Origin of the sequence: uncultured Abiotrophia sp. (genome assembly GCF_963520105.1) — a bacterium.
GTDB lineage: Bacteria > Bacillota > Bacilli > Lactobacillales > Aerococcaceae > Abiotrophia.
Genome location: NZ_CAUQPN010000001.1, coordinates 288,358 through 403,700 on the forward strand (window position 1 = coordinate 288,358; position 115,343 = coordinate 403,700).

A 115,343-nucleotide genomic window follows, 5' to 3' on the forward strand; every position below is an offset into this window, starting at 1 on the left:
GAACACCTACGTAAGCAAGGTAAGGATGATTTGCTGGAATTGGTTAAGCCAACCAATGTCAACCTTTTCTTCGTTCGTCAGTCCTATCCTAAGGGCTTGGGGCATGCCATTCTGCAAGCCAAAGCCTTTGTGGGCAATGAGCCCTTTGTGGTCATGCTAGGGGATGACATTATGCAGGGTCAGGAGCCTCTGACTAAGCAATTGATAGATGTCTATGAGAAGACACATGCCTCTAACATTGCAGTCATGGAAGTACCTCATGAAGAGACGTCTAAGTATGGGATTATCGCACCTGAGCGTGAGCTAGAAGATGGCATCTACAATGTTGAATATTTTGTAGAAAAGCCTAAACCAGAAGATGCCCCAAGTGACCTAGCCATTATTGGGCGCTACTTGTTGACGCCTGAGGTTTTTGACATCTTAGAAAATCAAGCGCCGGGTGCAGGTGGTGAAATCCAGTTGACCGATGCCATTGATACCCTCAACAAGACCCAAAGAGTCTTTGCTAAACGCTTTGATGGCAAACGTTATGATATCGGTAATAAGTTAGGTTTCTTGGAAATGAGTATTGAGTATGGGCTCAAGCATCCAGAAATCAAAGAAGGTCTCCGTGACTATCTCTTAAACATTGCTGAAAATTTAGAATAATTAGATTAAGAGGTTGAAAGCTTGCTTTCAGCCTCTTTTCTTATGTCGGCTTTGGAGTAAGGAGGAAGCTAAGGGTGAGGTGTAAATAAATATCGTAATAATTGTCGCAACATTTTGAAGTCGCTCATAAACCCTTTCGTAGCTTGAAAGATAAGGGCGTTACTATCTGGTAACTAAATCTAAAAAAACTATAAAATTCTGATTTAGGACTCTCTCTTGGCCTTAAAATGTGCTATAATGAGACTGTTCAATAAAAATATGTAATAGGGGTGTTCCTATGGCAATTCTCGTAACAGGTGGAGCAGGGTATATCGGTAGTCATACCGTCGTGGAATTATTAGCTGCTGGCCATGAAGTTGTAATTGTTGATAATTTTTCTAATTCAAAACCAGAAGTATTAAATCGTATTCGCCAAATCTCAGGTAAGGACTTTGCCTTTTATGAGGTGGATGTTTTAGACAAGGACGCTATGCGCCAAGTCTTCAAGGAGAATAAAATCCAAGCTGTTATTCATTTCTCAGGTTATAAAGCTGTTGGGGAATCAGTAGCAGAACCAATCAAGTACTACCACAATAACGTAGGTGGTGCCATCGCTCTAGTGGAAGTTATGAATGAATTTGGAGTAAAACATATTGTCTTCTCTAGTTCGGCAACCGTCTATGGGCTCAATAATCCGTCGCCTTTAACCGAAGATATGCCGACGCATACTGCTAACAGCCCTTATGGCTCAACCATGGTGATGAAAGAGCAGATTTTCCGCGACCTAGCAGCGTCAGATCCAGACTGGTCCATTACCATCCTGCGCTACTTTAACCCAATTGGGGCCCATGCCTCTGGCCGTATTGGTGAAGACCCACAAGGGATTCCTAATAACTTAATGCCTTATATTACCCAAGTGGCGGTTGGCAAATTACCTGCCCTCAGTGTCTTTGGGGATGACTACCCAACGCCTGATGGGACTGGGGTTCGGGACTACATCCACGTAGTGGACTTATCACTCGGTCACCTCAAGGCCTTAGACCGCAACTTGACAGTAAAAGGGGTCGAAACCTATAACCTAGGGACCGGCGAAGGCTATAGTGTCTTGGACTTAATCAAGGCCTTCGAAGAAGCCAATGGCATTAAGGTCAATTATAAGATTGTCGATCGCCGTCCTGGTGATGTGGCAACCTGCTATTCTGATGCTAGCCGGGCTAACCAACTCTTGGGCTGGTATGCTCAACGGAACTTGGTCGATATGTGCCGGGATTCTTGGAAATGGCAGAAAGAAAACCCACAAGGTTATGATGTTACCTCTCAAGCATAAGATGGAGGACTGTTTTGAAAGAAAGACGTACAAAACGGTCAATGCCTTCTTCCTATTATGAGTACGATAATCGTAACTATCGGCGTAGTCGCCTGTTAGTGCTGATTATCTTCTTCTTGATGATTATTGGAGTAGTTTGTTTCTTCTATGTAAGTTTTGTCATACGGAACATCAGCTCAGCCTATGAACCTTTAGTTGAAGTGGTAAGTAGCTCAGCTAATGCTGAATCGAGCTTGCCAGAGCGTATTCGAGAGCGTAAACCCCTGACCCTCTTGTGGCTAGGTGTGGATGATAATGAATCGGGACGCTTGGTCTCAGAGGAGACACGTTTGATTAGCCTCAGTCTGCTGGAAGTAGGGCAAGGAGAGAGCACCCGACTACAGATTCCGAGTGAATCCACGCTTAAGGAAGGGGCTAGTCTACCAGCTGGTAAATTAGGTCAAGTTTTCATGATGAAACCATTACAATCAATTGAAAAAGCAACACATGAGTTGCTTAATGTGCCGATTGATTATACAATAGAAGTTAGGTTTTCTAAGCTTCGTCCCCTAATTGATCGATTGGGTGGCGTCACCTTAGTGCCTAAGCAAGATTTTGTCTTGGAAAATCGTCTCCTGGCCAAGGGCCAAGAGGTGAAATTGACAGGGCGTGAAGTCTATGTTTATTTGGCTCGTCAGACGGATGAGACCTCTCTCAGTCAAGGCCAAAGACAAATGGATGTCATAGAAGGACTTATCAATCACCTAGCTAATTGGCAGAAAGTGCCAAGTTTAGACAAGGAAGTTGCGCTTCTGCAAGAAGCCATCCGGACAGATATGACTTTTGATGAATTTTTGGACTTGTTCCGGGCGGGTTACTTCAGTCAAATGACGGAAGCCCCTATGTCAATTGTCAACCTAGACGCTGATAGCCAGCATGTCTTGCTCCAACAGTTACAAGAGAAGTTGGAAAATAATTAAGGAATGTGATGGAATGACTAATAAAGTAAAACAATCGCGTAGCGAGCTGCACGGTTCTAAGAAGAAAAAATGGGGACTAGGTCGCTGGTTTCTCGTCTTCTTCTTCTTGGTACTCTTAGCAGGTGCTGCCTATGCGGCCAAAATGTTATGGGATATTAACCACCTTGCTAATCAAGTCAGTCAGAATTCGACTGAGATTGGGAAGAGTGGTACCGTAGAGGTTAAGAAGATACGGCCAAAAGAGGCTTCTATTGAAACCGGCGATCCGATTAATATTCTCTTACTAGGGACAGACGATGATGGTCGTGGACGTGACACTAGCAAGGGCTATGTAGGGCGTTCTGACTCCATGATTATCTTATCCCTCAATCCAAAGACTCACACCACAAAGATGCTCAGCATCCCGCGGGATGTCTATACCGATATTCAGGGTCATGGCCAAGATAAGATTAACCATGCCTTTGCCTTTGGTGGCGTCGACTTAACCATTGATACCGTGCAAAACTTCCTCAATGTGCCAATTGACTACTATGCCGTGGTCAATATGCAAGGTCTGGAACAGTTGATTGATGCGGTAGGTGGGATTGATGTCACTAGCCCAATTACCTTTACCTATCAAGAATCAAGCTTCGTAGCAGGCGAAACCAAGCATGTCGATGGTTGGAATGCTATGAACTTTGCTCGGATGCGCTATGACGACCCTGAAGGGGAGACAGGGCGCCAAAACCGGCAAAAACTGGTAATCAAGGCCTTGGTTGATAAGCTCTCCAATGTTGGGGCGATTGCCAACTACCCGCAATTGCTGGAAGTTGTGGCTAAGAATGTCCAGACTAACTTAGACCTCAAGCAGGCCCTTAATATCTATCAGAAATACTCGCCAGCTCTCCAAAATATCACCGCCATTCGCTTTGAAAATTTGGAAGATTTGATGTTGAATGAGATTTACTACTACTATGCACCTCTATCTTCCCGCCTTAAGGTAGCCAATGAGTTGCGTTTGAATTCAGGCTTAACACCAATTAGCGCCAGTCAACTTCATGATCCTCTTGGAGATACAGGAGGAACGACTACTGCGACGGTGTCCAAGACCTCTAAGTTGATTATCAATCAATATCCGACTGGTTTTACAGCAGAAGAACTGCAACAAGTATCCCAAACACAGGATAATGCGCAAAACTTTCGGCAGAATGAGTATTATAATCCAGTAGCACCAGCAACTGAGTATTATTATGAAGAGCCGGTTACACCACAACCAGTTCAGCCAGAACCTGTCCAACCGACAGTTCCGCCAGAAAATAGTGAGCAACCTAGTACGCCAGTTCAGCCAACACAACCAGTTCAACCGGTCACGCCTCCTGCTCAAGGTTCAGGTAACGGCCAAGGAACAGGTCAATAAAGTATTTTTATGCCTCGTCTATGACGAGGCTTTTTCTTATCCTTGTATACAAAAAAGACGACTCAGGAGTGAGACGTCTAAGAGAGTGTAGCTGCTTCGTCAGCCCCAAAACCATGGCAGTGGTTTGAGGTGGGGCAAGGGTTATTTTACACGGAGAATTTGCTGGCTATCCAAGAGGAAATCCAGGCCGGAGTCGCAGGCCATAAAACGGAAGTGGCCATTGCTTAAGAGGCCAGTGACATAGACACGGCGTTCGCCCAGTTGGATTTTGCCGGCCTTATCATAATATTCGTAGGTGAGCGTCAAGGCTTCTTGACTGACATAATGTTGGTGTAGACGCTCCAGAACATGGTCCATAGGCATAATAAAAGCTTGAACATTCGCCTCTGAAGTCGGAGCTTGGAAGAAGGGTTGTAACAATTGGCGCGTTGCCTTGGAAACATTGCTGAAGAGGGCGGGCATTGCTTTAGTATTTAATGAGAGTTCCATGGGGATCATCCTTTCTATGCGAAATAATGTTCTTGCGAACACCTGTTCTATATCTCTAGTATACGAACATACGTTCATAATGTCAAGCACTTTTTTTCAAGGTATGGAAGGAGGAATGATTTTGCTATAAAAAACGGGATTGTTTTGGTATAATAGTAGGCGTATCCGAGTTATAGGAGGTGCAATTAAGTGTGAATACAACCATGAAAGAAATGCAGGCTATCGAGCGTGAAGCTGAAGCCTTAAGACGTGACTATCAAGAACAAGTAACTGCCTTAGGTCAAGTAGGTGAGGAAGAGTTGGCAGAGGTAATCGCCCAATTCGACCAAGTGACCCAAGCCCTAGTGGCAGAAGAAGAAGCCCAGTTAGAAGCACGCTATCAAGTCGCTCAAGAAGAATTAGCTTCAATCCAAGAGGCAAGTCAAGCCTTGGTTGAGCAAGTCTTAGCTGGCCAGCGTGAACACTGGCTCCAACATATTTTGACAAAGGTGGTAGACAATTATGGCCGTTAGTCCAATGCAGAAGATTACCTTGGTGACAAGCAAGGCCCTTCTGCCGGAATTACTGACTGTCCTTCAAGAAGATGGCCAGGTCCATCTCAATAACCTCAAGGTATTGGACGATTGGCAAGACCTTGAAGCCAATGAGCGAGGGACGTCTAAGCGGGAAGATGAGGCAGAAGCCGTCAATCTACTTCCCCAGCTTCAGAAACGTCAGGAAAAGGTGCAAAAGGCGCTGACCCTCTATCAACAGCATTTGCCTAAGAAGGGTCTCGTAGCCTCTTTAACCGAGGGACTGCCAGAATTGACCTTCCAAGAATTGGAAGCCCAAGGACGTCAGTTCAATGAACAATTAGCTGTTAACCGAGCAAGTCAGCTCAATAAGCGACTCAAGGATTTAGAAAAAGAAGCTCAGACCTTGCAAGCGGACTTGGCCCTCTTGACCCAATGGCAAAAGCTAGATGTCTTACCTCAAGGAGGCCAAAACCATCAAGTGGTCAATGTGGCAATAGGGACTGTGCCGGCAGATAGTATTGACCGTTACTACAAGGCTTTGGCAGCTTTGCCTGACTTAGTGGTAAAACGAGTCTTCAGCAATCCTCAAGAAGTAGGGGTTGTGGTCTTTAGTCAGAAATTATCCAGTCAAGCAGACTTCTTGGATAGCTTGGCACCTGCTTCCTTCCAGGCATTAGAGTATCCTTTTGATCGCCTGCCTCAGGAGCAACTGCCATTGACCTCTGAACGGCTCAAGACAGTGCAAGAAACCATCCAAGCCATTCGCCAAGAGTTGACCCAGTCTCAAGAGACGGTTGACCAACTCAAAGTTCAATTAGATTACTTAGCCAACCACAGTTTGCGCGAGGCAGCGAGCCAAAACGCTGGCTTAACTGAACATTTAGCGGCGGTTGAAGGTTGGACGGAAACACGCGCGACAGCTCATTTACAAGAGATTCTTAAGCAAGCTTTCAAAGGCTTAGTCGTTATGAAAGTTGCTGATGCTAAGGATGAAGAGCTAGACCAAGTACCAATTAAATTACGCAACCATCCTCTCGTGGCACCTTTTGAATCGGTGACCCGGATGTATGCCTTGCCTAAGTATAATGAAGTCGACCCAACGCCTTTCTTGGCTCCATTCTATTGGACCTTCTTCGGGATGATGGTAGCCGACTTGGGCTATGGCTTGCTGGTTATGTTAGCAACCGCAATCGGTCTCTGGTTGATTAAGGGGCGTGAAAGCCTAAGAACGACCTGTAAGTTCTACTTCTCTCTAGGGCTATCTACTGCTATCTGGGGAGCTATTTATGGGTCAGCCTTTGGCTTTAACCTACCATTTAAATTGATTGATACCAATACAGATGTCACGACCATCTTGCTGCTTTCTGTTGGGTTAGGGTTCCTGCAAATCATGACTGGACTCTTCCTCAATACCTACCAGAAAGCTAAGCGGCGTGACTTCCATGAAGCCTATGCCAATGGCTTGGCTTGGATTTTCATCTTGCTAGGCTTAGTCGCTATGATTCTGGGACCAATGATTCCAGGCGCGGCTTGGTTAGGCACAGTGGGCCAAATCCTAGCTGCCGTCAATGCTATTGGGATTGTCCTCAGCTCCGTCATCAAGGCTAAGAGCCTAGGAGGACTGGGTTCAGGTCTCTATAATCTCTATGGGATTTCTGGTTACATTGGGGACTTTGTCTCTTATACACGTCTCATGGCCTTGGGTTTGTCAGGCGGGAGTATTGGGGCGGCCTTTAACACCATTGTGGCCTTTTTACCAGTATGGGCACGCTTTAGCATTGGGCTCTTGCTCTTTGTGCTCTTGCACGGCCTTAACATCTTCCTGTCCATGCTGTCAGGATATGTCCACGGCGCTCGTTTGATGTTCGTCGAATTCTTCGGTAAGTTCTACGAAGGCGGCGGTCAGCCATTCCAGCCCCTGGCACCAGTCAATCAAAACGTTCAAACAAAAGTAAAATCGGAGGAATAATTACATGGAACATTTAGCTGCTTACTTTACAGAATACGGGGGCGCCTTCTTTGCTGGCTTAGCCATCGCTATCGCTGTTATCTTTAGTGGGATGGGGTCTTCACGTGGGGTCGGGACTGCCGGTCAAGCCGCAGCCGCTTTATTGAAAGAAGAACCAGATAAATTCGCCCAAGCCTTAATCTTACAACTCTTGCCTGGTACCCAAGGCCTTTATGGTTTCGTTATCGGCTTCTTCATCCTCTTGCGTATGTCTGCTGGGGTTAGCCTAGCAACTGGTTTGGCCTATGTTTTCGTAGCCTTGCCAGTAGGGGTAGTGGGTTACTTCTCTGCTAAGTACCAAGGGAATGTGGCGACTGCTGGTCTTCAAATCTTAGCGAAACGTCCTGAACATGTCATGAAAGGGGTCATTTTAGCGGCCATGGTAGAAACCTACGCGATTTTGGCCTTCGTTGTATCCTTCATGCTCTTAACCAACGTTCAATAGACGCTGGGGAGGAGGTCCTAATATGAGTGAAATGGAATCCTTGCGTCAAGCTATCTTGGCGCAGGTGACAGAAGAAGGAGAGGCCTTGCTCAGACGGGCGCGTCATGAACACCATGACTTGCTAGAAAAGGCTGAAGCACAAGCAATGGCGGAACGTGATCGTCATCGCCAACAGGCCTTGAATCAGGTGCGTAGTCGCTACCAACAACAATTACAACAAGTAGACTATCAGAAACGTCAAGCTAAATTGACTGCCAAACAAAAAGTCTTAACAGAACTTTTCACTGAGGCTTTGGCTCGGATGGAAGCCTGGGATAGCCAGCAAATCTGGCAGTTCATGGAACCTGTCCTAAACCAATTTACTGGCCAAGCCTTTGAATTAGCGCTAGGTGAAGACACACAAGCTAAGTTCAGCCAAGACCAACTGGATCAACTGCAAGCGCGTTATCCAGATATGGCTCTGCGGGTGCCTTTGCGCCATGAAACAGGCTTTGTCATCACCCTAGGCCGGATTGAATACAACTATCTCTTCCGCGAATTGTTAACCGCTATCTATGAAGAGGAAGGCTATCAAATTGCCAATCAAATTTTTGCTGACTAAAAAGGAGGCTAGGACATGACGGTTCATGACTATTCTCAACTGAATACAGCCATTAGTGTCAAGGAACAAAGCTTCCTCAGTCGGGCTAACCTAGTCCAACTGCTGAATGCTGTCGATGATGAACAGCTAGCTCTTTATCTGGAAGGCACACCTTATAGTGTTCCTTTGGCCGAGATTCGGCAACACGATGTCTTAGACCAGACTATTATGAAGGCGCTGGCGGCGGACTATGATTTTGCTTACCAACAATGTCCAGACCCAAATCTGGTCAATGTTTTTGGGCTCAAGTATGTCTACCACAACCTTAAACTCTTTCTGAAAATGCGGGCTATTGGACGTGACTTGTCACATCTTTTGATTCCTATTGGCCCCTATCCCTTGGAGGCGCTCAAGCACTTGAGCCTGACCCTAGAGTCTGACCTATGCGATCCCTTGATTGTGGAAGAAGTCGCTCAGACTTGGTCAGAGTATAAGGACTATGAGAACACGGTCGCCATTGATATGGGGATGGATTCAGCCTATTTCCGTCATTTGCGGGTCATTGCTGATCAAAGCGACTTGCCGCTCCTGCAAGAATTAGTGGATGCCAAGATTGACTTTTTCAATGCCATTACGGCCTTGCGTGCCCTGGCTCAAGACAAGCCAAACAGTTTTGCCTATCAATTAATGTCTCGTAAGGGGACTAAGCGACCTAAGGAAATCTTGCATTTGGCTAAAGACGGCCAGTTAGCAAGTTGGTTTAATGCCTTTAATGCCTTGCCTTATACCAAGGTTTTTGATTCCTATGTCCAAGCGATGCAATCAGGCAAGATTCAAGCCAGTCAGATGGAACAACTTCAAGATCTCTACTTGACGCACTTAGTCAATAGTGCCTCCCTAGATGCCTTGTCTGGTGGACAGATTTTGCGTTATCTGAATGGGCGTGAGATGGAAGCAGTGAATCTGCGTTTGATTCTCCTTGGTCGAGCCAATGGTATCGCCAAAGAAGCCATCGAAGAAAGGATGCGACTGGGTTATCATGACAACTAAATCTTACAAAATTGCCGTAGTCGGCAACCATGATGCCATTCTGCCTTTTCAAATGATTGGGTTTGACATTTATCCTGTCCGCCAAGTAGAGGGACTGGGTCGCCTCTTGGCGCAGTTAGCTAAGGATAACTACGGCATTATTTACCTGACAGAAGATTATGCTCAAGAAATTCCAGAAGTTCTGGCACATTACCAAGGACTCGTAACACCGGCTGTTATCTTGATTCCAACCCATAAGGGGAGCCTAGGAATCGGTAAACAACAGATTCAAGACAATGTTGAAAAAGCAGTCGGCCAAAATATCTTGTAAAGGAGGGGTTTGCTTGAAAGAAGGAAAAATTATTAAAGTATCAGGCCCTTTAGTGGTCGCTGATGGAATGGAAGAAGCCAATATTCAAGACATTTGCCGCGTTGGGCATCTGGGCTTAATTGGTGAAATTATCGAGATGCGGGGCGACCAAGCCTCCATCCAAGTCTATGAAGAAACGTCGGGCTTAGGCCCAGGTGAGCCAGTGGCTTCAACTGGTTTACCCCTGTCTGTTGAGCTAGGTCCTGGTATGATGTCTCAGATGTTTGACGGGATTCAACGGCCCCTAGAACGTTTCCGTAGCCAAACAGAAAGTGACTATCTCATTCGTGGGGTAGCCCTCCCTGTCCTAGACCGTGAACGAAGCTGGCATTTTATCCCTCAAGTTCAAGTGGGGGAAGCTGTTAAGGCCGGTCAAATTCTAGGTTATGTTCAAGAAACAGATTTAATCCAGCACCGTATCATGGTGCCGAATGGCATTTCAGGGCGCTTGACGGCCATTGAAGAAGGCGACTATCGGGTGACGGACACCGTCTACCAAATTGAAGGTAAAGACGGCCAAGTCTTCCAAGGTACCTTGATGCAAAAGTGGCCAGTTCGTAAGGGACGTCCTTTTGCCCGTAAGTTGATTCCGGTCGAACCGATGATTACGGGTCAGCGGGTAATCGATACCTTCTTCCCTGTAACCAAAGGGGGAGCAGCGGCTGTTCCAGGACCATTCGGGGCCGGTAAAACAGTGGTGCAACACCAAATCGCTAAGTTTGCTAACGTGGACATCGTCGTTTATGTTGGTTGTGGTGAACGCGGGAATGAGATGACGGACGTCTTGAACGAATTCCCAGAATTGATTGACCCAGCCAGTGGTAAGTCCATCATGGAACGGACTATTCTGATTGCCAATACCTCCAACATGCCGGTGGCGGCGCGTGAGGCCTCTATTTATACGGGGATTACCATTGCCGAATACTTCCGTGACATGGGTTATTCGGTTGCCATTATGGCGGACTCAACCTCTCGTTGGGCTGAAGCCCTGCGGGAAATGTCCGGTCGTCTGGAGGAAATGCCAGGGGATGAAGGTTACCCAGCTTACCTAGGGAGCCGAATTGCGGAATACTATGAACGAGCAGGTCGTGTAGAGGTCTTAGGGTCTGGATTAGAAGGGACCATCACCGCTATTGGGGCCGTTTCGCCTCCAGGTGGGGATATTTCCGAGCCAGTTACCCAAAACACCTTACGTATTGTTAAAGTTTTCTGGGGCTTAGATGCTGGTTTGGCGCAACGTCGTCACTTCCCATCGATTAACTGGTTGAACTCTTACTCACTCTATAGTGATGAAGTGGGTCAATATATTGACCAAACGCAGCAAGTCGATTGGGCTGCTAAGGTCACCAAGGCTATGAACCTGCTCCAAGAAGAGAGTGAATTGGAAGAAATCGTGCGTTTAGTTGGGGTAGATTCCCTATCGCCAAAAGACCGCATGACCCTCAATACGGCGCGGATGATTCGGGAAGATTTCTTGCAACAGAATGCCTTTGATGAAGTCGATACTTATACATCTTTTGCTAAGCAATATGCTATGTTGACCAACATTCTGCGCTTCCACGAAGTGGCGCAAGAAGCCTTGGTTTTAGGTGCTTATTTCCATGAAATCATGTCTGGAACCGTGGACTTGCGGGACCGTATTGCCCGGAGCAAGTTCATTCCTGAAGCGGAGCTAGATCGTATTAAGGCTCTAGCCCAAGAAATTGACTCAAGTATCCATCAAATCTTAGCCCAAGGAGGTGAACTCGATGGCAGTCATTAAAGAATACCGCACGGTCAGTGAAGTAGTAGGCCCCTTAATGTTGGTTGAAGACGTCCAAGGAGTTCGCTTTAACGAACTGGTGGAAATCCGCCTACATAATGGTGAGTTCCGCCAAGGGCAAGTCTTGGAAGTCCAAGAAGACAAAGCCTTGGTCCAACTCTTTGAAGGTTCGGCTGGTATTAACCTAGCTAGCGCCAAGGTACGGTTTACTGGTAAACCCCTGCATTTGGGGGTTTCGGAAGACATGGTCGGCCGTGTCTTCAACGGCATGGGGGAAGCCATCGACGGTGGCCCAGACCTCATTCCTGAACAATACCTTGACATTGATGGTCAGGCTATTAACCCGGTTGCGCGGGATTATCCGGATGAATTCATTCAGACTGGGATTTCGGCCATTGACCACCTCAATACCTTGGTTCGGGGGCAGAAATTACCTGTCTTCTCAGGTTCAGGTCTGCCTCATAAGGAATTAGCCGCACAGATTGCCCGCCAAGCAACTGTACTTAACTCAGATGAAAACTTCGCCGTAGTCTTTGCTGCTATGGGGATTACCTTTGAAGAAGCAGAATTCTTTATGAATGACCTGCGTGAAACAGGTGCTATGGACCGTTCCGTCCTCTTCATTAACTTGGCCAATGACCCAGCTATCGAACGGATTGCAACTCCTCGGATTGCCCTGACGACAGCAGAATACTTGGCTTATGAGAAGGATATGCACGTTCTGGTTATTATGACCGACATGACCAACTACTGCGAAGCCTTGCGTGAAGTCTCGGCAGCACGTCGGGAAGTGCCAGGTCGTCGTGGTTATCCAGGTTATCTCTATACCAACCTGTCTACCCTCTACGAGCGTGCTGGGCGGATTATTGGTAAGAAGGGTTCTGTTACCCAAATTCCAATTTTGACCATGCCAGAAGATGACATTACCCATCCAATTCCTGACTTGACTGGTTATATCACCGAAGGTCAAATTATTCTGTCACGGGATCTCTATAATAGTGGTTACCGGCCACCAATTAATGTCCTACCATCCCTGTCCCGTCTTAAAGATAAGGGGTCAGGTGAAGGTAAGACCCGTTACGACCATGCGCCAACCATGAACCAGCTCTTTGCAGCTTATGCGACTGGTAAGCAGGCTAAGGAATTAGCTGTCGTTTTAGGGGAGTCGGCTCTGTCCGATGTGGACCGTAAATACATTGAGTTCACTAATCGTTTTGAAGAAGAGTATATCAACCAAGGTTTCTATACCAACCGTTCAATCCAAGAAACCTTAGACTTGGGTTGGGAATTGCTTTCTATCTTGCCACGGACAGAACTCAAGCGGATTAAGGATGATATGTTGGATACCTTCCTTAAACCAGCAGAATAGGGGGATGGAAGATGGCGCGCTTAGATGTCAAACCGACCCGGATGGAACTTAATAACCTCAAGGATCGTCTGAAAATCGCCAGTCGTGGCCACAAGCTCCTCAAGGATAAGCGGGATGAATTGATGAGACAGTTCATTGAATTAATCCGGCAGAACAACCAACTTCGTCAGAAGGTGGAAGGGAACTTAGTTGAAGGCATGCAAGACTTCGTATTGGCTAAGTCGGTAGAGAGTGATGCTATGGTGCAGGAACTATTTGCCGTACCATCCAAGGAAGTGGCCCTAGAAATTCGTCAGGACTCCATCATGAGTGTGGCGGTGCCTAAGCTCTTCGCAGATGTCAAGGAAGCAGCCAATGCTAGCGAAGTACCTTACTCCTATGTCGGGTCCAACAGCGAAATGGACCAGGCTATTGGCTCGATTACGGCCTCCCTAGACGATCTCTTGAAGTTAGCGGAAATCGAGAAGACTTGCCAACTCATGGCAGATGAGATTGAAAAAACGCGTCGCCGTGTTAATGGTTTAGAGTATCAGATTATTCCGCAGTTAGAAGAGACCATTTACTATATCGAAATGAAGCTTGAAGAAGCCGAACGGGCCAACCTGATTCGGATGATGAAAGTGAAGAATATGTAAGCCTAAGAGGCTGGGAACCATCCCAGCCTCTTTTGTCGTGTGTAGACTTAGACACATATTTTTAAAGATTTCCTTATCGCCAGAGGTCATCCATTTAGTTTGATGGGTATTTGTGATAGAATAGAAGTAAGCGTATTAGAAAGTCTAGTTAAGGAATGAATGTCATGAAAGATTTACCAATTGGCTTTATCGATTCAGGTTATGGGGGCCTGACAGTCGTCAAGCAGAGCCTCAAGCAACTGCCTAATGAATCCATTATTTACTTGGGGGACAATGCCCGTTGCCCATATGGACCACGGTCCATGGAAGAGGTTAAGGATTTTATTTGGCAGTTAACCCGTTTCCTGCTTAAAAAAGGCATTAAGATGCTAGTCATTGCCTGCAATACCGGGACAGCTGCAGCCTTGGAAGAGATTCGCCAGACCTTGGACATTCCAGTGGTCGGGGTCATTCATCCTGGTAGCCGGGCTGCCATTGAGCGGACAGAGAATAACCATATCGGCGTTATCGGGACCCAGGGGACCATTGCAAGTAACCTTTATGAACGGGTCATGAAGGATAAGGCAGACTATCTGCAGGTTACGAGTGTGGCCTGCCCAAGCTTTGTCCAATTAGTAGAAAATCACCAGCTTAATAGCCCTCTGGCCTGGCAACAGGTTAGAGAAAGCTTAAGTGCCTTTGACCAGACAGGGATTGACACTCTGGTCATGGGCTGCACCCATTATCCCCACCTCAAGCCGCTTATTCAGGCGGTCATGGGTCAAGGAGTGACCTTGATTGATTCAGGGGTAGAGACCTTGAATGAGGTCAGCATGCTCTTAGACTATTTTGGTTTGAGTCGCAGTGCCAAAGACGCGCAGATTCAGCCACCAAGCCAGCATTTCTATACGACAGGGGATGCAAAGCAATTTGCTCAGTTCGTGACTGCTTGGCTGGAACAAGCAGAGCCAAGCATCGGTCAGTGCCAAATTGAAGGAGATGAGATTCTTGAAGTTAGTCATCGCAACGCAGAATAAAGGCAAAGTAGCCGAATTTGAACGTCTTTTGGGGCCTAAGGGCATTGAAGTTGTCTCGCTCTTAGACTATCCTGATTTACCAGATGTTGAAGAGACGGGGGATAGTTTCGAAGCCAATGCCCGACTCAAGGCAGAAAGCATTGCTAAGCTTTTGAATTTACCAGTCTTAGCAGACGATTCGGGTCTAGTGGTACCTTATCTAAATGGTGCACCTGGCATCTATTCGGCTCGCTATGCCGGCCAACCTAAGTCTGACAAGGCCAATATTGACAAACTCTTGCGGGAAATGAGCCAAGCCAGTGGGGATCAACGCCAGGCCTACTTCGTCACTTGCTTAGTGCTAGCCTCGCCTGAACATGACAGTCATGTCGTAGAAGGACGGGCCTATGGGACTATTGCGCTGGAGCCAAGTGGAGAATCGGGTTTTGGCTACGATCCAGTATTCTATGTGGACCAAGAAGGGGCTACCTTTGCCCAAATCCCACTAAGTCGTAAGAACCAAATCAGCCATCGGGCCAATGCCATTAAGGCCCTCCTGGCTAGCCTACCTGAATGGCTTGAGGTGACAGCATGAAAATCTTATTAATGAGTGACAATCATGGCCGTTGGCCTAAAGTCCATGAATTAGTTGAGTATTACCGGCCACAAGTTGATCTTATTCTGCATTGTGGTGACTCAGAGTTTGCCCCTGATGATCCCGTCTGGGAAAAAGTAGATGCGGTGGTAACCGGTAATAATGACTATGACCCAGAATATCCGGATGAATTGATTATCAATACTCGCCAAGGGCGCATTTTCCTGACTCATGGCCATTTTCATAATGTCTACTTTAATAGCAAACGGATGGTCAAGGCAGCTCATGACAATCACTGCCAGTTTGCCTTCCACGGCCATACCCATGTGGCCTATGCCAAGATTGAGGATGGCGTCTTGCTCTGCAATCCGGGTAGCCTTAACTACTCACGGGGCTCCTTGCCTTATCGGACCTATGCCATCCTAACTTTTGAAGCTCAAACTATTAAAGTTGAGTTCTACGATGATGACAAACATCGCTTGGATCAGTTGACCCAAGTTTTTGATCGAAAATTACTTGAGGAGGCTGGATATGATACATCCCAAAATTGAAGCCTTAGTGGCTAGCAAGATGCTGGACTTCATGATTCCAGCGGATAATGTTGCCAATGTGATTGACCAACATACCCTAAGTACCGGGCTTTTAATCTTAACCCAGTCCAACTATACCATGATTCCGGTTTTGTCAGCCGAGTCTAAGTTGATGGGGGTCATCTCCATGTCCATGATCATCAAAGCCGTCATGACGGTAGATGCCATTGAAATGGAGCGCCTGGACGAGCTGAAGGTTCGTGATGTTATGCTGAGTCAACCGGTGCGTGTCCAAGCTAATTGTCATTTAGCGGATGTGCTCAACTACTTAATTGATCAGAACTTTGTTTGTGTGGTGGATGGGGATAACCGTTTCTTAGGCATTATTACTCGTAAGAACGTTATGCAGCGTCTAACCCACCTTCTGCATTTGACTTCCAATCCTGGAGAGGTGGCTCGCCTTATTAAACTTTTCGAGACTGCTGAGGCAGTGGTCTAGCAAAGGGGGCAGACAGAGACAGTGGATGTCTTTAACCAAATTAGTCATTTAGCCTGGCCGGAAATTCTCAACCGGCTCTGGCAATTCTTCCTAGTAACGGTCATCTTTTGGCTGGGGAGAGGCTTGGTCAATCGCTTTTTCGAATCTAGATTGCGCCACAAGGTCTTCCAGGTAGCACCTAAGACTTCACCTCAAAGACTCCAGACCATTTGGACCATTACTAAGAATGCTATTAACTATGCCTTTTATTTCTTCTATGTCTATGCTGTTCTAGGTATCCTAGGTTTTCCAGTTTCAACCTTAGTAGCCGGGGCCGGGATTGCCGGGGTAGCCGTCGGGTTAGGGATCAAGGACTTCATTACCGATGTGGTCAATGGCTTCTTCATTATTTTGGAGGGACAATACGAAGTAGGCGAAGAAGTCAAAATCGGGGACATTCGAGGCAAGGTCCAGACGGTGGGAATTCGGACGACCATTATCCAGGGAACCAGTGGCAATCGCTACTATATTCCAAATGGAGATATTAGTATTGTCAATAACCTTAGTCGGGAGAACCGCCAAATCGTCATTGATTTACCCATTACGGACCAGACCCAGCTGGAAGACTTGGCCCATCAGGTTCAAGTCATAACGGAGGGGCTGAGCCAGGACTATGCAGAGGATTTAACAGCTGAACCGGTTATTAGCGGTGTGGTCAAGGATACGACCACAGGGAAATTTTATTATCAGATTTCCTTCTATGTGACCAACGGTGCTCAGGGGCGGTTGACAGGGGCATTTTATTTCCGCTATTTGACTCAGCTTCAACAGGCTGGGATTCATCTCTTGGATTAAGTGCTTACCTTGTTCTCCTCTTAGAATCGTGGTATGATAAGAATAGTAAAGTTTAACGTGAAAGGATTTGAGGCAGAATGGAATGGACAAGCATTGCGGCCTTGATTGCGGCGCTAGCCTTTGCGCTATTAGTCCTCTTTCTGTGTTGGACCTTAATTGGTTTCAACAAAATCATGAAAGAAGTTAAGCAAACGGTGGTCGAGGTCAATGATTCCATCAAAATCATTACCAAAGATGTGGACCAACTCTCAATTGAAGTGGAAGGACTTCTTAATAAGTCCAATAGCTTGGTTGACGATCTGAATGGCAAGTTAGCACAAACTGACCCGCTCTTCAAGGCCGTAGGCGATTTGGGGACTTCAGTCAGTGGCGTACAGGCTTCTACTCGTAAGGTGACCCAATCCTTCAAGGCAGGCCACTTCTTAAAACGTGTGACACCTTTTGGCAACCGTAAGCAAGAAGCAGAAACTAAGGCGCCAGCAGCAGCGGGTGTCAAACCGACGACGCCTACAGCTGACAAGCCTAAGCCTAAGGCGACCGGATCACAGTTGGATTACTTAATCCAGAAGAAACCGTCACAAACGGCGGGCGAAATTACACTAAAGAAATGAGGTATGAAGCATGTCAAGAAAATCAGGATTTTTTGCAGGTTTAGTATGGGGGAGCCTTGTAGGGGCTGCCGTAGCCCTCTTGTATGCCCCAAAGGCAGGGAAAGAATTGCGGGAGGACTTGACTGAGCGTGCTCATGAATACAAGGACTTAGCAGGTGAACGTTTTGTTGAATATCGCGACCTCGCCTTAGAACGGGCAGGGGAGTACCGCGATTTAGCAGTCGAAAAAGGGGTTAACTTCTATGATGCGGCTAACAGCAAGACGGAAGAAATCCGGGTGAGCTTAGCTAAATCAGCCCAAGAACTCAAGGACCAATTAGTTCACGCTACCTTCCCTTCAAAACAAGAGGAAGTAGCGGAAGATGCTGAGACGGTTATTACGGAGTTCAAGGAAGCCTTAGAACAACAAGCTAACCAAGCAGAAGAAGCCTAAGAATTGATAACTGGAAACGGCGATATCGTTTCCAGTTTTTTGATGGGTAAAAATCCTGATAAGAAAGCGTTTTGAAATACAAAATGGCAATTGAAAGCCCCCCTGACATATGGTACACTTAGCAAAGGAATAATCCATCAGCACCAGACGGTGTGATTTTTCATTATAAAAAGGAGTTATGTAATATGTCATTAGGCGTACGTTTATTTGCAGAATTTTTAGCCACTGCCATGTTAATCGTCTTAGGTAACGGGGCTGTTGCCAACGTTGACTTAAAAGGCACCAAAGCGGGTAGCGGTGAAGGGGCTCACGGTTGGAACCTGATTGCGATCGGTTATGGTTTTGCGGTTATGATGCCAGCTATGATCTTCGGTCACGTCAGCGGTAACCACATCAACCCAGCTTTCACCCTCGGTTTGGCTATCAATGGTAACTTCCCATGGGCAGAAGTTGTGCCTTACATTGTGGCTCAATTCTTAGGGGCAATGTTCGGTCAACTCTTAGTAGTGGCAATGTACAAGCCTTACTATGATCAAACAACCAACCAAGCACACATCTTGGGGACTTTCTCAACGGCTAACGCTGCTAACAGCCATTTGAACGGTTTTGTGGGCGAATTTATTGGTTCTTTCATCCTCTTCTTCGCAGCAGTAGGGATTACCAAAGGGCAAATGTTCGCTAACAACCCAGGTTTGGCTCACTTAGCGCTTGGTTTCTTGGTATGGGCTTTGGTTATCGCAGTCGGTGGGCCAACCGGTCCAGCCCTCAACCCAGCGCGTGACTTAGGTCCACGTTTGGTTCACCAATTCTTACCACTTAAGAACAAAGGGGACTCTAACTGGTCTTACGCTTGGGTACCAGTACTTGCCCCAATTTGTGCAGGGATTTTAGCAGTCTTTGTATTCAACACTTTCTTCTTAGTAAAATAAAGACCATTCTAGAGGCTGGGATTATCCCAGCCTCTTTGCTTATCTAGAAATTGGTCGCCCTTAGTGGGTTGCTTACTTAAGCACTCTTTGCCTAGCTGGGAGTGACTCCCGTTAGGCTTCGTGGTATAATAAGAGCGGAGGTGTCTTATGAGTGAATTAAGCCGTTGGATTGAAGCCTGTGAGGAATGTCAATCCCTAGACCAAGTCAATAGTGTCTTAGAAGGGGCACTCCTAGAGGCACCAGATGATACCCAAACCTATCAAAGTTTGCTAGATTTATCGGATTACTTTGCTAAGCGGGGCTATCGGGACTGGCAAGTCTGGCTCTTAGACCAGCTCTATCAGCTGACTCATAAGAAAAAGGTTGCTTATTACCTGGCCAAGGCTTGCTTTCAGCTAGCAGACTACCCCAGTGCCTATGAATGGTTGAGCCGGGCTAAGACAGACCAAGCCGTCTTTCTCGTCCAATGGTTAGAGGCTCAGATTCTCTTTGAGCTGGGGCAAGTAAAGGCCTGCCAGAAGGTCTTACAGGACTTAATTCAGATCTATCCGACTCGCTTTGAGCCTTATCAACTGCTTGCGCAAGCCAAGATTGAAGAAGGGGACTATAGCAAGGCCAAGTACTACTATCAAGTTCTGCTAGACTACTTCTCAGATAAGGTGGACCGAGCCTTGATTCGGCAACGGCTTCTGGCTTTAGCCTTAGAAGATGAGATGATTCAGCTGGAATGGATTCAATCCCTAGCAAGTTGGGAAGACCTGCCGCTGGTTAGTGCGGAAGATTATTATCTCTTGGCCTTGGCCTACCAAAAGGCGGGGCATCTGGCTCTCGCTTATGAGGCTGCTCAACAAGCCCTTACCCTGGACTCAGATTCTGTGGACATCCACTACCTAGTGGCAGAGTTGGCTTTAGGCCTGGGACACCAAGCTGGCTTGAAGGAGAACCTTGACTGGCTCTTTCAAGTGACTCTGGCAGATGATGGCCGCATGGCGGATTATCTGGCCTTATGCCAGGCCATTGACTATCTGACGCCGGCCATTAAGGATAAGTTGCTGGATGCCTATCTGCTCCAGGAAGATGAAGATTTGACCTATGCCATTGCAACCTATCTGATTGCTTGGCTAGCTCAGCACGAGGGCGCCCAGGCAGCCTTAGAGGTCTTAGATACTCTGGCGCCAGACTTTCCAGATCCCGAATATTTGTCTTGTCTCTATGCACCGCTCTATGCTGAACTAGACCAGCGGGATCAGGCTCAAGTTGCCTATCAAGAGGCCTTGGACCTGATGGCAGGGGATCAGGATTTTTGGTTACAAGCCCGTCAGTATTTTGAGGCTTGGGGCTTAGACCAAGAACTTGCCACTTTAGACCGAATTTTGGCGGAAACAGACCAGTCTCAGAATATAGAAGAGTAAAGATAAGTCTAAGAAAGGAGGACACACTGTGATTAATAAGCATCAACGTAAACGTCAGTTTATCGCTTGGCTCTTGCAGCATTATCGGCATGCCAATCCAACGGTTAATTACTTGCTAGAGTTTTTAATGGTTCAGCCTGATTATATTCAATATGTTGAGTTTTCAGATCAAGTCGAATATGCCAGTCACGGTGTCTATATCTCCTATGTGGAACAGACGGCGGTGCCTTTCCGCTACTATAAGGAAGGCAAGTCCTACAGCTCCTGTGAGCAGGCTTTCCACGATTTGAGACTTAATACTCAGGGCGGGCAACCCGTTACTTTTTACATCGAACTTAATATTCCTGACTATATAGCGACCCTCTACCGCTATGATCTCTTTACTCAGCCGGATTATTTACCTGAAGACAGTGCCTTTTTGGATCAATTGGAAATGGGACTGACTCAGGTTACCCGCCAAGTCAGACGCAAGCAATTGAAGGAGCAGGTCGACCTAGCTTTAGATCAGGGAGCTTTTGATATCGTCAATCAACTATTAAATCAGCTGGAGGAACTAGAAGGGCATGACCAAGACTATTAATCTCAATAATCCCCTGTTTCAGACGGCCATGCCCCTCCTAGAAGCCATTGAGTCTCATGGTTATGAGGCTTATTTTGTTGGTGGCTGCGTGCGTGATGCCCTCTTAGGCAAGGAAATTCATGATATTGACATTGCAACCAGTGCGACACCGGATGAAATCCAGGGGATTTTTCCGGTCACTTTTGATGTGGGCAAGAAGCACGGGACCATTGTAGTGGTCTACAAGAAAGAAAACTATGAAATTACCACCTTCCGAACGGAGGGGACCTATAGTGATCGGCGCCGGCCTGACCAGGTGAACTTTGTTCGCAATTTACGCGAGGATACGCTGAGACGGGACTTCACCATTAATGCCTTGGCCTTGGACCGTTTGGGCAGGGTCTATGACTACCATGGTGGGGAGCAGGATCTACAAGCCGGCATTATACGTGCTGTTGGGACTGCCCTGGAACGTTTCGATGAAGATGCTCTGCGTATGATGCGGGCCCTGCGCTTTGCTAGCCAATTAGGCTTTGAGATTGAGTCCCAGACCTTTGAGGCTATTGGACAACTAGCCCCTAACTTATCCTATGTGTCCATTGAACGCATTCGGATTGAGCTCAGTAAGCTCATGCAAGGTGACTATCTAGGGACAAGCTATAAACCCTTGACTGAATCTGGTCTTTGCGCTTATTTATTGGGCATGGAGCAAGTAGATTCCTTAGCCGTCTGGCGGCAGGTCTATAAGACCCTGGCTGCTCAAATTGCTGCTGGCGTAGCGCGCGATGAACGCTTGGTTTGGTGGGCATTAGTTAAGGCCTTGGGCCTGGACTCTGCTCAGGCGCGAGTCTTTTTACGTGACTGGAAGCACAGCAATCCTTTCATTAAGGATGTCAGCGACTTATTGGACTTAGATCAAGCCTTTGCAGCAGGCCCACTGGATGCCTGGCAACTTTATCAGATGCCAGCCCATGTTTTGTCTATTTATGAGACCTATGCCTATCATCAAGCCTGGTTGAGCCAACCTCATCAACTGACCCAAGCTAAGGCCCAATTGCCGCTTGCCAGTCGGTCGGACTTGGCCATTAATGGGCAAAAGGTCATGGAGGCGCTAGGCTTAAGTCGAGGTAATGCCGGACTTGGTCGCCTACTTTTGGAGCTGGAGCGCCAGGTCGTCATGGGGGATTTGGCTAATGACCCAGCCGGCCTCTTGGCCCAAGCTCAAGCGTTAGGAGCTGATTATCTTGAAAGCTAAAGGACTAAGAATTGCGGTTGTCGATTTAGAGACAACGGGCTCTCACCTAGATCAAGGTGATCAAATTATCCAAATAGGGGCTGTCCTGATTGAAGATGGACAAGTCCTAGCCCAACACAGTATGTTACTCAATCCTGAACGAGACATTCCCACTCATATTACGGCCATCACAGGCATTCAACCAGACCAGGTTCAGGATGCGCCGACCTTTAGCCAGGTGGCAGGCCTCTGGTATGAGCGACTCAAAGATTGTTTCTTTGTGGCCCACAACCTGGGCTTTGACTTGACCTTTTTGCAGGCCAAGTTTGCTGAACAAGGCTTGGACTTTCAGCCACCTGCCTTGGACACTGTCCAGTTAGCTAAAATCTTCCTGCCACAGGCACCAGGTTTTAACTTGCAAGACTTGAGCCAGTTCTTTGGCTTGAACTTCCAAGACGCCCATGATGCCCTGGGGGATGCCCGGATGACGGCCCATTTGTTGGATGTTTTGGCTCATCAGGCAGCGGATTTAGACTATGGGACTAAACTGGCCTTGCAAGCAATTTTTAAGGCTTTGCCCTATCAAGCTAACCAATTTCTCAACCAAGCTAGCAGCTTTTATTGCCAGGTAAGTTGGCCAGAGGGGCAGGGCGTCAGTCAAGCTCAAGCTAGTCATGCCAGCCTCATTAGCGCCAAGCAAAGAACCGCAGTGGCCTATTGGCAAGAAGCCGGTCAGGATAAATCACCCTTAGTGCTAGAAGCTCACGCCCGTCAGGACCATCAAGGCTTGGCACTGGCGCTACTCCATGCTTGGCGCCAAGAAGGGGACAAGGCCCTGCTCGTTTTAGAAAATGAGGGTCAAATCAGCTATTGGCAAGCCCTGTGGCAAGAAGTCAGCAGTCAGGAGGCGGGCATTTACCGACCATCCTATCAGTTTGTCGATATGGCCTCAGTCTACCAATTCTGCCATGAATTTGATTTAAGCCGGGCCAACCAACAGGAGCTTACCGTTCTAGCGGCTGCCTTGGTTTGGTTGACGAGCAGCCAGTACGGCTGTTTGGATGAATTGAACTCTGAACTGGATATTAGTCAGATCATGCGGCGCTATGATTTTGTGGCTAAGACGGGTAAGAAGGTGGGCTATCACCGTTACCTGGAGGGGCTTAAAGCCAAAGACTTAGTTTTAATGAGCCAAAAAGATTGGCTGTCCTTAAAGCAAGTCGCTGACAGCCCACTGGCCTTTCTGGGTCAGGCTCGGGTTCTAGTCCTAGACCTAGAGGCCAGCTACCAAGGCCTGGTGGACCAAGAAGGCACTACTCTGGATGCCAGCCAGCTCTTTGTAGAGCTGAAGGCCTTACTAGATCAAGGCCAGGAGGAAGCTCAGTTAGAGTTTTGCCTAGCCACTAGCTATGACCTGCTGGAAAGTATGCGGGCAGAGTTTGAAGCCAGTGATTTAGGTAATGCTAGTAATGACTGGTGGACAGCCTGCCTAGTCAAGGGCAGCCCCCGTTATTTGACCGTCATGGCTCAATTGGCGACTTTAGGCCAGCAGCTAGAGGACTGGTTGAAAACCGCCAAACTAGCAGCCAAACAAAAACGGACCTACCGCCATCTGGCAACGACCTGTCGACTACTAGCCAAGCAGTCAGAGGGGAGCTATATCCGACTTCAAGGCCAGGTCAGCAATGGCCAAATCTACCAATTGGCCCTTAGCCGGGTGCCTTTAATCATGACAAACAAGCACCTGCCTCAGCTAAGCCAGTACCAGCAGATCGCCTTCTTGTCGGACGGCCAGTATGACCAGCCTTTAGGCTATGGCCTGGCACGTTTCTGGCAAGTGGGGGCCACTTATTTAAGCCTACCTGAGCAAAGTCAAGTCAGCAATCTGACCCTCCAGGTGCCATTGGCTTATGCCCAGTCAGGTCAGGGCTATGAAGAGGCCGAGCAATTGCTGGCCTTTATCAAGGATTATCTGGCCGAGAAGGGGGCTAGCCACGTCCTAATTCTTGCCAATAACAAAGCCCAAGCCCAGACATACTATCGTCTCCTATGGGAAAGTTCCCTCCTGGAAGAGGGCTACCTGATTTATAGTCAGGGACAAAATGGTAGCCTTAAGAAAATTAAGCGTCGCGCCGAAGGTGATGACAAGGCCATTGTCATTGTGCCCAGACGCCTCTTCCTAGAGGAGTCCTTCACTCTGTCAGTCGATCAGCTCTTAGTAGTCTTAGACCGTCTGCCATTTGACTCCTTGACCAATGAGCGGACCCTAGGCCAAGGCCAGGTGCTTGGCTTATCAGATAACCAGGCTTTTGATCAATTAACCCTACCGCAGATGATTTTCCGTCTTAAGAAATTGTTGGCTCAAGTCGCTAGCTCTAGTTGCAAGTCGGACTACTATCTCCTAGATGAACGCGTTTGGACTCGTTATTATAGCCCTAAGGTTGAGGAATACTTGTCGCCCGCCATTGACCTGGTTCCCATCTTGCCCAGTCACTAATCCAGCCTAGTCAGCTAGCCAAAAATTCATGCAATTTTGGAGAAATTATGGTATGATAGTACAGATAAGTGGCGACAGGAGGAGTCAAGTATGTTAAACCGTAAAGTGGTCTCAGGACTGACGCTCTTTTTCCTCATCATCTTTCTCATCTTTGCTTGGGTCTTCTATTCAAGCCAAGCCAAATCGCACCAAGCTCAACAAGAGGCCGTGCGACTGATTGAGACGGACTACACTGTCAAAGACGTCAAAAAGTTCTACTGGACGACCATTTCTGAGGCTTACTTTGCCTTGGATTTTGTGGATGACAGTGGCCAAGAACGTTATGCGATTGTGAAACGTGAGGGTGGGACCGTTAATTACTACACGCCAAATCAGATTATCTCAGAAGAAGATGCCAAGGCTATTGCCTTAGCAGACAATGAGAATTATAAGATTATGCAGGCGCGTTTGGGCATGATCAAAGACACGCCCGTCTGGGAAATCACCATCAAGAATGATAATAATACCTTGACCTATTACTACCTCAATGCGCAGGATGGGTCCTGGTTACAAAAAATCGAAAATATTTAAGACAAGACTATGGAGGCAGGCAGAATGCAGACAATTACCATGCGTCAAGCAGCAGATTATATTGATCAAACGGTCATCATCAAGGCATGGGTGACTAACAAACGGAGCAGTGGGAAGATTGCCTTCTTACAATTGCGTGATGGCTCCGCTTATTTCCAAGCCATTGTGGTCAAGGCCGATGTCAGCGAAGAAACCTTCGCTTTGGCTAAGGGGCTTAACCAAGAAACCAGTGTGAAGGTAGTCGGTAAGATTCAAGCAGACACTCGTTCAGCTTTAGGTTATGAGCTCTTGGTTCAAGACATTGAAGTGATTGGTGAAAGTCATGACTACCCAATTACACCAAAAGAACACGGGACTGACTTCTTGATGGACCACCGCCACCTCTGGCTTCGTTCATCTAAACAACATGCCATTATGCAAATCCGTAACGAAATTATCCGGGCAACCTACGAGTTCATGAACCAAGAAGGCTTGATTAAGGTAGACCCACCAATTTTGACGGGTTCTGCGCCAGAAGGGACTACTGAGCTCTTCCACACCAAGTACTTTGATGAAGATGCCTTCCTTTCACAGTCTGGTCAGCTCTATTTAGAAGCAGCGGCTATGGCTTTCGGTAAGGTCTTCTCCTTCGGGCCAACCTTCCGGGCTGAAAAATCTAAGACCCGTCGTCACTTAATTGAATTTTGGATGATGGAAGTTGAATTAGCCTTCGTTGAACACGAAGAAAACCTGCAATTCCAGGAACGTTATGTGGCTCACCTGGTTCGCAATGTGATTGATCACTGTGGTCTGGCACTTAAGACCTTGAACCGTGATGTGGCAGTCTTGGAACAATACACCAAATTGCCTTATCCACGTATTAGCTATACAGATGCCATCAAGCTCTTGAACGACAATGGCTTTGATGATATCCAATGGGGCGATGACTTTGGTTCACCACATGAAACCTTCATTGCCAGCCAATATGACCGTCCAATCTTCATCGTCAACTATCCTAAGGCCATTAAGCCATTCTACATGCGCATTAACGAAGAAGACCCACGCACTGTTCTATGTGCGGATATGATTGCACCAGAAGGTTATGGTGAAGTCATTGGGGGCTCTGAACGGATTGTGGACTTTGAGACCTTAGATGAAAATATTAAAGCTTACAACTTAGATCCATCTGCTTATGCTTGGTACCTTGATCTCCGTAAGTATGGCGCTGTGCCACACTCTGGTTTTGGTCTTGGCTTGGAGCGGGCAGTGGCTTGGTTATCAGGGATTGAACATATCCGTGAAACCTCACCATTCCCACGCTTGCTCAACCGTATTTACCCATAATAAAAATTCCCATTATATCATATATGATATAATGGGAATTTTTTTCTGCTTAGAAAAACCACCTAGCGCTACTTACTTGGCTAGGTGGTTGGAGGAAGATGAAAGCTTGAGAAGCTTAAGGGTTGAAGGAAACATGGACGTGGTCGTAGTGGTTGGCTGTATCTCCACCACGGTCTGGCATTAGGTTCCAGGTATTAGCTGGCCCATAGTAACTATCGTAGTTAGCGTAGAAACGTTGTTTCCAGATAACATAGTTGATGTCATTGCTTTCCATGTCGGACGTAGCGTAGTTGGCAATTTGGTCGCCCAGCTCGGTATTGTCGTTGACCACGAAGTCAACGGCCAAGCCCTTACCATGGTCATCGTTAGAGCCTGGACGGTAGAGGCTGAAGTTAGTGACGCCAAACTTGTCTGCTACTTCTTCCTTGTATTCAGCTACTTTTGGCTGCAAGCCTTGGTTGGCTGGGTTGGCAGCCGCCCGGGCAGCATAGTCAGTTGAAGCTGGCTGCTCTTGAGTCGTTTGGTCTTGAGATGCTTGCTCCTGACTAGTTTGTTCTTGAGCCGTTGGGTTTGCCTCAGCTTGCTGACTAGGACTTTGTGGGCTTTCTTGGCCATCTGTTGGAGCATTGCTTTGATTTACTTCTGTAGGATTGGCAGGCGCAGCGTCAGTTGCATCTTTTTCTGGCTGGTTAGCCTGAGTAGGCGCTTCAGCACGAGCTTCTTCTTGAACGGTCGGTAAGCCTGATTCCTTGACATCGTCGCCGATGACAGGGGCTTGATCAGTATTGGCCTGATTTTGAGGCTGAGCTGGACTTTCTGGCTTAGCAGGTGTTTGAGCTGTCACTGGTTTGTCGAGATTGGTTGGCTTGACTTGGTTATTTGGCGTTTGAGGGCTAGTAGCTGTCGGTTGAGCTGGCGTAACAGCCTCTGGCTGGCCAGGAACTTGGGTGACCGGAGACAAGTCTTGGCTGGCAGCTTCCTGATCTTGGACAGGGCTTTCCTCAACAAGAGCTTGTACTTGCGGGTTAGTTGGGGCAGTCGCCTGGTTTTGATTAAAGTCAACTTGGCTAGTTTGGCCATCAATGGTGATTGTATTTTGAGTCAAGTCAGCCCGAACACTAGGACTTTCTTGATTTTGGTCTGGGGTTTGAATTTCCAGACTAGTCACTTTGTGGTTACTATCTAAGGTAGCCGTTAAAACAGTACCTGGGAAAATTAAATCGGCGTCTGCAATTTCATTAATCGAAACCAAAACTTGAAGGTCGACTTCAAGGGCTTCTGCGATGGCTGAGAGGGTGTCGCCATATTGAACTGTATAGCTGAGCTTGTCAGCTTGTTTGGAAATATCTTCTTTAATTTGGCTGACCGTCCGAGGCGTCCATTGGGAGGCTTCTTGGGCTTGAGCTGGAGTCAAGGGGAGTGCGAGTAAAGCCGCTGCTGACGTTAAGAGCAGTGTTCTTTTAAGTGTTAATTTCATAATCACGCTTCCTTTGCTTGTTGATGAGACCATCATAGCATAGAAGTTAGGCTAAAAGGCCCATTTTATGGAGACTTAACCCAATCATAGGACAGCTGTAATCTCTTTTTTCACATGGGACTGTGCTAGGACTGAGCTGTAATATATGAAATAGCAAAGTAGCCATGCAAGCTAAGATAAGACCTTAAATTTTAGTCTATTTTCCTGGCTTAGGGCTTGATTTTTCCTAGCTTTTATCGTATATTTAGAGACGTGGTCGTTTGTTGCTTTATCGATGTTCGGCTACTTATAACACCCCGGCTCAGTTTAACGAATCACCAACGTTTTACTTAGCTTGTGGGATACTATATCGGAAAGAGGTGAAACTGAGATGGCATTATCAAAAGAGCGTAAAAATGAAATCATTAAAGCTTATGCTACTCACGAAGGGGACACTGGTTCTCCAGAAGTACAAGTTGCGGTTTTAACTGAAGATATCAATATCTTAACTGACCACATCCGTACTCATAAGAAAGACTATCATTCCTACCGCGGTTTGATGAAGAAAGTTGGGCGTCGTCGCCACTTGCTTTCTTACCTGCGTGAGAAAGATATTCAACGTTACCGTGAATTAATCCAACGTTTAGGTTTACGTCGTTAATTTTGGTAGCAGGGCGGCTACGGCCGCCTTCTTTTTTTAGAGCTTTACCATGGAATATGTGCTAACCAAATAAGAGCCGGGCAGGGCAGCTTGGCCAGTTCTTATTTGATTAGTCATGTTCCATATCAAGGGAGCAATCCCAATTTATAAGGAGGACATTCCATGTCAAACAAACATGTATTTTCTACAACTTTAGCGGGCCGTCCGCTATCTGTGGAAATTGGCGAATTAGCCAAACAAGCCAACGGCGCCGTATTAGTTCGCTACGGTGACACTGTGGTTTTATCTGCAGCCGTTGCATCTAAGAAAGCCGGGACCGGTGACTTCTTCCCGTTAACTGTCCACTACATCGAGAAGATGTATGCGGTCGGTAAAGTCCCAGGGGGCTTCATCAAGCGTGAAGGCCGTCCATCTGAAGCGGCAACCTTAACCAGCCGTTTGATCGACCGTCCATTACGTCCAATGTTCCCAGAAGGCGTTCGTAATGAAATCCAAATTACCAACACCGTTTTATCAGTTGACCAAGACTGCACCCCAGAAATGGCCGCTATGTTAGGGGCTTCCCTGGCCTTAGCTGTGTCAGACATTCCATTTGACGGGCCTGTTGCCGGTGTTAACGTAGGGCGCGTCAATGGGGAGATTGTCATCAACCCAACGGTTGCCCAAGCAGAGTTATCCGACATCGAATTAACGGTTGCCGGTACGGCGACTGCCATCAACATGGTGGAATCTTCTGCTAAAGAAGTATCAGAAGCCGATATGTTAGAAGCCTTACTCAAAGGTCATGCTGCTATCAAGGAATTGGTAGCCTTCCAAAATGAAATTGTTGCTCAAATCGGTAAAGAGAAATTCGAGTTTACCTTGGCAGAAGTGGCGCCAGAAGTGGCGGCTCAAGTAGGGGAACGCTACAAGTCTCGCATGATTCAAGCCATCCAAACCCAAGAAAAGAAAGCACGTGAAGCAGCTGTTGACGCCGTTATGGAAGAAGCAACTGAATTCTTTGCAGCAGTTTACGCTGACCGTGATGACTATGATCAGCTCATGAAGGACGTATCCACTGCCTTACACGACTTAGAGAAGGACGAAGTTCGTCGTCTCATCACTAAGGAACGTGTTCGTCCAGACGGTCGTCGCATCGATGAGATCCGTCCATTGAGCTCTTCTGTGGCCCTCTTGCCACGCGTTCATGGTTCAGGTCTCTTCACTCGAGGACAAACCCAAGTCTTGACTGCTGCTACCTTGGCACCGCTCGGTGAGCACCAAGTAATCGATGGTTTAGGCATTGAAGAAGGCAAACGTTTCATCCACCACTACAACTTCCCTAACTTCTCTGTCGGCGAAACAGGTCGTGTGGGTAGCCCAGGTCGTCGTGAAATTGGTCACGGTGCCTTAGGTGAACGCGCCCTCAAACAAGTTATTCCTGCGCCAGAAGATTTCCCATACACCATTCGGTTGGTATCTGAAGTCTTGGAATCTAACGGTTCTTCTTCGCAAGCAAGTATCTGTGCCGGCACTTTGGCCCTCATGGATGCCGGTGTGCCAATTAAGGCGCCAGTAGCAGGGATTGCCATGGGCTTGGTCATGGAAGGGGAAGACTACACCGTCTTAACCGATATTCAAGGTCTGGAAGACCACCTAGGCGATATGGACTTCAAGGTTGCCGGGACAGCTGCCGGGATTACAGCCTTGCAAATGGATATCAAGATTCAAGGGATTACCGAAGCCATCTTAACAGAAGCTTTGACGCAAGCTAAGAAGGCCCGTTTAGAAATCTTGGATGAATTGGTCTCTACCTTACCAGAAGCTCGTAAGGAATTGAGCCCATACGCACCTAAGATTGACATCATCCAAATCAACCCAGATAAGATTAAGGTGGTCATCGGTCGTGGTGGGGAAACCATTAACGGCATTATTGACGCAACTGGCGTTAAGATTGATATCGACCAAACGGGTAATGTCTCTATCGCGTCTAGCGACCAAGACATGATTAACAAGGCTCGTCAAATGATTGAAGACTTAGTTCGTGAAGTTGAAGTAGGCCAAGTCTACACTGGTAAAGTTAAGCGCATTGAGAAATTCGGTGCCTTCGTAGAAGTCTTGCCAGGTAAAGACGGTTTGGTTCATATTTCTGAATTGGAACACCGCCGTGTGGCACAAGTCGAAGACGTGCTCAAGATTGGCGATGTCGTAGAGGTCAAAGTCATCGAAATCGACAACCAAGGTCGAATCAACTTGTCTCGTAAGGTCCTCTTACCTAAAGACTAATTCACTATCATCACTCAGGCTAGGAAGATTCTCCTAGCCTTTTTTGTATGCTTACCTCTTTGCCGCAAGCAAACACGAACGTTAAGTTGACAAGTGGTAACAAAGTTCGAATATCCCTTTTATTTGCTAGCCAGGAATCCTATAATAAGGGTAGATAGGACTTAAGAAGCTTTGCTTAGAGAAAGGGTGTTAGTGTGGTAAAAGTAGCAGTCATTATGGGGTCCAAGTCAGATTACGCCACCATGGTCGAAACCTGTCAATTATTGGATCAATTCGGGATTCCTTATGATAAGAAGGTCGTAAGTGCCCATCGGACACCAGATTTGCTGGTTAGCTTTGCTAAAGGGGCAAGACAAGCCGGCTATTCATTGATTATCGCTGCGGCAGGAGGAGCTGCCCATTTACCGGGGATGGTTGCGTCTATGACAACCTTGCCGGTTATTGGTGTGCCCATTAAGTCTTCGACTCTAAGCGGCCTCGATTCCCTCTATTCCATCGTCCAAATGCCCTATGGCGTGCCTGTCAACACCATGGCCATTGGAGTGGCCGGGGCAAAAAATGCGGCCGTCAGTGCCTTGGCTATGTTGGGCATGACGGATCCAAGCTATGCCCAAGTTTATCAAGATTTTAAGTTAGAACAAGAACGCCTAGTATTGGAAGAGATGACACTATGAAGATAATTTTACCCGGCCAAACCATTGGCATTATTGGCGGCGGTCAGCTAGGTCGCATGCTGGCTATGAGCGCTAAGGAAATGGGCTATAAGATCGCCATCCTGGACCCAAGCAAAGAGGCTTGTGCCCGTCACTTTGCTGACACCTTCATCCATGCGGATTTTGATAACCGTAATGGATTAGAGCGCCTCTGCCATATCTCGGATGTCGTGACTTTTGAGTTTGAGAATATTGACAGTGACCTCCTGGCTGAACTAGAAAAAGACTACCATATTGTACAGAGCGCAAGCCTACTCAAGACCGCGCAACATCGCTTGCTAGAGAAGGAGTTTGCCCGTTCCTTGGGTATCGAAACAGTTGATTACCAGTATGTGGATGGAGACACGACTGGCGTCCAAGTAGACGGCACCTATCTCATGAAGACAGTGCGATTTGGTTATGATGGCAAGGGCCAAAGTCGGATTACAGAGGCTAGTCAGGTTCAACCCTACACCTTGCTAGAACGTCTGGTGCCACTGGATAAGGAAATCTCTGTGGTGGCCTACAAGGATCGGACGGGCATTGGTATCGTGGCAGTCGTTGAAAATGAGCATCGCCATAACATTCTCTACCGGTCCATTGTCCCGACGACAGCAAGTCCAGAACAGGAAGCACAAGCCATTGATTACACCCGTCGTATTCTAGAAGCGGCTGATTATTATGGCGTCTTAACAGTTGAATTCTTCATTTCCCAAGGTCGCGTCATCTTTAATGAAATGGCGCCACGGGTCCATAATTCGGGCCACATCACCATGCAGTCTGCCAATAAGTCCCAGTTTAGAGCCCATATTGAAGCTATTTGTGGACTAGAAGTTGGGCCCATTCACAACCAAGCGACTACCCTCTATAACATCCTAGGTCAAGACTTGAGCTACTTCCTCAAGCTAATTCAAGAGCGACCAGCCCACCTACATCTCTATGAGAAGGAGCCACGTCAGGACCGTAAGATTGGCCATATTAATTTCCCAGGACATATTAGATTGGAGGAACCCTTCATTGGATAAGCGAATTTTTGTTGAAAAGCGTGAGCAGTATAGACAGGAAGCTAGCCAACTCATGGATAAGTTGAATAGTGAGTACGGCTTGGGCTTAGAGGACTTACATGTCTATGTTATCTATGATATTTACGGCATCGACTCCGCCACTTATGAGCAAGCTAAGTCTTCCGTATTCTCCGAAGTCATGATTGACCAAGTCTATGAAGATTTGGACTTAGTGTCTGGCCACTATCTAGCTTATGAAGTCCTGCCAGCCCAATATGATCAACGGGCAGACTCTGCCATGCAAGCAATTGCCCTCCTTAATCAGGAAGCCAATGTCTTGGTTCGTAGTGGTAAACTGGTTACCTTTGACAAGGCCTTAAGCCCTCAAGCCTTAGCCCAAGTAGAGAAATATTTGGTTAACCCAATTGAAGCCCGCGTCAAGGATTTATCAGTATTGGAATTCTCGCTGGACTCTGAACCAAAGCCACTTAAAGATTTAAGCGGCTTTGGAAACTTTGGCGACCAAGAATTACTGGCACTTAAGGCTGACTTGTCTTTGGCCATGAACCTGGAGGATTTACGTTTCATTCAGGACTATTTTGTCAGCGAAAAACGGGATCCAACTGAGACGGAAATTTATGTCTTGGACTGTTATTGGAGCGACCACTGCCGTCATACCACCTTTGAGACAGTCTTAGATCAAGTCATCATTGATTCCGATAAGTTCCAAGTCCAAATGCAGAAAGCCTTTGATTACTATGTAAAAATTCGCGGCGAGCTAGGGATCACCAAGCCTATGACCCTAATGGATATGGCTAGCATCATGGGCAAGTACCATGTTCGGGTTCTTAAAGACCAAGCCATTGAAGTCAGTGAAGAAATCAATGCCTGTTCCTTCTTCGTAACCGTCAATAATAAAGGGCAGGAAGAAGAATGGCTAGTTCAATTTAAGAATGAAACCCACAATCATCCGTCTGAAATTGAGCCTTTCGGGGGCGCTTCAACTTGTATAGGGGGCGCTATCCGCGATCCGCTATCCGGTCGTTCCTATGTCTATCAAGCCATGCGGGTTTCCGGTAGTGGCAATATTTTGCAAAAAAGGGAAGAGACCCTAGAAGGTAAGCTGCCTCAGGTGACCATTTCGACCGGGACTGCCCACGGTAATTCCTCTTATGGTAACCAAATCGGCCTGGCTACTACCTTTGTCCGCGAGCTCTATGATGATTCCTATGTAGCCAAACATATGGAAGTAGGAGCTGTGGTCGGGGCGGTTAAGGTGGGTAACTACCAACGCCAAAGCCTAGTTCCTGGCGATATTGTGGTCATGATTGGAGGCCGTACAGGACGTGACGGCATCCAAGGGGCTAGTGGCTCTTCCGTTGAACATACCAGTGATTCCCTAGAGACCGCAGCCAGCCAAGTACAAAAAGGGAACGCTCCTGAAGAACGTAAGTTACAACGCCTCTTCCGTCGCCCAGAGTTAACCCGATTAATTAAGAAATGTAACGACTTTGGTGCTGGTGGGGTCTGTGTAGCCATTGGTGAATTAGCCGAAGGCATTGAAATTCATTTGGATAAGGTTCTGACTAAGTATCAAGGCTTGAATCCAACTGAACTAGCCATTAGCGAGTCCCAAGAACGTATGGCAGTAGCCATTGATCCAGTAGACTATCAAGCCTTTGTTGACATGTGCCGGGCCGAAAATATTGAGTATGCCCATGTTGCTAACATTACAGACCGTCGCCGCCTGGAAATGTTCTATGGTCAAGAGAAGGTCGTAGACATGGGAGCTGACTTCCTAGCAACGGCTGGGGTTCGCCAACATGCCAAGGCACGCCTAGTCGATAATGCGGGCGCCAATCCTTTCCTAGCTAAAAAAGTAAGCAAGGAAGCGGTCTTAGCTGAATTAGCTAGTTTGAATGTGACTTGCCAAAAGGGGCTAGCCCAACAATTTGATGCTTCAATTGGTAATAGCACCGTTTTGATGCCATTTGCGGGTAAGCACCAGCTAACGCCTGTTCAAGCCAGTGTCCAAGCATTGCCAACTCTACATTCAACTAGTGACACAGCCACCATCCTGACCTATGGTTTCATTCCTAAAATCTCTCATTACTCCCCATTCTTATCGGCTATCTATGCTGTACTAGAATCAGTTGCCAAGGTCTATGCCGTTGGCGGGACCAAGGAATCTCTCTACTTCTCCTTCCAGGAATACTTTGAAAAATTAGGCCAAGATCCGGCTAAGTGGGGCAAGGTGACGCAAGCCTTGCTAGGTTCTCTAGTAGCCCAAGAAGCGATCGGACGCCCAAGTATTGGGGGTAAGGACTCCATGTCGGGGACCTTCCATGACTTGAATGTTGTGGAAACCTTGATTTCCTTTGCCTGTGCGCCGGTCAAAATTGCCGACGTTATCACGCCAGAACTCAAGGCAGTGGGTAACAAACTTTATCATGTGCAAGTCCTTCGCGATGACCAGGGTTATCCAGACCTGGCAGCCACGATGGCAAACTATGAGAAAGTTCACGCCCTCATTCAAGAGGGAAGTGTCGTCTCTGCTTATGTCCAAGAAGAGGGCAGTCTGACAGCTTCGCTGGTAAAGATGGCCTTAGGAGCTGGTTTGGGCTTTGAGATTGAGTCTGCCAATGCACTCAACTTTGATGTGGCTTCCTTAGTCATTGAAAGTACGCGGGAGCTAGCAGACTTCACCTACCTAGGCCAAGTTCAAGCAGAGGGCCACTACCAAGTGAATGGGTTGACCTTCAGCCAGGATCAACTTTACCAAGCCTACACTCAAACCTTAGAAGCGATCTATCCTCTCTACCAAAACCAAGAGGCGGGCGCGACTGAAAACTTGGCGCAAGAGGCAGACCATGTCTATGCCTACCCAGAATATGTGGACCAGGTTCAAGTGGTCATTCCCGTCTTCCCAGGTACCAACTGTGAATACGATAGTGAGCGGGCCTTTATAGAAGTGGGGGCCAAAGCCCAGTCAGTGGTCATTCGTAACCAAAGACCTGGCGACATTGAAGCCTCTGTCAAAGACTTTGACGCAGCTGTCAAAGCTAGCCACATTATTTTCTTCCCAGGTGGTTTCTCAAGTGGGGATGAGCCGGATGGTTCAGCTAAATTTATCGTTAACTTCCTCAAACATCCAGAAGTAACAGCTGCCATCCATGCCCATCTGGCTGACAAGAAGTTAATCCTCGGTATCTGTAATGGATTCCAAGCCCTTATTAAGTCAGGCCTCTTGCCATATGGTCAAATCAAAGACCTAACACCTAGCGATTTGACCCTCTATCGCAACGATTCCTACCGTCATGTTTCAACTACAGCCGTGACCCGTGTGGCCTCTACTCGTTCGCCTTGGACCCAAGGCTTCCAAGTAGGCCAATTGCACGAAGTGGCCTTTAGTCATGGGGAAGGGAAACTGGTTGGCGAGTCCTTAGAAGCTTTCAAAGATTTGGCAGCCTTCCAATATTGTGACTATGACGGTCAAGCAACGCTAAATGGACGCTTTAACCCTAATGGTTCTCAGCTAGCTATCGAAGGCCTAGTCAGCCCTGATGGTCTGATTCTGGGTAAGATGGGGCACAGCGAACGTTATCATCAAGGACTTTATAAGACCAATACAATTCCAGGTCAGCAATCCATCTTTGCAAATGGGGTTGGCTACTTTAAGGGAGGAAAATAAACCATGAAACTCTTATATGAAGGTAAAGCTAAACAACTCTTTGATACCGGTAATCCTGAGGAAGTCTATGTTCACTATAAGAATAGTGCCACTGCCTTTAACGGGGTTAAGAAGGAAGAATTTGATGACAAGGGCAAACTCAACAATGCCATTACCAGCTTGATTTTTACCTATCTAGCAGAGCAAGGCATCCCAACTCATTTTATTAAGCAGGTCAATGAAACCGATCAAGTCTGCCGCCATGTAACCATTATTCCCTTAGAAGTGATTACCCGTAATATCGTGGCGGGCTCCATGGCCAAGAAATATGGGCTAGAAGAAGGTCGCCAATTAGCTAAGCCAGTCTTTGAATTGAGTTATAAGAATGATGCGCTAGGCGACCCCCTTATCAATGATGACCATGCAGTGGCTTTGGAACTAGTGACGGAAGCGGAACTAGCGCAAATCAAGGACTTAACCGCTCGTATTAACCGGGCCCTACAAGACTTGTTCCTAGCGGCCAACTTGATTTTGGTGGACTTCAAGATTGAGTTTGGTAAGACTAGCGACGGGCAGATTATACTAGCTGATGAAATTTCACCAGATACTTGTCGACTCTGGGACAAGGATACCCGAGATAAGTTAGATAAGGACCGCTTTAGACGCGATCTAGGGGATGTCATGGCAGCCTACAAGGAAGTATTAGGGAGATTAGAAAATGCGCGGAATTAATGAAGAATGTGGGGTGTTCGGGATTTGGAACCATCCTGAAGCTAGCCATGTGACCTATTTTGGTCTCCATAGTCTCCAACATCGTGGCCAGGAAGGGGCTGGGATTGTAGCCGGATCTAGCCAGGGCTTGGATAACCATCGCGGTCACGGTTTGGTGAGTGAGGTCTTTCGTGACGATAGTATTTTGGATCGTCTGTCAGGTGATCGGGCCATTGGCCATGTTCGTTATTCTACCTCTGGTACCAATCATATTGAAAATGTGCAACCCTTTCTCTTTCATTTCTATGATATGGATTTGGGAATTTGCCATAATGGGAATTTGGTCAATGCTCGTGCATTACGCAAGCGCCTTGAAGAGCGGGGGGCCATCTTCCATTCTTCCTCTGATACGGAAGTCTTGGTTCACCTCATTCGCCACAGCCAAGCGGAGACCTTCGAAGGTAAACTTCAAGAGGGGCTCAATCAACTGCGTGGCGGTTTTACCTATCTGATTGTCACCAAGGATGCCCTCTATGGAGCGGTAGACCAGCATGCCTTGCGCCCTCTAGTAATCGGAAAGATGAAAAATGGGGCCTATGTTGCCGCCAGTGAGACCTGCGCCATTGATGTGGTCGGAGCAGAATTCGTCTGCAATATTATGGCTGGTCAATATGTTGTCATCAACGATCAGGGCATTCGAATTGAAGCCTATGCGGCCCCTCAAGCGCCTGCGGTCACTGCCATGGAATATGTCTATTTTGCTCGCCCAGACTCAGTCATTGCCGGTCAGAATGTCCATGCCACCCGCAAACGTGCTGGCCGTCGCCTAGCTCAAGAAGCCCCTGCTCAGGCCGACATGGTAATTGGGGTACCTAATTCATCACTCTCAGCCGCTACCGGCTATGCTGAAGTATCCGGATTGCCCTATGAAATGGGCTTGATTAAGAACCAATACGTTGCCCGGACCTTTATTCAACCTACTCAAGAATTGCGGGAGCAAGGGGTTCGCATGAAACTTTCTGCCGTCAAATCCATTGTGGGTGGCAAGCGAGTCGTCATGGTAGATGACTCCATCGTGCGGGGGACCACCTCGCGTCGGATTGTCCAATTACTTAAGGAGGCCGGCGCCAAGGAAGTTCATGTGCGGATTGCGGCGCCACCTATTCTCTTCCCATCCTTCTACGGCATCGACATGTCGACTTCTGGGGAATTGATTTGTGCCAACCATAGTTTGGAGGAAGTTTGCCAACTTATTAATGCAGATAGCTTGGCCTTTCTCAGTGAAGAAGGGCTCAAAGACGCGATTGGCCTAGAGGCTGAAGGTCCTAACAAGGGCCTCTGCATGGACTGCTTCTCTGCCGACTATGTAGCCGGTCTACATGATTATGAGCAGCAATTTTATGACTCACTGACCCCTATCCAACAAGCCTATTTAGCCAAAAAGGAGGCCCAACATGAGTAAACACTATGCAGCCAGTGGCGTGAGCCTTGAAGCCGGTTATGAATCTGTCGAACGTATTAAGAAACATGTAGCCAGAACCGAGAATCTTGGCATGCTAGCCTCCATCGGAAGTTTTGGTGGCTGCTTTGATTTGAGCGCCTATCATTTCAAAAATCCCGTCTTAGTAAGTGGCACCGATGGGGTAGGGACCAAGCTCAAGCTGGCCTTTGAGCTTGATATCCACAACACCATTGGGATTGATGTGGTGGCTATGTGCGTTAACGATATCTTGGCCCAAGGTGCTAAGCCACTTTTCTTCCTAGATTATCTTGCGGTAGGTAAGAACTATCCGGAGCAAATCGAAGCCATTGTCAGTGGTGTGGCCGATGGCTGCGTCCAAGCTGGCTGTGCCATTGTAGGTGGTGAGACAGCTGAGATGGCGGGCTTCTATGAAGACGGCGAGTATGACATTGCGGGTTTCTGTGTAGGTGCCCAAGAGAAGGAACTCTTGCTTTCTCCTGAAAACACGCGAGCTGGCCAGGTTGTGGTTGGAGTCCCTTCAAGTGGTGTCCATTCAAATGGTTTTTCGCTGGTTCGTAAGATTATTAGCGACCATGATTTAGACCTCAAGTCAGCCTTTGGTAATTCGACCTTAGGTGAGACCCTCCTAACCCCTACGCGTATCTACGCCAAAGAAGTAGAAGCCGTCATGGCCCAAGTCAAAGTGGCCGGCATTGCCCATATTACAGGGGGTGGCTTCCATGAAAACCTACCTCGTTGCTTGGCATCCGGACTGGGTATGAGCCTTGATAGCAAGGCCTATCAAGTACCAGAAATCTTCCACTATTTGAGTCAAGTAGGACAGGTAGAATGGGAGGAAATGTATCATGTCTTCAATATGGGGGTTGGTCTAGCCTTTGTTCTAGAGTCTGAAGATGTTGAAACCGTCTTGGGCCTCCTGCCAGATGCCTTTGTTTTAGGCCAAGTAACTGACCAAGAAGGGATTGTTATCTCATGACCCAAGCCAAAAAACGCGTTGCGATTTTCGCCTCAGGGACCGGGTCTAATTTTCAAGCCCTAGCCGATGACGACCGACTGAAGGAAGTCATGACCATCAGCAAATTAGTCTGTGATAAGCCTGGCGCGCCGGTTGTGGCCAAGGCCCAAAGCCGTGGCATTGACTGTTTTGTCTTTAGTCCTAAGGAGTATGCTAGCAAGGATGAGTTTGAAGCAGCCATTCTAGAGGCCATTGAGCCAGTTGACCTGATTATCTTGGCTGGCTACATGCGGATTGTTTCTCCTTACCTATTAGAACATTACAAGGGGCCCATGATTAACTTGCATCCTTCCTTGTTGCCAAAATACAAGGGAGTCGATGCCATTGGTCAAGCCTACCGGGCAGGCGATAGTGAAATTGGCATTAGTGTCCACTATGTCAATGAAGAACTAGACAGTGGCCAGGTCATTGCCCAAGCCAGTCTCCAACATCCAAGAGAGGAATCCTTGGAGGATTTAACGCAACGCATTCACGACTTGGAGCATGAACTGTTGCCACAGGTCGTCTATCAATTACTAACCCAAGCATGAGAAGGAGGGCAATATGAGTAAAAAACGTGCCTTATTAAGTGTCAGCGACAAGACGGGCTTACTAGACTTCGCCAAGGGCCTAGTGGCGGCTGGCTATGAGTTAATTAGTACGGGTGGGACGGCCACCTTTCTGAAAGATGCAGGCCTAGAGGTTTTAGATGTAGCCTCTGTCACTGGTTTCCCCGAGATTTTGGAAGGCCGAGTTAAAACGCTGCATCCGGCTATCCATGGTGGACTCTTAGCCAAACGTGACTCTGATTTGCATCGTGAGCAAGTCAGTCAAAATCAAATTGATTATATTGACTTAGTCTGTGTCAACCTCTATCCTTTCGAAGAAACGGTCAAGAAAGCAGGCGTGACGGAAGCAGAAGTGATTGAAAATATCGATATTGGTGGGCCAAGCATGTTACGCTCAGCAGCCAAAAACCATCAAGATGTGACGGTCGTCTGTGATGTGGCAGACTACCCGGCTGTCTTAGCGGAATTAGCAGAGACTGGACAGGTGTCAGCAGCCACTCGCCGGCGCCTAGCCATCAAGGTTTACCATAGAACGGCGGCCTATGATGCGGCCATTGCGCGATACTTTGATCAAGTCGATCACTTAGTGCCAGATATTTTGACCTTGTCTTACAAGCTAGAGGATAGCTTACGCTATGGTGAGAACCCGCACCAAAAGGCTTGGCACTATGTCAGCGATCAAGCTGAAAGCTATACCCTGCAATCAGCCACTCAACTGCACGGCAAGCAAATGTCCTATAATAACCTTCAAGACGCTAGCGCTGCCCTGGATATCCTCAATGAGTTTCAAGACCAGACAGCCTGTGTGGTGGTGAAACATATGAATCCTTGTGGGGTAGCTCTAGGAAGCAGTGTTAAGGAAGCCTTTGATAAGGCTTATGAGGCGGATCCAGTCTCTATCTTTGGTGGGATAGTTGCCATTAATGGGGTGGTAGATTTGGCGACCGCAGAGCGATTACATGCCATTTTCCTAGAAATTATTCTAGCAGAAGGCTATGAGGAAGAAGCTTTAGACTTGCTTAAGAAAAAGAAAAATCTGCGTCTCTACCAAATTCCACAAGGTGGCAACTTGGCTCAGGCCCAAATTAAGAGTGTGCGTGGTGGTCTCTTGATTCAAGATGCCAACCAAGCCCTAGCAGAAGACTGGCGTCAAGTAACCCATCTTGCCCCAAGTGAGGACCAAAAAGCTGATTTAGAATTTGGTCTTAAAATTGTCAAGCATGTCAAGTCCAATGCCATTGTAGTGGCTAAGAATGGCCAGACACTAGGCATTGGTGCCGGGCAAATGAACCGGGTTGGGGCGGCTAAGCTAGCCCTCGAACAGGCTGGCGTCAAGGCTAAGGGAGCCGTACTGGCTTCAGATGCCTTCTTCCCAATGCCAGATAGCCTTGAAATTGCTGCTGACTATGGCATCAGCGCAGTTGTGCAACCTGGTGGATCCATCAAGGACCAAGCTTCCATTGATGTAGCCAATGAGAAAGGTGTGGCCATGGTCTTCTCGACCACACGCCACTTTAAACACTAAGATGGCTAAGGTACTCGTAGTAGGTGCCGGTGGGCGTGAGCATGCCATAGCTTACAAGTTCCACCAAGAAGGTCATCAAGTTTTTCTCCTGGGTGATAACCCAGCCGTGGCGGAGTTTGGGACTTGTCTATCGCTGACCGAACCCGAGCTAATTGCTTTTTGTCAGACGGAGCCCATTGATTTGGTCTTCATAGGGCCGGAAGTATATCTAGTCGACGGCCTAGTGGACCGCCTTCAAGCAGCCGGTATTCGGGCCTTTGGTCCTTCTGCTCAGGCGGCTCAGCTAGAAGGTAGCAAGGTCTTCTCCAAGCAGATGATGGCTAAATACCAGATTCCAACAGCCAAGCATGAGAGCTTTAGCGATTATGAGGCTGCCAAACAATATCTTGCTCAGCAGGTAACCCCTATTGTACTCAAGGCCGATGGCCTAGCCGCAGGCAAGGGGGTCATCATCGCCCAGACTCAAGAAGAAGCGCAAGAAGCCCTTAAAGCCATGATGCAAGAAGCTAAATTTGCGGATGCAGGTGGTTCCGTCGTTATTGAAGAATTCCTAGAAGGGGAAGAGTTCTCCCTCATGTGTTTTGTGTCAGACCGCAAGGTCGTGCCTATGAAGGTGGCCCAAGACCATAAACGGGCCCTAGACGGTGACCGTGGTCTCAATACTGGGGGCATGGGCGCCTATCTGCCTATTTCTCATATCAGCGACCAGGATGTTGCCCAAGGCTTAGAACAAGTAGTTCAGCCTATGGTCGATGCCATGTCTCAAGAAGGCATGCCTTTCTATGGTATCCTCTATGCTGGCCTGATGAAATGTGACGATGGCGTCAAAACCATTGAATTCAATGTTCGTTTTGGGGATCCAGAATGCGAAGTGCTCCTTCTACAACTCAAGTCTAGCCTTTATCAGGTGGCCAATGCCGTCATTGATGGCCAGGACTTCCACTTGGAATGGGATCAAGATGCGGTTATTGGCGTGGTCCTAGCAGCCAAAGGTTACCCCGAAGCAAGTGTTAAAGGTAGCGTCATTAAGGGTTTGGATCAGCTAAGTGTGCCAGTCTTCCACATGGGGACCCGCAAGCTAGAGAATGAACTGACAATAAATGGTGGACGTGTCCTCATTGTCTGTGCCAAGGGGACCACACTTGCCAGCGCTAGACAGAAGGTTTATGATGAGATTAAGAAGATTGATTGTCCTGATTTATTCTACCGTCAGGACATAGGCTATCGCTCATTATAAGCACAGGCTCAAGTAAAGGAGTTACAAGATGTTAGAACGTTACAGTCGCGAACCCATGCGCAGTATTTTTAGTGATGAAAATCGTTGGCGGGCTGCCCTCCAAGTTGAACTATATGCCGCTAAGGCTTGGTCAACCTTGGGTGTAGTCCCTGAAGAAGATGTCCAGGCTCTCTTTGAAAAGGCCGACTTCGACCTGGCAGGTATTCTAGAATTAGAAAAAGAAACCAAGCACGATGTCGTAGCTTTTACCCGCAATGTCTCCAGCTATTTAGGTCCTGAGAAGAAGTGGATCCACTATGGCTTGACCTCAACCGACGTTGTAGACACGGCCTATGGTGTCCTCTATAAAGAAGCCAACGATATCCTCTATCAAGACCTCTTAGATTTCCAGGCCGCCCTCAAGGAAAAAGCACTCAAGTATAAATTCACGCCATGTATTGGTCGGACCCACGGGGTGCATGCTGATATCTCTAGCTTCGGGCTCAAATTCGCCCTCTACTATGACGAATTTAATCGCCATATTGAACGCTTTAAGGCTGCCCGTAAAATGGTAGAAGTTGGTAAAATTTCTGGGGCTGTGGGGACTTTCTCCAACACGCCACCAGAAGTTCAAGACTATGTCTGCCAAAGCCTGGGAATTGAGTCTAGCCATGTGTCTACTCAGACCCTCCAACGGGACCGGCATGCTGATTATTATGCCACCTTGGCCTTAATCGCGAGTTCGATTGAGAAAATTGGTGTGGAGATTCGGCATCTCCAACGGACCGAGGTGCGAGAAGCAGAAGAGTTCTTCTCCAAAAATCAAAAAGGGTCCAGTGCTATGCCACATAAGCGCAATCCAATCTCAAGTGAGAACATGGCCGGCTGTGCCCGTATCATGCGGGGCTACATGATGGCAGCCTACGAAAACATTCCGCTTTGGCATGAACGAGACATTTCCCACTCTAGTGCGGAACGTATTTTATCCATGGATGCAACCAGCCTCTTAGATTACATGTTGGCACGCTTCACTAAGGTGATCCAAAACCTGACCATTTTCGAAGATAACATGATTAAGAATATCTATGCCACTCATGGTGTCATCTTCGCCCAACGGACCATGTCGACCTTGATTGAAAAATACGGCTTTGCCCGCGAGCAGGCCTATGACCTGGTACAACCGCTGGCGATGAAGTCTTGGTTTGAGGCCATTCCTTTCAAGCAACTCTTGCAAGAGGACCCAACCATCCAAGCGACCATGGATGCTGCGACACTTGACTCCTGCTTTGAGTTGGAAGTTCATTTAGTCAATATTGATAAAATTTTTCACCGGATTCCTGGTTTGGAAGACTAATTTAATTTGTAAGCTCAGACACATTTTCTGAGAAATGGGCAGGCTGATGGCTAAAATTGCCATAATCTTTGCACCTGGCTTTCATGGCTTTTGCCTATGAGTTGGTGGACCAACTAGGTGGCGACGCCCAAGCTCTACGTCAAGCCATGCTCTATCAGGACATATTTGGTGACTAGCATTAAGAAAAGAGGCCCATAGGCCTCTTTTTTAGTGACTGTATTTGCGTAAGAAGTCTAACACAAGGGGATAGACAAGGTCTAGTCTATCCATCTGACAGTGAAGGGCTCCACCCGTCTGGCTAGTGAAGAGGTGGCCTTCAATAGCTTTAGCATGGATTAATTTTCTTTTCATCTGCTTGAGACGATAGGCAGGGACATATTGATCTTCTTGTCCTGCTAATAGTAAACAAGGTTGACTAATACGATTTAAGATAGGGGCTACCTGGTGACGATCTAAATTTCTGTAGAAATCATAAGGGGTCTTCTCACCAGTCAGTTGGTAACCATTCTGTAGAGACCACTTGAGTTGTATATTGGATTTTGTAAAATATTCAGTTAAACCATTAATCAACGGTTTAGCCCTTAGATGATAGAGTAGGCGAAAGCCAGAATAGGCGGCTGGGCCCAAGGTTAATTTGAGCGCATCCATAGCTGAATAGAAAATATCCAAACAAATAACTGACTGAATGCGGGGCTCAAAAGCCGCAGCTCTCATGACAAAGTATCCGCCCCACGAGAGTCCCATCGCATCGCAGGACTTAAGGCCGAAATAATCTAGGACAACTTTAACGGGCACTTCAAAATTAGGCTGGAAAGTTAAGCCTTGCTGATAAGTTTGGCCCTGACCGGGTCCGTCGAACAGGATAAGATGGTATCCTTGATTTTGAAGGGGGGCTACAAAATCACACAGTTCTTCAAGTATTCCGTCAAAGCCACCAAGAACGAGGAGGGTTCGACTAGCACCGGGACATTCTATCCGCAGGGCTGGCAAGTATCCACCAGGGTAGGGGATTTTATGGTAGCTATAAGGGGAACCCTGGTAAGTTTGATAAAAAAGGGCCGTATAGTAATCTAAAGTGGGCTTTTTGCGAGGGTCGGTGGCGTCTAAGTAGAAAGCTGCTGCCCGAAAGTAGCGCGCAGCAATATCCAATTTACCTTGGGCTTCATAATAGCTAGCTTTGCTAGTCCACCAAGTGTACCAAGATTCAAAATCAGTGATGGCTTGACCTACTTCAATTAAATCTGCCATGACTTCAGGATGATGTTTAAGTTGAGAGGTAAAGCGAATAATCTGGAAGTCAAATTGCGGGTCTCCGGTATAGTGTTTCATAAGTTTCACTCCTTTTGGTCTATCTGTCACTAGCATAGCCAAATGGTGTATAATAAGACAGAACAGAAAAGTTCTATCTGTTGTTTATCCAACAGATTAACCTGATTTGTTGGATTAAATAGGTTGTTTGACTAGGAGGCTCCGTCATGGATAGACGAATTATCAAAAGTAAACAGGCACTTAAGCGAGCCTTGCAAAAGTTCATCCAAGTGGATGAATTTAGGCATTTGACGATTGAAGAAATTTGCCAAGAGGCAGGCTGTGCAAGGTCAACATTCTATAGCCATTTCGAAAGCAAGGAAGAGCTACTAGTGGAAATTATTGACGAGCAAATGACTAAGATTGAGCGACTGATTGCCAGAAGATTTGATGATCAGTTGGACTTTTATCAGTATCTGGAAGCCTTCGTGACCGAAATAGTAGAACCCGACCGTCCCTTCTTCCAAAGCTTGTTAGCCATTAATTTAGGACCAGATGGATTCCGGTCACGACTCGACCAGGCCTTTCAGGAATTATTTATGAGACACTTAGGCCATCTCAAGTCTTCTCATATCATCAGCCAGTATTTCAGTGCCATGGCCTTAAAAACAACGGATTTGATGGTGGCAGAATCGATTGCAGGTCAGGATATGAAAGTTTATGCCAAACTAGCTCAAGCTATGTGTAAGGCTGTGATTGAAACAAGTAAAAACTTTGGCAATTAGGCTTTTTGGCGGAGGGCGAAGGCTCAATTCGTCCTTTGCAAAATCAGGCAAAACAGTATATAATAAGGAGAACATCTACAACAGTTGTGGTAATTGCTGGACCGGTTTACGACAGCACTTATCGACTTTATGAAATGAAAATTTGAGGTGAATTATGAGCAACATTAAAATTATTCCCCTAGGTGGGGTCCGCGAAGCAGGGAAGAACCTGTATGTGGTAGAAGTCAACGAGTCTATTTTTGTAATGGACTGTGGCTTAGTCTTCCCAGAGGAGGGCTTGCTAGGGATTGACGCGGTCATCCCAGACTTCTCCTACTTAGAAGAAAATGCGGACCGCGTCGTGGGGATTTTCCTCACTCACGGGCACGCCGATGCTGTGGGTGCCTTACCTTATCTGCTAGAAGTGATTGAAGCCCCTGTCTTTGGGACGGAATTGACCATTGAATTGGCATCCCTTCTAGCTAAGGAACGGGGCTTGGCGGACCGTTTGGAGAACTTCTTCAAAATTGATGAGGAAGTAGAGATTGAATTCGAAGATGCCAACGTTTCCTTCTTCCGGACAACTCACACTATTCCAGACTCTGTGGGGATTGTCATCCAAACCAAGGAAGGTTCCATTGTCTATACCGGTGACTTCCGTATTGACCCAAGTGCTAAGCCACTTTACAAGACTCACTTTGGGCGCTTGACGGATATTGGAGAGAGTGGTGTCTTAGCCCTCTTAGCTGATTCTTCGGAAGCAGAGAGCCATGTGGAAAACGTGAGTGACCAACAGGCGGCGGATGAAATCCTAGAGACTTTCCGTAATGCCCATGGTCGCGTCATTGTGGCTTGCGTTGGCAGCAACATCGCGCGTCTCCAACAAGTCATGGATGCTGCTCACACTTCTAAACGAACCATCTTCGTCCCCGGCGGGGAGCTTATGGATATCGTGGATACGGCTATCAAGCTAGATAAACTGATTATGCCAAGTAAACGTACCTTCGGCCAAATGAAGAATATTGGTAAGTTCAAAGATCATGAAATTATTATCTTAGAGACCGGTATGTCAGGTGAACCTATTCAAGCCTTGCAACTAATGGCTCAAGGTCGTCACCGTCAAGTCAAGATGCAAGAAGGGGATTTGGTCCTCTTTGCTTCAACGCCTTCAATTGCCATTGAGACTGCTATGGCGCGGACCCAAGATATGATCTACCGAGCAGGCGCTCAAGTTAAGGTCTTGACCGACAGCTTCAAAGCATCTGGTCACGCGACCCCTAATGAGCTCAAACTCATGATTAATTTCTTGCAACCAAAAATCATCATCCCTGTCAACGGTGAATACCGTCAACAAGCGGCTTTGGCCGATATTGCCAATCAATTGGGTTATGAAGACGATCAAATCTTCATTCCTAGCGCTGGTGATGTGATTGAATACCGTAAGGGCCAATTCCTGATGACTCAAGAAGTGCCAGCAGGGGACATCTTAGTCGATGGGAATGGGGTCGGCGATATCGGGAGTGTCGTCTTACGCGACCGTCGTATCCTCAGTGAAGATGGGATTTGTGTTATCGTGGCGACAATTTCCCGCCGTCTCAAGAAGGTATTGGTAGGGCCACAAATTGTAACCCGTGGCTTCGTCTATGTTAAGTCCAGCATCGATTTGATTGAATCTGCTTCGGACATGACCTTAGACATCTTGGATAAGCACTTGGCCAGCGAAGAGTTCGACTGGGCTGAATTGAAGAGTGATTTGCGGGAACAAGTCAGCAAGTACTTCTTCAAGGAAACCAAGCGTCGCCCGGTTGTGCTTCCAATCATTATGGAAGCGTCGCAATACCAACCTAATAAGAACTAAGGAGGGACGCCTTAATGAATAAACATACAGTACGTCGTTTGCGAGATGTTCTGCTAGCTATTGTACTCAGTTTGGCAATTTCTATTGCCTGGCTGAAACTTGGTGAACTGCCTCTCCATACTGCTCTTGTTGTCTTACCTCTCATTTGGGTAGGCCTCCGTCATGGGGGTGCCAATTCCGTGGTGAGTGGCGTGGTAGTTGGCTTAATTACGGGCGCTGTAGCGGGGCATTTTGGCGATATTGTCTCAACTGCCTTGATTGATGTCTTGCCCTATACGGCAGCGGGCTTGGCAGGTTTCTTCGCCAAATATACCCAAAAGACCCTCAACAATCGCCGTTATTCCTCAACTTACCTGAATATGGGGACTGCCAGTCTCTTAGTGGTAGCTAGCTTCCTAGCTATCAAGGTCGGCATGCTTTGGCTCATGCAACAAGAAATTCCCTTTACTTGGGGCACTGCCGCTCTAGCTGGTCTAGAGGCTTGGGCGCTAGCCTTCGTTATCTTAGTGATTCTGGCTCGAACCAATGTGGATACCATCATTCCAAAACGCAGTCGTTATCTGACTCGTCGGGAAGTTTCACGCCTCTTAAATGACTAATTAGCCTTAAAATGAAACGCGCTTGCCATTGGCAAGCGCGTTTTTTATCATTTGTTAACAAGTTGCTGAAAAGTCGTCAAAGTCTTAGTAAATTCATAGGCGTTTTCACAAGAATGGGGTATAATAGAACTAGTAGTTTTAGGAGGTGGGAGCTTGAATTCTCAACAATTATCGCGGCGTTTAGCCACAGTGGCAGACTTGATTTGCCAGTATGGGGCCAGTGACATCCGTTTGGCGGATATTGGCAGTGACCATGCCTATTTGCCATGCCATTTAGCCCTCAATCAAAAAATTCAAGCAGCAGTAGCAGGGGAGGTCGTAAAGGGACCTTATCAATCTGCCCAAGCCGAGGTTCAAAGTCAAGGCCTAGATTCAATTATTCAAGTAAGACTGGGGGACGGCTTAGCCGTCATCCAAGCTGACGATGCCATTAATGTTATTAGTATTTGTGGCATGGGAGGAAGTCTCATTCGGTCTATATTGGATGAGGGACAAGATAAGTTAAGTCATGGCCCCTTGCTAGTGCTTCAGCCCAATATTGGGGAAGCGACTTTAAGAACCTGGCTCAGTCAACACGACTATCAGATTGTCCACGAGACCATCGTGGAAGACAGTCAACGACTCTATGAAATCATCGTTGCTCAGCATCAACCTGGCGCCTCTGCTTTAAGCCCACGTCAGGCCTATCTTGGTCCAAGCTTAAGCCAAATCAGAGGGCCTTTATATAAACAAAAATGGGCGCGAGAGGAAGCGAATCTCAAGGCCATTCAAGCCCAAATTCAAGCAGCACCTCAACCAGATCAAGCTAAACTAGCCGAGATTGCTGAAAAATTAGGCTGGATTGCGGATAGCCTAAGTCAATGTCAAGAAGAGGAGTAATGATAACATGACAAATTTTCGCCAATTAATGTCTGCCCTTGAGGCCCACTATCCGCCTCAAATGGCCGAGTCCTGGGACCAGGTCGGCAACCACTTTGGTCGGCCTGAGGCTCCTGTTAAGCGCCTAATGGCCGTCTTGGATTTAGATGATGCCAGTCTAGCCGAAGCCATTGAGAAAGGCGTAGATACCCTAATCGTTCACCATCCGGTCCTCTTCAGTCCAATTAGACGGTTTGACTTTTCCAGTCCTGAACAGGCTCGCTATGAAGCCTTAATTAAGCATGACATCAAAGTATTTGCCATGCATACTAACTTTGACATTGCCCATAATGGCATGAATGACTGGCTAGCAGAACAGCTAGGCCTAGAAGGCGTGACATCCTTAACCCCTGGCGCTCAAGAAGGCCAGCCTGGCTTAGGGCGAGTGGGGAATCTGCCTCAAGCGCTCAATCGCCAAGCCCTATTGGATCTCTTGAAGTCAACTTATGGCCGGACTGAATTGCCAGTGGTAGAAGCAAAGCCTAAGGATAGCTATCAACGAATTGCCTTGATTGGCGGTAGTGGGACCCAGCCAGAATATATTCAAGCAGCGACACAGAGCCAGGCTGACGTCTTTTTAACCGGAGACATTTCCTACCATCGGGCGCAATTATGCTATCAAGAAGACATGATGACGGTCGATGTGGGCCACTATGTCGAGAGCATCTTCAAAGAAAAAATGCCAGCCTTCCTAACCCAATTAGCTCAAGACCAAGGCTTTGACTATCAAGTCATTCCATCTCAAGCATCAACTAATCCCTTCCGATATGAATAGGAGAGACATCTTATGACAGAACAATTTTTCCAAGAAACCCAAGAACGTTTAATCCGTTACGCTAAAATTAACACCCGCTCTGATGAAGCTAGCACTAGTGTGCCTTCAACCGCTTGTCAGTTGGACTTACTGCATCTCTTAGTGGATGAATTGAAGGCCATTGGCCTCCAAGAAGTAGAGTTCAATCCAGAAAATGCCTTTGTAACGGCAACCCTCCCAGCAACTAGCGACAAGCCAGTCCCAACCATTGGCTTTATCGCACACGTGGATACGGCAGACTTCAATTCTGAGAATGTTCAACCTCGCCTTATTCCCAACTATGATGGTCAAGACATCGTCCTCAATCAGGCTCAAGATATTGTCATGAAGGTAGCGGACTTCCCAGCCTTAAGCAGTTACCAAGGCCAAACTTTGATTGTAACGGATGGGACAACCCTCTTAGGGGCAGACGACAAGTCTGGTATTGCTGAAATCATGACGGCTATGGCTTATTTGGCGGCTCATCCTGAGATTGAACATGGTAAGGTACGAGTTGCCTTTGGTCCAGATGAAGAAATTGGTCGTGGGGCCGACCGCTTTGACGTGGCGCACTTTGGCTGTGATTTCGCCTATACCATGGATGGTGGGCCGGTCGGTGAGCTCCAATATGAGAGCTTCAATGCGGCAGGGGCACGTTTGCATTTCCATGGAAAAAATATCCACCCAGGGACTGCCAAGGGTAAGATGATTAATGCAGTACAACTGCTTAAGGACTTCCTCTCTGCTTTGCCAGAGGATCAAGTGCCTGAGAAAACTGATGGCCGTCAAGGCTTTATCCATCCAATGGAAGCCCAAGTGACCGTGGATCAAGGCCAGTTAGACTTAATTATTCGTGACCACGACCGTCAAGCCTTTCAAGCTAAGAAAGATCTTGTCCAAAGCATTGTTGATAAGATGAATGCGGCCTATCCAGTCCCAGTTCTTAGCCTTGAAATGAAGGACCAATACTATAACATGGCCGAAGTCATTGAGCAAGACATGAAGTCTGTTGAACTAGCCAAGTCTGCCATGGAAGCCATTGGGATCAAGCCAATTATTGAACCAATTCGTGGTGGGACTGATGGATCTAAGATTTCCTTCATGGGCTTACCAACACCTAATATTTTTGCCGGGGGCGAAAACATGCATGGACGCTATGAATTTGTCGCAGTTGAATCCATGGTTAAAGCTACCCAAGTCATCGTCGGTATTATCCAAGCAAACGCTCAGGCCTAAGGCCTGAGCTTCTTGCCCTATAAAATAGACATCACCATCGAGAGAGAAAGGAGGGCCCCGCATGCTGCAATTTGTCCTTGGGGGACTGGATCGTGCTAAGAAAAAAATCTTGGTAGATAAATTATTAGACATTCAAGCCAAGGAGCCTGAGGCCCAGTTCTTTTATTTAGTACCTGAACACTTAAAATTTGATATGGAGTCCTATTTGCTAGCGGCTGTCCAAGACAAACATGGATCCAATGAGGCGGCTCTAGTCGACATTCAGGTAGTTTCCTTCAAACGCCTGGCCTGGTTCCTCATGCCTAACAGCCTTGCCGAAGAAAAGCCAATTTCTAGTATTGGGCAGATTATGATTATTAAACGCCTGCTAGCTCGCTATCAGGATCAATTGCAGGTCTTTCGTGGCCAGGTCAAGCATCAGGGCTTTGCCGAGAAATTAGCCCAGCTCTTCGATGAACTCTATCTAGGGCAAATTCAGCCAGAGAACCTAAGCCAAGTGCCTGACTTGAACCAGCAGGAAGCCAAGCGCCTAGCTGAGTTGGCCTTACTCTATCAAGGCTTCATCCAAGAAATTGAAGGGCAAGTCCTAGGACATTATCACGACTTGCAACGTTTGGATAGCTATCTTAAGGTCCACCCCTTGAACCGACCAACCTATTTGGTAGTGGATCACCATTACTTCTTCAATGGTCAGCAGCTACAATTATTGACGACCTTGATTCAACAATGTCAGGCTGTCTGGATTACCTTGCCTTTATCCCAGCAAGCGGCTCGTTCTAAAGCCTATGATCCACTAATCGAAGTAGCTCGTCATACCTATGGGCAAATGCAATTGTTGGCTCAGTCACTTCACTTGCCTGTGGACGAGGATTGGACCATTAATCAGGTACAGGAAGGCTATCAAGCTAATATCTTAACGCTATCTCAGGCCTTCGAAAATCACTTAAGGCTGGCCCCTCAAGAACTGAGCCAGCCTCTCAATCAAGTCAAGACTCATGTGATTTGGGAGCATGATGCTATCCAGACGGAAGTCCGTCATACCAGCAACAAGATTCATCAGTTGGTGAGTCAGGAAGGCTACCGATACCGCGATATCTTAGTCCTCACACGGGATATGGACCGTTATCGCCCCTTGGTGACAGCTCTCTTTGAACAGAATGACATTCCTTATTTCTATGACCATGCCGTAAGTATGGGCCAGCATCCCCTGGTCCTGTGGCTAGAATCAGGGCTCAAACTCTATCGCTATCGCTACCAGTTAGCCGACATCTTCGGTATTCTTAAATCAGGTCTCTGGTTACCGGCTGACCTGAGAGCCGCTATAGCCCAAAATCCCCAGGATGGGCCAGCCCTAGAAGAGGAATTTAAGGCTCAAGTTGACTTACTTGAAAATGTGGTGCTGGCTAATGGCTATGTGGGCTATCGCTTTGCCCAATTGTCTTTTGAATGGCGCTTTGACCAAGCAGACCGTCCTTATGTCAATGCGGCTGGTCAGGTGACCGACCAGACTTATGGTAAAGTGGTCCAAGCCTTGCGGGAGTCCTTCTTGGCTGATTTTGCCCCTTACCAAGACTTAGCTCAGGCGATTAGCTTTAATGGCCAAAAAGCAGCTGAATGGCTCTATCAGTGGTTGGACGAAGTAGGCGTAAAGGATCGTCTGATTGCCCGGCGTGACCAAGCCATCGAAAAAGGGGACCTAGCCCTGTCTCGCCAGTATGAACAAGTTTGGCAGACCTTGACCGCCAGCCTAGATGAATTCTATCAACTTTATGGGGAGGCCGAGCTGACCTTTAGTGAGTTCCAAGAACTCCTGCTAACGGGTTTGAATGAAGCCACCTTCCATATTATTCCACCTGCCCTAGACCAAGTCATGGTTACTAGCATGGAAAGTCCTCAGGTTCAAGCCTATAAGGTTTGTTTTGTGCTAGGGGCAGACGAGCTGACTCTACCTAAGCATCATCAGGAAGATTCGCTACTGAGTGTGGCCAACCGCCAATCTCTGGGGGAAAGTCTCCTGCCATACCAACAATTGCGTCAGTCTAGCCAGCACAATTATAGTTTAGAACTGCTCATGACCCAGCAGGTCTTGCTCAGCGCCAGCGACCGACTCTATCTCTCTTATGTGGCGATGAAGGGTCAGCAGACCGTTAAGCTATCACCATATTTGCAGCAATTGGCTAAGCAATTCCATCTACCTATTAAGACCTATACCCATACCTTGATTCATCAGAATCAAGTCAAATTAAGCCGACTTGAGTTTGGCCGTTATCCAGTCCAAATGAGTCCGCTCTTGCAGCTAGTCCATCACTATTCGCAGCAAAAGGACCGACCAAGTGCTGCCTTTCTAGACTTTTTGACCTTAATGGCCAGCCAAAATCCTCATACTTGGGTACTCTTGGCTCAGCTCTTCCAATTTAACCAACTGCCTCAGAATCTGACACCAGAGACGGCTTTGGCCCTCTTCGGCCAGAAGATGACGGCCTCGGTTTCTAAGTTAGAGCAGTATTACCAGGATCCCTATAGCCATTTCTTGCTTTATGGGCTAAAAATTCGTCCCCGTCAGCAGCTAGAATTAAATGCCGCAGGGGCAGGGGATTATTATCATGATTTCCTAGATAAATTTACTCAAGCACAAGAGGCTAGGCCTGATTTTGAAACTAACTTTGCTAGCATTCAGACCCTTATGGCGGAAGACTTACGCTTTAATATCTTTGGCACCAATCCTCGCATGCACTTGATTAAGCGCAAGCTAGATCAACAATTGCGGCAATTTTTAAGTGTCAGTCTGGCGCAAAGTCAAGCCTTGACGGTTCAACCCGTTGCGACCGAGCTGGTCTTTGGTAGCCAGCAAGAAGCAGGGTTAATCCTGCCTTTGGATAAGGGCAGCCTTACCTTACGAGGTAAGATTGACCGCATTGATGCGGATCCAAGCCAAAGTTACTACCAGGTAGTGGACTACAAATCCGGAAAGAAGACTTTCAACCTAGTCGACTTCTATTATGGTTTGGATTTGCAGGTCTTAACCTACCTGAAAGTTGCCAGTCAACGTTATCCTCATGCCCAAGCGGTAGGGGCCTTCTATCAATCCTTAGCAGGCGGCTTCGTCAAGGTAGATAGTAAGCAGATGGCTCGACTTAGCCAAGACGGGCTAGACTTGGCTAAGAACCAACTTCATCCATACAGGGGGCTAATGACTATTTCGGGCTCTGAATTAGTGGCAATTGAACCTGGCTTGGCCAATCAGTCTAAGAGTCAGATTTACCCGGTTCAGCTTAAAAAAGATGGTAGCTACTATCAGCATGTTCCGGCTGTCAATCAAGCGGAATTAAGCCTAATCAATCAGCATCTGCTCCATTTGATGATCCAGGCAGGGAATGCCATTCAAAGAGGTGATATCAGCTTGGCGCCCTTTAAGGATGAACGCTTTACACCTAGCCTGCAAGCCGACTATCGGGTTATTACAGGCTTTGATGCAACCGTACATTATGCTGCTTATCGTCATAAACGCCTCGCTAAGGATCAAGTCCTAACCCAAATAGAGAAAGAAGCAAGCAAGAAAGAAGTCACAGAGACGAGTGAGAAAGGAGGCCAGCTATGACCTTGGGAACTTTACCAGCTAAACCTTTGAATTCGCGATTTAATGATAGCCAGTGGGAAGCCATCCACCAACGGGGTAGCAATATTCTGGTCTCCGCTTCAGCCGGGTCAGGTAAGACCACTGTCTTGATTGAACGGATCCTCAATCATTTGTTGACTCATTATGCCAACATGGACCAACTGCTAGTGTCTACCTTCACGGAGGCTGCTGCTAGCGAGATGAAGGCGCGGATGGAGAACCGGCTCAAACAAGCCGTCAACCAGACGGCCGATAGAGCTGAGCAAGCTCATTTGGTCAGCCAACTTCAATTGTTGCCAGCTTCTCATATCCGAACCTTGCATAGTTTCTGCTTGCAGGTTATCCAACAGTATTTCTATATTATTGATTTTGACCCAAGTTTCCGACTCTTAACAGATGAGACGCAGAAATCCTTGCTCTATCAAGAAGTTTGGCAGGAGCTGATGATTGACCTAGCTCAAGATCCCGACTGGCAGGAAAAACTTTTCCATCTGCTAGCTCAATTCAGTCCAGGGCCTAGCGACCAAGGACTCTATCAATTGATTTTAGACCTTTATCAATTTGCTTCGTCTCATCCTGAGCCCCAAGTCTGGCTATCTCAGCTAGCAGACCAGGCCTTGCATTTTGAGTATTTTGCTAAGACCGGGCTCTATCAGTCAGTCCTCTTGCCTGAATGGCAGGCTAGTCTGTCACATGCTCAGCATCTGCTAGACCAGGCCTTGGCTGGCCTAGAAAGTCTGACAGATGCTATGATAAGCAAATTACAGCCCCTCTTAGAAGCTGAGCGAAGCCAGGTTCAGGCTTTGCAGACTGTTTTGACAGGTCAAGATTTAGCCCAAGTTTTTGCTCACTTCCAAAAAATCGCCTTTGATAGATGGCCGAGTGGTAAGAAGGCGGAAGAAGACAAGGAGCTTTTGGAGCAAGTAAAGGCCTTACGAGATCAAGCCAAGGAGCAGATTGAGCGAGTGCGACAATTGATGGTTCTAGATTACGATACGACGGTCTATGTAGAAGGGCAGGCGGGGGCTAGCATCCAAGACTTGGCCCACTTGACTCTTGAATTCCGTCAGGCTCTCTGGCAAGCCAAAGTTGCACAAAACTGCATTGACTATAATGACTTAGAGCATCTGACTCTGGATATTCTGGCCCCTTATGATGCGGACTTAGGGCAGCGGCAACCTTCCGAGGCGGCCCTCTATTATCAGGATCTCTTCCGCGAAGTCTTAGTGGACGAGTATCAGGATATTAACGACATTCAAGCGACTATCTTAAGTTTTCTGTCGCGTGAACGCCGCCAAGACTTAAGTGGTAATCTCTTCATGGTAGGGGACGTCAAGCAGTCCATCTATGGCTTCCGTATGGCAGAGCCTAGCCTCTTCTTAGCCAAATATCAGGCCTATCAAGAGGGCAAAGGCGGTCATCTGATTGTCTTAGATGCCAACTATCGTTCTCGGGACGAAATCTTACAATTTACTAACTTTGTCTTCCAGCGTCTGATGGACCCAGGTTTTGGGGAAATGCAGTATGGGGCCATGGAGTCGCTCAAGACAGGCAATCACAGCTTTTTACCTGCACCTCCTGATCCGGAATTCGATATTGAATTCTTACTCTATGAGTCCTCTGTAGCAGATGAGGGAGAGCCTGAAGACCAGGACTTAGACTTGGATCAAGGCGTAGAGACCAGCCTTGAAGCGGAAGCGTGGCTAATTGGGCGGGATATTCAAACGCGTGTCCAAGCAGGATGGCAAATTTATGACAAGGAACTAGGTCAGCAACGGCCGGTAACCTATCAGGACTTTGTCATTCTGAGTTCGACCAGACATCCCTTCCAGCCGGTTAAACAAGTCTTTGAACAGCTAGGAATTCCACTCCTAAGTCAAAATGTTGAGAATTATTTCCAACGCCAAGAAATTCGGCTCATGCTAGCCCTGCTTAAATTGATTGATAATCCTCATCAAGACATTCCCCTGGTGGCCATTTTAAGGTCACATTTTGTGGGCTTAAGTGATGAGCAACTCAGTCAGATTCGCATCCAGGTACCTAATAGTGGCAGCTTCTATGAAGCTTGCCAGCAAGTGTTACTCTTAGAAGAAGCGAGTCTAATAGCCCTACAAGAAACCTTGACTACCTTCATGGACAAACTCAAAGAATGGCGCCACCTAGCCCAAAGAGTGGACCTGGTCACCTTAATTTGGACTCTCTATCAAGAAACCTACTTCCTAGATTATGTGGCAGGTTTGGATCAAGGGGATCAACGCCAGGCTAACCTCCATGCTTTCTATGAACGGGTAGTGGAATTTGAAGCGGGTAACTATAAGGGCTTGACGGCTTTTGTTGGCTTTATTGAACAAATCATGGCCCACGACCAAGATTTGGCTGAGCCCCTCTTACTGAGTGAGGACCAGAATTTTGTGCGTGTCATGACCGTTCATGCCAGCAAGGGGCTAGAGTTTCCTTTTGTTTATCTAATGCAGACGGGCAAACGTTTCAACATTCAGGATACGCAGAAGGTTTATGTACCTTCTAAACGCTATGGCTTGGGATTGGATTATCTGGATATTAAACATCAATTGCAGTATCCTTCCTTCATTAAGGAAGCTATTAAATTAGAGCGTCGTGGCCAGTTGAAATCAGAAGAAATGCGTAAGCTCTATGTGGCTTTGACCCGTTGTGAGCAAAAACTAGTGATTGTGGGCAGTGTCAAATCCCAAGACCAAGTCCAGACTAAACAAGAGCAAGTTGTGGCTGCAAGTGGCCAAGAATTGGTCATGAATCGTGCCCTAAGACAGGGAGCAGGAAGTTGGCTGGATTGGTTGCTCATGGCGACATCCTTTAGTGGACGTCATCCTCAATCTACGACTGACTTTACCAATGAACAAGTGCGTCTGACTTATGTGGCGGAAGCAGAGCTTTTGCCACTTCTCAAGGTATCTGCGTCTAGACCTTGGCTTCAGGATGACCAAAACTGGTTGGCAGATTTGAAATTAACAGTCGATCAACATGAGGTAACAAGTGAGGTAGGGGCCTTCATCCAAAGTCTCCTAGAGAGTCAGTACGACTACGGCCTAGCTAGTAAGACCTCTAGCTACCAATCTGTGTCGGAGCTCAAGCGTCTCTATGAAGAACCTCATAATGAAAAACTATCTCACTTCACCGACCGGCGGCCAGGGCAAATCAGTTGGGATTGGCTTACTCAAGAAGATGAGGAAAGGGCGGAAGAGTCCGAGACTGGCCAAAAGGCTGGTATTCAGAGTATTCGATTTACTGGAGATACCTTCCAGGCGCCACGCTTTGTCCGAGAGCGCCAAGCCTATACAGCTGCCCAGATTGGGACTTTTACCCACTATGTTATGCAACAGCTAGACTTTAGTGCGCTAGAAGGACTGGATGTGTCGGACTATCCGGCTGCCATTCAAGAACAGGCGCAAGCTTGGCTAGCCGCTGGCTTTATGGAAGCTAGTCAGTGGGAGGCCGTTAAGTTAGCCAGCATTTGCCAATTTTTAGCTAGTGATTTGGGCCAAGTCCTGATTAAACAGGCTAAATCTCTACATCGCGAGCAGGCCATCTCTTATCGTCTGCCAGCGGCCAAGTTGTTTGCTCGTCAGCTGGGGGCTGACCAGCTCCAAGAACTAGCAGGTAGTCAGCTCTTGGTCCATGGGGTCGTTGATAATTATCTGAATTTACCTGATGGTCGTCTCATCTTAATTGACTATAAGACCGACCGCTATCGTCCATGGGCAAGCTTGACAAAGTCAGCCCAAATCGATCAGATTGTCGACAAGTATCGCTTCCAAATGAGCCTCTATGCTCGGGCCTTAAGTCTGGCAAAAGGCAAAGCAGTGACAGATGTTTACTTAGTTTTATTGGATTTCGACCAGGTGGTGCCAGTCACCGACCTTTATGACTTCGAATAATAGGCCTTGAAAGGCTGGGACAAGGAAACTGAAGCTTGTCAAAAGTTGTCTTCTCTTAACAACTTTTGAAGGCAGTTGACCTTGCTCCCAGCTTTTTTGCTTATGTGGGAAGGGTTCCGATACTTGCTAAAAAGGGGCACAGGGGGTTGTAATACTCATTAATAGACATAAATTGAAATAAAAATTTATTTACATGTCTAGAAGAATATTTGAGAATCAATATTAGCTATTGCATTTATGTAAACGTTATACTATACTAGAAGTTGAAATTATATATTTCAATTTTTATTTAGGAGGTAGAATCATGGTCGGTATTATTATCGCAAGTCATGGTGAGTTTGCTGATGGTATCAAGCAATCCGGTTCAATGATTTTTGGTGAACAAGCCAACGTTGAATCCGTGACCTTTATGCCAAGTGAAGGTCCAGATGATTTGCAGCGTAAATTACGTGAAGCCGTAGACCGTATTGAGAGCGAAGAAATTCTGTTCTTGGTAGACTTATGGGGAGGCAGTCCCTTCAACCAAGCCAATATTCTCTTTGAAGAAGCACCTGAGACACGTGCCATTGTAGCCGGTCTTAGCTTGCCTATGCTGATTGAATCATATGCAAGTCGCTTCTCTATGGACAAGGCTCACGATATCGCCAAAGCCATTATTCCAACGGCCAAAGACGGTGTCAAAGTTCGCCCTGAAGACTTACAACCAGAAGAAGCGCCAGCAGTGGCTCAAGCAGCACCCGCTGCTCCACAAGGTGCGATTCCAGAAGGAACTGTCTTAGGAGACGGCAAAATCAAATTCGTCTTGGCTCGTATTGATACTCGGCTCTTACATGGCCAAGTTGCAACAGGTTGGACTAAAGCCACTCAACCTAACCGGATTATCGTGGTGTCCGATACTGTAGCCCAAGATGACTTACGTAAGAAGCTGATTGAGCAAGCAGCTCCCCCAGGTGTGCGTGCTCACGTAATACCCCTTGACAAGTTCGTCGCAGTATCTAAAGACCCTCGCTTCGGTGAGACCAAGGCTTTGGTACTCTTCGAAAATCCACAGGATGCGCTCAAGGTCATCAAGGCTGGAGTAGAGATTCCAGAACTCAACGTAGGTTCTATGGCTCACTCTGTCGGTAAGGTATTAGTAACAAATGTCTTGTCTATGGATCAAGGCGATGTGGATACCTTTAAGGAGCTTCGTGATCTTGGCGTTAAGTTCGACGTCCGCAAGGTGCCAAATGACAAGCCAACTGACTTGTTCAAGAGCATCCAAGCTAAGGCCAGTGAAGGCCTCAAAGTCTAATAGGAGGTATCATAATGGAATTTAATATTCTATCAATTCTTGCTGTCATTGTGGTAGCATTTCTAGCAGGGATGGAAGGGATTTTGGATCAGTTCCAATTTCACCAACCAATTATTGCTTGTTCCTTAGTAGGGCTTGCAACGGGTCATCTCAGCGAATGTATTATGTTAGGTGGGGCCTTGCAATTGATTGCGATGGGCTGGGCTAACATCGGGGCTGCGGTTGCGCCTGACGCGGCTTTAGCTTCTGTGGCTTCTGCCATCATTTATGTTAAAACTGGTACCTTCACAGATGAAGGTCAGAACTTGGCCATTGTAGCAGCGATTACCTTAGGGACTGTTGGTTTGGCTTTGACCATGGTGGTACGTACCTTATCAGTGGCCATCGTTCACCGTGCTGACGCTGCCGCTGAAAAGGGTGACTTCCGTGGCGTTGAATTCTGGCATATGGTAGCTCTTGCTTGCCAAGGCTTGCGTATTGCCATTCCAGCTACTTTCCTGCTCTTCTTGCCAACCGAAACCGTTCAAGGTGCCTTAGCAGCTTTACCTGATTGGTTTACCAAAGGGATGGCCATCGGCGGTGGCTTCGTCGTAGCGGTCGGTTATGCCATGGTTATTAACATGATGGCAACACCTGAAGTATGGCCATTCTTCTTCCTAGGCTTTGCCTTGGCTCCACTTAACCAATTGACCTTGATTGCAACCGGGATTATCGGGGTGGTCTTGGCGGTTGTTTATATCCGTCTCAGCCAAAACACTGGTGGCTCAGGTAGCGGTGGGGGACAAGCTAGCTCCGGCGATCCACTAGGCGATATTCTCAATGACTACTAAGGAGGGAATTGACGATGACTGAACAAAAGAAACACTTAACGAAATCCGATCGTTTTAAGGTAATGTTGCGTTCCCAATTCCTTCAAGGGTCTTGGAACTATGAACGGATGCAAAACGGTGGTTGGGCTTATTCTTTAATTCCAGCCCTTAAGAAGTTGTATCCACAACGCGAGGACGCTTCTGCAGCCCTCAAACGCCACCTTGAATTCTTCAACACTCACCCATACATTGCAGCTCCAATCTTAGGGGTAACCTTGGCTCTGGAAGAAGAAAGAGCTAATGGTGTGCCAATTGATGACGCAGCTATTCAAGGGGTTAAAGTTGGGATGATGGGGCCTTTGGCAGGGATTGGTGACCCAGTCTTCTGGTTTACCGTTCGCCCAATCCTTGGGGCGATTGCTGCCTCTTTGGCAACGGGTGGCTCTATCTTAGCACCACTTTTCTTCTTTGTAGTATGGAATGCCATTCGTGTAGGATTCCTCTGGTATACGCAAGAATTTGGTTATGCTAAGGGTTCTGAAATCACCAACGACTTGTCAGGTGGTATCTTGCAAACCTTAACCAAGGGGGCATCTATTTTAGGGATGTTCGTTATGGGGATTCTGGTTCCACGATGGACAACTATTAAGTTTGCACCTGTGGTGTCGAACGTACCATTGGCTGAGGATGCCTATATTCACTTCCCTAAAGGGGCAGTGGATGGTGGAACCCTACAAAACATCTTGGGACAATTGAGCAACCGATCACTGACTCCAAATAAAGTGACGACCTTGCAAGACAACTTCAACATGTTAGTTCCAGGTTTAGCAGCTGTTCTCTTGACCTTCCTCTGCATGTGGTTACTCAAGAAGAAAGTTAGCCCAATCCTCATTATCTTCGGTCTCTTTGCTGCCGGGATTATTGGTTATGTTTTAGGTATCTTTGCTCCTTAATGGTAGCTTAGTAGCTTAATAAAGTAGACGGACTATATTATAGAGCCCGTCTCTTTTTGTATATAGCAAAAGAAAGTCAGAAAGCTTAACTTCCTGACTCTCTCATTGTACCTAGCGTTGGCCTGGTGTATTGTTTTGGTTGTTATTCTGGTTATTATTGTTATTACCGCCTGGGTTTTCGTTGCCGTTACCCGGGTTTTCGTTAGTTGCTGAAGAACTTGATGAGCTTGAAGAACTTGACGATTCTTGTTGACGTCGTTGATCTTCTTGGCGTCGTTGTTCTTCTAGTTGCGCACGGTAGGTGGACCAGAAGTTAGCCAATTCTTCATCCGTTGCACCGAATAAGAACTTGTAGTTCAATTCTGGAGCTGGATGGCTGACCTTAAAGAGATCCTTGTAGGTTGGACCGGTGATGGAAATAGTCCCGCCATTATCTAGACGCATGGTCCCTGGCTTAGTACCAGTTTGTTGTAAGACGTCCGTTTCTTGGACACTAGATGGACGACTGAATTTCCGGTCTACCCCAAAGATATCTGGACGGGCAGCATAGAGTTCATTGACTACATTAGCCCAATAACGTTGGCTCCGTTCACTTTCACGACCGTAGCCGTCGTTGATATTGATGGTATAGTTTTGGAAACGGCTGTCATAGCCAATCCAAGAACCGATAGTGATACTTGGTGTAGAAGCAATAAACCAGACGTCCTTAGAGTTCTCACTAATCCCGGACTTAGCAATCCAGTCACCACCCATGGTCATGTAGCCCTTGGCAATCCGACCAGTACCTTCTGTCATGGTATTACGTAGCATATCAATCATAAGGTAGTTGGAATCTTCACTGAAGACTTGGGTAGGGTTGCTTTGGTGCTGGAAGACGACATTACCAGCCGCATCTTCAATCCGGTCGATGAAGTAGCCGTCATGGTAGTTACCATTATTGGCAAAGGTCGCGAAGGCCCGAGTTTCTTCAAGGACTGTTGGACCACTTGAAACCCCACCAATGGCGAAGGCTAAGTTCTTGATGTCTTCTGTCGTATAGGAGGCAGCAGGGTTAAAGCCCATTTTCTCCAAATAGCCCATGACATCAACTGAGCGTTTTTGCATTTCTTGGTAGACCCGGACAGCAGGCAAGTTATCCGATTTATAGAGGGCAACCCGAGCTGATTCGGCGCCACCACTGACTACATTACCATAGTTAGTAGGGGACCAAGTCGTACCATCTTCGAAGGTTTGTGTAAACTCTGTGTCAGGAATAACCGTCGATGGATTAATCAAGTTCTCCTGAATAGCAGGGCCATATACAGCTAATGGCTTAATGGTCGAACCAGGAGAACGACGAATACCAAAAGCATGGTCGATTTGGTTATTCTCAAAATCTGTCCCTGCGATAAAGCCTAAGACTTTACCGGAGTTGTTATCCATGACCACCATCCCATTTTGAACCTTCTCAACATAGGAGGTTTCTTGGCCAGTTTCAGGGTCAGTATAGACGCCTTCATAGGCCATCCCTAGGTCATTAATGTGTTTCTTAGCGGATTCTTGCAAGAGGTCGTAGATTTGTTGGTCAATGGTTGTGTAAACCTTATAACCACCAGTCTTAAGTTGCTCTTCGGCTTCCTTATAGTATTGGTTGTACCAGTTATCATCTTGATAAACTTGAGTCCAAGTTAATTTATCACGCTCAATATTGAGACGCATGATTTGTTCGATGGCGCCTCGCTCCATTGCTCGGTAGAGGTAGGATTGGCGCGTTACACTTGGGCTGCCGGCTGGCAAGAAGTCAGCCTTAATATCATAGTTGAGAGCGGCTTGGTAGTCAGCCTCACTAATTTTATGGTTACGGTACATGAAGTAGAGGACGTCCTTCATCCGGCCAATCCCGGCTGATAAGTCGGTCTTAAGCTCCCCGTTTTGTTGGTAAGGGGTGTAATTGTAAGGGTCCTGCGGTAAGCCGACCAAGAAGGCTGCTTGAGCCAGGTTGACCTCGCTAGGCTTCTTACCAAAAATCCCTTCTGAAGCTTTCTCAATCCCGGCTACGTTATCCCCGTTATGGTCACGACCAAATGGTGACACGTTGAGGTAGGCAGTGAGAATTTCATCCTTGCTGAAGAATTGCTCCAGACGGAGGGCCAAGAGAATTTCATTGGCTTTCCGGAAGAAGGTGACATCATTAGTTAAGAGACGTTGCTTGACCAATTGCTGGGTCAGGGTAGAACCACCGGTTCCGCTGCCTGGTGACAAGACTTCCTGTAGGGTAGCCCGCAGAATTGCTTTAGGCACAACCCCCTTATGTTCATAGAAGGAGGAGTCCTCAGTCGATACCAGACCATTGACGATGTTAGGCGAGATATCTGACAGGCTAGTCACAGACCGAATGACATCGGCTTGAACGTTGGCAATCGGTGTCCCGTTAGCATAGTAAATGGTGGATTGCTGTTCCAACTTGTTAATCTTGGCAGCCATTTCTTCACGATTAGGCACCTTGGTGTCAGAGACTAGGTGGGCAAAGTAACCAGCCCCGGCCCCAGCAGCTAAGGAACCTAAGAGCAGGCCAATCAAGACGATATAGAGGGCAATGCGGCGAACTACATTGACTGCCACATTAAGACCTAAGAAAATCTTTTCTCTGGCAGTGTAGTTAGACAGGTCAATGACCTTGGTCTTGGATTTGCCTTTATCTTTTGATTTGCGACGCTTGCGCTCTGAATCTTGGCTAGCACCAAGGCCGGCAGCAGCTAAGTCTAGGGCAGCTGGCGCGTGGTCATCAGATTCAGGTTCTGAATCCTGATTTTGAGACCATTCTTCCACATCATGGCTTCGTTCGGGCTCAAGCTCGCTGGCTTGCGTTTGGTCAAAGTAATCTGGGTCCAAACTAGCTTGCTTGCTAGTCCTAGCCGTCCAAGCAAAGTCATAGTCGTCTGATCTTGAGTCTGAATCAGAATGTTCTGATTCATGCTGCTCTGAGGTCTCCTCAGCTAAGCTTGGCTCTAGATCTGATGGTTCAGATGCTTGAGGAATCAAGTTTTCTTGACTAGCAACGAGTGACGCCGCTTCATGATCTGATTGCTGATCATGAGATTTTTCTTGATGAAGGTTAGCTTCAGCCTCAACTTCCGCTTGGGAACTTGTTGGCTCGATAGATAGGTCGTCCACTTCTTGATCCAAGTGATTTGGCTCATCTGGATGGCTTGAAGAAACAGGCGCTTGTTCGGGTTCTGACTCAATTTCAAGTCTATCCTGAGATACTAGATCAGGTTCTTGATAGCTTGATCCTCTAGCACTTTCTAAGTGCTCAGCTTCTCGGCCCTGGCTTGAGTCATCTACAGCAGAGGCCTGGTTTGGTACCTTAATTGGTGTAATATTATCGAAAATGGACAAGAGCGAACTGAGTCGGGCACGTCCTCGTGATGAAAGGTGAGGGCCTTCTTCCTGGCCTTCAGAGCTTCCTAGTGAATCTGCTGGATGTGAAGTGTTTGACTCCAGTTCCGTGCTGTGGTCATTTGAGCTAGCGACTGGCTCAGTAGTGGCCGGACTTTTAAGTTCAACCACTTGGTCTTCTTTAGTTAGGTCTCTACTTGGTTTTAACAAGTCAGCGTCTAAAGGTTGATAGACACGGGACACTTCCTTCTTGTCTGAACTTGCAGCTGGCTCGCTTTCTTCTCGGAGCTCATTGCTTGTTTCCTGCTCAAGGTTAAAACTACGACGTCGTTCGCGTTCCTTTTGGATATCAGCAGGACTTGGCAGGGGCTGACTAGCCGTACCGTCTTGGTCGAGCTCAATGCGAGGTTGGTAAACGCGACTAGCAGGCTTAGAACTAGCAGAAGATTCTGCAGATAAGTCTGGCATGTCAACAGGTCCAGCTAGGCCTAAGTCTGTGCTAGCTTCTTCTTCTGGATTTTGGTCGTAATGATCTCGACTGGTCATGCCGGCAAAGAGCCGACGCCGACGAGGGCCTTTGTCAGAAGACTCGGATGAGCCTGAAGTCTCTGGGCTTGATTCACTTGACTGCGCTAGTTCTGGCTTAGCCTTAGGCTCTGAAGGTTTAACAACTTTCTTCTTCTCGGCTTTTTCCTTGGCAGGACTAGCTGGACCTTTCTCTGTTTCCTCTTGGAAAAGATGAGATTGGAAGTCCTGGTCGGACACTTGGTTAGTCTGCTTATAAGGGTTGGCTTCATCAATACTTGGATTGAAGTTAGAGAAGAAGTCACGGACGCGTTTGACAGAGCGATCGATGAACTCGGAAGATTGAGCCATGACGGTCTTTTCATCCGACTTAGGTTGGTAATGCCAACTATCTTGATCCTGCTGACCTTGACTAGAGCTTGACTCAGTGGTCTGACTAGTCTCGAACTGGCCTTTGTTAGTTGAAGTAGATGCTTGATCATTACTTTCAGCGCTCGCTTGTCGAGCTTGTGCTTGTCTGCGGGAATAATCTTCGTAGAAATTATCCCAGCGTGATGGCTTAGAAGTTGCCTCGTTTGAAGGCGGGGTAGAATGACCCCTTGAATCCTCTTTATCAGGCTCGATGTCAAAAGAGACATCATAGTAATGCTGGCCCGATTGTTCGGGCACTTTCTTTTTGTCATCGTCTAGTGTCATTCATTCACCTACTTTCTTTATGGGGTATGGCTCTTAAGCCGTTACTTGATCATTTAGGGATTCGCCTAAGACATTGAGACGAGCTTCCCATTCTTGATTAGTCAATTTGTTTTCCGCAATGTAGCGGTTGCGTGGGTGGCGACGGCATTCTAGGCAGCAACCACGAACGTATTTGTCTTCATTTTCGACGCTAGCTAGGATACGACGGTTACATTCTGGATTCCCACAGTTAACATAGCGTTCGCATGGGGTGCCATCGAACCAGTCTTTCCCGATTACAACAGGATCGACGTGGTTAATGTCAACCGCAATCCGTTCGTCGAAGACGTACATCTTACCATCCCACAATTCGCCTTTTACTTCAGGGTCTTTACCATAGGTAGCAATCCCACCGTGGAGTTGGCCGACATCTTTATAACCTTCACGTACCATCCAACCGGAGAATTTCTCACAGCGGACACCACCTGTACAGTAGACAACGACACGCTTGTCCATGAATTTTTCCTTGTTGTCGCGTACCCATTGTGGTAATTCGCGGAAATTACGAATGTCAGGACGGATGGCACCACGGAAGTGACCTAAGTCAAACTCATAGTCGTTACGTGTATCAAGGACAACGGTGTTTTCGTCAAGCAAAGCATCCTTGAATTCTTGTGGTGACAAGTAGGCACCAGTAGTTTCTAATGGGTTAATGTCGCTGTCGAAGTCGTTATCTTCTAAGCCCAAGTGGACAATTTCTTTTTTGTGACGAACGAACATCTTCTTGAAGGCTTGTTCTTCTTCTTCGTCAATCTTGAACCAGAGGTCTTCCATACCTGGTAGGGAGTGAACATAGTCCATATATTTTTGAGTGGTTTCGTAGTCACCTGAGACAGTCCCGTTAATCCCTTCGCTTGAAACGAGGATCCGGCCCTTAAGGCCAATAGACTTACAGAAGGCCAAGTGGTCAGCTGTAAACTTATCTGGGTTCTCGATGTTAACGTACTTGTAGTAAAGAAGCACGCGAATTGGTTTGGTCATAATTTACCTCCTTGTAGTTGCAAACTACATAAATTTATGGATAGTATCATTATACGGCAAAAAAGGCTTGAGGACAACTTTTGAGCCGGTTTTTGCGCTATCTGTAAGAAACTTGTAACCTCCCTACACAATCCCCGTCTAAGTGGCTCTAGTATGCCAAAAAAAGCTGGCCAGACTAATTCTGGGCTAGCTTTTGGTTGAAGCGTTCTTGAAGATGATGTTTGTGATGGTGATAGGCTAGAAAGAGGGGGATACATGCGCCTAGCCAGGCCAGAGGACTGGCAATAGCTGGGCCGACAAAGCCTAGATATTGGCTGAGAATCAGGGCGGCACTCATGCGCATAGCCAACTCCATGATACCAGCAATAGTCGGAATTAGGCTATCTCCCAATCCCTGCAAGGTATAACGGTAAATGAAGAGCAGAGCTAACAACCAGTAGGCAGGCGCCGAACAGTAGAAAAAGACTTGACCGTAGTGAGCCATTTCCAGTCCTTGGCTACCTTCTGCGAAGAAGGTGACGACTTGGGCACCTGTCAGAGCTAGGATGACGCCAGAAACCAGTGCAACGCCTACAGACAAGAAGGTCATTTGGCGGACTCCTTGGCGGATTCGGTCAAATTGAGCGGCACCAAAGTTTTGGCCCACATAAGTTGCCATGGCAATCCCAAAGGACATGAGCACTAAAATCACAATCTGTTCAATCTTAGAGGCCGCTCCGTAACTGGCAATGGCTAGAGGTCCTAATTGGTTGAGAGCCACTGTGACCGAAATGGAGCCAATGGCAATAATAGAGGACTGGAAGGCCATTGGGAAGCCCATATTAAGGTGATAACGGACTTCTTCAGCTACCAGCATGGCCTTTTGCCAGGAAACCTGCAGTAGTGGCCAACGACGGTGAATGGCCCAGAGGCAAAGGATAACCGAGACAGCTTGTGACAAGACCGTCGCGAGGCCAGCACCCGCAACCCCCATGCCCACGTTCACGATGAAAACATAGTCTAAGACGATATTGGTTAAGGCCGCGATGATAAGAAAGTAGAGGGGCGTCCGGCTGTCTCCCAAGGCCCGCATCATGTTGCTCAGTAAATTGTAGAGCATGGTGACGGTACAAGCGCTGAAGATGACGATGAGATAATCGTAAGTATATTGAATGATTTCAGGCGGCGTCATCATGACTTCTAGAATTTGGCGGAGGAAGAAGGTAGACAGGAAGGTCAAGGCCATGGAAACGCAGAGCGCGATAGTCCAGGCAATGGTGACTGAACGCCGTACCTTATGGAAATCCCTAGCACCAAAGGCTTGAGCCAAAGGAATACTTAACCCTGCCGTTAAGCCTTGAGCGAAGCCAAGAATCAGAAACATGACGCTGGATGAAGCAGAAATTCCTGCTAGGGCATCGCGCCCCATGGTGCGTCCAACAATAAAAGTGTCGACCATATTATAGACAAGCTGGAAAATATTACCTATTAGGAGCGGAATGGAGAAGTTAATAATGCGTTTGAGGGGGGACCCAGTGGTCATATTATGCATAAGTGACTCCTTTATAGTCAGAATGAATACTCTGAGTATAAAGGAGTCACTTAGCAAAATCAAGTAGGTTTAGAACTCTCTATCCTAGTAAGTTAGTCATCCCACTGAACGGTATAGTAGTCAGCATCTTTGGCTTGAATCAGAGGATAATTGGTCCGGTAAATAGAGCCATCTTGGTCTTGCTCGAGGTACATAACGAAACCATTAGGGTAGAGAGACAGAATCTTGGAATAGACATGGTCTTGGTCGATAATGACGGTCTTGATTTCTTGGTCGCTGGCGAACCAGTCAGTGACCAGGTGGAAATAGGAACCGATGGAGACTTTGGTTTCATAAACAAGGGTCGTAATAATGGATTGATTCATGGTTAACGCTCCTTTTTTTATAAGCTATTTCCATTATAACAAGGAAATGGGGGCGGTTTCAAACAAAAATTCGAAACAAACTTACAAATTCTTGTCAGAATGGTAAATTTTTAAGCGATAAGCTATAAAAAGCCCGCCAAAAGTGCTATAATAGGAATTAGAAACGGTTTCATTCAGAAAGGGTGGGTCGTATGAGAGTCAAAGTCACTAAGTCAGAGCGCGAGCTCATTGAACGTGAGCTGAGACGGGGGACCACTAAGTCTCGGATAGCCTCCCTCTTGCATGTCAATTTCGAGACGGGTTGCCAAATGATTCAGCGAGTCCGTGAACAGATTCGTCCTGAGATTGGTGACCAAATACGCTTTACCTTCCGGCAGGTCCATATGCGGGGGACCATCCGTAAACTTCTGACCAACAGCGCTGTCGTCGACATCGATTGGCTCCGGTCAGATCCGACTATGAAGGATATTTGTACTAGCCGCACCATCGTCAATTTCAAGGATATTGTCGCCTACATCAACTGTGAGCATCTTATTCAAGATGATGAAGAAGGGGAAGAGCCCCTAAGTCCTGCTGCTCAACAAGGGATTTAAGCTCACAGCATTTAAATAAGGGCCTCCTATCACGTGTTTGCGATAGGAGGCTCTTGGTCTGAAGACTATTGTTCTTGGTAGATTAATTGATAGAGTTCAGCTGTAACAGTTTGATAGGTCTGGCGATGCTTAGCTTCTGGTACTAGGTCATAGGGAGTCGGTAGGTCATTCTCAGTTAAGAAAAGCTGGAACCACTCCTTAGCTGATCCATAGGCCTCTTCAAAGTAGGGGTAAACGGCTAAGGCTTGAAGGACGAACTGCTGAGAAAATTCAATCATGAGATGAGGATTGAATTGTTCGCAGTATTCTTCGATGACTTGAAGACCGGCCACATAAGAAGACTGGTGACGGTAATCTTGAAGTTTGGCTACCGTCAATTCATGGACTTGGCCAAACCAGTTATAGGTCACTTTACCTGGATAGTTCTGGTAGAGTAGGTAATGTAAGACGTCACTCTTGATATATTGAGGTAGGTCTGGATGAGTCAGAATGGCCTTAAAGAAAGGCAAGGCCTTGTCTAAAGGCAGGTCGTAGGTATATTTAAGGAAACTGAGTAACTCAAATCCTTGGCCGTCATAGATTTGATTGATAAAAGTCTCAATGGCTTCCTGACCTTGATCCAGGGCTTGCTCCAAGCGCCGGGCTAAGCGCTGGGTATGATTGAGTTGATGAATGAATGGTAAGAGGTCTTCACTGTCCCATCCAGCTGCTTGGAAGCGTGCTTGAAGCTGATAGAGCCGCAAGAGGGCAGCGTCTAAGTCGTAAAGGAGGGACAGACTAGCTCCATATAAGAGGAGAACATTCCAATCATTAACGGCTTCTATATCAGGGAAATAAGTTTGCCAACAGTTCAAAAGGTCAGCTTTTTGTCCCCGAGCAATATATAATTTAATCAGTTCCTCGAAGACATGAACCTGAGGATCTGTCTCATAACTCTTGATTAGGAATTCTTGTGCACGGCCAAAGTCATGGACCTTGAGGGCACTGAGTGCTTTGCGATAATATTGGTCCGCATTGGTCGGAAATTCAATTACATCACTCATTTTGCCACCTCTTTCTTGTCAATACTTAAATCCGTGCTATACTAGTTATATTATAGCACAATACATTAATAGTTTGTAGACAAATAACAGATAAGGAGCGAAAAAATGCTGAAGGTTTATACGGATGCTGCCTTTGCCTATAAAAATCAATCTGCCGGCCTGGCCATTCGGATTCTGGCGCCTGATCAACTCTATGAACAAGTTGTTTTCCTCAATCAGGTAGCAGACAATCATCAGGCGGAATTTTTAGCTATCTTGCGCGCTCTAGACTGGTTGATAGAATTGGGACTGACCCAGGACTTTATTTGGTTACATGCCGATAGCCAGGTAGCCATTCGGGCCATTGAAAAATCCTATATAAAGGATGCACGTTATGCTCCTATTTTAGATCATATCCTAAGTCGACTGGACTACTTTCCAAATCTCTATGTCAAATGGATAGCTGAAAAGGAAAATCAGGCAGCCGACCAGTTAGCAAAATCGAGCCTAAATAAGGCGGTTAGCTGGGCGCGGACATCGCCTCGCTAGCCAAGTTGGCTTTTGCGTGGCATAATAGAGATAGTTAATCAAGGTCCGGATCTCAGATTTATGGGGATAGATTATGTGACTAAAAGTGCACAATTCACTAGGGTGCGAACGTATATTCGCTAGCATTCTTAGGAATTTCGTGGCATAATAAATTGAATAGACTTCTCTATTTAAGATAGAATCATTAATTCTTCTGAGAAAGAAGTAATCATTGATGGAGGTAGATGAGCGATATGGCAGAAAAAAATTTAACCGCTAAAGATATTTTACAAAAAGAATTTACCCGCGATTTTCGTGGTTATAAAGCATCTGAAGTAGATGAGTATTTGGATAGCATTATCCGTGACTACGATTCTTACCAAAAGGATGTGGCGACTTTGAAGAATGAAAATGAGCGCCTAATCAGCAAAATTGATGAATTGACCAAGCAACTTGCCTTGGCTAAGAAGAACAATGTGCCAACCTCACCAGGCTCTGGTGTCACTAACTTCGATATCCTTAAGCGTCTCTCTAACTTAGAGAAACATGTCTTTGGATCTAAGATTGGTAGCACAGACAACACCATGTCTTATTCAGACGTGACACGTTTCCAATAAAAGAACCTCAAGTAGATTTTAGGTAATCGCGGCTAGTAATAGTTGAGGAAAGTCCATGCTCGCACAGGCTGAGATGCCTGTAGTGTTCGTGCTTAGCGAAACCATAAGCTAAGGTAGTGCCTAGCGCTAACGGCAGGCAAAAGGTCTAAGGCTTCGGCTATGACTGAGTAACCTCTAAGGTGCCACAGAGACGAGGCTGGTTGGAAACAACTAGCGTGGAACGCGGTAAACCCCTCGAGCGAGCAACCCAAATAGTAACCTAGTTTTCTAGGGAGACTGGTCGGGGCACTTTTCCTAGGGAAATGAACCGATGGAAGAGGCGGGTCACTGAGTGACCGGCAGACAGATGATTACCCCACTTAAGGTGCATAGCCTATTTCCCTTAAGTGACAGAACATGGCTTATCGAAATTTACTTAATAGGCTTTTGCTTAATACAACAAAGGCGCTTCTCCCTCTCTGGCGAGGAGGGCTTTTTTTCTAAGGGCAGGATTGTCTTGCCCGCAACGACAAGTTAAAGATGAGGAGCCCCTTATGACAAACTATAACCTATTGGCTACCGTTGCCGCCGGCATTGAGTCCGTGACGGCCCAAGAATTGAAGCAGCTAGGCTATCAAGTTCAGACGGAGAATGGGCGCGTGCGTTTCTCTGGGAATGTCCAGGATATTGCTAAAACCAACCTATGGCTAAGAACGGCTGACCGTATTAAGATTGAATTTGCTAGTTTTCAGGCCAAGACCTTTGAAGCCCTCTATGATTTGACTTATGCCTTGCCATGGGAAGACATTCTGCCTTTGGATGCTAATTTTCCTGTGTCCGGCAAATCCGTTAAGTCCCAGTTACATAGCGTGCCTAACTGCCAGAAAATCGTCAAAAAGGCTATTGCTAGCCGACTCATGTCCTACTATCATCGTCGGACCAATTTGCCTGAGACAGGGGCAGTCTATCCTATCGAAGTTTCTTTGGTCAAAGACCAAGTCAGCCTGACCTTGGATACTTCTGGCACCTCCTTATTCAAGCGTGGCTACCGAGTAGAGAAGGGTGCCGCCCCACTCAAAGAGAATATGGCAGCTGCCTTAGTCATGTTAACGACTTGGTATCCTGACCGACCACTTTACGACCCATGTTGTGGTTCGGGAACCATTGCCATTGAGGCAGCCTTGATTGGGCGTAATATTGCGCCAGGTCTTAAGCGGGAATTTGCGGCCGAACATTGGACCAGCTTAGATCCAAGTGGGCAAGTATGGCAGCAGGCGCGCCAGGAAGCCCAAGTTCAAGCCAAACCAGATGTCATGATGGACATTGAAGCCTGCGACATTGACCACCGTATGGTTGAAATTGCTAAGGCCAATGCTCAAGAAGCTGGAGTAGCAGATACGATTTCCTTTAAGCAAATGCAACTCAAGGACTATCGTCCTAAGGTGGATTACGGTATATTAATTGCTAACCCGCCTTATGGTGACCGTATGTTGACAGAGGACCAGGTCCACGCTCTCTATGCGGACATGGGCAAGCTCTATAACCAAATGCCGACCTGGAGTAAGTATATTTTAACTAGTGATGAAGCCTTCGAGACCTACTATGGGGCCAAGGCAACCAAAAAACGTAAGCTCTACAATGGCGCCCTCAAGGTAGATTATTACCAATATTGGGGTGAGCGGAAACCCCGTCAAACAAGCGATGATATGTAGATATTCATAGCAAAAAATCCCTCAGCAGAATCTGCTGAGGGATTTAGTCTGTTATGGAGATGAGGGGAATCGAACCCCTGTCCAAATATCTCGCCACAATCAAGTCTACGCCAATAGTCTAGCTATTTGGTTTAGCGCAGAGACCGCCACTAGACAGGCTGTCATCCTTGCGAGTCTGATCATCTCTTCGTGATTTAACAGACGGATAAATCACGCGTATCCCACTTAAATAAAACCAGCTACTAGCACATGGGCGATGTTAGGCTGATTTTCCGCTGCAGGTTATTAAGCTGCTAAAGCGAAAGAGTTGTTTTGGTTGTTTGCAGTTATATTTAACTGTAGCGTTTTAAGGCGGACGCAACCCTCCTGACGCGTCAAAAGCTCGAACAATACCTGTCGAAACCGTGACATCCCCTAAAGGATAGCTAGATTCTATCAATAAAGGGTTAAATTGTCAATTAATCAGCCTGGGAGACAGGCTTAAGGGATTGACTTTTGCCCCTATAATCTTTAAGCTAATAGGGTAAATAATTTTTTAGGAGGTCACCCCATGACTAAGAAATATCATGTGGCCATCTGCGGTGCGTCTGGTGTTGTAGGGCGTAAAATGCTGCAAGTATTACACGAACGAAACTTTCCATTTGAGACTTTAACCTTGTTCGCTTCCAAGCGTTCAGCTGGCAAAACTATTAGCTACGCTGGCAAGGATTATGTCATTCAAGAATTAACGGAAGAGGCTCTTCAAGCGCCGATTGAGATTGCCCTGTTCTCAGCAGGGGGCGAGACCTCTAAGCATTTTGGGCCAATCGCCGCTAGTCGTGGTATCTATGTGATTGACAACTCCAGTGCTTGGCGTATGGATCCTAAGATTCCTTTGGTAGTGCCTGAAGTCAATGGTGATGTCTTGAAGGCTGAAGACCATCTGATTGCCAACCCTAACTGCTCGACCATTCAGTCAGTCGTGCCATTAGCTGTTCTACAACCATACGGCTTGAAGCGCGTCATCTACAATACCTATCAAGCAGTATCAGGAGCAGGCCAAGCTGGTATTAATGACTTAGAAAATCATACGACTGAAAAATTCCCTTATTCAATCAATAATAATGTCTTGCCGCATATTGATGTCTTCACTGAGTCTGGCTATACCAAGGAAGAAATCAAGATGATTGAAGAAACTCGGAAAATTCTACGTATGCCAGACTTACGTGTAACAGCTACTACAGTTCGAGTTCCAATCAAACACTCTCATGCGGTCTCTATTAACGTTGAATTGGAACGAGACTTTGATTTAGCAGAAATTCGTCAAGCCTTCCAAGAAGCGGAGGGAATCATTCTCTTGGATGATCCTGCTAACCTTAAGTATCCACTTCAGTCAGAGGTGGAAGATCATGATGAGGTTTATGTTGGACGAATTCGTCGTGATGAGTCAGTTCCTTACGGTCTCAACATTTGGGTGGTAGCCGACAACATCCGTAAAGGGGCGGCCACTAACACCATTCAAATCGCAGAACAACTTATTAAAGACGGTATTCTCTAAGGAGACAAAAGGCGCCCTGTGAGGCGCCTTTTTATATTATTAGTAGATAAGGTGGGCGTTGGCGCTAATTAAGATAAGTGTATCGAATAAGGTTATTGTCTTAATTAGTGTAGTTAACTAATTAAGACAAACGCGTTTCTGGTGTGTTCTTTTTAATGAAATGTTTTCACTTTAAATTGATTAAGAATGTCTAAAGACTTTCATAATAGGGATTGCGGACGATTTGTTAGGTCTATCTGGCCATGACTAGGGATTGACAGACGGCCCATAAAACCGTATGATAGAGGGTGTGGTTGACACATTATTTATTTTGAAATCATCCAAAAATTTGAAATGAATAACGATAATAATGAATAGATTAATAGGAGGTGATACGATGGACCTATTGCAGCTCACCTTCGCAGTAATCGTTGCTTTAATTATCGGGGTAGTGATCGGCTATATTTTCAAGAAGAAAAGCGATGAAAAGCACATCGGAAATGCTAAGGCAAATGCAGAATCCATTGTTGATGCGGCTATTGCACAGGCTAAGACCCTCAAGCGGGAAGCCTTGTTCGAAGCCAAAGAAGAAAATCTCAAGTACCGTAATGAATTAGAACAAGAACTGAAGGAACGCCGGACCGAAGTAACAGGAATGGAAAAACGTCTCCTTCAACGGGAAGAGACCTTGGACCAAAAGAGTCTGATCTTAGACAAACGCGAACTCAATCTTGAGAGCAAGGAACAAGACTATCAAAAACGTCAAAAGACCTTGACCCAACAGGAAGAGAAGGTTCAAGAATTGGTCGTTGCCCAACAAAGTGAATTAGAACGGGTGGCAACCCTATCGCGTCAAGAGGCGCAAAACATCATTATGACTGAGACAGAGCAAGCTTTGTCCCAAGAAATTGCAGTCATGATTCGGAATGCAGAGCAAAAGGCTAAAGATGAAGCTGATCGCAATGCCAAAAACATTATCTTACAAGCCATTCAACGGAGTGCTCCGGACATTGTGTCTGAGAATACAGTGACCGTAGTACACTTACCAAGTGATGACATGAAAGGTCGGATTATCGGGCGAGAAGGCCGCAACATCCGTACTTTGGAAAGCTTAACCGGGATTGATTTAATTATCGATGACACGCCAGAAGCAGTCGTATTAAGTGGTTTTGACCCAATTCGACGTCAAATTGCTAAGTTGGCTTTGGAGAAACTGATTCAAGACGGCCGGATTCATCCAGCGCGTATTGAAGAAATGGTGGACCGGGCGCGTCGCGAGATTGACGAGAAAATCCGAGAAATCGGGGAACAAGCGACCTTTGATGTGGGAATTCATTCTCTCCATCCTGATTTAATCAAGATTATTGGTCGTCTATCCTTTAGAACCAGTTATGGGCAGAACGTCTTGAACCACAGTATTGAAGTTGCCAAACTTGCTGGCGTTATGGCTGGTGAGTTAGGTGAAGATGTGGCTCTAGCCAAACGTGCAGGTCTTCTGCATGATATTGGTAAGGCACTTGACCATGAGATTGAAGGCTCACACGTTGAAATCGGGGCAGAGATTGCCAAGAAATACAACGAGCCAGAAGTAGTAGTGAATGCTATTGCTTCCCACCATGGTGACACTGACCCAACTTCGACCATTGCTATCTTGGTAGCTGCCGCTGATGCCTTATCTGCAGCACGTCCAGGTGCCCGCAGTGAATCCTTGGAAAGCTACATCCGCCGTCTGGAAAAATTAGAAGAAATCTCTAATAGTTTCCCAGGCGTGGCTAATAGTTTTGCTATTCAAGCTGGGCGCGAAGTCCGTGTCATGGTTCGTCCAAATGAAGTCAATGACGCTGGCGCCTCACGAATCGCTCGTGATATCCGCAACCGGATTGAAGCAGAAATGAACTACCCAGGCAATATTAAAGTAACCGTTATTCGCGAAACGCGCGCGGTTGAATACGCCAAATAATTGATGGAGAGGTTGGAACTTGTTCCAATCTCTCTTTTTGTGTATTTTTGGGGGAGGTTGCGAGCTGAGTTTGATGGCGCTTACTCTGATGCAGGATTTCTAAATTTCATTTAAGACCCTCGGGTTACTCTTAGGTCAAACAAGTCGGACTTTCCTTTATATTTTGACCTTTTTGTGTTAAAATGTAGAAGAAAAAAAGGAGGCGATGAGGTGGTTCGTTACGGACAAATAGTCAAGGCCCGCATCAGTGACAAAAATGAGCGTCACTTTTTCGCACAATATGAAGGTGAGACCTTCACCGTTCTACCGGGGCAGATAGATATAGAAAAGTACCAAGTTGGTGACCAGATTGAAGGCCTTATCTATGAAACCAAGGCCCGAAAGAAAGTAATTCAAGTTGACTTGCCAACTATCCGACCTGAAATCTATGGTTGGGGCAGTGTGGTCAGCACCCGTAAGGATTTAGGCGTCTTTGTTGATATTGGCTTGCAGGATAAGGAAGTGGTCGTATCCTTGGATGACCTACCTCTTAATACAGCCCTCTGGCCTAAGAAGGGTGACCGACTCTTCCTGACCTATCAAGTGGATGCTAAGAATCGTTTCTGGGGTAAATTGATTGAACCCGAAGCTATGCAAGCCTATTTTAAGCGGGCAGCCCGTGCCATGAAGAATCTCAATGTCACAGCTACCGTCTATAAGGTCAAGTTAGCGGGTTCTCTCTGTATTACAGACGGTGGACACTCGGCTTTCTTACATGAAAGTGAGACTCTTGATACTCCACGTCTTGGTCAAGTCTTGCAAGCTCGTATTATCGGCGTGCGTGAAGACGGCGGCCTTAATTTGTCGGTCAAGCCACGAGCTTATGAAGCTTTGGATGATGATGCCGGTATGATTCAAGCCATCTTAAGAAAAGCGCCCGGACATTATTTGCCACTTCATGATAAATCAGATCCAGCAAGTATCCAGACTCAGCTTGGCATTTCTAAGGCCCAATTTAAACGTGCCGTTGGGACTCTAATGAAACAAGGCCTCATTCGTCAGGTCAAAGGAGATGGACTCTATCTGACTCAAGTCCAAGACTCAAGTGCAGAGATTGATCCATTAGGCAATAACTATGAAGTTTAGCCAGGCTGTCCAGGATTTTGAACGTTATCTTCTCTTAGATATGAACCGGTCCGCCAATACCATTCAGAGCTATCGGCGCGATTTGGCTAAGTTTCAGGCTTATCTGACGGAGCAGGAGATTGACAATGTAGAGGCGATTGATGAGCTAACGGTGCGAGCCTTTCTAGCAAAACTTAGCCAAGCCTCCTATGCAGCTTCCTCGACCAGTCGTATGCTATCCAGTTTGAAGCAGTTTTTCCTCTTTTTACGCAAAGAGGGCATTCTGGAAACGAATCCCATGTCCCTAGTCCATCGGCCTAAACAAGGGAGACATCTACCTAAAGTCCTAACTGCTAGGGAGATTGAAGCCTTGCTTCAAGCCCCCGACACCAGCACTCCACATGGTTTGCGTGATCGGGCTATCTTTGAGCTCATGTATGCCACGGGTCTGCGGGTAACAGAATTGGTTCAGCTTAAATTAGAAGATTTACACTTAGAATTAGGCTTTATCCAAACCCTAGGTAAAGGGGACAAGGAGCGTCTAGTTCCCTTGATTGATGAAGCCATTGAATGGCTAGAGGCCTATCTGGAACAGGTCCGTCCTAGCTTCCTAAGATTAGCTGGCTCTTCCAGTCCGCAGGAAGTCTTTTTGACAGAGCGGGGTAAGGCTTTTACTCGTCAAGGAATTTGGAAAAATCTCAATAAGTATGTGGCCTTAGCTGGTATTAAACAAACCGTCTCACCTCATATGTTGCGTCATTCTTTCGCAACTCATCTGCTGGAAAATGGTGCTGATTTGCGTATGGTTCAGGAACTACTGGGCCATGCGGATATTTCAACGACACAGATTTATACCCATATCAGTACCCAACGTTTGCAAGAAGTCTATCGTAAGTACTTCCCGCGCGCGTAACTTGTCATCTTCCGACTGGAGAGGTGGCCTAATAATCAAGACGGTCATTCACTGACCGTCTAGGGAAAGAGGAAAAAATATGAAATTCAAACGTATTCATTTAATCGTCTTAGATTCTGTTGGGATTGGTGAAGCTCCAGATGCTGCAGACTTCAACGATTTAGGGAGCCATACCCTAGGCCATATTGCTGAAGTTGCAGGACTAAAGCTCCCTCATATGGTAGAGCTAGGTTTGGCGAATATTGAGCACCTAGCTGGCTTGACACCTGTGTCATCCTCCAAGGGTTACTGGACTAAGTTAGAAGAAGTTTCAGCTGGTAAGGACACTATGACCGGTCACTGGGAAATCATGGGGCTTAAAATTGAAACACCATTCCGCGTCTTCCCTGATGGTTTTCCTGATGAACTAATCGAGCGTATTGAAGCCTTTTCTGGTCGTAAGGTGGTCTGCAATGCCCCGGCTTCTGGTACTGAAGTGCTTGACCAATATGGGGAACATCAAATGAAGACAGGGGACCTAATTGTTTATACTTCTGCAGACTCTGTCTTGCAAATTGCCGCCCATGAAGACATTATTCCATTAGAAGAACTTTATCGCATTTGTGAGTATGCTCGTGAGATTACCTTAGAAGATCCTTACATGTTGGGACGTATTATTGCTCGCCCATACATTGGGACTCCTGGTAACTGGACTCGTACTGCCAACCGTCATGACTATGCCTTAAGCCCTTTTGCGGATACAACGCTGGACTTCCTGAAGGCAGGTGGCTATGATGTGATTTCCATCGGGAAAATCAACGATATCTTCAACACTAAGGGGATTACGGATGCCGTTCGGACCAAGTCTAACATGGACGGGGTAGATCAACTGCTGAAGATTATGGACCGTGACTTTACCGGTTTGTCCTTCACTAACTTAGTGGACTTCGATGCCATCTATGGTCACCGCCGCAACACAGAAGGTTACGCCCAAGCTTTAGAAGATTTCGACAACCGCTTGCCAGAAATCTATAGCAAGCTACGCCAAGATGATTTACTTTTGATTACTGCTGACCACGGTAACGACCCAACCTATAGTGGAACCGACCATACCCGTGAATATGTGCCAATTCTGGCCTACAGCCCATCCTTCACGCAAGCAGGTGAGCTCAAGGCGCGTTACTATAGTGATATCGCAGCCACCATTTCTGATAACTTCGGCGTTGCCAAGACCGAACAAGGTTCTTCATTCTTAAGTCAATTAAATTAGGACATAGTCAGCAAGGAGAAAAATAGATGTTTACAGAAACCATTCAATACTTAAAAGACCAGGGTTTAACTTATCCACAAGTTGGTTTAATCCTAGGTAGTGGCCTTGGAGAGCTTGCTGAAGATGTGGAAAATGCTATCCGCATTCCATATGAAAATATTCCTAATTTTCCAGTCTCTACAGTTGCTGGCCATGCTGGTCAATTAGTTTATGGGGACTTGGCAGATAAAAAAGTCTTGATTTTACAGGGCCGTTTCCATTATTATGAAGGTTATGATTTGAACACTGTGACTTATCCAGTTCGTATCTTCAAGGAACTTGGGGTAGAAACTGTGATTGTAACTAATGCAGCAGGTGGGATTAATACTTCATTCCAACCAGGCGACTTAATGATTATTACAGATCACCTTAACCTAGCAGGTAACAATCCACTGATTGGCGCAAACTTAGATGCTCATGGCCCACGTTTTGTTGACTTAACAGAGACTTATAGCTTGCGAGGTCAAGCCATCTTACGTCAAGCTGCTGCCAAAGAAGGAATTCATCTCCAACAAGGGGTCTACACTTGGGTTACCGGGCCGTCTTATGAGACGCCTGCTGAAATTCGCTACATGCGGACCATTGGTGGTGATGCAGTTGGAATGTCAACCGTGCCAGAAGCCATTGTGGCTAAACATTGTGGTATGGAAGTCTTAGGGGTTTCATGCATTACCAACTTAGCAAGTGGCATGCAGTCTAGCCTCAACCATGAGGAAGTCATGGAAATCTCTGCTAAGGTAAAACCACACTTTAAGAACTTAATTAAAAATACCCTAGCTTTACTTTAAGCGACTTGCCAGATTGCTAGGGAAGAAAGGAGTACGCCGTGCTCATTCAATCTAAAAATAAAAATGAAAAGATTATTCTCGGCTTACTGTCCTATACTTTAGAAGAAGGGCAGCACCAAACCGACCTCTTGCAGTCGATTTTGGAAACCTACCGGCAATCTGATAGCAAGGAAATCTATCTCTATCGAGAGCAAGACCAAGATAATTTCATTGGCTTGGTGGGGGTTGAAACCTTTCAATCGCCTAGCAATGAGTCAATACATCCAGAGTCAGTCGTTATTGACCGTATTGCCCTCTTACCATCATTCCGCAATGAGTCTGTAGGTTATCAGATTTTCAGTGAACTTAAGGAGCGCTATCCTAATAGCGCCTTCTTAGGGTCTCGTCTGACCTCAGAACTTCTTGTCAAATGGAGCAGTCGCTATGCCCAAGAACACCAAGAATCTTAAAGGTCATCAGGGGCAAGATAGCTCAGTGACCAAGGACAAGCAGCAACTCAAGCTCCAATTGGCCTCTTTTCAGGGGCCCTTTGACTTGTTATTGCACTTAATTAAACAGATGAAAGTGGATATTAATGATATCCCTATGGCCGAAATTACCAGTCAGTACTTGGCTTATCTTCACTCCATGCAAGAGTTAGAGTTAGATCAAGCCGGCGATTACTTAGTGATGGCTGCCACGCTCTTGGAAATCAAGAGTCGTCTGCTCCTACCTATCGAGCCGGATGCTGAATTGGATGGCGACTATGAGCCTGGTGACCCACGTCAAGTGTTGGTGCAACAACTGCTCTTGTATCAACAATTCCAAGATGTGTCCTCACTACTAGAAATGCGCCAAGAAGCTCGTGCAGCGCTCTTTTCTAAACAAGCAGATGACTTGTCGGACTATCAGGATCAAATACCGCTACAAGAAGGGGAAATTAGCCTGGATCAACTGGTGGCACGTATGCAAGATGTCTTGGCCCGCCAACTATCTCGTCAGCCCTTGGAACGCCAAATTCATCATGATCCTTTGACAGTGGAGCAGAAGATGGATGATATTTTAGCGCGCTTGGGAAGACTAGAGCGGCAAGAACGCTTGTCTTTTGAACAGTTGATTGACAAGGCCAGTCGCCCGGAGATTATCACGACCTTTATGGCGCTTCTGGAGCTAGTCCGTAAGCAGTTCATTGTTTTCTACCAGGCCGAAGCCTTGGCACCAATTGAAATTGAAAAAATAGACGGAGTCGAATAGATGGAATTAATTACCCGCCTGCATGGCATTATCTTTGTAACAGGAATTGAAGGGGTCAGTCGTAAAGATTTGGCGGCTAGCCTTCAGGTGCCCTTAAATCAAGTGACAGAGGCCTTGCAACAACTACAATTGAATTTACAGGAAGACCCACTGTCACCTGTAGAATTGGTTAACTACAATGACCAATACCGTCTGGTGACTAAGTCTGAGTTGGCACCTGATGTGGAGGCCTATGCTCACTCGCCCTTTACCCAGAAGCTCAGTCGTGCTGCCGTTGAGACGCTAGCTATTGTAGCTTATCGCCAGCCTATTACCCGTATGGGGATTGATGAGATTCGTGGCGTGTCCAGTATTACTATGCTACAAAAGTTACTTGCCCGCGACTTGATTCGTGAGATTGGTCGACTCGAAGCACCGGGGCGTCCAGTTCTCTATGGGGTAACAGATTACTTTATGGACTATTTCGGTCTCAAGTCTTTAGAAGATTTACCAAATATTGAGCCACTTAACCTCAATGATGAGGTCACTTCGGATGAGTTATTTAATACCAAGCAATGGCAGATTAGCTTAGATGATGAGGTGTCTTATCAAGATGCACCATTAGTTAATCCCGTTTTAGTAGAAGGGGAGGAGGATTAGATGGATCGTTTGCAGAAAGTAATGGCCCATGCGGGCATTGCTAGCCGCCGTAAATGCGAAAGCCTGATTACCGATGGCCGGGTCAGCGTTAATGGCCAGACAGTTCGTGAATTAGGGACTCAGGTATCCAGTAAGGATCGTATAGAAGTAGATGGCGTTCCAATCTATCGGGAAGAACCACGCTACATTCTGATTAATAAGCCAAGACATGTCATAAGTGCTGTGTCTGATGACAAGAACCGTCAAGTCATCCTAGACTACGTTCAAGGCATTGAAGAGCGAATTTATCCAGTCGGACGTTTGGACTATGATACGACTGGGCTTCTGCTCTTGACCAACGATGGAGCTTTTGCTAATCAACTCATGCATCCGCGCCATCAAATTGATAAGGTCTATGTGGCCAAAGTCAAAGGGATTCCATCTGAAAACTCACTTGCTCGACTTGAAGCCGGTATTGTGTTAGATGGTAAGAAAACAGCCAAAGCCAAGGCTCAACTCTTAAGCCAGAATCTGGATAACCAGACGGCAATTGTAGAATTGACCATTCGTGAGGGTTGGAATCACCAAGTTAAGCGTATGTTTGAAGCGGTGGGGCACCCAGTCAACAAACTCAAGCGGGAACGCTATGCTTTTCTGACTCTAGGTAAGCTCTTGCCAGGAGAATGGCGAGAGTTAACAGCTCATGAAGTCAATAAGCTTAAGCAAATGAGTCAGAGCAAGGGACAAGCTGGGCAAGAAGCAAGGAAAGCTAAACCTAAGCGTATAATGGGACGTCCAACTGGTCAAAAGCCGTCTCGTAAATCGCCTGCATCTAGCTCAGGCCGTAAGGCAAGAAAAGGGCAGTCCAAGTCCATGCCTGCCAGAAATTTTAAATAAGAAGATGCCCGGCTAGTCAAGTCGGGCATCTTGTGCTATAATGAAGGTATCAATCGAATAATACAATTAGTCTTCAGGGCAGGGTGAAATTCCCGACCGGTGGTAAAGTCCACGAGCCTAGTACTTTAGGGTCTAGGTTGAACTGGTGAAATTCCAGTACCGACAGTAAAGTCTGGATGGGAGAAGTAAGCTAATTAACAGATAGATTCACAGGGTTTATTTGTCTTTGCTGCGTTTACTTTCCCAAGTAAGCGTATTTTTTTGGCTTCTAGAAGACGAATAAAAGGAGGAATATCTATGAAAAACATGCGATTGACACGTCAAGTATTACTGGCTATTTTAGGGGCCTGGGCAGTGGTTTTCCGACTGCTCGATTTTCCCTTGTTGCCATCGGCACCTTTTCTTAAGTTCGACTTTAGTGATGTGCCAGTCTTCATCGGGCTCTTGATTAATGGGCCAATTGGGGCTGCAGTGGTAGCTTTCATCCGCGATTTCATTGAATATCTGCGTAAGGGTGGAGAAGCTGGCATCCCGCTAGGGGTCAGCATGAGTTTCATTGGCACCATGACCATGATGTTGATTCTGCATTTTTACCTGCGTCGCAAGAAGGGCACTTGGCAACTTGAACAGATTGTGCTCACATGTATCAGCTTGGCCTTTAGCTTGACTTTGGTCATGAGCTTGCTCAATTATTTCATTGCGCTTCCTATCTATGTAGAGGTCATGCATTGGCCAATCAAAAATATGATAGAAATGGTCTTAGTAGCCATTGTGCCATTTAACTTGCTTAAGGGAGCTATCTTAGGAATTATCATCGCCTTGGTTTATAACCAATTCAAGGCTTATCTGATTAAGAGAGGGCTCTTGCCAGCTAGCTACCAATAAGCAATAGAAAGGCCGGGATTAATCCCGGCCGTTTTTTTGTTTTATAGCTACTGAGATGGAGAAGGGGTATGATCGACTTCTTCAATAGCGCGAGTGGGACAATCGAAGATGGCAGAACGTGCCATTTTCTGATCTTGCTCAGTGGCATCTTCTTGCACAAAGGCTATCCCGTCATCTTCACAATCAAAAACTTGTGGATAATTGAGATAACACTTGCCACAGGCAATGCATCTTTCTGATTGAATAATTAACTTAGACATGCTAAATCCTCCTTTTATGTTACAGAAGTGTTACAGCGACTTATCAAATTCGTATAAAAGCGTTTACTTCCACTGTATTTTTAGCACAGGTCGCTTAGAATATGGTACTATAAATTAGTAAATATTAATATGTGCAACATGTGCCCCTCATGGATCTAGTCACATTGTATCATATTTTAGGAGGAATTTTGATGTCTGAAGAACAAAAATCAAATTTCGATCAAGAGAATTTGAATGAATCATCAAATCAATCATCGGAAACGTCAAGCAGATTTAGAATGCCTTGGAACAACAAATTTGGTGAAGACGAAAACTTAAAAAACCGCCAATATTCACGATCAGCTCGTAACCAACCAGAACGTGAGGCAACTACCTTATCCAAGGTCTTGCTCTTTATGGTTATCTGCGTATGTATTGTACCATTTATCCTCTTCTTCTGGGTAAATGCGTCACGTCCACAGAATCCATCACCACGGACTGCTTCACAAGTATCAATCTCTCGTGCCGAAAGTTCAAGTGCAAGCTCTAGCAGCACTAGTGAATCTAGTTCTGCTCTTGCCTCAGCTTCAAGCATTGAGTCAAAAGCAAGTGAATCTGGTCAAGGCATGAATAACCAGCAAGGTGAACGACCTAACCAAAACCAACAAGGCCAACAACAAGGCCAAAACCAGCAAGGTCAACAGCAAGGTCAAAACCAACAAGGTCAGCAGCAGCAAAACCAAGGTGGTACGACTTATGTGGTACAAGCAGGGGATTCCTGGTACCGGATTGCAGCCAATAATGGGGTTTCTCTAGATGCCCTGTTAGCTGCTAATGGTGCGACGGTTGAAACAACCATCTTACCTGGTCAAACCATTGTTATCCCATAAAAAATTGAGAATTCCCTAGTTTTAGGGTAAAATAGAGCTTAGGAAACTAAGCTCTATTTTTTTGTAGAGAGATAGAAGAGGATGAAGCATAGATGACACATTTGACAATCGCAATTGACGGGCCTGCTTCCTCAGGCAAGAGTACGGTCGCTAAGTTATTGGCTGGCCAATTAGGCATTACCTACATTGATACAGGAGCTATGTATCGTGCGGTTACCTTAGCAGCGCAGCGCCAAGGAGTGAGTGTAGACGATCAGGCGGCCTTAGAGAACCTATTAGCCCAGCTTGATTTGTCCTTCCGTCGCCAAGATGGAGTACAACACGTATACCTAGGGGAGGAAGATGTCTCATCTGCTATTCGTAGTGTTGCGGTGACGCAAGCGGTCTCTGAAGTATCAGCTCAGCCCCAAGTTCGTGAGGCTTTGGTTGCCATGCAACAAGCCATGGCCGCCAAAGAATCCGTGGTAATGGATGGCCGCGATATTGGGACGGTGGTTTTACCTAATGCCAGCATTAAGTTTTTCTTCGTCGCTGATGTGGCCGTTCGAGCTGCGCGTCGTTATAAGGAAAACTTAGAGCGGGGCATGACCGATCAAACCTTGGCTGAAATTGAAGCGGATATTGAAGCGCGTGATCTCTATGATAGTACTCGTGAACACAGTCCGCTTAAACAGGCAGAAGATGCTATCTTAGTTGATACCAGCCATGAGACCTTGGATTCACTTTTGACCAAACTTACGGAGATGATTCAAAAGCGAATGTAAGGCCTTAAAAACCAAGCAAAATTCGACTATTAAAGAATAAATTGCAATTATGACTAGACTAATCGGTTAGAATTTGATAAAATAGATGCTAAGTAGGTTCACAAATCGTAAAAATTTTCTGAACAACGCTTGAGTATTGCCTTAGGAGGAACTGGTAGATGACAGAAACTGTAGAAAACCAACAATTACAAACAATGGAGGATGCTTTGGATAGCGTCTTAGACATCAAACCTGGTGATGTCGTAAAAGGGGACGTCTTGGCTTTTGAAGATAACCAAGTACGTGTCTCAATTAAAGAAAGTGGCGGTTTAGAAGGTGTAATTCCACGTCGTGAACTTTCAGCAAAACCATTCAACGAATTTACTGAAGTGGTAAACATCGGTGACGAAGTTGAAGTAGTGGTTTTAAAACCAATCCGTGATAAAGAAAACGGGAACTTCTTACTCTCAAGAAAACGCCTTGAGTCTAAGAAAGTATGGGCAGAGCTCAAAGAAAAATTCGATAACAAAGAAATCATCACAGCACCTGTTAAAGAAGCTGTTAAAGGTGGTTTAGTAGTAGATTTAGGCTTACGTGCTTTCGTGCCAGCTTCTATGGTTGATTCTTTCTACGTAGAAGATCTCAAAGTATACGTAGGTCAAACCTTAGACTTTGTCATCGTTGAACTTGATGAAAAAGAAAACCGTTTAATCCTCTCTCACAAAGAAATCGCTGAACGCGAACGTGCAGAGAAACGTGCAGCTGCTTTAGCTAACTTGGTAGAAGGTTCTATCGTTGAAGGGACAGTTGCTCGCTTAACTAACTTTGGTGCTTTCGTCAACTTGGGCGATGTAGATGGTTTGGTTCACTTGAGTCGCATCTCTCACTCTCACATCCGCAAACCAGGCGATGTCTTGAACGTAGGCGACAAAGTAAATGTTAAAGTTCTTTCAGTTAACCCAGAAGACGGCCGTGTATCTCTCTCTATCAAGGATACTTTAGAAGGTCCATGGGAAAACATCCAAGAAAAAGCTGGTGAAGGGACTGTCCTCAAAGGGACTGTTAAACGCTTGACTGACTTTGGTGCTTTCGTAGAAGTATTACCTGGCGTAGAAGGTTTGGTGCACATTTCTCAAATCTCTCATGAGCACATTGCAACTCCAGGTGAGAAATTACAAGAAGGTCAAGAAGTTGACGTGAAAGTATTGAGCGTTAACCCAGAAGACCAACGTTTATCATTGTCTATCAAGGCTTTGTTGGAACGTCCAGCACGCCCTGAAGGCGAAGTAAGCGACAAGCCAAAACGCGAATCAAAACCACGTAAACCTAGAGCTAAAGCTGAACCAGCTCCTACAATCGTAGCAGAAGCTGAAGGTTTCACTTTAGGTGATGTGTTAGCTGGTGCTTTCGGCGACCTTAACACCGAAGAATAAGCCACTGTAACCACGAAAGACTGGCCTGAGTGTCAGTCTTTTTCGTGTCATAAACCATAAATGAAGGAGGAGACCTTATGTCCATGCCAACCGTGGCCCTCGTAGGCCGCCCAAATGTGGGGAAGTCCACAATATTTAACCGATTGGTGGGGGAGAGACTCTCCATTGTTGAAGATTATCCAGGGGTGACGCGTGACCGTATCTATGCGACGGGTAAATGGTTAGGCCGTGAATTCCGTGTCATTGATACCGGTGGGATTGATATGATTGATGAGCCTCTTATGGATCAAGTGCGCTACCAAGCTGATATTGCCATGGAAGAGGCAGATGTCATTGTTTTCTTGACTAGCATGCAAGAAGGTTTGACGGATGCAGATGAGGCCATCGCCCATCGCTTGCACCGAACTAATAAGCCAGTTGTCCTAGCTGTCAATAAGGCAGATAACCCAGAAATGCGCCAAATGGTCTATGATTTTTATGCCTTGGGGCATGGCGATCCCTATCCTATTTCCGGTTCCCATGGGACGGGTTTAGGAGATCTCTTGGATGCAGTTGTGAGCTATTTTCCAACAGACTTATCTGAAGCTGAGGAAGAAGATGTCATCAAGTTCTGCTTTATTGGTCGCCCTAATGTCGGTAAGTCCAGTTTAGTTAACGCCATTCTTAAGGAAGAGCGGGTCATCGTCTCCAATATTGAAGGGACCACGCGTGAAGCAGTCGATACCCATTTCACAGATGAAGAGGGGACGCGCTATACCATGATTGACACTGCCGGTATTCGTAAGCGAGGCAAGGTCTACGAAAACACTGAAAAGTATTCAGTGCTGCGGGCCATGTCCGCCATTGAACGTTCCGATATTGTCTGCTTGGTTTTAGATGCTGAGACTGGGATTCGGGAACAAGATAAGAAGGTAGCTGGATATGCCTATGAGGCAGGTAAGGGCATGGTCATTCTGGTCAATAAATGGGATGCAGTAGACAAGAGTGATAAACTCTTTGAGACCTTTACCAAGGAGATTCGTGCGCATTTCCAATATTTGACTTTTGCGCCAATCCTCTTCGTTAGTGCTCATACAGGCCAACGTCTCAATAAATTGCCTGAACTCTTGAAGACCATCTACGATAATCGTCACCGTCGCATTCAATCTTCAGTCTTGAACGATGTCTTAATGGATGCAGTCGCTATGAACCCAACCCCAACAGATAAAGGCCGTCGCCTCAAGATTTACTACTTAACTCAAGTGGCTGTCAACCCACCAACCTTCGTGGCTTTTGTTAATGATGTTGAGCTCATGCACTTCTCTTATGAGCGTTTCTTAGAGAACCAATTGCGTCAATCATTTTATTTTGAGGGAACCCCGATTAAATTGATTACGAGAGCGCGACAATAAGGCGAAAAGTGCTAAAAAATCAAATTTTAAAGGGCGAATCTATTGTATTAAAGCCTATTATGTGGTAATCTATACAAGAAATAGCAATCTGCTATGGAAAAACGCGTAACCACGCATACTTTAGGAGGAGTTTTATTATGGCAAACAAAGCTGAATTAGTAGAAAAAGTAGCAGCTAAAACTAACTTAACTAAGAAAGATGTAACAGCAACTGTTGAAGCGTTGTTCGAAACCATCCAAGAAACTTTATCAAAAGGCGAAAAAGTTCAAGTAATCGGCTTCGGTACTTTCGAAGTACGTGAACGTGCAGCTCGTAAAGGCCGCAACCCACAAACTGGTAAAGAAATCAAAATCGCTGCAAGCAAGGTTCCAGGTTTCAAAGCTGGTAAAGCCTTGAAAGACGCTGTTAAATAATAACAGTCATTCATAAGTAAGTAACAGAGGTTGAAACTCAGGTTTCAGCCTCTTTTTTATCCTTAAGGCAAACTAGTAGATAGCAAAAGGACCCAGGTCTTAACCCAGGTCCATAGTTATTTATGCTACAAAAGCTCCATGACATCCACCATGTCCTTAAAGTGCTCAGTCTGATTATAGGCAATGAGCTGAAATTGGCCATGTAGGTATTTAACGGTTGTTACGGAGGCGTTGGCTAAGGGGTCGCCCAACTCGAAATCCGCTACTAGACCATGGATGAGATTCTGAATAGTCAGACCATGACAGACTACCAATATTTTGTGGTCACTGCCAGCATGGCGATTTAAGAGCTCTAGGAGACCTGTTTCAACACGATGCCAGAATTCTAGATAGTTTTCTGCCAAGCCAGTTGGATCAGAGGCCTTCATCTTGTTCATGGTCGCCTCTACTTGGATGCCAGCATCACGTGGTAGTCCCAATTCATGATTGGTTTCAGCAATCATGTCCCGCCAGACAGATTGTGCTTCGAGTCCTTCGTAGTAGCCGAAGAAGACTTCGCGGAATTCTGGCATGGGGGTAATGGTTAAATCTTGGCTATGGTGATTTTCTTCTAATAAAATCTGAGCCGTTTTGATGGTCCGACCCAAATCGCTCGTATAGACAGCATCGAACTTGACGTCCGCAAGTCCACGGCCTGATTGATGGACAATTTCCAAGCCTTCTGGGGTCAGAGGGGCATCAGCCCAGCCTTGGAAACGTCCCAAACGATTGAGATAGGTTTCGCCATGTCTGACGAAGTAGAAAGTAACACCTTTAGTCATTGGATAGCCTCCTTATCTTATACAGTCTCATTATATCATTCTGACTCCCGACTGTCATCTGAGGTTATGTTTTTTGCTTATAACCAACTATAGGAATAAAATCATCTAAAAGACTTGGCCAGTAAGTGCATTTTAGGCCAAAATGTGGTAACCTTAATATTGTCTATTCTACTCTGTAAAAATGCAGAGAACCATTAAACTATAAACAACGAGGGAATGATTATTAATGAGAACAGTGAGACGCCTGAATAACCATTCAGAGTCGCGCATTGACTATGGGATTATCCTGAACGTCATGATTTTGGCCATTATTGGGTTAGCGAGCCTTTATGCCACTACCGTCATGATTGAGAACAAATCCATTTTGCCGACACTCTACCATGCACTCTGGTACTGTATTGGGGCCATTGCTATTTTAGTGGCTATTCAATTTGATAGTGAGCAATATTGGAAGCTATCTACAATCTTTTATGGAGTGGGGCTGGTCCTCTTGATTGCCGTCCTCTTCTTCCACGACCGAGGGTTAGCTGCCGATACAGGGGCACGTTCCTGGTTCCGCTTAGGGCCGATTAGTTTCCAACCTTCGGAAATTTTCAAGATTGCCTATATCGTCTTTATGGCCCGGATTATTACAGAACATAATAATGAATACACCAACCGTAGCATCAAAACAGACTGGTTACTACTAGGGAAAATTCTTCTATTTGCTGCCCCGGCACTTTTCTTGATTCAACGTCAAAATGACTTGGGGACCAACTTAGTCTTGCTAGCTATTACTGCGGGTATGGTGTTAATGTCAGGTATTTCTTGGAAAATCTTATTGCCGATTACTCTGGCCGTTACCATTGTAGGTGGGGTGCTTATTTACTTGGCTGCCTTTCAACGGGACTTCTTGCTAAGTACTGGATTAGTTCGACCATACCAAATCGCCCGGATTGACTCTTGGTTCCGTCCTTTCGATGATACGCGTGGTGATGCCTACCAGTTAGCTCAATCTATTAAAGCCATTGGGTCAGGGCAATTATCTGGTAAGGGCTTTGGAGTCTCTCAAGTCCCTGTACCAGTCCGTGAGTCTGACTTTATCTTTACGACTATTGGTGAGAACTTTGGTTTTATTGGGGCAGGGGTGCTACTCTTTGTCTACTTCATGTTAATTTACCAAATGGTGCAAACTTGTTTTGAGACCAAGAATGAATTTTACACCTATATTGCGACAGGTGTTATTACCATGATTATGTTCCATATTTTGGAAAACATTGGGATGAACATTGGGCTTTTGCCAATTACGGGGATTCCGTTACCTTTCGTCTCACAAGGGGGGTCTGCTCTCCTAGGGAATATGATTGGGATTGGGCTGATTCTGTCCATGCGTTATCACCATCGCTCCTACATGTTCTCTAGCCAGAACGACTCGGAATTTTAATCGTTGAAGAAAGGATTAAGTATTATGAAACGTTATGGCAATCAACTTTGGGTCCAAGTAGTTGGACCTGACCGTTACCGTATCGGCATGACAGACCAGCTCCAATGTGATGCGGGCGATATCTCTTACGCCAATATTGCCCCACTAGGAGCATTAGATGTCGATGATACCCTAGTTAATTTAGAAGCTTCTAAGGCGGCCATTGAGGTCGCTAGTCCCCTCAAAGGTCAAGTAGTAGCGCGAAATGAGGCGGCAGAAGCAAATCCTAGCCTCTTGGATTCTAAGAATCCGGCGGACCACTGGCTAATTGAATTAAGCCAAGTGGATACTCAGGCTTATGAGGCGCTCGCAGAAGAGGAATAACCCCACTCACTAGCTCTATGGCTAGATATAGAAAGAAGGAATGACCATGCGGCCAGTAATCGGTGTAACGGGCAACATTATGCAAGCCCCTGAAGATAAATTCAAATCTTTTAAGGTAAACTACTCCCCTTGGGGATATACGGAAGCAGTACGCTTGGCCGGTGGGACCCCGGTCATCCTACCTATGACTGAGCCGACTTGTGCTGCCCACTACGTGAGCCTCATTGATGGTCTGGTTTTGACCGGCGGGGAGGATATCTCACCTTATCTCTATAATGAAGAGCCACATGTCAATATTGAAGCTACTTCGCCGACGCGGGATGCAGTCGAAACGGCTCTTATTAAGGAGGCCTTGGCTCAGGGCAAACCTATTTTAGCTATTTGCCGAGGCATGCAACTGGTCAACGTTGTTCTGGGCGGTAACCTCTATCAGGATTTAGCAGGCCAGGCCAATGTGACCATTCAGCACGTCCAAAAATCACGTCCAAGCATGGCAACCCATTCCATCAAGGTAAAAGCCGGTAGCTACCTGTCTCAATTAGTGGCCGATGGTTGCCTTATTAACTCCATTCACCACCAAGCCATTCGGGAATTAGGAGAGGGCTTAATCGTGTCAGCCCGCAGTAAGGATGGGGTTATCGAAGCGATTGAAAGCCAAGAAGGTTCCCTCATTCTGGGAGTTCAATGGCATCCAGAGCGCTTGACCAAACACGATGAATGCAGCATGGCGATTTTCCAAGATTTAATCGAGCGCGCGCTTGAGGCTAAGCAAGCCTAGGTAAAGCCAAGGAGTAAATAGAAGGGAGGGGACAGGCATGACCTTTCAAGCTAGCATCAGCCAAATCCGCAAGGGCCAATTAGGGGCCAATTACTTTCTAGTTGGTACCGAGCGCTATTTGCGGCAACAGTTGCAGGATGCCCTGATTGATCAAGTAGATCAGGCAGGTAGCTTTGAAGTTAGTCGCTTCGACTTGAATGACACGGAATTAGCCACCATTCTGGACGAGGCAGATGCCTTCTCTTTCTTTGCAGATAAGCGTGTTGTCCTGATCGATAATGCCCAGGTCCTAGTCTCAAACTCTAAGGTTAAGGTCGATGACCAAGACCAGAAGCGACTCCTAGCCTACTTGGCAGATCCTAATCCTGGCAGTTTGCTGATTTGGCTCTGTGACAGTAACCAAGTTGATAAACGCAAGAAGCTGACCAAGGCTTTTCAGACGCATGCCAAATGGGTCGATGTGGCGCCCTTAGACGCTAAGGAAATGGGGGCCTACCTCCAGGCCTATCTGGCAGACAGCACGCTCCAGATTAGCCGTGAGGGGCTAGAAGTGTTACGTATGAGGGTCAATGATGATTTGACCTTGGCTATGGCGGAGCTCCACAAATTGGCCCAATATAGCAACCAAGGCAAGCCTATCACCCTAGAAGTCATCAAAGACTTGGTGCCGAGAAGTCTTGAGACGGATGTTTTTAGCTTGTCGCAGGCAGTCTTGAAGCGAAAGTTGAGTCAAGCGGTCCAAATTTACCAAGATTTACTTCTAGCCAAACACGAGCCCGTGGCCTTGCACGCGCTCTTGGTCAGTCAGTTTCGTTTGTTGATTCAAGTCAAATTGCTTGGACACCAGGGCTATCAGCAAGCTGAGATAGCGCAACAATTGAGCGTCCATCCCTATCGCGTTAAATTGGCTTTAGAGACGGTTAGACGCTTAGATTTAAGACAGCTCTATGATTTCTATGATGCCTTAGCGGAGGCTGATTTTCAGCTCAAACAGGGCATTGGTGTCAAGGAGATACAATTTGACTTACTAGTGAGTCGTTATATCACAGGAAGTCCTTAATTACTGGAGCAGATAGCTGTTCCAGTAATTTTTTGTTTCAAGGGCAAAAAAATAAGCTACCCTCAAGGTAGCCTACTTTCTTAGTTAGCTTTAAGTAAACGAGCCAAACGTGACTTGTCACGAGCTGCTTTGTTTTTGTGGATTAAACCTTTAGTTGCTGCGCTGTCGATTTCTTTAGCAGCTAGACGGAATAATTCCTCAACGTTTGCTTCGCCAGCTTCTACTGCAGAACGGAAACGTTTAACCGCAGTACGCATTGCAGAAACGTGTGCACGGTTGCTTTCAGTCTTAGTAGCTGTTTGACGGATACGTTTTTTTGCTGATGGGTTGTTAGCCATTTGAGTCACCTCTTTCATTGCGATTTGTCTATAGTCCGAAGGACTAAGTCAACAAGCCTTATTATACATGAAAACCCGGTCAGTATGCAATAAAAAGATGGAAAATAATTCAAATTCGTCTAGCTTTACTTCTAAGTCCTTGGACTAGACAGGGGACTAGCTTTTTGTTATCATGAGAAAAGAAGCGAAAATTTGTTCGCGCATTGATTGACTAGATAGAAGGAGGAGAGGGCATGGATTTTCAATTAGTATCTCCCTATAGTCCAAGTGGGGATCAGCCGGAAGCAATTGAAGCCTTGGTCCAAGGTGTCAATGATGGCGTTAAGGAGCAGGTCTTGCTAGGGGCGACAGGGACCGGTAAGACCTTCACCATTGCCAATGTTATTAAGCAAACGGGCAGACCGACCTTGGTTTTGGCCCATAATAAGACCCTAGCCGGGCAGCTTTATAGCGAGCTCCTAGAATTTTTCCCAAACAATGCGGTCGAGTACTTTGTCTCCTACTATGACTACTATCAGCCTGAAGCCTATGTGCCATCGTCTGACACTTATATTGAAAAAGACGCCAGCATTAACGATGAGATCGATAAGCTCCGCCATTCGGCTTCTTCAGCCTTAATTGAACGCCGAGATGTCATTGTGGTGGCCTCTGTTTCCTGTATTTACGGCCTGGTTGACCCTGAGAACTACCGCAATCATGTCTTGTCTTTACGAGAAGGCATGGAAATTCCTCGTAATGTTCTGCTAGCGCGTTTGGTTGAAATGCAATTTGTTAGAAATGACATTGACTTTCAGCGAGGGACCTTCCGAGTAAGAGGCGATGTGGTAGAAATCTTTATGGCCTCGCGCGACAAGGAAGTGGTTCGGGTAGAATTCTTCGGGGACGAGATAGAACGCATCCGCGTCGTTGATTTTCTAACCGGCGAAATTAAGTACGATGTAGACCATTATCCTATTTTCCCTGCGACTCACTTTGTGGCCAGCCAAGAACAGACAGCAGTGGCGGTCGACTCCATTCGTCAGGAATTGGAAGAGCGCCTAGCCGAATTACGAGCAGACAATAAATTATTAGAAGCTCAACGCCTAGAGCAAAGAACCACCTATGATTTGGAAATGATGCTTGAAATGGGCTACTGTAGTGGGATTGAGAACTACTCTCGCCATATTGATGGCCGAGCACCAGGTCAAGCACCTTATACACTCTTAGACTTTTTCCCAGATGACTTTCTGATTGTAGTGGACGAGTCCCATATCACCATGTCGCAAATCCGCGGTATGTATAATGGTGACCGGGGCCGCAAGCAGCAGTTGATTGATTACGGCTTCCGTTTGCCAAGTGCGCTGGACAACCGACCTTTGCGCTTAGAAGAGTTCGAAGAACATGTCAACCAGATTATTTATGTTTCTGCGACACCAGGACCTTATGAGCTAGAGCATACGGGTGGTGAGGTCATTCAACAAATCATCCGGCCAACGGGCCTCTTGGACCCAGTAGTTGAAGTGCGGCCAATTGAAGGTCAGATTGATGATTTAGTGGCTGAAATTAAGGCTCGGACTGAGCGAGATGAGCGGGTCTTTATCACTACCCTCACCAAGAAAATGTCGGAGGATTTGACCGACTACCTCAAGGAGCTAGATATCAAGGTCAAGTACCTGCATAGTGATATTAAGACCCTGGAGAGAACGGAAATTATTCGCGACCTTCGCCTAGGTGTCTTTGATGTCTTAGTCGGGATTAACCTCTTGCGGGAGGGCTTGGACGTGCCAGAAGTCACCCTAGTAGCTATTCTGGATGCAGACAAGGAAGGCTTCCTACGAAGCGAACGTTCCTTGGTACAAACTATTGGTCGGGCAGCCCGTAATGCTAATGGACGCGTCATTATGTATGCGGATCAAATTACGGCTTCGATGCAGTATGCCATTGAAGAAACAGAGCGACGTCGTTCTATCCAAATGGCCTACAACCAAGAACATGGGATTGTTCCTCAAACCATTAAGAAGGAGATTCGCGATTTAATCCGGATTACCCACGATGTGGAAAACGAGGACAAGCAAGAGTCCCTTCTCAAGCAGTTCCGCAAGCTGTCTCGTCTACAAAGAGAAGAGCAATTGGAACGCTTGGAGATGGAAATGCGCCAGGCCGCTAAGGATCTCAATTTCGAAGCAGCCGCCGATCTGCGTGACATGATTATGGAACTTAAGGGTGCCTATAAATAAGCTTAAGGCAGGAAGTGACTTCCTGCCTTTTGATCTATTTACAGAGCAGGTAGGTAAATTTACTGGCATCTTTTGATAAAATTCGGCAGATTTGAGTAAATCAGTCTTTCCATTCTTGCTTAAATCTCCTATAATAGAAGTGTCTATATATTTAAGCAAAGAATAAGGTGATGGTATGCAACAGGAGGTAAAATTACGAGGACTAGATGGACTTAAAGGTCTATTTTTATTAGTTCTTATGGGCGTTGGAATTTTTCAAGGTGATTTATTGGCGGGCCAATTGGTTCCCCTCGGTCTCTTCACTGTCCTTGGCTATCAATGGGCCTATCGTTTAGAACGGCAGCAGGATGTCCCCTTTTGGCGTCACTGGCAAGCCGTCTGGTCTGCTTGGTTGCCAGTTCTGTGGTTGACCTCTATCACCACGATTGGCCTTTTGGCGCTAGATTTTTCGCTTTTAAATCAGAGTAAATTTGACTTGATTTTTAGTCCTCTCTTAATCGAAAATGTCAGACAGCTTTGGCTAGGTGGGGTGACTAGCTTAAGTCTTGATGCCGCAAGTGGTCTCAAGAGTTTATGGTATCTAGGCCATGGGGTACAAGTAGCGGGGCTTGTTGCGCTGATTAGCTGGCTTTTAGGCCGTACCAGTCTAAGTCTGCTAGGTAAGGGCATGGTCTGGATGGTTGTTCAGGCTAGCCTATGGCTATTGGCTGGTTTTGGTGTTATGAATGGTAGCCCACTCGCTTATATAGAGCTAGCCTTTTATGCCTTAGCGTTTTTGTCTGGGGTTTCCCTGGTCTACCTAGTGCCAGTTCTGCTCAATCAAATTTACCGTCTGTCTAGTAAGTATGTCTTATTAATGGGTTTAGGTCTAGTCGGTAGCTTAATGCTTCTGACCTTCTTCCTTAGCCAAAATTGGACAACAGCGCTCATGGGTCTGGTATGGACTGCAGCTGTGCCACTTTTTACCACTTGGCTTATCTTGTCCTACGTGGCTGGGACACCTGTTTTACGTCGTATTCTTGAGTTTTCAGCTTGTGTAGCCTTGGGGCATCGTCTCATTCATTATTATGTGGCCTATGCCTTTGTGACTTTCTGGTTGCCAAACGGCCCATTCTGGTTACAAGTGAGTTTAGCAATCTTGTTGGGTGAAGTGCTCTACTGGCTCTTAGTTAAGGGGCTACCGCAGCTGTACTTCTTCAATGGTCGCTCTTGGATTAGCGATTATTATGCTCTTTATCAAGCCATGGCTGAAAAGAATCTCAAGACCTGGCAGCTAGTCGGTGCCATTGTCATCTTCCTTATACTCTTTGTTAGCATTTGTGTCCTAGGTTTACTAGTTCTGATTCAGTAAATCAGGTCTATAAATAACAAACAGCAAGCCTTAACAATTCAGGCTTGCTGTTTTTATTAGGCTTCCTAGCCAATGAAATCCTTCATTAGGCTAGGGAGTTTTTCACTAATCTGATGGGGTAGGACCACCCACTGAGTCTGTGCTATTTCTTGTGCCAGGTAGGAGTGGAGGAAAACGGCACTGCATAGGGCTAAATTAAAGTCATCTGGGAATTGAGCCAAAAAGGCAGCGACCATTCCAGCCAGGGTGTCGCCCATGCCGCCGGTCGCCATGGCAGGTGTGCCGACTGTCAATTGGTAGCAGGAACCATCCGCCAGATAGATCTCTGTACCTGGTTTTTTGAGTACTAGGTTGAAGCCAAGTTGTTTTTGAGCGGCCTGATTGGCTTGAGGGGTCTGGTCTTCAATGGCAAGGTCAGATAGGCGTTGCCATTCAGCCTGGTGGGGCGTGATAACTACAGGCACTCCACTAGGTAAGGGGTGGGGATGACGAGCCAAAAGCGTTAAGGCATCGCCATCTAAGACTAGCTTTTGTCCAGGCTTTAGCCAATCTAAAATCCGATGCAGACGTTGGCAGGAAAAAGCGTCCAGTCCCATGCCTGGACCAAGCAAAACGACATCAGCTGCCTGCGTTAACGCCTTAAGCTGAGCTAGATTAGACCAGTCACTGACCATGGCTTCAGGCAGACGAGCATGGAGGGCCGTGTGGTTGGTAATTTCAGTGGCAACAGTCGTGAGGCCACTGCCTGCGTAGACAGCCGCTTGAGCAGCTAGAATAATGGCGCCACCTAGCTGAGCATTGCCGCCTACTAAGAGCGTCCGGCCAAAAGTTCCCTTGTGGGATTGGCTAGGTCGCTTAGGTAAACGATGGGCTAGCCCATCGTAAGTTAAAGGCTGAAACATGACAGTCACTCCTTTGGACTTAGGTCTTATACACTTTTATTATAGCACTTCTAGTTCAAACTAGGCTAGTTTTGCCTAGCCATTGGTGGGAGAGAATGAGCCAATATTCTGCATATAAGCTAATAAACTGACCTATATCTTGGGAAGAGTGCTTAAAAATCAACTAATATTCCTGATTTTGGGCATTTTTAACAGCCTAGTCATTGAATTTTTGGCGTATTTGTTTCATAATAAAGAACATAGATATTCGTGAAAGGACGTGTTAATATGGCTGAAACCTGGTCTAAGCTGGTAGTCTCACTCGACACCCTGGATCCAGCGATGATTGACTTACTCAGTCATCTCCTCTTTGAAGCTGGGGCCATTGGGGTGGAAGTGGATTATGCCCAAGGTTATTTGGAGAACCACCCTAATTTATTTGGAGAATTAGCTGAACCACTGTCCAAAGAACGTCTGGAGCACGAGACAGAGTTAATCGCCTTCTTCGAAGAGATGCCAGATCTAGATAGCCTCAAGACCCAGTTGGAGAGTCAGTATAGTGATCCGCTAAGGCTTGAATCTAGCGAGATTGAAAATGAAAATTGGCAGGAAAATTGGAAGGTTAACTATAAGCCTGAGCGTATCAGTCGCTACCTAACCATTGTGCCGATTTGGGAGGACTACCAAGCCCAAGCAGGTGAACAAGTTATCTACTTGGATCCAGGTTTGGCCTTTGGGACAGGCAATCACCCAACTACTCAACTAGGGGTTCAGGCACTTGAAATGTACCTACGTGGAGGCGAACGAGTCTTAGATGTTGGTACGGGGTCGGGGGTTCTAGCCTTTGTAGCGGCCGCCTTAGGTGCCAAAGAAGTGTGGGGCTACGACTTAGATCCTCAAGCTGTTGATAGCGCCCTACAAAACTTGGTTCACCAACAGGAGCGACAAGATGATTTGGCCAAGGTATTCAAGGAAACGCCGATTCATTTCCATGTTAAGGATTTGCTCAAAGGGGTAGACTGGCCAGTAGAGGTGATTGTAGCCAATATCTTGCCCCATATTCTGGTTAATATGTTAGAAGATGCCCATCGCTTACTAACATCAGATGGTTACCTGATTCTGGGCGGAATTCTAAATGAAAAGGCTGATCAACTGTTAGAAGACTTAGAAGCACATGGTTTCCGCCTTGTTCAAAGAGTCCAACTAAAGGGTTGGACGGGTTTGGTAACCCAGAAGCAAGAGGATTAAATCATGCAACGTTATTTTATCAACCAAACTGGCTTACTTGTCCAGAAATTGGTAACCTTAACGGCCGATGATAGTCGACATTTCCTAAGGGTTATGCGGTCTCAGCCTGGGGCTAAGGCTTGGTTAGTGACTGGGGACGGGCAATGTTACTTGGCCCAATTAGAAGAGGAAGTGGACCGCCTGGCCCAATTCCGCCTCATAGAACTTCAGGAGGGTGCTGACCAGGTAGAATTACCTGTTGAGGTCACCATTGCCTGTGGCTTGTCCAAAAATGACAAGCTAGATTATATTGTCCAAAAGGCAACCGAATGTGGCGCTAGCCATTTTCAACCCTTGGCCCTCAGTCGAGATGTCGTCAAATGGGATCATAAGAAGGCGGGCCAACGTCTGGACCGCCTACAAAAAATTGCCAAAGAAGCGTCCGAGCAATGTCACCGCCTTCGCATTCCTCAAGTGGCGCAGCCCCTAAGCTTAGCTCAATTACTGGCCAAGTCAGCTGACTATGATGCTTGCTTAGTAGCCTACGAAGAAGACGCCAAACAACGCGAGCATAGTCGCTTACGTCAAGCCTGCCAGACACTTAAGGGCCAAGCAGGCGCCAAGGTCTTGGTTGTCTTTGGGTCTGAAGGAGGCCTGACTCCAGAAGAAGTCTCTCAATTATGTGAAGCTGGCTTCCAGACGGTCGCCTTAGGGCCTCGTATTCTCAGAGCGGAGACGGCCCCAATCTATTTCTTATCAGCCTTATCCTATGCCCTAGAACTTGAACTATAAGGAAGGAGTCTATCTCATGGAACTAGCAAAATACATTGATCACACCGCGCTTAAGGCCGATACTGGCCGTGCCGCCATTGAAACGCTCTGCCAAGAAGCCCGCGACTATGGCTTTATGTCAGTCTGTGTCAACCCTACTTGGGTGGCGACTGCTCATACTTTACTAGCAGGTTCAGATGTTAAAGTCTGCACGGTTATTGGTTTCCCTCTGGGGGCTAATACTTCAGCTGTCAAAGCCTTTGAGACCCGCACCGCTATCCAAGAGGGAGCGGATGAAGTCGACATGGTCATTAATATTGGTGCTGCAAAAGATGGCAATTGGGACCTAGTCAAAGCGGATATCCAAGCCGTAGTGGAGGCTGCTAATCATCAAGCCTTAGTTAAGGTGATTGTAGAGACTTGCCTTTTAAGCAAGGAAGAAATCGTCAAAGCCAGCCAAGTAGCCAAGGAAGCTGGGGCTGACTTTGTTAAGACCTCTACCGGCTTCTCAACTGGCGGTGCCACTGTCCAAGATATCCGCCTTATGCGGGAAACCGTAGGCCCTGACATGGGAGTTAAGGCCAGCGGTGGAGTTCAAAACCGAGAGGATGCCTTGGCTATGATTGAAGCGGGTGCCAGCCGAATTGGCGCCTCCAAGGGAATTGCGATTGTAACCGGCCAGGCTACAGGCAATGCACCAGGAAACTATTAGTAATTGTAAGTAAGAAAGGAAGAGTAGGATGGCACAAGCACCAGATTTAACGGCCGCAGATGTCATGGCCCTCTGCGAAAGCTACATGAATGAAAAGCATGTGGCCTTCGTTAAAAAGGCGTTGGATTTCGCCACAGAAGCCCACAAGGAGCAATTTCGCTTATCGGGAGAAGCATACATCGTGCATCCTATTCAAGTTGCTGGAATTCTCGCCCAACTCAAGATGGACCCTGATACGGTCGCGACCGGCTTCCTCCATGATGTGGTGGAAGACACTGACTACACCCTAGAAGATATCGTCCGCGAATTTTCTGAGACGGTAGCCTTCTTGGTAGATGGCGTCACCAAGTTGGGGAAATTTAAGTTCCAGAGTAAGGAAGAAGCCTTAGCAGAAAACCACCGTAAGATGCTCTTGGCCATGGCCAAAGACATGCGGATTATCATGGTCAAACTGGCTGACCGCCTTCATAATATGCGGACCCTTAAATTCCAAAAGCCGTCCAAACAAGTGGAAAAATCTCAAGAAGCGATTGAGATTTATGCACCGCTAGCTGACCGTTTAGGGATGAACCTGATTAAGTGGGAGCTAGAAGATATTGCTCTGCGTTATATCAATCCAGACGCCTACTATCAGATTGTCAACTTGATGAAGTCCAAGCGGGAAGAGCGCGAGACCTATATTCAAGAAGCCATTCTGGATATTAACGAGGCCATTGAAGAATTACATATCAAGGCCGATGTCTATGGGCGTCCAAAGCACATTTATTCTATTTACCGTAAGATGGTCAAGCAGAATAAGGATTTTGATGAAATCTATGACCTCTTAGCTATCCGGGCCCTAGTACCGACCATTAAGGACTGTTATGCTGTCCTAGGGGCGGTCCATACCAAGTGGAAACCAATGCCTGGTCGCTTCAAAGACTATATCGCCATGCCTAAGGCTAATCTCTATCAGTCCATTCATACGACGGTTATCGGTCCGCATGGCAAACCGGTTGAAATTCAGATTCGGACTTTCCAAATGAACGAAGTGGCGGAGTACGGGGTTGCAGCTCACTGGGCCTACAAGGAAGGTAAGACCCAGCAAGTCCGCGAAGATGAAGCCATTAAGAAGCAACTGACTTGGTTCCGCGATATTGTAGAATTAGAAGATGAAGCCAAAGACGCGGGTGAGTTCATGGACTTCGTTAAGGAAGACATCTTCAAAGACCAAGTCTATGTCTTCTCACCAAAGGGGGATGTCTTCGAACTGCCTAATGGGGCGGGCCCCTTGGACTTTGCCTACCATGTCCATACGGATGTGGGCCAAAAAACAATTGGGGCCAAGGTCAATGGTAAGATTGTCCCACTTAACTACAAGCTCAAAAACGGGGATATCGTGGATATCTTAACCAACCCCAATTCCAATGGACCAAGTCGTGACTGGTTGAAATATACCGCCACTTCCAAGGCACGAAACAAAATCAAGCGTTACTTCAAGCTACTTGATCGCGATCGCAATAGTGAACGTGGTCAAGCCATGGTGGAAGAAGAGCTCAAGAAAAATGGCTATAGCCTTAAACAATTGTCTAAGAAGGCCTATGAGAAGGAACTCTTTGAACGCTATAATGTGCCGACTTTGGCGGACCTTTTTGCAGCTGTAGCCTTGGGAGAAGCATCTGCTATTAGTGTCTATAACTTCTTGCATAGCAAGGAACAGAAGGATGTCCCACCGGCAGAGCCGCTAAGCAATGAGCAAACCCTCAACAAACCTGAGACCGAGGCCATGAAGATCCAACATGAAAATGGCGTCATGGTGCGTGGGGTCAACAACCTTATGATTCGTCTCAGTCGCTGCTGTAGCCCGGTTCCAGGTGACCAAATTGTGGGTTACGTGACACGAGGGCGGGGGATTTCTGTTCACCGTAAGGACTGTCCTAACTTACTCAATGAACCTGATTTGCAAGAACGGACCATTCCAGTTGAATGGGAAAGCACTGGTCAGCTTGGTGCCGACTATGTCACCGAGATTCGGGTAGTGGGCTTTGACCGCAATGGACTGATCAACGAAGTCTTGCATGTGGTCAACCACTCGGTTAAGACCTTGCGTAATGTTAACGGGAAAGTGGACGACAAGACTTCAACGGCGACAGTCACCATTAAGGTTGCGATTTCTAATACGGCTCAATTAGAAGATCTCATGGTCAAATTACGTAACATTCCGGACGTTTATGAAGTAACCCGAGTCAATAATAAGTAGGAGGCCCCTGGATGCGAGTACTTATTCAACGTTGCCGTCGGGGTCAGGTTTCAATTGATGGTCAAGTGGTAGGAGCGATTGATAGGGGCTTTGTCCTCTTGGTCGGTGTGACCTATGAAGACGGCCCAGAAGATGTGACCTATTGCGCCCGCAAAATCAGCAAACTGCGTGTTTTTGAAGATGAGCAGGGGCGGATGAATGCCAGTCTGGATAGTCTGCCGGACGGCGCCATTCTATCTATTAGCCAATTTACGCTATATGGTGATGTCCGCAAGGGCAACCGGCCAAGTTTTACCCAGTCGGCACGTCCAGAGGTGGCAGAGCCTCTCTATGAGTCCTTTAACCAGGCTCTAAGGGAGGCGGGCTTCCGCGTGGAAACCGGGCGTTTTGGCGCAGACATGCAGGTCTTAATTGAAAATGACGGACCAGTGACCATCCTAATCGATTCAAAAGAAAAGTGAGTAAAATCCAGGGATTGAGCCCGACTCAATCCCTGGATTTTTTCTTCATCATAGACAAAAAAAGAGCCCTGATAGGGCTCTTTTATGATGCGGAGAAAGGGATTTGAACCCTCACGTCCTATTGGACACATGCGCCTGAAGCATGCGCGTCTGCCGTTCCGCCATCTCCGCTTAACACAAAATGTATTATACTACATTTTGCTGAAAAAGGGAATGACAAAGGCCTAAAAGCGTTTAAGTTTTTACTGGACTAGAGGCTAACTCCCATAAAGTCGCGAATGATTGGAACTAGACCATCTTGGTCGTTGGAGAGGGTAATATGGTCGGCTGCTTCCTTAAGCAGTGGGGTGGCATTAGCCATGGCAACGCCCAAACCGGCTGTCTCAATCATGGTCAAGTCGTTATTCCCATCGCCGCAGGCAATTACCTGGTCCAGAGTCAAACCAAGGTGTTGGCAGAGGACTTTAATGGCCTGGCCTTTGGAGACTTGGTGGTGAACGAATTCTAAGAAGTAAGGCTTAGAGGTGGTGGCATAGGTTAAATCGCCGAAGCGCCCCTTCAACTCAGCATCTGCAGCTGTAACTAGGTCTGGGTCACCCACGCCAATGAATTTCATTCGGGCTTTAGCTAGTTGAGACAGGTTAGCGATGGCCTCAGAATCATAACGGTCGGGAATACCTGTTAATTGACTTTCAATGTGGCTATAATCATTGGCTTTATCCATGACCACGTACTCGTCCATATAGGTTAGGACGGTCAGACCTTTAGCTTGAATATATTGGACAATGTCATCTTGAGCGTCCGCTTCTAGGCGTTGGCTGAAGAGTTCCTGGCCATCTGCCATACTGGTGATGGCGGCGCCATTAAAGGAAATGATGTAAGAATTGAAATGGTCTAATTTTAGCTGCTTAGCCGTTTCGATCATAGAAGGGGTTGGTCGGCCGCTAGCTAGCACGACTTTCTTGCCTTGCTCCTGAGCCTTCATCAAGGCCTGATAGGTGTCATCAGAAATAGTGTTCTTACTGGTCATCAAAGTATCGTCAATATCTAAGACCAGCATTTGATAATCTGTCATAAGTGGACTCCTTAATCAATTTGCTAGATTTATTGTATCGAAAAGCCTAGAAAATGACAACTATCTGAGTTACAATTAATAGGTTAATGCTAGTGCCAGACAGGTGCTAAGGAGGCAGGAGAGTAGATGCAAGAATTAGCAATTATCGCCCACCTAGGAGCAGGTGGTGGCCAGGGAGGTAAAGTCTTGGAGGAGACTCTGGCAGCCCTGAACAAACACCAAATAACACCCAAAGTCCATATTAGCACTTATGCTGGCCATAGTGAGCTTTTGGCTCAGCAATTGGTCCAGGAACCGGTCATTACGGTCATTGGTGGTGACGGGACTCTGCACGAAGTTGTGTCCAGTCTAGCTGGACAACCACAGCCTCCTGCCATTCTCTATTTGCCGGCTGGACGTGGTAATGACTTTGCTAGGGCCTGGCAAGCTAAACGGAAGCTAGCTCAAGCCTTGGATCAATTGCAGGCAGGTAACCGACTTCAAGTGCCGATTCTGCGTTTGCAAGATCAGGTCAGTGGACAAATTAGCTATGGGATTAATAGCCTAGGGATAGGTTTTGATGCCATGGTTAATCAGCAATCCAAGGCCTTAAGACTGGGGCGTCTATTAGCCAAGTGGCATTTAGGCAAGCTGTCCTACCTAGTGGCTGTCTTTGCTAGTTTACCTAAATTAGAGGCTTTTGAGGTCAGCCTCAGCCTAGATAATCAGTCGCCTCAACTAGTGTCTGACTGCTATCTCTTCAGTGTCCTCAAGAATCCTTATATGGGTGGGGGCATAAAATTAGATAATCTAGGCCAGGCTAGCAATCCAGAGATTAGTGTAATGGCCTTTCACAGCATCAAGGCAAGACATTTACCAGGCTTGATTTGGCAGGTCTTAGTCAGTCATAAGCAGGACCAGTCGCCTCAAGTCAGTCGTTGGACCGGGCAAAAGCTTGATTTGGTCATTAAGCAAGCCATTCTAGGTCAAGTGGATGGAGAGGTCCAGGAGGCGGCGCCACGTCAGCTGACCGTTGATTGGTTGACTTATCCATTTATTCTAGCAGAACCTTGACTTTTAGGGGCTTTTAGCCGTATAATGGTAGAGGTATAAGGCTATGTTGAACCCAGCCTCAGAGAGACTTCATTTGGTGGAAGAAGTCACGGGTCTCAATGCTCCCTTAGGTCTTTCTAGTGGCAACATTAGCGTAGGATTGGCGTTAACAATCATTAAAGATGTAATGAAGCAGATTCGTTATAAGCAAGGTGGTACCGCGACTTATCGCCCTTGCATGTAATGAGTGTGTTTTTTATTTTTATTAGAAAAGGAGTTCATCATATATGAAACAATTGACGAGTGCGCAAATTCGCCAAATGTATCTTGATTTCTTCGCAGAGAAGCAACACCAAATTATTCCAAGTGCCTCTTTGATCCCGGTCAATGACCCAACCCTCTTGTGGATCAACGCCGGTGTGGCACCTCTTAAAAAATACTTTGACGGTACGGAAGTGCCAGACAACCGTCGTTTGGCTAACGTACAAAAATGTATCCGGACCAATGACATTGAGAACGTAGGTTACACTGCTCGCCACCATACCCTCTTCGAAATGCTAGGGAACTGGTCTATCGGCGATTACTTTAAGAAAGAAGTCATTGCTTGGGCTTGGGAATTCTTAACGAGCGAGCGTTGGTTAGGTTTTGAAGCAGATAAGCTATTTGCCACCTACTATCCAGATGACAAGGAAACACCCGAAATCTGGAAGCAACAACCAGGTTTTATTGCTGATCACTTGGTGGCAGTAGCAGATAACTTCTGGGATATCGGGGCTGGTCCATGTGGTCCAGATACCGAGATTTTCTACGATCGTGGACAAGACTTTAACAACTTGGAAGCGGACGACCCTGAAAACTACCCTGGTGGTGAGAATGAGCGTTGGTTGGAAATCTGGAACTTAGTCTTCTCTGAGTTCAACCATTTACCAGATGACACCTATCAACCACTTCCTAACAAAAACGTCGATACCGGGATGGGCTTGGAACGGGTAGTCTCTGTCATTCAAAATGCTAAAACCAACTATGAGACAGACCTCTTTGTGCCAATTATTCAAGCCATTGAAAAAGTCTCTGGTGTAGATTTTGCTTCAGCTGGTGACAAACAAGTCAGCTTCAAGGTCATTGCCGACCACATTCGCGCGGTTTCATTCGCGATTAGTGATGGGGCATTGCCTTCCAATGAAGGGCGTGGCTATATCCTACGTCGTCTCATTCGTCGTAGTGTCATGCATGGCCGAAAATTGGGGATTAGCCGTAGCTTCTTAAGTGAATTAGTCCCTGTTATTGCGGACATTATGGGGGCTTATTATCAAGAATTGACGGAACAATTAGCCTTCGTTCAAAAGGTCATCTTAAATGAAGAAGAGCGATTCCACGAGACCATTGAAGGTGGGGAAGCTCACTTGAATGACTTGATGGCTAACCTCAAGGCTGAGGGCAAAACCGTGGTTCCGGGCGCCCAGGCCTTCCAACTCTATGATACCTTTGGTTTCCCGTTAGAGTTAACGGTTGAATTGGCTGATAGCCAAGGCTTCTCGGTTGATCAAGAAGGTTTTGAGACAGAAATGGAAGCCCAACGTCAACGGGCTCGTGCAGCTCGTTCTAAGGAAGAGAGCATGCAAGTCCAAAGCGACCTCTTACAAAACATTACTGATGCCTTTGATTTCGTGGGTTACGAAACGCTTGTTACAAACGCGACTATCAAGGCCATTGTGCTAGATGAAGCCAAGGTAGATCAGTTACCAGCTCATCAAGAGGGTTGGGTCTTCTTCAACCGTAGTCCTTTCTATGCAGAAATGGGGGGGCAAGTAGCGGACTCTGGGATCATCCTAGATGGCGATCAAGAAGTAGGCCAAGTCTTAGATGTTAAGAAAGCACCTCAAGGTCAGTTTATGCACCGTATCAAAACGGGGGATATGCCGTTGACTGTCGGTCAATCCTATACCTTAGAAGTGGATCGGGCAGCACGCCTTAAGACCAACCAAAATCATACCGCAACCCACCTCTTACACCGTGCCTTGAAGGTTGTTTTGGGTAGCCATGCCAACCAAGCGGGTTCTTACGTTGGGCCAGATCGCTTACGCTTTGACTTCTCACACTTTGGTAAAGTCACACCTGAGGAACTCAAGCAGATTGAAGCCTTCGTCAACCAATGGATCGCCAACTCTGCCAATGTTGATATCGCTGAAATGTCCATTGAAGATGCTAAAGCAACAGGTGCTATGGCTCTCTTTGGGGAAAAATATGGTGATGTTGTACGGGTTGTTAATATTGCAGGAGAATCTATCGAGTTGTGTGGTGGGACCCATGTGAACAACACTAATGAGATTGGCACCTTCAAACTCCTAGCTGAGTCTGGGATTGGGGCCGGGATTCGTCGGATTGAAGCCTTGACTGGTCAAGCTGCTGTTGCGGATTATCAGGCTCAAGCTAACCTCCTACAAGAAGTGCAAAATCATCTCAAAGTGGCTCAAGCTAGCCAACTCTTACCACGATTAGAGCAATTGCAAGAAGAACTCCGTCAAGCCCAAGCTCAGGTGGAGTCGCTCAACGCAAAATTACTGCAAGCTGAAGCAGGACAAGTCTTCCAAGATGTTCAAAGTGTTGGGGATGTGACTTATGTAGCCATTAACTTAGGCAATCAATCTGTTGATGGGATGCGTCAAATGGCTGACATCTGGAAGAAAGAAGCACCATCTAATATCTTGGTCTTAGTTGCTAGCCAAGAGGAAAAAGTAAGTCTCATGGTCCAAGTGGATGAGCAAGGCTTGGCTGCTGGTCTTAAGGCTGGTAACCTCATCAAGCCATTAGCGGCAATTGTCGGCGGTGGCGGTGGCGGTAAGCCACAAATGGCTCAAGCCGGTGGTAAGAAACCAGAAGCGATTCCAGAATTATTGGCGCAAGTCAGCACAGTAATTAACGAACAATTATAGGCTTTTTTGCCGGAATTATTGCAAAAAGGTTCCAATCTTGTACAGAGTCATGTACAATAAGATTAAACGAGAGGATTGGTGATAGTATGCAATCATTAGATGAAACCATCTTATTTAGCTTAGATGATCTCAATAAGCAGACCATTCGCGAAGTACTAGAGATTGTATTTAGCGCCCTAGAAGAAAAGGGGTATGATGCAACCAACCAGATTGTGGGTTATCTCTTGTCAGGAGATCCAGCCTACATTCCACGCCATCGTGACGCCAGAAACTTAATTCGTCGTTATGAGCGCGATGAGATTGTGGAAGCCTTAGTCCGCTACTATGTTAAAGGAAATCGCTAAACCATGTATAAACGTATTATGGGCTTGGACGTAGGATCCAAGACAGTAGGAGTGGCTGTTAGCGACTTAATGGGCTGGACTGCTCAAGGTCTTGAGACCATTCGTATTGACGAAGCAGCGGGGGACTTAGGTTATGACCGCCTGCTGGAACTGGTTGATGAGCACCAGGTTAAGGAGCTTGTTATTGGCTTGCCCAAGAATATGAATAATAGTCTGGGACCAAGAGCAGAAGCCTCAATGTCCTATGGAGAGGGAATTAGTAAGTTAAGACCTGAATTGACTATCCACTATCAGGATGAGCGCTTAACCACTTCGCAAGCAGAACGTATGCTTGTTACAGAAGGAAATGTTAGCCGCAAGAAACGCAAGCAAGTTATTGATAAGCTAGCTGCGGTCATTATCCTACAGAATTATTTAGACCGAATTAATTAAGGAAGGGGGCATAGCTATGCCACACGAACACGACCACCATCACGATCATGATCATCATCATGACCACGACCACCACGAACATATTACCATTGTGGATGAGAACGGAAATGAGGCTTTATACGAGATTCTCTTTACCTTCGAATCAGAAGATTATGGTAAGAACTACGTCATTCTCTACCCAGCGGGTGCTATTGACGATGAGGACGTAGAACTTCAAGCTTACTCATTTACGGAAGGCGAAGACGGACAGTCCGGTGAATTATTGCCAATCGAAGATGAGAAAGAATGGGATATGGTTGAGGAAGTCCTCAATACCTTCTTAGACGAAGAAGGCAATTTCTAAGCTAGTAAAAACCTGGGAGTTTGAATATGACTCCCAGGTTTTATTTTGTTTTTTATCTAGGAGGCTAAAGATGAATAGAAATAGTTTTAGTTTTATAGTGCGAGTCTTTAACCGACTTGTAAAGGGATAATAATGGCTATTTAACAGAAAAATTGATATAATGCATAGGATATATTGAATCTATCACATAGCGAAGGAGGTTCCTCAGTGAAAGTAGATTGGGACAAAGTCAAACAAGATGCAGAACTTAAGGAAGATCATCAAGTAAAAGAAGAATTGATGACCCAACGCATCGTCAAATACATTATCTTAGGATTAGTAGCCTTAGCCTTAGTTGTAGGTTTAGGTTGCTTCTGGTACTATAACGATTCCCTAAAGGCAGTTAACAACCAAAAGACAGAGACTGTGCAAGTAACGATTCCGATTGGTTCTAGCAGTAAGGACATTGCGCGCTTACTTAAGTCTCAGGGCTTAATTAAGAATGCCGATATCTTTAGCTTCTATATGAAGGCCAAAAGTGTCAATGGCCTCCAAGCAGGTCACTATGACTTAAGTCCTGCCATGGATGCCGATACCATTATTGCAACCCTTCAAAAGGGTGGTAAACCGATCGAAGTCGATGTGGATACCAAACTAACCGTTGTTGAAGGTATGCAACTGGAACAAATTGCCCAAATGGTGGAAGAAAACACCCCGATTAAGGCAGCTGATTTCTTAGCAACTGCTAATGATGCTAGCTTCATCGAAGAGTTAAAATCTCAATATCCGAGCTTAATTTCAGGTTTGGATGGGGTAGAAGGGCTCAAATATAAGTTAGAAGGTTACCTCTATCCGGCAACCTATGACTATATCGCTGGTACCAATGTTAAAGACCTAATTAAACAAATGGTGGGCAAGATGAACCTTGAATACCAAAAACTCAAGGAAGATATGGGCAATACCAACTTGACCTTCCATCAAATCTTGACCTTAGCTTCTATCATTGAGAAGGAAGGGGTCACAGATGAAGATCGCAAGCTCATTTCAGGTGTCTTCTATAACCGTATGAACAACGAGATGCCACTGCAATCCGATATTACCGTCCTCTATGCCTTAGGTGAACACAAGGAACTGGTGACCATTAAGGATACTGAAGTGGACTCACCATACAACCTGTATAAGCATACGGGCTTAGGACCAGGGCCCTACAATAGCCCAAGTCTCAGTGCCATTCAGGCTGCCATCTATCCAACAGCCTCAGACTACTTCTACTTTGTAGCGGATATCGAGACCGGGAATGTCTACTATGCGACCACCTTGGAAGAGCATGAAGCTTTGGTAGCTAAGTATGTCAATAAGAATAGCAGTCAAGAATCAAGCCTATCATCAAGCGAAACAGAATAAGAATAGAATGAGGGGAAAATAGTATGTCAAATCGTCCGATTGTAATTGGCGTAACCGGGGGTTCCGGGAGTGGAAAGTCCAGTGTCAGCATGAAACTCATGGAGATTTTCGCCGATTTATCTGTCATGATGCTCCAGCATGACTTCTACTATAAGGACCAATCGCACCTACCTTTTGAAGAAAGACTTAAAACCAACTATGACCATCCATTGGCTTTTGACACGGATTTATTCGTGGCCGATCTTAATCGTCTCTTAGAGGGACAAGCCATCGATAAGCCGGTTTATGACTTTGCTAACCATACACGTAGTAGTGAGGTCATTCATCAAGAATCCAAGGATGTTATCATCGTGGAAGGGATTCTCATTCTGGAAGATCCGCGCTTACGTGACTTAATGGATATCAAGGTTTATGTTGATACCGATGACGATATTCGTTTGGCTCGCCGGATTCTCCGCGATATTAAAGAGCGTGGCCGTTCAGTGGAGTCGGTCATCAACCAATATGTGGACGTGGTTAAGCCAATGCACCACCAATTTATTGAGCCAACCAAGCGTTACGCCGATATTATTGTCCCAGAAGGGGGCTATAACCAAGTGGCGATTGACCTCTTAGCCACCAAGATTCATTCTATCCTACAAGGCAAGGCTCTCGAAGCCAAGCAAGAAGCCTAAGCAAAAGATGCTCTATAAATTTTTATGCCTAACTATCAAATTATGATTGCTAAATGACCAAGATAGTGTTATATTATTTCTGTTCTGACAGAGGCAAGACCGAGTGAGTTGGCTTAAGGCCAATTCGCTCGTGTTCTTTTGTTTCTCCTAGGGGACGAGAAGCAACTATCCATTAAAAATAAGGAGTTAAGACGTATATGGAAGAAAAAGTATACCCAATGACCCTGGAAGGGAAAGCCAAATTAGAGGCTGAATTGGAAGATTTAAAAGTTAATAAACGTAAGGAGATTATCGAGCGCATTAAGATTGCCCGTTCATACGGTGACTTATCTGAAAACTCTGAGTACGATGCAGCTAAGGACGAACAAGCCTTCGTTGAAGGACGTATCTCTGTCATTGAGAAAATGATTCGTTTTGCGCAAATCATTGATGATCGCGATGTAGCAGATGATGTGGTAACCTTGGGCCGTACGGTAAGCTTCATTGAATTGCCAGGTAGCGACGAAGAGTCTTATACCATTGTGGGTTCTGCTGAAGCAGATCCATTAGAAGCCAAAATCTCTAATGATTCACCAATTGCTAAGGCAATCATTGGTAAGAAATTAGGGGATGTCGTAACAGTGGAAACTCCAGGCGGATCCTTCGATTTGAAGATTACCAAAATTGAGAAAAATTAACTTGCTAGAGGCTAGTATGAGATGCTAGCCTCTTTTCTTTTGCCGAATTATGGAGCAGCTTTTCCTAGGGGATGGGGGTTAAGGGTTTTCCTATGGCTTAAAATTGTTTATAATAAGAAGCGTAAGCTAAGAAAGGAGGACGGACAGATGTTTGCTTTTTTAAAGCGCCATATTTTTCAGATTTTGGCATTGGCTGGGGCAGCCTTGGTCTTTGAACTCATGGGGCGGGGCGTCACCTTTCTCTTGTTTTTAGGTAGCCTAGTCTTGCTAGTTGCCAGTGTCTACATACCCATCGGGATTTTTAGGGGCATGACCTTGGTTTTGGCCTTGACGAGTTTCTTCGTAGCCATTTTTATGACTCAGTCTATCTGGCTAGTGCTCTTGGTCTTGGTGCTCTTTTATTGGCTCTTCCGGGGACCTAACGGCAATGAGTTCCTAGTTTGGGGAGAGTCACTACTCCATCCCTTCGGTGGTGCCAAGGAAGCCTATCATGGGGTTAAGTTAATTCAACCTCAGAGTGGCCAGCGGACCCTAATCAAGCGTGAATCCCTGATTGCCTCCATGGAATCTAAAACCAATTATTATGAATGGGATGATATCAATATTGTTTTCTTAGGGGGGAGCTCCATTGTCGATTTGGGCAATACCCTCCTGCCGCCCGAGCAATCGACCATTGTCATTCGTAAATTATTTGGCCGTACACGGCTGATTATTCCGCGTGACGTAGGTTTCCGACTCAATATCTCAGCTATATCAGGTGCGGTGGTCTTCGAGAACCAAAGCTATTCCTTAGTAGGGGAAAACTTCCGTTGGGAGACTGCAGGATATGCCGCAACGCCACGTCGGCTAAATATCATGATTTCTGTTGGCTTTGGTGAAGTGGAGGTGATTGTGCTATGAACCTACATTTATGGCGCCGTCTCTTCCTCTATCAGCTCTTGGTTAATTTGGCCATTACAACCATTATGGTGGGTCTTCAAGTCTACGTCTTCCAGACCTTGAGTTTGGCTAGTCTCTGGGAGTTGACCTGGTTCCAAATTCCATTTTATTTGGTCTTAGTAGGGGCTAATTTCAGTATTGCCCTGGTAGTATCAGGCTTCCTGACTTTCTTCCTCAGTGGCCCTTATGAAGAGCTTCGGGCTAAGATTAATTGGCTTTTGCTAGGAAAATATCAACATCCTATTTTTAAGGATTCTGGCAAGGGGCTGCACGCCTGGTACGATTATAGTGGTGTGGTTTCATCAGATCTCAACCGTATCCGTGACAAGCTCGTCCAGCTGTCTAGAGACCTGCAGGATTTTGCTGCTTCCCCAACCTTCGTAGGGGAAGAAACCAAGGAAGAAATTATCGAGACTGAACGCCATCGGATTGCGCGGGAGCTTCATGATTCGGTTAGT

At 46.4% G+C, this 115,343-nt stretch carries 103 protein-coding genes, 1 tRNA gene, 2 other RNA genes, 2 pseudogenes and 1 riboswitch (2 of these 109 only partly in view); of the genes and pseudogenes, 93 read left to right on the forward strand and 15 right to left on the reverse strand.

Annotation, left to right across the window (positions count from 1 at the left end):
* The 4 genes from galU to RWO08_RS01335 form a co-directional block, all read left to right on the forward strand.
* Nucleotides 1-648 carry the 3' portion of a UTP--glucose-1-phosphate uridylyltransferase GalU gene (gene galU, locus RWO08_RS01320; RefSeq protein ID WP_314062801.1) on the forward strand. Its footprint begins 225 nt before the window's first position, so the window shows 648 of its 873 coding nt (coding positions 226-873); its start codon lies beyond the left edge, outside the window; it ends in the stop codon at nt 646-648.
* A 277-nt stretch (nt 649-925) separates the two neighbouring features.
* A complete protein-coding gene (gene galE / locus RWO08_RS01325) occupies nt 926-1,954 on the forward strand; it encodes a UDP-glucose 4-epimerase GalE (protein WP_314211072.1) in 1,029 nt (342 codons plus the stop codon).
* Nucleotides 1,955-1,968: 14 nt separating this feature from the next.
* Nucleotides 1,969-2,913, forward strand: a complete 945-nt coding sequence (locus RWO08_RS01330; RefSeq protein ID WP_314062808.1) for an LCP family protein — start codon at nt 1,969-1,971, stop codon at nt 2,911-2,913.
* A gap of 13 nt (nt 2,914-2,926) precedes the next feature.
* Nucleotides 2,927-4,309 carry an LCP family protein gene (locus RWO08_RS01335; protein ID WP_314196622.1) on the forward strand — a complete coding sequence of 461 codons (1,383 nt, stop codon included), beginning with the start codon at nt 2,927-2,929 and terminating at the stop codon, nt 4,307-4,309.
* Nucleotides 4,310-4,450: 141 nt separating this feature from the next.
* Here the strand turns inward: RWO08_RS01335 and RWO08_RS01340 are convergent, their stop codons facing one another.
* Entirely contained in the window at nt 4,451-4,798 is a 348-nt protein-coding gene (locus RWO08_RS01340; RefSeq protein ID WP_070755359.1) for a hypothetical protein, read from the reverse strand.
* Between the two features lie 191 nt (nt 4,799-4,989).
* On the opposite strand from RWO08_RS01340, the gene RWO08_RS01345 reads away from it, so the two are divergent.
* The 23 genes from RWO08_RS01345 (at nt 4,990) to asnS (ending at nt 26,533) form a co-directional block, all read left to right on the forward strand.
* Nucleotides 4,990-5,310 carry a hypothetical protein gene (locus RWO08_RS01345; protein WP_314196621.1) on the forward strand — a complete coding sequence of 107 codons (321 nt, stop codon included), beginning with the start codon at nt 4,990-4,992 and terminating at the stop codon, nt 5,308-5,310.
* Nucleotides 5,300-7,282 (forward strand): V-type ATP synthase subunit I, encoded by a 1,983-nt coding sequence (locus RWO08_RS01350; RefSeq protein ID WP_314196620.1) that lies wholly within the window; start codon nt 5,300-5,302, stop codon nt 7,280-7,282. The genes RWO08_RS01345 and RWO08_RS01350 overlap by 11 nt, the downstream gene beginning before the upstream one ends.
* Nucleotides 7,283-7,286: 4 nt before the next feature.
* A complete protein-coding gene (locus RWO08_RS01355; protein ID WP_070755362.1) occupies nt 7,287-7,766 on the forward strand; it encodes a V-type ATP synthase subunit K in 480 nt (159 codons plus the stop codon).
* Nucleotides 7,767-7,788: 22 nt separating this feature from the next.
* Nucleotides 7,789-8,367 (forward strand): V-type ATP synthase subunit E family protein, encoded by a 579-nt coding sequence (locus RWO08_RS01360; protein ID WP_070755363.1) that lies wholly within the window; start codon nt 7,789-7,791, stop codon nt 8,365-8,367.
* A 15-nt stretch (nt 8,368-8,382) separates the two neighbouring features.
* Entirely contained in the window at nt 8,383-9,396 is a 1,014-nt protein-coding gene (locus tag RWO08_RS01365) for a V-type ATPase subunit (protein WP_023390901.1), read from the forward strand.
* The gene (locus tag RWO08_RS01370; RefSeq protein WP_023390900.1) at nt 9,386-9,706 is read left to right on the forward strand and encodes a V-type ATP synthase subunit F; all 321 of its coding nucleotides are present in this window, start codon (nt 9,386-9,388) and stop codon (nt 9,704-9,706) included. The genes RWO08_RS01365 and RWO08_RS01370 overlap by 11 nt, the downstream gene beginning before the upstream one ends.
* A 13-nt stretch (nt 9,707-9,719) precedes the next feature.
* Nucleotides 9,720-11,507 (forward strand): V-type ATP synthase subunit A, encoded by a 1,788-nt coding sequence (locus RWO08_RS01375; RefSeq protein ID WP_070755366.1) that lies wholly within the window; start codon nt 9,720-9,722, stop codon nt 11,505-11,507.
* Complete coding sequence (locus RWO08_RS01380; protein ID WP_023390898.1) at nt 11,494-12,876, forward strand: V-type ATP synthase subunit B; 1,383 nt, start codon at nt 11,494-11,496, stop codon at nt 12,874-12,876. Before RWO08_RS01375 ends, RWO08_RS01380 begins: the two co-directional genes overlap by 14 nt.
* 11 nt (nt 12,877-12,887) lie before the next feature.
* Nucleotides 12,888-13,511, forward strand: coding sequence for a V-type ATP synthase subunit D (locus RWO08_RS01385; protein ID WP_070755367.1), 624 nt, complete (start codon nt 12,888-12,890; stop codon nt 13,509-13,511).
* A gap of 164 nt (nt 13,512-13,675) precedes the next feature.
* Nucleotides 13,676-14,527, forward strand: coding sequence for a glutamate racemase (racE, locus tag RWO08_RS01390; RefSeq protein WP_291427211.1), 852 nt, complete (start codon nt 13,676-13,678; stop codon nt 14,525-14,527).
* Complete coding sequence (locus RWO08_RS01395) at nt 14,499-15,101, forward strand: XTP/dITP diphosphatase (RefSeq protein WP_306486034.1); 603 nt, start codon at nt 14,499-14,501, stop codon at nt 15,099-15,101. Before racE ends, RWO08_RS01395 begins: the two co-directional genes overlap by 29 nt.
* Complete coding sequence (locus RWO08_RS01400) at nt 15,098-15,652, forward strand: metallophosphoesterase (protein WP_314211073.1); 555 nt, start codon at nt 15,098-15,100, stop codon at nt 15,650-15,652. Before RWO08_RS01395 ends, RWO08_RS01400 begins: the two co-directional genes overlap by 4 nt.
* Complete coding sequence (gene cbpB / locus RWO08_RS01405) at nt 15,633-16,130, forward strand: cyclic-di-AMP-binding protein CbpB (protein WP_023390893.1); 498 nt, start codon at nt 15,633-15,635, stop codon at nt 16,128-16,130. The genes RWO08_RS01400 and cbpB overlap by 20 nt, the downstream gene beginning before the upstream one ends.
* A gap of 21 nt (nt 16,131-16,151) precedes the next feature.
* On the forward strand, nt 16,152-16,964 hold the full coding sequence (locus RWO08_RS01410) for a mechanosensitive ion channel family protein (protein WP_070755372.1): 813 nt from the start codon (nt 16,152-16,154) through the stop codon (nt 16,962-16,964).
* Nucleotides 16,965-17,041: 77 nt separating this feature from the next.
* The gene (locus RWO08_RS01415) at nt 17,042-17,575 is read left to right on the forward strand and encodes a DUF948 domain-containing protein (protein WP_023390891.1); all 534 of its coding nucleotides are present in this window, start codon (nt 17,042-17,044) and stop codon (nt 17,573-17,575) included.
* Between the two features lie 10 nt (nt 17,576-17,585).
* Nucleotides 17,586-18,008: a YtxH domain-containing protein gene (locus tag RWO08_RS01420; RefSeq protein WP_023390890.1), complete on the forward strand. Its 423-nt coding sequence runs from the start codon at nt 17,586-17,588 to the stop codon at nt 18,006-18,008.
* 185 nt (nt 18,009-18,193) lie between these two features.
* Nucleotides 18,194-18,937: an MIP/aquaporin family protein gene (locus tag RWO08_RS01425; protein WP_023390889.1), complete on the forward strand. Its 744-nt coding sequence runs from the start codon at nt 18,194-18,196 to the stop codon at nt 18,935-18,937.
* Between the two features lie 147 nt (nt 18,938-19,084).
* Nucleotides 19,085-20,350, forward strand: a complete 1,266-nt coding sequence (locus tag RWO08_RS01430) for a hypothetical protein (RefSeq protein WP_314196612.1) — start codon at nt 19,085-19,087, stop codon at nt 20,348-20,350.
* A 28-nt stretch (nt 20,351-20,378) separates the two neighbouring features.
* Nucleotides 20,379-20,930, forward strand: coding sequence for a YpiB family protein (locus RWO08_RS01435; protein WP_314179933.1), 552 nt, complete (start codon nt 20,379-20,381; stop codon nt 20,928-20,930).
* Nucleotides 20,914-22,164 carry a CCA tRNA nucleotidyltransferase gene (locus RWO08_RS01440; RefSeq protein ID WP_314196611.1) on the forward strand — a complete coding sequence of 417 codons (1,251 nt, stop codon included), beginning with the start codon at nt 20,914-20,916 and terminating at the stop codon, nt 22,162-22,164. The genes RWO08_RS01435 and RWO08_RS01440 overlap by 17 nt, the downstream gene beginning before the upstream one ends.
* Nucleotides 22,154-24,640: an exonuclease domain-containing protein gene (locus RWO08_RS01445; RefSeq protein WP_314211074.1), complete on the forward strand. Its 2,487-nt coding sequence runs from the start codon at nt 22,154-22,156 to the stop codon at nt 24,638-24,640. The genes RWO08_RS01440 and RWO08_RS01445 overlap by 11 nt, the downstream gene beginning before the upstream one ends.
* Nucleotides 24,641-24,730: 90 nt before the next feature.
* On the forward strand, nt 24,731-25,210 hold the full coding sequence (locus RWO08_RS01450; RefSeq protein ID WP_070755377.1) for a PepSY domain-containing protein: 480 nt from the start codon (nt 24,731-24,733) through the stop codon (nt 25,208-25,210).
* Between the two features lie 24 nt (nt 25,211-25,234).
* Nucleotides 25,235-26,533: an asparagine--tRNA ligase gene (asnS, locus tag RWO08_RS01455; RefSeq protein ID WP_035363846.1), complete on the forward strand. Its 1,299-nt coding sequence runs from the start codon at nt 25,235-25,237 to the stop codon at nt 26,531-26,533.
* A 115-nt stretch (nt 26,534-26,648) separates the two neighbouring features.
* On the opposite strand, the gene RWO08_RS01460 is transcribed toward asnS, so the two are convergent.
* Nucleotides 26,649-28,010, reverse strand: a complete 1,362-nt coding sequence (locus RWO08_RS01460; RefSeq protein WP_314211075.1) for a LysM peptidoglycan-binding domain-containing protein — start codon at nt 28,008-28,010, stop codon at nt 26,649-26,651.
* A gap of 370 nt (nt 28,011-28,380) precedes the next feature.
* Between RWO08_RS01460 and rpsO the strand changes: the two genes are divergently transcribed.
* From rpsO to RWO08_RS01525, 13 genes and pseudogenes are all read left to right on the forward strand, one after another.
* Nucleotides 28,381-28,650: a 30S ribosomal protein S15 gene (rpsO, locus tag RWO08_RS01465; protein ID WP_023390881.1), complete on the forward strand. Its 270-nt coding sequence runs from the start codon at nt 28,381-28,383 to the stop codon at nt 28,648-28,650.
* A gap of 162 nt (nt 28,651-28,812) precedes the next feature.
* Nucleotides 28,813-30,915 carry a polyribonucleotide nucleotidyltransferase gene (pnp, locus tag RWO08_RS01470; RefSeq protein WP_023390880.1) on the forward strand — a complete coding sequence of 701 codons (2,103 nt, stop codon included), beginning with the start codon at nt 28,813-28,815 and terminating at the stop codon, nt 30,913-30,915.
* A 194-nt stretch (nt 30,916-31,109) separates the two neighbouring features.
* Nucleotides 31,110-31,589 (forward strand): 5-(carboxyamino)imidazole ribonucleotide mutase, encoded by a 480-nt coding sequence (gene purE, locus RWO08_RS01475; protein WP_257244464.1) that lies wholly within the window; start codon nt 31,110-31,112, stop codon nt 31,587-31,589.
* Nucleotides 31,586-32,632: an ATP-grasp domain-containing protein gene (locus RWO08_RS01480; protein WP_314211076.1), complete on the forward strand. Its 1,047-nt coding sequence runs from the start codon at nt 31,586-31,588 to the stop codon at nt 32,630-32,632. The genes purE and RWO08_RS01480 overlap by 4 nt, the downstream gene beginning before the upstream one ends.
* Complete coding sequence (locus RWO08_RS01485) at nt 32,625-36,302, forward strand: phosphoribosylformylglycinamidine synthase (RefSeq protein WP_314211077.1); 3,678 nt, start codon at nt 32,625-32,627, stop codon at nt 36,300-36,302. Before RWO08_RS01480 ends, RWO08_RS01485 begins: the two co-directional genes overlap by 8 nt.
* Before the next feature lie 3 nt (nt 36,303-36,305).
* Nucleotides 36,306-37,013, forward strand: coding sequence for a phosphoribosylaminoimidazolesuccinocarboxamide synthase (purC, locus tag RWO08_RS01490; protein WP_303765034.1), 708 nt, complete (start codon nt 36,306-36,308; stop codon nt 37,011-37,013).
* Nucleotides 37,000-38,454 (forward strand): amidophosphoribosyltransferase, encoded by a 1,455-nt coding sequence (gene purF, locus RWO08_RS01495; protein WP_314211078.1) that lies wholly within the window; start codon nt 37,000-37,002, stop codon nt 38,452-38,454. The genes purC and purF overlap by 14 nt, the downstream gene beginning before the upstream one ends.
* A complete protein-coding gene (gene purM / locus RWO08_RS01500; RefSeq protein ID WP_314211079.1) occupies nt 38,447-39,451 on the forward strand; it encodes a phosphoribosylformylglycinamidine cyclo-ligase in 1,005 nt (334 codons plus the stop codon). Before purF ends, purM begins: the two co-directional genes overlap by 8 nt.
* Nucleotides 39,448-40,020 carry a phosphoribosylglycinamide formyltransferase gene (purN, locus tag RWO08_RS01505; protein ID WP_314062875.1) on the forward strand — a complete coding sequence of 191 codons (573 nt, stop codon included), beginning with the start codon at nt 39,448-39,450 and terminating at the stop codon, nt 40,018-40,020. The genes purM and purN overlap by 4 nt, the downstream gene beginning before the upstream one ends.
* A 13-nt stretch (nt 40,021-40,033) precedes the next feature.
* Entirely contained in the window at nt 40,034-41,563 is a 1,530-nt protein-coding gene (gene purH, locus RWO08_RS01510; RefSeq protein ID WP_314211080.1) for a bifunctional phosphoribosylaminoimidazolecarboxamide formyltransferase/IMP cyclohydrolase, read from the forward strand.
* A gap of 1 nt (nt 41,564) precedes the next feature.
* Nucleotides 41,565-42,800: a phosphoribosylamine--glycine ligase gene (gene purD, locus RWO08_RS01515; RefSeq protein ID WP_314211081.1), complete on the forward strand. Its 1,236-nt coding sequence runs from the start codon at nt 41,565-41,567 to the stop codon at nt 42,798-42,800.
* Between the two features lie 28 nt (nt 42,801-42,828).
* On the forward strand, nt 42,829-44,133 hold the full coding sequence (gene purB, locus RWO08_RS01520; protein WP_314211082.1) for an adenylosuccinate lyase: 1,305 nt from the start codon (nt 42,829-42,831) through the stop codon (nt 44,131-44,133).
* Between the two features lie 83 nt (nt 44,134-44,216).
* Nucleotides 44,217-44,309, forward strand: a pseudogene (locus tag RWO08_RS01525) (DJ-1 family protein); the annotation flags it as partial.
* 31 nt (nt 44,310-44,340) lie between these two features.
* Here RWO08_RS01525 and RWO08_RS01530 read toward each other — a convergent pair.
* Complete coding sequence (locus RWO08_RS01530; protein WP_314211083.1) at nt 44,341-45,462, reverse strand: alpha/beta hydrolase; 1,122 nt, start codon at nt 45,460-45,462, stop codon at nt 44,341-44,343.
* Nucleotides 45,463-45,608: 146 nt separating this feature from the next.
* Between RWO08_RS01530 and RWO08_RS01535 the strand changes: the two genes are divergently transcribed.
* The 11 genes from RWO08_RS01535 (at nt 45,609) to RWO08_RS01585 (ending at nt 62,135) form a co-directional block, all read left to right on the forward strand.
* A complete protein-coding gene (locus RWO08_RS01535; protein ID WP_306486051.1) occupies nt 45,609-46,166 on the forward strand; it encodes a TetR/AcrR family transcriptional regulator in 558 nt (185 codons plus the stop codon).
* Between the two features lie 154 nt (nt 46,167-46,320).
* Nucleotides 46,321-48,003, forward strand: coding sequence for a ribonuclease J (locus RWO08_RS01540; protein ID WP_070755392.1), 1,683 nt, complete (start codon nt 46,321-46,323; stop codon nt 48,001-48,003).
* Nucleotides 48,004-48,017: 14 nt separating this feature from the next.
* Nucleotides 48,018-48,602 (forward strand): energy-coupled thiamine transporter ThiT, encoded by a 585-nt coding sequence (locus tag RWO08_RS01545; protein WP_306486052.1) that lies wholly within the window; start codon nt 48,018-48,020, stop codon nt 48,600-48,602.
* Between the two features lie 153 nt (nt 48,603-48,755).
* On the forward strand, nt 48,756-49,481 hold the full coding sequence (locus RWO08_RS01550) for a tRNA (adenine(22)-N(1))-methyltransferase TrmK (protein ID WP_306486053.1): 726 nt from the start codon (nt 48,756-48,758) through the stop codon (nt 49,479-49,481).
* A 7-nt stretch (nt 49,482-49,488) separates the two neighbouring features.
* On the forward strand, nt 49,489-50,295 hold the full coding sequence (locus RWO08_RS01555; RefSeq protein WP_306486054.1) for a Nif3-like dinuclear metal center hexameric protein: 807 nt from the start codon (nt 49,489-49,491) through the stop codon (nt 50,293-50,295).
* 12 nt (nt 50,296-50,307) lie between these two features.
* The gene (gene pepT / locus RWO08_RS01560) at nt 50,308-51,549 is read left to right on the forward strand and encodes a peptidase T (protein WP_298078268.1); all 1,242 of its coding nucleotides are present in this window, start codon (nt 50,308-50,310) and stop codon (nt 51,547-51,549) included.
* Nucleotides 51,550-51,610: 61 nt separating this feature from the next.
* Nucleotides 51,611-55,147, forward strand: a complete 3,537-nt coding sequence (locus RWO08_RS01565) for a PD-(D/E)XK nuclease family protein (RefSeq protein ID WP_314211084.1) — start codon at nt 51,611-51,613, stop codon at nt 55,145-55,147.
* A complete protein-coding gene (gene addA / locus RWO08_RS01570) occupies nt 55,144-59,079 on the forward strand; it encodes a helicase-exonuclease AddAB subunit AddA (protein ID WP_314211085.1) in 3,936 nt (1,311 codons plus the stop codon). Before RWO08_RS01565 ends, addA begins: the two co-directional genes overlap by 4 nt.
* Before the next feature lie 304 nt (nt 59,080-59,383).
* Complete coding sequence (locus RWO08_RS01575; protein WP_306486057.1) at nt 59,384-60,373, forward strand: mannose/fructose/sorbose PTS transporter subunit IIA; 990 nt, start codon at nt 59,384-59,386, stop codon at nt 60,371-60,373.
* Between the two features lie 14 nt (nt 60,374-60,387).
* The gene (locus tag RWO08_RS01580) at nt 60,388-61,203 is read left to right on the forward strand and encodes a PTS mannose/fructose/sorbose transporter subunit IIC (RefSeq protein ID WP_306486058.1); all 816 of its coding nucleotides are present in this window, start codon (nt 60,388-60,390) and stop codon (nt 61,201-61,203) included.
* Nucleotides 61,204-61,217: 14 nt separating this feature from the next.
* Nucleotides 61,218-62,135 (forward strand): PTS system mannose/fructose/sorbose family transporter subunit IID, encoded by a 918-nt coding sequence (locus RWO08_RS01585; protein ID WP_314211086.1) that lies wholly within the window; start codon nt 61,218-61,220, stop codon nt 62,133-62,135.
* A gap of 111 nt (nt 62,136-62,246) precedes the next feature.
* On the opposite strand, the gene RWO08_RS01590 is transcribed toward RWO08_RS01585, so the two are convergent.
* The 4 genes from RWO08_RS01590 to RWO08_RS01605 all read right to left on the reverse strand — a co-directional run bounded on the left by RWO08_RS01590 (nt 62,247) and on the right by RWO08_RS01605 (nt 69,650).
* Nucleotides 62,247-66,734, reverse strand: a complete 4,488-nt coding sequence (locus RWO08_RS01590; protein ID WP_314211087.1) for a transglycosylase domain-containing protein — start codon at nt 66,732-66,734, stop codon at nt 62,247-62,249.
* 33 nt (nt 66,735-66,767) lie between these two features.
* Nucleotides 66,768-67,754 carry a rhodanese-related sulfurtransferase gene (locus RWO08_RS01595; RefSeq protein ID WP_314211088.1) on the reverse strand — a complete coding sequence of 329 codons (987 nt, stop codon included), beginning with the start codon at nt 67,752-67,754 and terminating at the stop codon, nt 66,768-66,770.
* Nucleotides 67,755-67,929: 175 nt separating this feature from the next.
* Entirely contained in the window at nt 67,930-69,285 is a 1,356-nt protein-coding gene (locus tag RWO08_RS01600; RefSeq protein WP_314211089.1) for an MATE family efflux transporter, read from the reverse strand.
* Between the two features lie 92 nt (nt 69,286-69,377).
* Nucleotides 69,378-69,650: a hypothetical protein gene (locus tag RWO08_RS01605; RefSeq protein ID WP_291427242.1), complete on the reverse strand. Its 273-nt coding sequence runs from the start codon at nt 69,648-69,650 to the stop codon at nt 69,378-69,380.
* Between the two features lie 191 nt (nt 69,651-69,841).
* Here RWO08_RS01605 and RWO08_RS01610 point away from each other — a divergent pair, with 191 nt between their 5' ends.
* Nucleotides 69,842-70,243 (forward strand): DUF2187 domain-containing protein, encoded by a 402-nt coding sequence (locus RWO08_RS01610; RefSeq protein WP_023390852.1) that lies wholly within the window; start codon nt 69,842-69,844, stop codon nt 70,241-70,243.
* Nucleotides 70,244-70,308: 65 nt separating this feature from the next.
* Here RWO08_RS01610 and RWO08_RS01615 read toward each other — a convergent pair whose 3' ends face one another.
* Nucleotides 70,309-71,286 (reverse strand): hypothetical protein, encoded by a 978-nt coding sequence (locus RWO08_RS01615; protein WP_306486062.1) that lies wholly within the window; start codon nt 71,284-71,286, stop codon nt 70,309-70,311.
* Between the two features lie 105 nt (nt 71,287-71,391).
* Here RWO08_RS01615 and RWO08_RS01620 point away from each other — a divergent pair, with 105 nt between their 5' ends.
* From RWO08_RS01620 to RWO08_RS01635, 4 genes are all read left to right on the forward strand, one after another.
* Nucleotides 71,392-71,814: a ribonuclease HI family protein gene (locus RWO08_RS01620; RefSeq protein ID WP_291454108.1), complete on the forward strand. Its 423-nt coding sequence runs from the start codon at nt 71,392-71,394 to the stop codon at nt 71,812-71,814.
* Between the two features lie 233 nt (nt 71,815-72,047).
* Nucleotides 72,048-72,410 (forward strand): cell division regulator GpsB, encoded by a 363-nt coding sequence (gpsB, locus tag RWO08_RS01625; RefSeq protein WP_070755408.1) that lies wholly within the window; start codon nt 72,048-72,050, stop codon nt 72,408-72,410.
* A gap of 14 nt (nt 72,411-72,424) precedes the next feature.
* Nucleotides 72,425-72,819: RNase P RNA component class B (gene rnpB, locus RWO08_RS01630), an RNA gene on the forward strand.
* A 124-nt stretch (nt 72,820-72,943) separates the two neighbouring features.
* The gene (locus tag RWO08_RS01635) at nt 72,944-74,101 is read left to right on the forward strand and encodes a class I SAM-dependent RNA methyltransferase (RefSeq protein WP_291454109.1); all 1,158 of its coding nucleotides are present in this window, start codon (nt 72,944-72,946) and stop codon (nt 74,099-74,101) included.
* Between the two features lie 51 nt (nt 74,102-74,152).
* Here the strand turns inward: RWO08_RS01635 and ssrA are convergent.
* Nucleotides 74,153-74,516, reverse strand: a transfer-messenger RNA (tmRNA) gene (gene ssrA, locus RWO08_RS01640).
* A 135-nt stretch (nt 74,517-74,651) separates the two neighbouring features.
* On the opposite strand from ssrA, the gene RWO08_RS01645 reads away from it, so the two are divergent.
* The 11 genes and pseudogenes from RWO08_RS01645 to RWO08_RS01695 all read left to right on the forward strand — a co-directional run bounded on the left by RWO08_RS01645 (nt 74,652) and on the right by RWO08_RS01695 (nt 85,303).
* A complete protein-coding gene (locus tag RWO08_RS01645) occupies nt 74,652-75,638 on the forward strand; it encodes an aspartate-semialdehyde dehydrogenase (protein ID WP_070755410.1) in 987 nt (328 codons plus the stop codon).
* A 376-nt stretch (nt 75,639-76,014) separates the two neighbouring features.
* Nucleotides 76,015-77,577: a ribonuclease Y gene (gene rny / locus RWO08_RS01650; RefSeq protein ID WP_035363833.1), complete on the forward strand. Its 1,563-nt coding sequence runs from the start codon at nt 76,015-76,017 to the stop codon at nt 77,575-77,577.
* Nucleotides 77,578-77,787: 210 nt separating this feature from the next.
* A complete protein-coding gene (locus RWO08_RS01655) occupies nt 77,788-78,702 on the forward strand; it encodes a hypothetical protein (RefSeq protein ID WP_311468995.1) in 915 nt (304 codons plus the stop codon).
* Nucleotides 78,692-79,594, forward strand: a complete 903-nt coding sequence (gene xerD, locus RWO08_RS01660) for a site-specific tyrosine recombinase XerD (RefSeq protein ID WP_311468997.1) — start codon at nt 78,692-78,694, stop codon at nt 79,592-79,594. Before RWO08_RS01655 ends, xerD begins: the two co-directional genes overlap by 11 nt.
* A gap of 79 nt (nt 79,595-79,673) precedes the next feature.
* Entirely contained in the window at nt 79,674-80,843 is a 1,170-nt protein-coding gene (gene deoB, locus RWO08_RS01665) for a phosphopentomutase (protein WP_314211090.1), read from the forward strand.
* A gap of 26 nt (nt 80,844-80,869) precedes the next feature.
* Complete coding sequence (locus RWO08_RS01670; protein WP_314211091.1) at nt 80,870-81,670, forward strand: purine-nucleoside phosphorylase; 801 nt, start codon at nt 80,870-80,872, stop codon at nt 81,668-81,670.
* 38 nt (nt 81,671-81,708) lie between these two features.
* Nucleotides 81,709-82,119, forward strand: coding sequence for a hypothetical protein (locus RWO08_RS01675; protein ID WP_314211092.1), 411 nt, complete (start codon nt 81,709-81,711; stop codon nt 82,117-82,119).
* The gene (locus RWO08_RS01680; protein WP_083316241.1) at nt 82,094-82,903 is read left to right on the forward strand and encodes a ScpA family protein; all 810 of its coding nucleotides are present in this window, start codon (nt 82,094-82,096) and stop codon (nt 82,901-82,903) included. Before RWO08_RS01675 ends, RWO08_RS01680 begins: the two co-directional genes overlap by 26 nt.
* The gene (gene scpB / locus RWO08_RS01685; protein ID WP_070755416.1) at nt 82,904-83,542 is read left to right on the forward strand and encodes an SMC-Scp complex subunit ScpB; all 639 of its coding nucleotides are present in this window, start codon (nt 82,904-82,906) and stop codon (nt 83,540-83,542) included.
* Nucleotides 83,543-84,241: pseudogene (locus RWO08_RS01690) on the forward strand (pseudouridine synthase); the annotation flags it as partial. It lies immediately after the preceding gene.
* A 242-nt stretch (nt 84,242-84,483) separates the two neighbouring features.
* Nucleotides 84,484-84,610, forward strand: a riboswitch (FMN riboswitch).
* 105 nt (nt 84,611-84,715) lie between these two features.
* Nucleotides 84,716-85,303, forward strand: a complete 588-nt coding sequence (locus tag RWO08_RS01695; RefSeq protein ID WP_070755418.1) for an ECF transporter S component — start codon at nt 84,716-84,718, stop codon at nt 85,301-85,303.
* 47 nt (nt 85,304-85,350) lie between these two features.
* Here RWO08_RS01695 and RWO08_RS01700 read toward each other — a convergent pair whose 3' ends face one another.
* Nucleotides 85,351-85,563, reverse strand: a complete 213-nt coding sequence (locus tag RWO08_RS01700; RefSeq protein WP_070755419.1) for a ferredoxin — start codon at nt 85,561-85,563, stop codon at nt 85,351-85,353.
* 191 nt (nt 85,564-85,754) lie between these two features.
* On the opposite strand from RWO08_RS01700, the gene RWO08_RS01705 reads away from it, so the two are divergent.
* From RWO08_RS01705 to RWO08_RS01725, 5 genes are all read left to right on the forward strand, one after another.
* Nucleotides 85,755-86,432 carry a LysM domain-containing protein gene (locus tag RWO08_RS01705; RefSeq protein WP_291427254.1) on the forward strand — a complete coding sequence of 226 codons (678 nt, stop codon included), beginning with the start codon at nt 85,755-85,757 and terminating at the stop codon, nt 86,430-86,432.
* A 92-nt stretch (nt 86,433-86,524) separates the two neighbouring features.
* Entirely contained in the window at nt 86,525-87,196 is a 672-nt protein-coding gene (gene cmk, locus RWO08_RS01710) for a (d)CMP kinase (RefSeq protein WP_070755421.1), read from the forward strand.
* A 158-nt stretch (nt 87,197-87,354) separates the two neighbouring features.
* Nucleotides 87,355-88,608 (forward strand): 30S ribosomal protein S1, encoded by a 1,254-nt coding sequence (rpsA, locus tag RWO08_RS01715; protein ID WP_070755422.1) that lies wholly within the window; start codon nt 87,355-87,357, stop codon nt 88,606-88,608.
* A 77-nt stretch (nt 88,609-88,685) separates the two neighbouring features.
* Nucleotides 88,686-89,999, forward strand: coding sequence for a ribosome biogenesis GTPase Der (gene der, locus RWO08_RS01720; RefSeq protein ID WP_291427257.1), 1,314 nt, complete (start codon nt 88,686-88,688; stop codon nt 89,997-89,999).
* A 137-nt stretch (nt 90,000-90,136) separates the two neighbouring features.
* Nucleotides 90,137-90,412: an HU family DNA-binding protein gene (locus RWO08_RS01725; protein WP_023390831.1), complete on the forward strand. Its 276-nt coding sequence runs from the start codon at nt 90,137-90,139 to the stop codon at nt 90,410-90,412.
* 125 nt (nt 90,413-90,537) lie between these two features.
* On the opposite strand, the gene RWO08_RS01730 is transcribed toward RWO08_RS01725, so the two are convergent.
* A complete protein-coding gene (locus tag RWO08_RS01730; RefSeq protein ID WP_291431523.1) occupies nt 90,538-91,233 on the reverse strand; it encodes a histidine phosphatase family protein in 696 nt (231 codons plus the stop codon).
* 226 nt (nt 91,234-91,459) lie between these two features.
* Here RWO08_RS01730 and RWO08_RS01735 point away from each other — a divergent pair, with 226 nt between their 5' ends.
* Genes RWO08_RS01735 through holA form a run of 4 tightly spaced genes read left to right on the forward strand, consistent with a single transcriptional unit; the run spans nt 91,460 to nt 94,857 of the window.
* Complete coding sequence (locus RWO08_RS01735; protein ID WP_070755425.1) at nt 91,460-92,656, forward strand: FtsW/RodA/SpoVE family cell cycle protein; 1,197 nt, start codon at nt 91,460-91,462, stop codon at nt 92,654-92,656.
* 24 nt (nt 92,657-92,680) lie between these two features.
* Complete coding sequence (locus RWO08_RS01740) at nt 92,681-93,019, forward strand: glycine cleavage system protein H (RefSeq protein ID WP_070755426.1); 339 nt, start codon at nt 92,681-92,683, stop codon at nt 93,017-93,019.
* 46 nt (nt 93,020-93,065) lie between these two features.
* Nucleotides 93,066-93,797, forward strand: coding sequence for a gamma-glutamyl-gamma-aminobutyrate hydrolase family protein (locus RWO08_RS01745; protein ID WP_291431520.1), 732 nt, complete (start codon nt 93,066-93,068; stop codon nt 93,795-93,797).
* Nucleotides 93,798-93,834: 37 nt separating this feature from the next.
* Entirely contained in the window at nt 93,835-94,857 is a 1,023-nt protein-coding gene (holA, locus tag RWO08_RS01750) for a DNA polymerase III subunit delta (protein ID WP_306486800.1), read from the forward strand.
* An 80-nt stretch (nt 94,858-94,937) separates the two neighbouring features.
* Here the strand turns inward: holA and rpsT are convergent, their stop codons facing one another.
* Nucleotides 94,938-95,195, reverse strand: coding sequence for a 30S ribosomal protein S20 (gene rpsT / locus RWO08_RS01755; RefSeq protein WP_070755429.1), 258 nt, complete (start codon nt 95,193-95,195; stop codon nt 94,938-94,940).
* Nucleotides 95,196-95,428: 233 nt separating this feature from the next.
* Here rpsT and uvrB point away from each other — a divergent pair, with 233 nt between their 5' ends.
* Nucleotides 95,429-97,411: an excinuclease ABC subunit UvrB gene (gene uvrB, locus RWO08_RS01760; protein WP_070755430.1), complete on the forward strand. Its 1,983-nt coding sequence runs from the start codon at nt 95,429-95,431 to the stop codon at nt 97,409-97,411.
* Nucleotides 97,412-97,649: 238 nt separating this feature from the next.
* Entirely contained in the window at nt 97,650-98,762 is a 1,113-nt protein-coding gene (locus RWO08_RS01765; RefSeq protein WP_306486801.1) for a hypothetical protein, read from the forward strand.
* A 65-nt stretch (nt 98,763-98,827) separates the two neighbouring features.
* Here the strand turns inward: RWO08_RS01765 and RWO08_RS01770 are convergent, their stop codons facing one another.
* On the reverse strand, nt 98,828-99,664 hold the full coding sequence (locus RWO08_RS01770; protein ID WP_306486802.1) for an NAD(P)H-hydrate dehydratase: 837 nt from the start codon (nt 99,662-99,664) through the stop codon (nt 98,828-98,830).
* 267 nt (nt 99,665-99,931) lie between these two features.
* On the opposite strand from RWO08_RS01770, the gene prmA reads away from it, so the two are divergent.
* Genes prmA through dtd form a run of 5 tightly spaced genes read left to right on the forward strand, consistent with a single transcriptional unit; the run spans nt 99,932 to nt 105,053 of the window.
* The gene (gene prmA / locus RWO08_RS01775; RefSeq protein ID WP_314211093.1) at nt 99,932-100,891 is read left to right on the forward strand and encodes a 50S ribosomal protein L11 methyltransferase; all 960 of its coding nucleotides are present in this window, start codon (nt 99,932-99,934) and stop codon (nt 100,889-100,891) included.
* 3 nt (nt 100,892-100,894) lie between these two features.
* Complete coding sequence (locus RWO08_RS01780) at nt 100,895-101,662, forward strand: 16S rRNA (uracil(1498)-N(3))-methyltransferase (RefSeq protein ID WP_306486805.1); 768 nt, start codon at nt 100,895-100,897, stop codon at nt 101,660-101,662.
* 16 nt (nt 101,663-101,678) lie between these two features.
* Nucleotides 101,679-102,353, forward strand: coding sequence for a deoxyribose-phosphate aldolase (deoC, locus tag RWO08_RS01785; protein ID WP_306486806.1), 675 nt, complete (start codon nt 101,679-101,681; stop codon nt 102,351-102,353).
* 28 nt (nt 102,354-102,381) lie between these two features.
* Entirely contained in the window at nt 102,382-104,592 is a 2,211-nt protein-coding gene (locus tag RWO08_RS01790) for a bifunctional (p)ppGpp synthetase/guanosine-3',5'-bis(diphosphate) 3'-pyrophosphohydrolase (protein WP_314211094.1), read from the forward strand.
* Between the two features lie 11 nt (nt 104,593-104,603).
* Nucleotides 104,604-105,053, forward strand: a complete 450-nt coding sequence (dtd, locus tag RWO08_RS01795) for a D-aminoacyl-tRNA deacylase (protein ID WP_291427267.1) — start codon at nt 104,604-104,606, stop codon at nt 105,051-105,053.
* 88 nt (nt 105,054-105,141) lie between these two features.
* Here the strand turns inward: dtd and RWO08_RS01800 are convergent.
* Nucleotides 105,142-105,224 (reverse strand) — tRNA-Leu (locus tag RWO08_RS01800).
* A gap of 79 nt (nt 105,225-105,303) precedes the next feature.
* Nucleotides 105,304-106,128, reverse strand: coding sequence for a Cof-type HAD-IIB family hydrolase (locus RWO08_RS01805; protein WP_306486809.1), 825 nt, complete (start codon nt 106,126-106,128; stop codon nt 105,304-105,306).
* Between the two features lie 126 nt (nt 106,129-106,254).
* Here RWO08_RS01805 and RWO08_RS01810 point away from each other — a divergent pair, with 126 nt between their 5' ends.
* From RWO08_RS01810 to RWO08_RS01855, 10 genes are all read left to right on the forward strand, one after another.
* A complete protein-coding gene (locus tag RWO08_RS01810; RefSeq protein ID WP_306486811.1) occupies nt 106,255-107,181 on the forward strand; it encodes a diacylglycerol kinase family protein in 927 nt (308 codons plus the stop codon).
* Between the two features lie 266 nt (nt 107,182-107,447).
* Entirely contained in the window at nt 107,448-110,093 is a 2,646-nt protein-coding gene (gene alaS / locus RWO08_RS01815; protein ID WP_306486813.1) for an alanine--tRNA ligase, read from the forward strand.
* 86 nt (nt 110,094-110,179) lie between these two features.
* A complete protein-coding gene (locus tag RWO08_RS01820; RefSeq protein WP_023390811.1) occupies nt 110,180-110,437 on the forward strand; it encodes an IreB family regulatory phosphoprotein in 258 nt (85 codons plus the stop codon).
* Between the two features lie 3 nt (nt 110,438-110,440).
* Entirely contained in the window at nt 110,441-110,869 is a 429-nt protein-coding gene (gene ruvX, locus RWO08_RS01825) for a Holliday junction resolvase RuvX (protein WP_306486814.1), read from the forward strand.
* A gap of 16 nt (nt 110,870-110,885) precedes the next feature.
* Nucleotides 110,886-111,212, forward strand: a complete 327-nt coding sequence (locus tag RWO08_RS01830) for a DUF1292 domain-containing protein (protein ID WP_268443095.1) — start codon at nt 110,886-110,888, stop codon at nt 111,210-111,212.
* 207 nt (nt 111,213-111,419) lie between these two features.
* Nucleotides 111,420-112,595: an endolytic transglycosylase MltG gene (gene mltG, locus RWO08_RS01835; protein ID WP_291431880.1), complete on the forward strand. Its 1,176-nt coding sequence runs from the start codon at nt 111,420-111,422 to the stop codon at nt 112,593-112,595.
* A 23-nt stretch (nt 112,596-112,618) separates the two neighbouring features.
* Nucleotides 112,619-113,269, forward strand: coding sequence for a uridine kinase (gene udk / locus RWO08_RS01840; protein WP_268443090.1), 651 nt, complete (start codon nt 112,619-112,621; stop codon nt 113,267-113,269).
* Between the two features lie 197 nt (nt 113,270-113,466).
* Nucleotides 113,467-113,946: a transcription elongation factor GreA gene (greA, locus tag RWO08_RS01845; RefSeq protein WP_023390804.1), complete on the forward strand. Its 480-nt coding sequence runs from the start codon at nt 113,467-113,469 to the stop codon at nt 113,944-113,946.
* Between the two features lie 147 nt (nt 113,947-114,093).
* Nucleotides 114,094-114,846 (forward strand): cell wall-active antibiotics response protein LiaF, encoded by a 753-nt coding sequence (gene liaF / locus RWO08_RS01850; protein ID WP_306486816.1) that lies wholly within the window; start codon nt 114,094-114,096, stop codon nt 114,844-114,846.
* Nucleotides 114,843-115,343 carry the 5' portion of a sensor histidine kinase gene (locus RWO08_RS01855; RefSeq protein WP_306486818.1) on the forward strand. Its footprint extends 558 nt past the window's final position, so 501 of the gene's 1,059 nt are visible here — the first part of the coding sequence; it begins with the start codon at nt 114,843-114,845; the stop codon falls past the right edge of the window. Before liaF ends, RWO08_RS01855 begins: the two co-directional genes overlap by 4 nt.

Excerpts from the sequence above, each read along its gene's own strand:
- addA (WP_314211085.1), top strand. The coding sequence starts at position 55,144 with ATGACCTTGGGAACTTTACCAGCTAAACCTTTGAATTCGCGATTTAAT.
- RWO08_RS01555 (WP_306486054.1), top strand. The coding sequence starts at position 49,489 with ATGACAAATTTTCGCCAATTAATGTCTGCCCTTGAGGCCCACTATCCG.
- RWO08_RS01420 (WP_023390890.1), top strand. The coding sequence starts at position 17,586 with ATGTCAAGAAAATCAGGATTTTTTGCAGGTTTAGTATGGGGGAGCCTT.
- RWO08_RS01600 (WP_314211089.1), bottom strand. The coding sequence starts at position 69,285 with ATGCATAATATGACCACTGGGTCCCCCCTCAAACGCATTATTAACTTC.
- RWO08_RS01700 (WP_070755419.1), bottom strand. The coding sequence starts at position 85,563 with ATGTCTAAGTTAATTATTCAATCAGAAAGATGCATTGCCTGTGGCAAG.
- purM (WP_314211079.1), top strand. The coding sequence starts at position 38,447 with ATGAGTAAACACTATGCAGCCAGTGGCGTGAGCCTTGAAGCCGGTTAT.
- RWO08_RS01780 (WP_306486805.1), top strand. The coding sequence starts at position 100,895 with ATGCAACGTTATTTTATCAACCAAACTGGCTTACTTGTCCAGAAATTG.
- RWO08_RS01460 (WP_314211075.1), bottom strand. The coding sequence starts at position 28,010 with ATGAAATTAACACTTAAAAGAACACTGCTCTTAACGTCAGCAGCGGCT.
- rpsO (WP_023390881.1), top strand. The coding sequence starts at position 28,381 with ATGGCATTATCAAAAGAGCGTAAAAATGAAATCATTAAAGCTTATGCT.
- RWO08_RS01610 (WP_023390852.1), top strand. The coding sequence starts at position 69,842 with ATGAGAGTCAAAGTCACTAAGTCAGAGCGCGAGCTCATTGAACGTGAG.
- RWO08_RS01400 (WP_314211073.1), top strand. The coding sequence starts at position 15,098 with ATGAAAATCTTATTAATGAGTGACAATCATGGCCGTTGGCCTAAAGTC.
- RWO08_RS01370 (WP_023390900.1), top strand. The coding sequence starts at position 9,386 with ATGACAACTAAATCTTACAAAATTGCCGTAGTCGGCAACCATGATGCC.
- der (WP_291427257.1), top strand. The coding sequence starts at position 88,686 with ATGTCCATGCCAACCGTGGCCCTCGTAGGCCGCCCAAATGTGGGGAAG.
- RWO08_RS01580 (WP_306486058.1), top strand. The coding sequence starts at position 60,388 with ATGGAATTTAATATTCTATCAATTCTTGCTGTCATTGTGGTAGCATTT.
- RWO08_RS01725 (WP_023390831.1), top strand. The coding sequence starts at position 90,137 with ATGGCAAACAAAGCTGAATTAGTAGAAAAAGTAGCAGCTAAAACTAAC.
- rpsA (WP_070755422.1), top strand. The coding sequence starts at position 87,355 with ATGACAGAAACTGTAGAAAACCAACAATTACAAACAATGGAGGATGCT.
- deoC (WP_306486806.1), top strand. The coding sequence starts at position 101,679 with ATGGAACTAGCAAAATACATTGATCACACCGCGCTTAAGGCCGATACT.
- RWO08_RS01565 (WP_314211084.1), top strand. The coding sequence starts at position 51,611 with ATGCTGCAATTTGTCCTTGGGGGACTGGATCGTGCTAAGAAAAAAATC.
- purD (WP_314211081.1), top strand. The coding sequence starts at position 41,565 with ATGGCTAAGGTACTCGTAGTAGGTGCCGGTGGGCGTGAGCATGCCATA.
- racE (WP_291427211.1), top strand. The coding sequence starts at position 13,676 with ATGAAAGATTTACCAATTGGCTTTATCGATTCAGGTTATGGGGGCCTG.
- RWO08_RS01365 (WP_023390901.1), top strand. The coding sequence starts at position 8,383 with ATGACGGTTCATGACTATTCTCAACTGAATACAGCCATTAGTGTCAAG.
- prmA (WP_314211093.1), top strand. The coding sequence starts at position 99,932 with ATGGCTGAAACCTGGTCTAAGCTGGTAGTCTCACTCGACACCCTGGAT.
- RWO08_RS01430 (WP_314196612.1), top strand. The coding sequence starts at position 19,085 with ATGAGTGAATTAAGCCGTTGGATTGAAGCCTGTGAGGAATGTCAATCC.
- scpB (WP_070755416.1), top strand. The coding sequence starts at position 82,904 with ATGGAATTAATTACCCGCCTGCATGGCATTATCTTTGTAACAGGAATT.
- RWO08_RS01340 (WP_070755359.1), bottom strand. The coding sequence starts at position 4,798 with ATGGAACTCTCATTAAATACTAAAGCAATGCCCGCCCTCTTCAGCAAT.
- cmk (WP_070755421.1), top strand. The coding sequence starts at position 86,525 with ATGACACATTTGACAATCGCAATTGACGGGCCTGCTTCCTCAGGCAAG.
- RWO08_RS01575 (WP_306486057.1), top strand. The coding sequence starts at position 59,384 with ATGGTCGGTATTATTATCGCAAGTCATGGTGAGTTTGCTGATGGTATC.
- RWO08_RS01810 (WP_306486811.1), top strand. The coding sequence starts at position 106,255 with ATGCAAGAATTAGCAATTATCGCCCACCTAGGAGCAGGTGGTGGCCAG.
- purH (WP_314211080.1), top strand. The coding sequence starts at position 40,034 with ATGAGTAAAAAACGTGCCTTATTAAGTGTCAGCGACAAGACGGGCTTA.
- RWO08_RS01680 (WP_083316241.1), top strand. The coding sequence starts at position 82,094 with ATGCCCAAGAACACCAAGAATCTTAAAGGTCATCAGGGGCAAGATAGC.
- RWO08_RS01730 (WP_291431523.1), bottom strand. The coding sequence starts at position 91,233 with ATGACTAAAGGTGTTACTTTCTACTTCGTCAGACATGGCGAAACCTAT.
- RWO08_RS01425 (WP_023390889.1), top strand. The coding sequence starts at position 18,194 with ATGTCATTAGGCGTACGTTTATTTGCAGAATTTTTAGCCACTGCCATG.
- RWO08_RS01635 (WP_291454109.1), top strand. The coding sequence starts at position 72,944 with ATGACAAACTATAACCTATTGGCTACCGTTGCCGCCGGCATTGAGTCC.
- purN (WP_314062875.1), top strand. The coding sequence starts at position 39,448 with ATGACCCAAGCCAAAAAACGCGTTGCGATTTTCGCCTCAGGGACCGGG.
- RWO08_RS01735 (WP_070755425.1), top strand. The coding sequence starts at position 91,460 with ATGAGAACAGTGAGACGCCTGAATAACCATTCAGAGTCGCGCATTGAC.
- rpsT (WP_070755429.1), bottom strand. The coding sequence starts at position 95,195 with ATGGCTAACAACCCATCAGCAAAAAAACGTATCCGTCAAACAGCTACT.
- gpsB (WP_070755408.1), top strand. The coding sequence starts at position 72,048 with ATGGCAGAAAAAAATTTAACCGCTAAAGATATTTTACAAAAAGAATTT.
- alaS (WP_306486813.1), top strand. The coding sequence starts at position 107,448 with ATGAAACAATTGACGAGTGCGCAAATTCGCCAAATGTATCTTGATTTC.
- RWO08_RS01385 (WP_070755367.1), top strand. The coding sequence starts at position 12,888 with ATGGCGCGCTTAGATGTCAAACCGACCCGGATGGAACTTAATAACCTC.
- asnS (WP_035363846.1), top strand. The coding sequence starts at position 25,235 with ATGCAGACAATTACCATGCGTCAAGCAGCAGATTATATTGATCAAACG.
- RWO08_RS01615 (WP_306486062.1), bottom strand. The coding sequence starts at position 71,286 with ATGAGTGATGTAATTGAATTTCCGACCAATGCGGACCAATATTATCGC.
- RWO08_RS01590 (WP_314211087.1), bottom strand. The coding sequence starts at position 66,734 with ATGACACTAGACGATGACAAAAAGAAAGTGCCCGAACAATCGGGCCAG.
- udk (WP_268443090.1), top strand. The coding sequence starts at position 112,619 with ATGTCAAATCGTCCGATTGTAATTGGCGTAACCGGGGGTTCCGGGAGT.
- RWO08_RS01545 (WP_306486052.1), top strand. The coding sequence starts at position 48,018 with ATGAATAAACATACAGTACGTCGTTTGCGAGATGTTCTGCTAGCTATT.
- RWO08_RS01770 (WP_306486802.1), bottom strand. The coding sequence starts at position 99,664 with ATGTTTCAGCCTTTAACTTACGATGGGCTAGCCCATCGTTTACCTAAG.
- RWO08_RS01705 (WP_291427254.1), top strand. The coding sequence starts at position 85,755 with ATGTCTGAAGAACAAAAATCAAATTTCGATCAAGAGAATTTGAATGAA.
- RWO08_RS01790 (WP_314211094.1), top strand. The coding sequence starts at position 102,382 with ATGGCACAAGCACCAGATTTAACGGCCGCAGATGTCATGGCCCTCTGC.
- dtd (WP_291427267.1), top strand. The coding sequence starts at position 104,604 with ATGCGAGTACTTATTCAACGTTGCCGTCGGGGTCAGGTTTCAATTGAT.
- liaF (WP_306486816.1), top strand. The coding sequence starts at position 114,094 with ATGTTTGCTTTTTTAAAGCGCCATATTTTTCAGATTTTGGCATTGGCT.
- RWO08_RS01620 (WP_291454108.1), top strand. The coding sequence starts at position 71,392 with ATGCTGAAGGTTTATACGGATGCTGCCTTTGCCTATAAAAATCAATCT.
- RWO08_RS01380 (WP_023390898.1), top strand. The coding sequence starts at position 11,494 with ATGGCAGTCATTAAAGAATACCGCACGGTCAGTGAAGTAGTAGGCCCC.
- RWO08_RS01820 (WP_023390811.1), top strand. The coding sequence starts at position 110,180 with ATGCAATCATTAGATGAAACCATCTTATTTAGCTTAGATGATCTCAAT.
- RWO08_RS01350 (WP_314196620.1), top strand. The coding sequence starts at position 5,300 with ATGGCCGTTAGTCCAATGCAGAAGATTACCTTGGTGACAAGCAAGGCC.
- ruvX (WP_306486814.1), top strand. The coding sequence starts at position 110,441 with ATGTATAAACGTATTATGGGCTTGGACGTAGGATCCAAGACAGTAGGA.
- RWO08_RS01585 (WP_314211086.1), top strand. The coding sequence starts at position 61,218 with ATGACTGAACAAAAGAAACACTTAACGAAATCCGATCGTTTTAAGGTA.
- purF (WP_314211078.1), top strand. The coding sequence starts at position 37,000 with ATGCGCGGAATTAATGAAGAATGTGGGGTGTTCGGGATTTGGAACCAT.
- RWO08_RS01695 (WP_070755418.1), top strand. The coding sequence starts at position 84,716 with ATGAAAAACATGCGATTGACACGTCAAGTATTACTGGCTATTTTAGGG.
- RWO08_RS01540 (WP_070755392.1), top strand. The coding sequence starts at position 46,321 with ATGAGCAACATTAAAATTATTCCCCTAGGTGGGGTCCGCGAAGCAGGG.
- RWO08_RS01740 (WP_070755426.1), top strand. The coding sequence starts at position 92,681 with ATGAAACGTTATGGCAATCAACTTTGGGTCCAAGTAGTTGGACCTGAC.
- galE (WP_314211072.1), top strand. The coding sequence starts at position 926 with ATGGCAATTCTCGTAACAGGTGGAGCAGGGTATATCGGTAGTCATACC.
- RWO08_RS01805 (WP_306486809.1), bottom strand. The coding sequence starts at position 106,128 with ATGACAGATTATCAAATGCTGGTCTTAGATATTGACGATACTTTGATG.
- RWO08_RS01605 (WP_291427242.1), bottom strand. The coding sequence starts at position 69,650 with ATGAATCAATCCATTATTACGACCCTTGTTTATGAAACCAAAGTCTCC.
- pnp (WP_023390880.1), top strand. The coding sequence starts at position 28,813 with ATGTCAAACAAACATGTATTTTCTACAACTTTAGCGGGCCGTCCGCTA.
- RWO08_RS01745 (WP_291431520.1), top strand. The coding sequence starts at position 93,066 with ATGCGGCCAGTAATCGGTGTAACGGGCAACATTATGCAAGCCCCTGAA.
- RWO08_RS01450 (WP_070755377.1), top strand. The coding sequence starts at position 24,731 with ATGTTAAACCGTAAAGTGGTCTCAGGACTGACGCTCTTTTTCCTCATC.
- purB (WP_314211082.1), top strand. The coding sequence starts at position 42,829 with ATGTTAGAACGTTACAGTCGCGAACCCATGCGCAGTATTTTTAGTGAT.
- purC (WP_303765034.1), top strand. The coding sequence starts at position 36,306 with ATGAAACTCTTATATGAAGGTAAAGCTAAACAACTCTTTGATACCGGT.
- RWO08_RS01415 (WP_023390891.1), top strand. The coding sequence starts at position 17,042 with ATGGAATGGACAAGCATTGCGGCCTTGATTGCGGCGCTAGCCTTTGCG.
- RWO08_RS01530 (WP_314211083.1), bottom strand. The coding sequence starts at position 45,462 with ATGAAACACTATACCGGAGACCCGCAATTTGACTTCCAGATTATTCGC.
- rny (WP_035363833.1), top strand. The coding sequence starts at position 76,015 with ATGGACCTATTGCAGCTCACCTTCGCAGTAATCGTTGCTTTAATTATC.
- RWO08_RS01765 (WP_306486801.1), top strand. The coding sequence starts at position 97,650 with ATGGGCGTTGGAATTTTTCAAGGTGATTTATTGGCGGGCCAATTGGTT.
- RWO08_RS01360 (WP_070755363.1), top strand. The coding sequence starts at position 7,789 with ATGAGTGAAATGGAATCCTTGCGTCAAGCTATCTTGGCGCAGGTGACA.
- RWO08_RS01440 (WP_314196611.1), top strand. The coding sequence starts at position 20,914 with ATGACCAAGACTATTAATCTCAATAATCCCCTGTTTCAGACGGCCATG.
- RWO08_RS01645 (WP_070755410.1), top strand. The coding sequence starts at position 74,652 with ATGACTAAGAAATATCATGTGGCCATCTGCGGTGCGTCTGGTGTTGTA.
- xerD (WP_311468997.1), top strand. The coding sequence starts at position 78,692 with ATGAAGTTTAGCCAGGCTGTCCAGGATTTTGAACGTTATCTTCTCTTA.
- uvrB (WP_070755430.1), top strand. The coding sequence starts at position 95,429 with ATGGATTTTCAATTAGTATCTCCCTATAGTCCAAGTGGGGATCAGCCG.
- deoB (WP_314211090.1), top strand. The coding sequence starts at position 79,674 with ATGAAATTCAAACGTATTCATTTAATCGTCTTAGATTCTGTTGGGATT.
- greA (WP_023390804.1), top strand. The coding sequence starts at position 113,467 with ATGGAAGAAAAAGTATACCCAATGACCCTGGAAGGGAAAGCCAAATTA.
- RWO08_RS01595 (WP_314211088.1), bottom strand. The coding sequence starts at position 67,754 with ATGACCAAACCAATTCGCGTGCTTCTTTACTACAAGTACGTTAACATC.
- pepT (WP_298078268.1), top strand. The coding sequence starts at position 50,308 with ATGACAGAACAATTTTTCCAAGAAACCCAAGAACGTTTAATCCGTTAC.
- RWO08_RS01355 (WP_070755362.1), top strand. The coding sequence starts at position 7,287 with ATGGAACATTTAGCTGCTTACTTTACAGAATACGGGGGCGCCTTCTTT.
- holA (WP_306486800.1), top strand. The coding sequence starts at position 93,835 with ATGACCTTTCAAGCTAGCATCAGCCAAATCCGCAAGGGCCAATTAGGG.
- cbpB (WP_023390893.1), top strand. The coding sequence starts at position 15,633 with ATGATACATCCCAAAATTGAAGCCTTAGTGGCTAGCAAGATGCTGGAC.
- RWO08_RS01830 (WP_268443095.1), top strand. The coding sequence starts at position 110,886 with ATGCCACACGAACACGACCACCATCACGATCATGATCATCATCATGAC.
- RWO08_RS01670 (WP_314211091.1), top strand. The coding sequence starts at position 80,870 with ATGTTTACAGAAACCATTCAATACTTAAAAGACCAGGGTTTAACTTAT.
- RWO08_RS01480 (WP_314211076.1), top strand. The coding sequence starts at position 31,586 with ATGAAGATAATTTTACCCGGCCAAACCATTGGCATTATTGGCGGCGGT.
- RWO08_RS01535 (WP_306486051.1), top strand. The coding sequence starts at position 45,609 with ATGGATAGACGAATTATCAAAAGTAAACAGGCACTTAAGCGAGCCTTG.
- RWO08_RS01335 (WP_314196622.1), top strand. The coding sequence starts at position 2,927 with ATGACTAATAAAGTAAAACAATCGCGTAGCGAGCTGCACGGTTCTAAG.